This is a genomic window from Varibaculum sp. GTC20041 (assembly GCF_055387755.1).
Genome location: NZ_AP041144.1, coordinates 1,326,447 through 1,441,789 on the forward strand (window position 1 = coordinate 1,326,447; position 115,343 = coordinate 1,441,789).

97 protein-coding genes and 1 riboswitch (1 of these 98 only partly in view) are annotated in these 115,343 nt (G+C 53.5%); of the genes, 22 read left to right on the forward strand and 75 right to left on the reverse strand.

From position 1 onward, the window contains the following. Nucleotides 1-292: 292 nt before the first annotated feature. From ACZ5BI_RS05600 to ACZ5BI_RS05615, 4 genes are all read right to left on the reverse strand, one after another. Nucleotides 293-661 carry a hypothetical protein gene (locus tag ACZ5BI_RS05600; protein WP_412585148.1) on the reverse strand — a complete coding sequence of 123 codons (369 nt, stop codon included), beginning with the start codon at nucleotides 659-661 and terminating at the stop codon, nucleotides 293-295. 11 nt (nucleotides 662-672) lie between these two features. Then, nucleotides 673-1,062 carry a hypothetical protein gene (locus tag ACZ5BI_RS05605; protein ID WP_316087029.1) on the reverse strand — a complete coding sequence of 130 codons (390 nt, stop codon included), beginning with the start codon at nucleotides 1,060-1,062 and terminating at the stop codon, nucleotides 673-675. 91 nt (nucleotides 1,063-1,153) lie between these two features. After that, complete coding sequence (locus ACZ5BI_RS05610) at nucleotides 1,154-1,381, reverse strand: HypC/HybG/HupF family hydrogenase formation chaperone (RefSeq protein ID WP_022865062.1); 228 nt, start codon at nucleotides 1,379-1,381, stop codon at nucleotides 1,154-1,156. Nucleotides 1,382-1,440: 59 nt separating this feature from the next. Then, entirely contained in the window at nucleotides 1,441-2,697 is a 1,257-nt protein-coding gene (locus ACZ5BI_RS05615) for a nickel-dependent hydrogenase large subunit (RefSeq protein ID WP_316087030.1), read from the reverse strand. A 23-nt stretch (nucleotides 2,698-2,720) separates the two neighbouring features. Between ACZ5BI_RS05615 and ACZ5BI_RS05620 the strand changes: the two genes are divergently transcribed. Beyond that, a complete protein-coding gene (locus tag ACZ5BI_RS05620) occupies nucleotides 2,721-3,077 on the forward strand; it encodes a hydrogenase maturation nickel metallochaperone HypA/HybF (RefSeq protein ID WP_316087031.1) in 357 nt (118 codons plus the stop codon). A 63-nt stretch (nucleotides 3,078-3,140) separates the two neighbouring features. Here ACZ5BI_RS05620 and ACZ5BI_RS05625 read toward each other — a convergent pair whose 3' ends face one another. The 6 genes from ACZ5BI_RS05625 to ACZ5BI_RS05650 form a co-directional block, all read right to left on the reverse strand. After that, on the reverse strand, nucleotides 3,141-3,785 hold the full coding sequence (locus tag ACZ5BI_RS05625) for a hydrogenase maturation protease (protein ID WP_464895819.1): 645 nt from the start codon (nucleotides 3,783-3,785) through the stop codon (nucleotides 3,141-3,143). A 14-nt stretch (nucleotides 3,786-3,799) separates the two neighbouring features. Beyond that, nucleotides 3,800-5,113: a Ni/Fe-hydrogenase, b-type cytochrome subunit gene (gene cybH, locus ACZ5BI_RS05630; RefSeq protein WP_316098541.1), complete on the reverse strand. Its 1,314-nt coding sequence runs from the start codon at nucleotides 5,111-5,113 to the stop codon at nucleotides 3,800-3,802. Beyond that, nucleotides 5,110-6,852: a nickel-dependent hydrogenase large subunit gene (locus ACZ5BI_RS05635; protein WP_316098542.1), complete on the reverse strand. Its 1,743-nt coding sequence runs from the start codon at nucleotides 6,850-6,852 to the stop codon at nucleotides 5,110-5,112. The genes cybH and ACZ5BI_RS05635 overlap by 4 nt, the downstream gene beginning before the upstream one ends. Beyond that, nucleotides 6,852-8,087, reverse strand: a complete 1,236-nt coding sequence (locus tag ACZ5BI_RS05640; protein WP_316087311.1) for a hydrogenase small subunit — start codon at nucleotides 8,085-8,087, stop codon at nucleotides 6,852-6,854. The genes ACZ5BI_RS05635 and ACZ5BI_RS05640 overlap by 1 nt, the downstream gene beginning before the upstream one ends. Nucleotides 8,088-8,216: 129 nt before the next feature. Then, on the reverse strand, nucleotides 8,217-9,005 hold the full coding sequence (gene hypB, locus ACZ5BI_RS05645) for a hydrogenase nickel incorporation protein HypB (RefSeq protein WP_316087310.1): 789 nt from the start codon (nucleotides 9,003-9,005) through the stop codon (nucleotides 8,217-8,219). Nucleotide 9,006: 1 nt separating this feature from the next. Next, nucleotides 9,007-9,357 carry a hydrogenase maturation nickel metallochaperone HypA gene (locus tag ACZ5BI_RS05650; RefSeq protein ID WP_278619493.1) on the reverse strand — a complete coding sequence of 117 codons (351 nt, stop codon included), beginning with the start codon at nucleotides 9,355-9,357 and terminating at the stop codon, nucleotides 9,007-9,009. A gap of 104 nt (nucleotides 9,358-9,461) precedes the next feature. Between ACZ5BI_RS05650 and hypF the strand changes: the two genes are divergently transcribed. After that, nucleotides 9,462-11,777: a carbamoyltransferase HypF gene (gene hypF / locus ACZ5BI_RS05655; protein WP_464895820.1), complete on the forward strand. Its 2,316-nt coding sequence runs from the start codon at nucleotides 9,462-9,464 to the stop codon at nucleotides 11,775-11,777. A 44-nt stretch (nucleotides 11,778-11,821) separates the two neighbouring features. Here the strand turns inward: hypF and hypE are convergent, their stop codons facing one another. Next, the gene (gene hypE / locus ACZ5BI_RS05660) at nucleotides 11,822-12,952 is read right to left on the reverse strand and encodes a hydrogenase expression/formation protein HypE (RefSeq protein WP_464895821.1); all 1,131 of its coding nucleotides are present in this window, start codon (nucleotides 12,950-12,952) and stop codon (nucleotides 11,822-11,824) included. 96 nt (nucleotides 12,953-13,048) lie between these two features. On the opposite strand from hypE, the gene ACZ5BI_RS05665 reads away from it, so the two are divergent. Together ACZ5BI_RS05665 and hypD are read left to right on the forward strand one after the other, a co-directional pair. Continuing rightward, nucleotides 13,049-13,315: a HypC/HybG/HupF family hydrogenase formation chaperone gene (locus tag ACZ5BI_RS05665; RefSeq protein ID WP_238127413.1), complete on the forward strand. Its 267-nt coding sequence runs from the start codon at nucleotides 13,049-13,051 to the stop codon at nucleotides 13,313-13,315. Nucleotides 13,316-13,367: 52 nt separating this feature from the next. Beyond that, nucleotides 13,368-14,516, forward strand: a complete 1,149-nt coding sequence (gene hypD, locus ACZ5BI_RS05670; protein ID WP_464895822.1) for a hydrogenase formation protein HypD — start codon at nucleotides 13,368-13,370, stop codon at nucleotides 14,514-14,516. Nucleotides 14,517-14,767: 251 nt separating this feature from the next. Here hypD and miaA read toward each other — a convergent pair whose 3' ends face one another. Both miaA and miaB read right to left on the reverse strand, forming a co-directional pair. Next, nucleotides 14,768-15,712, reverse strand: coding sequence for a tRNA (adenosine(37)-N6)-dimethylallyltransferase MiaA (miaA, locus tag ACZ5BI_RS05675; RefSeq protein ID WP_464895823.1), 945 nt, complete (start codon nucleotides 15,710-15,712; stop codon nucleotides 14,768-14,770). Between the two features lie 8 nt (nucleotides 15,713-15,720). Continuing rightward, nucleotides 15,721-17,235, reverse strand: a complete 1,515-nt coding sequence (gene miaB / locus ACZ5BI_RS05680; RefSeq protein ID WP_464895824.1) for a tRNA (N6-isopentenyl adenosine(37)-C2)-methylthiotransferase MiaB — start codon at nucleotides 17,233-17,235, stop codon at nucleotides 15,721-15,723. A gap of 275 nt (nucleotides 17,236-17,510) precedes the next feature. Between miaB and ACZ5BI_RS05685 the strand changes: the two genes are divergently transcribed. After that, entirely contained in the window at nucleotides 17,511-18,542 is a 1,032-nt protein-coding gene (locus ACZ5BI_RS05685; protein ID WP_464895825.1) for a lipid II:glycine glycyltransferase FemX, read from the forward strand. 169 nt (nucleotides 18,543-18,711) lie between these two features. Further along, a complete protein-coding gene (locus tag ACZ5BI_RS05690; protein ID WP_464895826.1) occupies nucleotides 18,712-19,932 on the forward strand; it encodes a DUF1015 domain-containing protein in 1,221 nt (406 codons plus the stop codon). A gap of 97 nt (nucleotides 19,933-20,029) precedes the next feature. Here the strand turns inward: ACZ5BI_RS05690 and uppS are convergent, their stop codons facing one another. Then, entirely contained in the window at nucleotides 20,030-20,761 is a 732-nt protein-coding gene (gene uppS, locus ACZ5BI_RS05695; RefSeq protein ID WP_464896785.1) for a polyprenyl diphosphate synthase, read from the reverse strand. Between the two features lie 58 nt (nucleotides 20,762-20,819). Next, a complete protein-coding gene (gene recO, locus ACZ5BI_RS05700; protein ID WP_464895827.1) occupies nucleotides 20,820-21,551 on the reverse strand; it encodes a DNA repair protein RecO in 732 nt (243 codons plus the stop codon). A 241-nt stretch (nucleotides 21,552-21,792) separates the two neighbouring features. Between recO and ACZ5BI_RS05705 the strand changes: the two genes are divergently transcribed. The 3 genes from ACZ5BI_RS05705 to ACZ5BI_RS05715 all read left to right on the forward strand — a co-directional run bounded on the left by ACZ5BI_RS05705 (nucleotide 21,793) and on the right by ACZ5BI_RS05715 (nucleotide 24,002). Continuing rightward, complete coding sequence (locus ACZ5BI_RS05705) at nucleotides 21,793-23,067, forward strand: ATP-binding protein (RefSeq protein ID WP_464895828.1); 1,275 nt, start codon at nucleotides 21,793-21,795, stop codon at nucleotides 23,065-23,067. 255 nt (nucleotides 23,068-23,322) lie between these two features. Continuing rightward, complete coding sequence (locus ACZ5BI_RS05710) at nucleotides 23,323-23,658, forward strand: nucleotidyltransferase family protein (protein ID WP_464895829.1); 336 nt, start codon at nucleotides 23,323-23,325, stop codon at nucleotides 23,656-23,658. Further along, a complete protein-coding gene (locus tag ACZ5BI_RS05715; RefSeq protein ID WP_464895830.1) occupies nucleotides 23,655-24,002 on the forward strand; it encodes a HepT-like ribonuclease domain-containing protein in 348 nt (115 codons plus the stop codon). The genes ACZ5BI_RS05710 and ACZ5BI_RS05715 overlap by 4 nt, the downstream gene beginning before the upstream one ends. 159 nt (nucleotides 24,003-24,161) lie before the next feature. Here ACZ5BI_RS05715 and leuA read toward each other — a convergent pair whose 3' ends face one another. The 13 genes from leuA to ribD form a co-directional block, all read right to left on the reverse strand. Further along, nucleotides 24,162-25,913, reverse strand: coding sequence for a 2-isopropylmalate synthase (leuA, locus tag ACZ5BI_RS05720; RefSeq protein WP_464895831.1), 1,752 nt, complete (start codon nucleotides 25,911-25,913; stop codon nucleotides 24,162-24,164). A gap of 131 nt (nucleotides 25,914-26,044) precedes the next feature. Beyond that, nucleotides 26,045-27,103 carry a LacI family DNA-binding transcriptional regulator gene (locus tag ACZ5BI_RS05725; protein ID WP_464895832.1) on the reverse strand — a complete coding sequence of 353 codons (1,059 nt, stop codon included), beginning with the start codon at nucleotides 27,101-27,103 and terminating at the stop codon, nucleotides 26,045-26,047. A 167-nt stretch (nucleotides 27,104-27,270) separates the two neighbouring features. Next, nucleotides 27,271-28,332 (reverse strand): GTPase Era, encoded by a 1,062-nt coding sequence (gene era / locus ACZ5BI_RS05730; protein WP_464895833.1) that lies wholly within the window; start codon nucleotides 28,330-28,332, stop codon nucleotides 27,271-27,273. Then, nucleotides 28,329-29,624, reverse strand: a complete 1,296-nt coding sequence (locus ACZ5BI_RS05735; protein WP_464895834.1) for a hemolysin family protein — start codon at nucleotides 29,622-29,624, stop codon at nucleotides 28,329-28,331. The genes era and ACZ5BI_RS05735 overlap by 4 nt, the downstream gene beginning before the upstream one ends. Before the next feature lie 2 nt (nucleotides 29,625-29,626). Continuing rightward, nucleotides 29,627-30,082: an rRNA maturation RNase YbeY gene (gene ybeY, locus ACZ5BI_RS05740; RefSeq protein ID WP_238127402.1), complete on the reverse strand. Its 456-nt coding sequence runs from the start codon at nucleotides 30,080-30,082 to the stop codon at nucleotides 29,627-29,629. Beyond that, nucleotides 30,079-31,038: a PhoH family protein gene (locus tag ACZ5BI_RS05745; protein ID WP_316098231.1), complete on the reverse strand. Its 960-nt coding sequence runs from the start codon at nucleotides 31,036-31,038 to the stop codon at nucleotides 30,079-30,081. Before ACZ5BI_RS05745 ends, ybeY begins: the two co-directional genes overlap by 4 nt. Nucleotide 31,039: 1 nt before the next feature. Continuing rightward, nucleotides 31,040-31,822, reverse strand: coding sequence for a 16S rRNA (uracil(1498)-N(3))-methyltransferase (locus ACZ5BI_RS05750; protein WP_464895835.1), 783 nt, complete (start codon nucleotides 31,820-31,822; stop codon nucleotides 31,040-31,042). After that, nucleotides 31,822-32,928, reverse strand: a complete 1,107-nt coding sequence (dnaJ, locus tag ACZ5BI_RS05755; RefSeq protein WP_464895836.1) for a molecular chaperone DnaJ — start codon at nucleotides 32,926-32,928, stop codon at nucleotides 31,822-31,824. The genes ACZ5BI_RS05750 and dnaJ overlap by 1 nt, the downstream gene beginning before the upstream one ends. A 24-nt stretch (nucleotides 32,929-32,952) precedes the next feature. Next, a complete protein-coding gene (gene hrcA, locus ACZ5BI_RS05760) occupies nucleotides 32,953-33,978 on the reverse strand; it encodes a heat-inducible transcriptional repressor HrcA (RefSeq protein WP_464895837.1) in 1,026 nt (341 codons plus the stop codon). 149 nt (nucleotides 33,979-34,127) lie between these two features. After that, nucleotides 34,128-34,601: a 6,7-dimethyl-8-ribityllumazine synthase gene (gene ribH / locus ACZ5BI_RS05765; RefSeq protein ID WP_316087130.1), complete on the reverse strand. Its 474-nt coding sequence runs from the start codon at nucleotides 34,599-34,601 to the stop codon at nucleotides 34,128-34,130. 44 nt (nucleotides 34,602-34,645) lie between these two features. Further along, entirely contained in the window at nucleotides 34,646-35,890 is a 1,245-nt protein-coding gene (ribA, locus tag ACZ5BI_RS05770) for a GTP cyclohydrolase II (RefSeq protein ID WP_316087131.1), read from the reverse strand. After that, complete coding sequence (locus ACZ5BI_RS05775) at nucleotides 35,890-36,483, reverse strand: riboflavin synthase (protein WP_316098227.1); 594 nt, start codon at nucleotides 36,481-36,483, stop codon at nucleotides 35,890-35,892. Before ACZ5BI_RS05775 ends, ribA begins: the two co-directional genes overlap by 1 nt. Then, nucleotides 36,468-37,532, reverse strand: a complete 1,065-nt coding sequence (gene ribD / locus ACZ5BI_RS05780) for a bifunctional diaminohydroxyphosphoribosylaminopyrimidine deaminase/5-amino-6-(5-phosphoribosylamino)uracil reductase RibD (protein ID WP_316098225.1) — start codon at nucleotides 37,530-37,532, stop codon at nucleotides 36,468-36,470. The genes ACZ5BI_RS05775 and ribD overlap by 16 nt, the downstream gene beginning before the upstream one ends. Nucleotides 37,533-37,605: 73 nt before the next feature. After that, nucleotides 37,606-37,727: riboswitch (FMN riboswitch) on the reverse strand. Between the two features lie 94 nt (nucleotides 37,728-37,821). Here ribD and ACZ5BI_RS05785 point away from each other — a divergent pair. Further along, on the forward strand, nucleotides 37,822-38,625 hold the full coding sequence (locus tag ACZ5BI_RS05785; RefSeq protein WP_316086675.1) for a glutathione S-transferase family protein: 804 nt from the start codon (nucleotides 37,822-37,824) through the stop codon (nucleotides 38,623-38,625). A 22-nt stretch (nucleotides 38,626-38,647) separates the two neighbouring features. Next, nucleotides 38,648-39,535, forward strand: coding sequence for a DUF3097 domain-containing protein (locus ACZ5BI_RS05790; RefSeq protein ID WP_316086669.1), 888 nt, complete (start codon nucleotides 38,648-38,650; stop codon nucleotides 39,533-39,535). A 1-nt stretch (nucleotide 39,536) separates the two neighbouring features. Here ACZ5BI_RS05790 and hemW read toward each other — a convergent pair whose 3' ends face one another. From hemW to ACZ5BI_RS05810, 4 genes are all read right to left on the reverse strand, one after another. Beyond that, complete coding sequence (gene hemW / locus ACZ5BI_RS05795; protein ID WP_464895838.1) at nucleotides 39,537-40,841, reverse strand: radical SAM family heme chaperone HemW; 1,305 nt, start codon at nucleotides 40,839-40,841, stop codon at nucleotides 39,537-39,539. Further along, complete coding sequence (trmB, locus tag ACZ5BI_RS05800) at nucleotides 40,838-41,704, reverse strand: tRNA (guanosine(46)-N7)-methyltransferase TrmB (protein ID WP_464895839.1); 867 nt, start codon at nucleotides 41,702-41,704, stop codon at nucleotides 40,838-40,840. The genes hemW and trmB overlap by 4 nt, the downstream gene beginning before the upstream one ends. Nucleotides 41,705-41,707: 3 nt before the next feature. Further along, the gene (gene lepA / locus ACZ5BI_RS05805) at nucleotides 41,708-43,555 is read right to left on the reverse strand and encodes a translation elongation factor 4 (protein WP_238127394.1); all 1,848 of its coding nucleotides are present in this window, start codon (nucleotides 43,553-43,555) and stop codon (nucleotides 41,708-41,710) included. 68 nt (nucleotides 43,556-43,623) lie between these two features. Beyond that, the gene (locus ACZ5BI_RS05810) at nucleotides 43,624-45,162 is read right to left on the reverse strand and encodes an LLM class flavin-dependent oxidoreductase (protein ID WP_464895840.1); all 1,539 of its coding nucleotides are present in this window, start codon (nucleotides 45,160-45,162) and stop codon (nucleotides 43,624-43,626) included. A 224-nt stretch (nucleotides 45,163-45,386) separates the two neighbouring features. Here ACZ5BI_RS05810 and ACZ5BI_RS05815 point away from each other — a divergent pair, with 224 nt between their 5' ends. From ACZ5BI_RS05815 to ACZ5BI_RS05835, 5 genes are all read left to right on the forward strand, one after another. Next, the gene (locus ACZ5BI_RS05815; RefSeq protein WP_288335996.1) at nucleotides 45,387-45,818 is read left to right on the forward strand and encodes an RNA-binding S4 domain-containing protein; all 432 of its coding nucleotides are present in this window, start codon (nucleotides 45,387-45,389) and stop codon (nucleotides 45,816-45,818) included. Between the two features lie 337 nt (nucleotides 45,819-46,155). Continuing rightward, entirely contained in the window at nucleotides 46,156-46,422 is a 267-nt protein-coding gene (gene rpsT, locus ACZ5BI_RS05820) for a 30S ribosomal protein S20 (protein ID WP_024058548.1), read from the forward strand. Between the two features lie 318 nt (nucleotides 46,423-46,740). Then, nucleotides 46,741-47,262: a peptide-methionine (S)-S-oxide reductase MsrA gene (gene msrA, locus ACZ5BI_RS05825; RefSeq protein WP_464895841.1), complete on the forward strand. Its 522-nt coding sequence runs from the start codon at nucleotides 46,741-46,743 to the stop codon at nucleotides 47,260-47,262. Then, complete coding sequence (locus tag ACZ5BI_RS05830; protein ID WP_464895842.1) at nucleotides 47,253-47,780, forward strand: O-acetyl-ADP-ribose deacetylase; 528 nt, start codon at nucleotides 47,253-47,255, stop codon at nucleotides 47,778-47,780. Before msrA ends, ACZ5BI_RS05830 begins: the two co-directional genes overlap by 10 nt. 2 nt (nucleotides 47,781-47,782) lie before the next feature. Next, a complete protein-coding gene (locus tag ACZ5BI_RS05835) occupies nucleotides 47,783-48,214 on the forward strand; it encodes a hypothetical protein (protein ID WP_464895843.1) in 432 nt (143 codons plus the stop codon). A 215-nt stretch (nucleotides 48,215-48,429) separates the two neighbouring features. On the opposite strand, the gene ACZ5BI_RS05840 is transcribed toward ACZ5BI_RS05835, so the two are convergent. From ACZ5BI_RS05840 to ligA, 6 genes are all read right to left on the reverse strand, one after another. Continuing rightward, the gene (locus tag ACZ5BI_RS05840) at nucleotides 48,430-49,200 is read right to left on the reverse strand and encodes a hypothetical protein (RefSeq protein ID WP_464895844.1); all 771 of its coding nucleotides are present in this window, start codon (nucleotides 49,198-49,200) and stop codon (nucleotides 48,430-48,432) included. A 265-nt stretch (nucleotides 49,201-49,465) separates the two neighbouring features. Next, nucleotides 49,466-50,962, reverse strand: coding sequence for an Asp-tRNA(Asn)/Glu-tRNA(Gln) amidotransferase subunit GatB (gene gatB / locus ACZ5BI_RS05845; RefSeq protein WP_024058543.1), 1,497 nt, complete (start codon nucleotides 50,960-50,962; stop codon nucleotides 49,466-49,468). 10 nt (nucleotides 50,963-50,972) lie between these two features. Further along, nucleotides 50,973-52,466 (reverse strand): Asp-tRNA(Asn)/Glu-tRNA(Gln) amidotransferase subunit GatA, encoded by a 1,494-nt coding sequence (gene gatA / locus ACZ5BI_RS05850; RefSeq protein ID WP_278610535.1) that lies wholly within the window; start codon nucleotides 52,464-52,466, stop codon nucleotides 50,973-50,975. A gap of 2 nt (nucleotides 52,467-52,468) precedes the next feature. Beyond that, on the reverse strand, nucleotides 52,469-52,765 hold the full coding sequence (gatC, locus tag ACZ5BI_RS05855) for an Asp-tRNA(Asn)/Glu-tRNA(Gln) amidotransferase subunit GatC (protein WP_238127389.1): 297 nt from the start codon (nucleotides 52,763-52,765) through the stop codon (nucleotides 52,469-52,471). An 89-nt stretch (nucleotides 52,766-52,854) separates the two neighbouring features. Next, complete coding sequence (locus tag ACZ5BI_RS05860) at nucleotides 52,855-54,096, reverse strand: phospholipase D-like domain-containing protein (RefSeq protein WP_316086426.1); 1,242 nt, start codon at nucleotides 54,094-54,096, stop codon at nucleotides 52,855-52,857. Nucleotides 54,097-54,141: 45 nt separating this feature from the next. Next, complete coding sequence (gene ligA, locus ACZ5BI_RS05865; RefSeq protein ID WP_464895845.1) at nucleotides 54,142-56,751, reverse strand: NAD-dependent DNA ligase LigA; 2,610 nt, start codon at nucleotides 56,749-56,751, stop codon at nucleotides 54,142-54,144. A 117-nt stretch (nucleotides 56,752-56,868) separates the two neighbouring features. Between ligA and ACZ5BI_RS05870 the strand changes: the two genes are divergently transcribed. Together ACZ5BI_RS05870 and ACZ5BI_RS05875 are read left to right on the forward strand one after the other, a co-directional pair. After that, on the forward strand, nucleotides 56,869-60,120 hold the full coding sequence (locus tag ACZ5BI_RS05870; RefSeq protein ID WP_464895846.1) for an FtsK/SpoIIIE domain-containing protein: 3,252 nt from the start codon (nucleotides 56,869-56,871) through the stop codon (nucleotides 60,118-60,120). Nucleotides 60,121-60,305: 185 nt separating this feature from the next. After that, on the forward strand, nucleotides 60,306-60,554 hold the full coding sequence (locus ACZ5BI_RS05875) for a WhiB family transcriptional regulator (RefSeq protein WP_022865014.1): 249 nt from the start codon (nucleotides 60,306-60,308) through the stop codon (nucleotides 60,552-60,554). Between the two features lie 139 nt (nucleotides 60,555-60,693). Here the strand turns inward: ACZ5BI_RS05875 and ACZ5BI_RS05880 are convergent, their stop codons facing one another. The 32 genes from ACZ5BI_RS05880 to ACZ5BI_RS06035 all read right to left on the reverse strand — a co-directional run bounded on the left by ACZ5BI_RS05880 (nucleotide 60,694) and on the right by ACZ5BI_RS06035 (nucleotide 102,052). Then, entirely contained in the window at nucleotides 60,694-61,875 is a 1,182-nt protein-coding gene (locus ACZ5BI_RS05880) for an IS1249 family transposase (RefSeq protein WP_464895807.1), read from the reverse strand. A gap of 230 nt (nucleotides 61,876-62,105) precedes the next feature. Continuing rightward, the gene (gene smpB, locus ACZ5BI_RS05885; RefSeq protein ID WP_316086586.1) at nucleotides 62,106-62,621 is read right to left on the reverse strand and encodes an SsrA-binding protein SmpB; all 516 of its coding nucleotides are present in this window, start codon (nucleotides 62,619-62,621) and stop codon (nucleotides 62,106-62,108) included. 26 nt (nucleotides 62,622-62,647) lie between these two features. Further along, nucleotides 62,648-63,967, reverse strand: a complete 1,320-nt coding sequence (locus ACZ5BI_RS05890; protein WP_316086587.1) for a peptidoglycan DD-metalloendopeptidase family protein — start codon at nucleotides 63,965-63,967, stop codon at nucleotides 62,648-62,650. A gap of 2 nt (nucleotides 63,968-63,969) precedes the next feature. Next, nucleotides 63,970-64,884, reverse strand: coding sequence for a permease-like cell division protein FtsX (gene ftsX, locus ACZ5BI_RS05895; RefSeq protein WP_316086588.1), 915 nt, complete (start codon nucleotides 64,882-64,884; stop codon nucleotides 63,970-63,972). A gap of 8 nt (nucleotides 64,885-64,892) precedes the next feature. Continuing rightward, nucleotides 64,893-65,585, reverse strand: coding sequence for a cell division ATP-binding protein FtsE (ftsE, locus tag ACZ5BI_RS05900; protein WP_024058531.1), 693 nt, complete (start codon nucleotides 65,583-65,585; stop codon nucleotides 64,893-64,895). 108 nt (nucleotides 65,586-65,693) lie between these two features. Further along, nucleotides 65,694-66,815 (reverse strand): peptide chain release factor 2, encoded by a 1,122-nt coding sequence (gene prfB, locus ACZ5BI_RS05905; protein ID WP_316086589.1) that lies wholly within the window; start codon nucleotides 66,813-66,815, stop codon nucleotides 65,694-65,696. Between the two features lie 41 nt (nucleotides 66,816-66,856). After that, complete coding sequence (locus ACZ5BI_RS05910) at nucleotides 66,857-67,336, reverse strand: CinA family protein (protein WP_464895847.1); 480 nt, start codon at nucleotides 67,334-67,336, stop codon at nucleotides 66,857-66,859. A 29-nt stretch (nucleotides 67,337-67,365) separates the two neighbouring features. After that, a complete protein-coding gene (locus ACZ5BI_RS05915; RefSeq protein ID WP_464895848.1) occupies nucleotides 67,366-67,950 on the reverse strand; it encodes a regulatory protein RecX in 585 nt (194 codons plus the stop codon). Between the two features lie 20 nt (nucleotides 67,951-67,970). Then, complete coding sequence (gene recA, locus ACZ5BI_RS05920; RefSeq protein WP_024058527.1) at nucleotides 67,971-69,044, reverse strand: recombinase RecA; 1,074 nt, start codon at nucleotides 69,042-69,044, stop codon at nucleotides 67,971-67,973. Nucleotides 69,045-69,318: 274 nt separating this feature from the next. Then, entirely contained in the window at nucleotides 69,319-69,573 is a 255-nt protein-coding gene (locus tag ACZ5BI_RS05925; protein ID WP_278619452.1) for a DUF3046 domain-containing protein, read from the reverse strand. Between the two features lie 4 nt (nucleotides 69,574-69,577). Then, complete coding sequence (locus tag ACZ5BI_RS05930) at nucleotides 69,578-69,898, reverse strand: helix-turn-helix domain-containing protein (RefSeq protein ID WP_024058525.1); 321 nt, start codon at nucleotides 69,896-69,898, stop codon at nucleotides 69,578-69,580. Between the two features lie 177 nt (nucleotides 69,899-70,075). Then, nucleotides 70,076-71,344 (reverse strand): CDP-diacylglycerol--glycerol-3-phosphate 3-phosphatidyltransferase, encoded by a 1,269-nt coding sequence (gene pgsA / locus ACZ5BI_RS05935; protein WP_464895849.1) that lies wholly within the window; start codon nucleotides 71,342-71,344, stop codon nucleotides 70,076-70,078. A gap of 50 nt (nucleotides 71,345-71,394) precedes the next feature. After that, complete coding sequence (locus ACZ5BI_RS05940) at nucleotides 71,395-73,908, reverse strand: FtsK/SpoIIIE family DNA translocase (protein ID WP_464895850.1); 2,514 nt, start codon at nucleotides 73,906-73,908, stop codon at nucleotides 71,395-71,397. A gap of 102 nt (nucleotides 73,909-74,010) precedes the next feature. Continuing rightward, the gene (locus tag ACZ5BI_RS05945; RefSeq protein WP_278338659.1) at nucleotides 74,011-74,949 is read right to left on the reverse strand and encodes a PfkB family carbohydrate kinase; all 939 of its coding nucleotides are present in this window, start codon (nucleotides 74,947-74,949) and stop codon (nucleotides 74,011-74,013) included. A 41-nt stretch (nucleotides 74,950-74,990) separates the two neighbouring features. Then, entirely contained in the window at nucleotides 74,991-78,317 is a 3,327-nt protein-coding gene (gene lysX / locus ACZ5BI_RS05950) for a bifunctional lysylphosphatidylglycerol synthetase/lysine--tRNA ligase LysX (RefSeq protein WP_412585389.1), read from the reverse strand. After that, a complete protein-coding gene (locus ACZ5BI_RS05955; RefSeq protein ID WP_464895851.1) occupies nucleotides 78,318-80,009 on the reverse strand; it encodes a ribonuclease J in 1,692 nt (563 codons plus the stop codon). 176 nt (nucleotides 80,010-80,185) lie between these two features. Then, entirely contained in the window at nucleotides 80,186-81,088 is a 903-nt protein-coding gene (gene dapA, locus ACZ5BI_RS05960) for a 4-hydroxy-tetrahydrodipicolinate synthase (protein ID WP_316086393.1), read from the reverse strand. A gap of 63 nt (nucleotides 81,089-81,151) precedes the next feature. Beyond that, the gene (locus ACZ5BI_RS05965; RefSeq protein ID WP_464895852.1) at nucleotides 81,152-81,721 is read right to left on the reverse strand and encodes an N-acetyltransferase family protein; all 570 of its coding nucleotides are present in this window, start codon (nucleotides 81,719-81,721) and stop codon (nucleotides 81,152-81,154) included. 1 nt (nucleotide 81,722) lies between these two features. Then, nucleotides 81,723-82,433 carry a 4-hydroxy-tetrahydrodipicolinate reductase gene (gene dapB, locus ACZ5BI_RS05970; RefSeq protein ID WP_464896786.1) on the reverse strand — a complete coding sequence of 237 codons (711 nt, stop codon included), beginning with the start codon at nucleotides 82,431-82,433 and terminating at the stop codon, nucleotides 81,723-81,725. Nucleotides 82,434-82,479: 46 nt separating this feature from the next. Next, nucleotides 82,480-82,962 carry a hypothetical protein gene (locus ACZ5BI_RS05975; RefSeq protein WP_464895853.1) on the reverse strand — a complete coding sequence of 161 codons (483 nt, stop codon included), beginning with the start codon at nucleotides 82,960-82,962 and terminating at the stop codon, nucleotides 82,480-82,482. A 9-nt stretch (nucleotides 82,963-82,971) separates the two neighbouring features. Further along, nucleotides 82,972-84,291, reverse strand: a complete 1,320-nt coding sequence (locus ACZ5BI_RS05980; RefSeq protein ID WP_464895854.1) for a M16 family metallopeptidase — start codon at nucleotides 84,289-84,291, stop codon at nucleotides 82,972-82,974. A gap of 45 nt (nucleotides 84,292-84,336) precedes the next feature. Beyond that, complete coding sequence (locus ACZ5BI_RS05985) at nucleotides 84,337-84,756, reverse strand: hypothetical protein (RefSeq protein ID WP_464895855.1); 420 nt, start codon at nucleotides 84,754-84,756, stop codon at nucleotides 84,337-84,339. A 71-nt stretch (nucleotides 84,757-84,827) separates the two neighbouring features. Further along, the gene (locus ACZ5BI_RS05990) at nucleotides 84,828-87,194 is read right to left on the reverse strand and encodes a polyribonucleotide nucleotidyltransferase (protein ID WP_464896787.1); all 2,367 of its coding nucleotides are present in this window, start codon (nucleotides 87,192-87,194) and stop codon (nucleotides 84,828-84,830) included. A 204-nt stretch (nucleotides 87,195-87,398) separates the two neighbouring features. Continuing rightward, the gene (rpsO, locus tag ACZ5BI_RS05995; RefSeq protein ID WP_024058511.1) at nucleotides 87,399-87,668 is read right to left on the reverse strand and encodes a 30S ribosomal protein S15; all 270 of its coding nucleotides are present in this window, start codon (nucleotides 87,666-87,668) and stop codon (nucleotides 87,399-87,401) included. A gap of 350 nt (nucleotides 87,669-88,018) precedes the next feature. Then, nucleotides 88,019-89,422 (reverse strand): DUF2252 domain-containing protein, encoded by a 1,404-nt coding sequence (locus ACZ5BI_RS06000; protein WP_464895856.1) that lies wholly within the window; start codon nucleotides 89,420-89,422, stop codon nucleotides 88,019-88,021. A 223-nt stretch (nucleotides 89,423-89,645) separates the two neighbouring features. Beyond that, nucleotides 89,646-90,158, reverse strand: a complete 513-nt coding sequence (locus ACZ5BI_RS06005; RefSeq protein ID WP_464895857.1) for a hypothetical protein — start codon at nucleotides 90,156-90,158, stop codon at nucleotides 89,646-89,648. Nucleotides 90,159-90,309: 151 nt separating this feature from the next. Next, entirely contained in the window at nucleotides 90,310-92,904 is a 2,595-nt protein-coding gene (locus tag ACZ5BI_RS06010; protein WP_464895858.1) for a DEAD/DEAH box helicase, read from the reverse strand. Further along, a complete protein-coding gene (locus tag ACZ5BI_RS06015; protein WP_464895859.1) occupies nucleotides 92,904-94,904 on the reverse strand; it encodes a DNA methyltransferase in 2,001 nt (666 codons plus the stop codon). Before ACZ5BI_RS06015 ends, ACZ5BI_RS06010 begins: the two co-directional genes overlap by 1 nt. 319 nt (nucleotides 94,905-95,223) lie before the next feature. After that, nucleotides 95,224-96,291, reverse strand: a complete 1,068-nt coding sequence (locus ACZ5BI_RS06020) for a CHAT domain-containing protein (protein ID WP_464895860.1) — start codon at nucleotides 96,289-96,291, stop codon at nucleotides 95,224-95,226. A gap of 273 nt (nucleotides 96,292-96,564) precedes the next feature. After that, nucleotides 96,565-98,673 carry a S8 family peptidase gene (locus ACZ5BI_RS06025; protein ID WP_238127365.1) on the reverse strand — a complete coding sequence of 703 codons (2,109 nt, stop codon included), beginning with the start codon at nucleotides 98,671-98,673 and terminating at the stop codon, nucleotides 96,565-96,567. Nucleotides 98,674-98,776: 103 nt separating this feature from the next. Then, a complete protein-coding gene (locus tag ACZ5BI_RS06030) occupies nucleotides 98,777-99,829 on the reverse strand; it encodes an AAA family ATPase (RefSeq protein ID WP_464895861.1) in 1,053 nt (350 codons plus the stop codon). A gap of 243 nt (nucleotides 99,830-100,072) precedes the next feature. Further along, a complete protein-coding gene (locus ACZ5BI_RS06035) occupies nucleotides 100,073-102,052 on the reverse strand; it encodes an acyltransferase family protein (protein ID WP_464895862.1) in 1,980 nt (659 codons plus the stop codon). A gap of 322 nt (nucleotides 102,053-102,374) precedes the next feature. Here ACZ5BI_RS06035 and ACZ5BI_RS06040 point away from each other — a divergent pair, with 322 nt between their 5' ends. Next, a complete protein-coding gene (locus ACZ5BI_RS06040) occupies nucleotides 102,375-103,760 on the forward strand; it encodes a Fic family protein (protein ID WP_464895863.1) in 1,386 nt (461 codons plus the stop codon). A gap of 277 nt (nucleotides 103,761-104,037) precedes the next feature. Here the strand turns inward: ACZ5BI_RS06040 and ACZ5BI_RS06045 are convergent, their stop codons facing one another. Beyond that, on the reverse strand, nucleotides 104,038-108,615 hold the full coding sequence (locus ACZ5BI_RS06045; protein WP_464895864.1) for an acyl-CoA dehydratase activase-related protein: 4,578 nt from the start codon (nucleotides 108,613-108,615) through the stop codon (nucleotides 104,038-104,040). Nucleotides 108,616-108,697: 82 nt separating this feature from the next. On the opposite strand from ACZ5BI_RS06045, the gene ACZ5BI_RS06050 reads away from it, so the two are divergent. Continuing rightward, a complete protein-coding gene (locus tag ACZ5BI_RS06050; RefSeq protein WP_464895865.1) occupies nucleotides 108,698-109,606 on the forward strand; it encodes a TetR/AcrR family transcriptional regulator in 909 nt (302 codons plus the stop codon). 123 nt (nucleotides 109,607-109,729) lie between these two features. Continuing rightward, on the forward strand, nucleotides 109,730-111,316 hold the full coding sequence (locus ACZ5BI_RS06055) for an aspartate:alanine exchanger family transporter (RefSeq protein ID WP_464896788.1): 1,587 nt from the start codon (nucleotides 109,730-109,732) through the stop codon (nucleotides 111,314-111,316). Between the two features lie 20 nt (nucleotides 111,317-111,336). Here ACZ5BI_RS06055 and ACZ5BI_RS06060 read toward each other — a convergent pair whose 3' ends face one another. From ACZ5BI_RS06060 to ACZ5BI_RS06075, 4 genes are all read right to left on the reverse strand, one after another. Continuing rightward, entirely contained in the window at nucleotides 111,337-112,326 is a 990-nt protein-coding gene (locus ACZ5BI_RS06060) for a bifunctional riboflavin kinase/FAD synthetase (protein ID WP_288335821.1), read from the reverse strand. A 3-nt stretch (nucleotides 112,327-112,329) separates the two neighbouring features. Beyond that, nucleotides 112,330-112,482, reverse strand: coding sequence for a hypothetical protein (locus ACZ5BI_RS06065; RefSeq protein WP_022864983.1), 153 nt, complete (start codon nucleotides 112,480-112,482; stop codon nucleotides 112,330-112,332). Nucleotides 112,483-112,740: 258 nt separating this feature from the next. Next, nucleotides 112,741-114,117, reverse strand: a complete 1,377-nt coding sequence (locus tag ACZ5BI_RS06070; RefSeq protein WP_464895866.1) for a 6-phospho-beta-glucosidase — start codon at nucleotides 114,115-114,117, stop codon at nucleotides 112,741-112,743. Next, entirely contained in the window at nucleotides 114,114-114,851 is a 738-nt protein-coding gene (locus ACZ5BI_RS06075; RefSeq protein WP_278605686.1) for a DeoR/GlpR family DNA-binding transcription regulator, read from the reverse strand. The genes ACZ5BI_RS06070 and ACZ5BI_RS06075 overlap by 4 nt, the downstream gene beginning before the upstream one ends. A gap of 79 nt (nucleotides 114,852-114,930) precedes the next feature. Here ACZ5BI_RS06075 and ACZ5BI_RS06080 point away from each other — a divergent pair, with 79 nt between their 5' ends. Beyond that, nucleotides 114,931-115,343, forward strand: partial view of a carbohydrate kinase family protein gene (locus tag ACZ5BI_RS06080; RefSeq protein WP_464895867.1) — the start only. The gene runs 520 nt beyond the window's last position; only the first 413 of its 933 coding nucleotides appear in the window; it begins with the start codon at nucleotides 114,931-114,933; the stop codon falls past the right edge of the window.

Sequence of the window (115,343 nt, forward strand, 5' to 3'; positions counted from 1 at the left end):
TCCCCCGCGCTCGCTGGTGCCACCTACGTAAGGGTCGAGCCGTAAAAGATGCGAGAGGGGACTTGAGCCGAGCGCAGCGAGGATCACCGGGGCCCCCGAGCGCTTTTACGACCCGACCCAATGCGAGAGGAAAAATGAACTCCCCGCGTTTATTAGAGCTAGTGCCTGTTCATGAGCTACTGCAGATATAACAAGCGCGGGCAGATACTTTTCTCAGTATCTGCCCGCGTAGCTTCGGAATTTTATTTATTTATTCAGCAAGTTTTCCCTGGTGGAAAAACTGCTATTGTCCTTAACGAGAAGCCACTAAATCTTTTGCGTCGACACTGGTATCCCGGTCAAGAGCAGTTTCTCGTTGAGCCAGCAGCTGGGTACGGACTCCGCGAGGATCCTTAACGATAAGGTAACCGATCCAGACAATGCCGGCCAGTGCTACCACGAACAGACCCAGGTAGGCATCGTTGAGCATATCGCTGGCTGCGGGTGAAAACACCTCTGCGCCCTCTTCGATATATTCAGCAGCTAGGTCAACTGTCCACATTAGGGAGGCGCCCCAGTACATCCAGCAGAGGAGGTCTACCCGCATCTTTGACTGGGGGGCATGCGCATACCACCAGGCGGTGCTGGCAATCGCCGCAAAAAGTGTAATCACTAAAGTCATGGTTTACTTCCTTAAGCGTCGATCTTCTCGGTAACTACTTTGCTGCGTCGTTCACTGGCGCGAATCAGGGCGAGTCCAATCCCCCAAACTGCGGTGACCAGCAGTGCCATCCCGACCCCCACGGTACCCATCTCAAATAGCATTTGCTGGGTGGTGGAACGCTCCGTGAGCGCCGATAGGAAGGGGAAATAAGGGATTACTTCCCCATGCCACAGGTGTTCAAAAGCCAGCAGCAAGGCTCCGCCCCATAGCAGGTTGGTTAGCCAGGTCAGCTTGCGAACTAGATTTAATGAACGTTCGGTGCTTTCCGGGGTGGCGCCTTTGTGCGCTTTCCTTGCGATCTGTTTCTTAGCTACCGTTACTGCCGCTGCTTCAGCAGCAGGAACAATAAAACATGCCATGATAACTCCTTCGAATATCTATGAGCTTGCTACCGAGTTTAACAAATAATCCGCTTTCGAAAAGAATACTTCCATCTCTCCGCACGCGCTTCTAGGAGATCATCCCCAGCTCTCGCCAGGTATCTAAGGACTCTTGGGCTTCCTCGGCAGTTAAAAGATTCATTGCAAAACCATTTTGAATTAGGACATAGTCGCCCACGCGCGCCTCGGGAAGATAGGCCATACAAGCGTCCTGGACTTGTCCAGCTACATCGATACGCCCCATCGGCATCACGCCCGACTCAATCGATAAGATTTTGCAGGGCACTCCCACACACATGGCCTTAGTCCTTTCTTGCCGGGATACTGGAATCTCTCACTTTAGGATACCCCTCGCTACTAATGCTGGGTATCAACCTGCAGCCCCATTTGCCCCTCCGGCGCCGAGCTGAGCGGTAAACAGGGATCAGCCTCGCGAATTGATTGCTCTAGAGCCGCTTGCCTGTCGGCATCTTCCTTAGCGATAGCCTGGGTTAATAAATCTGCCAGCCAGGGTTCGTTTTGTGCAGTGGGGGTGAGAATCGTAGCGGCAGTAATTATCCCCTGGGGATCGCTGCGGTAAGTATGAGCCAGCAGTCCGCGCGGACCATCAACCAGCCCGGTAGCAATTCCCTCTGTAAAACGTAACTGCTTCTCCGACGGACCCGCTTCCAATTCCCCTAACTCAAGCAGGCGTAATAGCTCAGAAACTAGCTCGACAGTTTTTTCCAGGACATGCAAAGTAATGATGACTCTCGCACTAGCAGCATCGCGGCCACCCGCTAACCAGCGCTCTTGCGCCTTGCTGGCGAGCTCACTGGGCAAAACCCCCACGGAAAGTTGCGCGACCGGGCCTACCCGATAGCGTCCCGGGACTGGCCCCAAAGCGCTCAAATAGGGGCGCGGTGCCGGCGCACCCGGGTTTTCTTCCGCTACCTGCTGGTTCCATTCCTCGAAGTCAAACTCTTTCCAGATCGACCCGGCGCGCGCTGCCCGAACCTTGTTTCCAAAAATATCCGGATCTGCGTCCTCGTTAATCAGAGCCAAATCTGCCCCGGCAAATTGGCTGGATACTTCGGTATGGGCTTGCTGGTTGAAAGCGAGTTCGCATAGCTTTTTGGCGCTTGCTAGCGCTGCCGGGAGCTCTTCTTTCAGCTTTGTTAAATTTTCGATACTAGGCAAGTTCCTGACCCCGCCCGGTACGGCAGTAATTGGGAAATGCCCTGGCGACCCTGCCGCAACCAGCATTTTCTTAGAAATTTTTTTTAACGCAATCCCACTATCGCGGTCTTGGCGCAAGAAGCGTAGCGAATGGGTTTCCACTACCGATCCGTAATGTAATAGGCGGCGGGTAAGCTCGGCTACCGGGGATATTTCATTATTGCGACTGAGGGCGTCGAGGGCGCGGATTCCAGCCAAATGGTGCGCTACCGGGCAAATCCCGCACAAATGCTCGGTCATTTTCAATGCTTCCAGGGCAGATTTTCCCACCAACATTGCATCAATCCGCGGCAACCCTTGCAGATCAAAATGGGCATGAGACTTCCCTTGTGAGTCTGGGGTTATCACTACCCGTCCTTGCATCGGATCAATGATTTCATCTAGGTTGATTTTCATTACTCTCCTGAGAAAATAAATATATGCATGAACTTGGGCTATTAACTTCGGTAGTGGCGGCGGTGGAAAAAGCAGCCGCTGACGCTGAATATCAGGTTACCCGAGTTGAAAAAGTCGCGCTAAATGTCGGTACTATGTCCGGCGCCATTCCAGAAGCCCTGTATGGTTCCTGGCCAATAGCTCGCGAAAATACCATTTGTGCTACTGCCGAGCTGGAGATCAACCCTATTTCCGCTAGTGTTTTCTGCCCCGGCTGTGCTAAAGATGTAGAGATTGACGAATTTTTCGCGCTGCTTTGCCCAGAATGCGGCATGCCTACCGGCAATCTCACTCACGGCCGCGAGTTTGAAATTTCCTGGGTGGAGTGGGATCAGAACTAACGCTCGTACTATACCAAGTAAAAACGGCTGCCGATTGCAAGCAGCCAATCGCTCACGGGGGAGCTATTTAAGCCACGAGTCTAGGATTTCGGCAGCATAACCAACCGCCGGTTTTATTCCCGATGCTGCGGTGGCGGTTAAACCTAAGTGTAGATCGACCTTTTCGCTAACTACCCCCACAACTTCCAGTACATCTGGTTCTTTTCCAGTAAGACGTGCGGAGCTTAGCACATCTAGCAGTCCCACCTGGTGCGGTGACATCTTCATCGAAAGCAGACGGGGCACATGATCCCCACTCATATGCAATGCCTGTCCCGGATGGCGCCCCTTACCCGGAGCTATTGAATCTAGGATCAAAAGCCGCTCGGCTTCTTGCACTACCGGAACCAGTTCCATACCGTTCGTTCCGCCTTCTATCAGTGAAAGCTCTCCCTTGGCCATCGCGGCCTTCCAAGCAGGGCGTTGGGGCACTAATGCTTGTAATCCCGCTAGAATTTCTAAGCCTATGCCATCATCACCCATGATCGGGTTTCCCACTGCCAAGACGGTAAAACGGCTTCCTTCCCAGGCACTACCATCAGCCTGCGAGGTGTCCGGAAGGGGTAAATAGTTATCGCTGCTGTTTGAACCTAAGGGAGTTTCCCCTGGTAAACTCGCAGGAAACTGCGGGGTAAAGCCCCCCGCAGGATTCAAGTCACCTGCTGACATCTATTCCTTTCTATCTACAGTTCAGGGGCATCGTAGGGCTTTGAGGTACGCCGCATCCAAACCCCACCAGAAATCATCGAAGAAATCCCGCCGTGACGCTCAAGAGAATCTGCCCGGAAAGCAAGATAGATATGCCCGATAACGAAACCCCAGAACATAAACATGATCATGGCGTGGATAAAACGCATCATCGGGATTCCCAGCCAGTCGTTGGGAGCAGCCAATATTTGCCAGAAAAGGTTGGTATTTTTGTACGGCAATGCATACAGTGCTAATCCGATAAGCATCTGGAAAGCCCCAAGGACATAGATAGAGGTGTAGGCCATCTGCTGCAACGGATTGTGCGCCACATAGAGCGAGCTTTCTTTCCGTAGGAAGAGGTAAAAACCTACGGTCTCTTTAAAATTGATCCAGTCTTGCTTCTTCTTAAACGGCCAGAAAGTTTCCCACCTCATATAACGATCTTTAGAGATGAAAGCGATAATGACGCGGGCTGCTCCCACAGCCAACCAGGCAAATGCTGCTGTGAAGTGGATGAAACGCATGATCCCCATGAGGAATCCGGGATCAATTCCCCGAAAGAAAGTATCCCCAAAGAACGGATCCATAATGTAGTAGCCAGTTACGGAAAGGGTCACTATCAGAAAAACGTTAAACCAATGCAGGAAACGCAAGCTAGCGGACCAGACACTCAGCCTTACCCAGTCTTCGCTGGTGGGAGTAAGATCTCTGCCTCGCAAACCGGTACCCACCGGACGCACATTTACGAAGCCTTCCATAGTGAAGGGGCTAATCTTGCCGTTTTCGTCCACGGTGGCGGTTGCCACCCCCAGGCAGCGATAGCCGCGCGACCCCGCCATCTGCGCGTTCTTCCTGAGCAAGGTTCGCAGCGATCGCTCGGTTTCAGCGACATTCATCACTGACTCGAGATCCCCTCGGGCAATGATGGTATTACGAGACTCCCCGGTCTTGGTTCGTTTCATATCGTTGATGCGTGCCAGCGAGTAGCGGCGATCCACCGGGGGATCAAAGTTTTTGGCAGGAATCTCAACATTAGGTGCGCCATGGCGGAACCGGTAGCGCAGTGACTCTTTGAGCGCTACATCGACCGGATCGGTGCTGCCTTTAGGAGACACTGCCGCCATTACCAGCAGGCGGCGCAGGGAGATATCCGAACAGCTGAAGCCGCCCCCAACCTCAATCCCCTCGGTTTTGGCGCTATCTTGAGTGAAAAACTCAATTTGGCGATCTTTATTCGCTTTCGCTAAAGCTTTGTCAGAGGATTTCTTCGATACTTCTACAGTTGGCGTTCCCGCTTTGTCGTTCATGACGTCACCGCCTCACCCAGGAGATTGCCATCGGGATCGAGAATATGAACCCCACATGACATACAGGGATCATAGGAATGGATAGTGCGCATGGGCTCCAGGGGCGCTTTCGGATCTACCAGCGGATGAGTTCCGGTTCCCATCAGGGATTCTTCGTAGGGGCCGGTAACTCCTTGGGCGTCGCGTCCTCCCGCCAACCAGGTAGTAGGCACTACTGCTTGGTAGCGTTCTACCTTGCCATCTTTAATCGATACCCAGTGCGATAGGTCTCCGCGGGCAACTTCGATAAAGGCGTATCCTTGCGCCTGGGTAGGCCAACTACTCGGATCCCACTTACTGGCATCAAAAACCTCAATATCGCCTTTCTTGATGTTGTTAACCAGGGCGTTGTAATCCTCGCGCATTAAATCTGCGGAGACTACCGCTTCCGCTGCCCGAGCAAAAGTACGTCCCATCGTAGAGTTTATCTGTTTGGGAGTAATACCTAAGGTAGCGATCGCCCCGTCAAGGAGCTTCTTAACCGGTGCGTAACCTTGGGCGTACGCCAACAACATCCGTGCTACCGGTCCGACCTGCATTGGTTTACCCTCATAGCGAGGAGCCTTTGACCAAGTGTATTTATCGCGATCACCTAGCCATTTGAATGGGGGCTTCGGCCCGGTGTAGTTTACCGTGGTCTCGCCCTTATCGGGAGTAAGTCCCTTCTTGTCCCCCACCGAGTACTGGTACCAAGCAGAAGTAATAAACTCTTCAATCTTGTTAGGATCGAAAGGATGAACCTTGGTGAGGTCATCGTCGAATATCACACCCGGCTTAATGGCGGTGTGGGGTGAGGACAGACGAGATTTATTCGGGTCACCCGCAAACATCGATCCTGCCAGTCCCACTGCCAAGTAGTTTGGATGGGTAGCACCAATATCGAAGTAGTCTTTGTATACCCCGCCCAAGGCTAAAATATCCGGGTAGTAACAATCCTTTACAAACTCATTAATCTCCTCAACCCAGGTTTTTACTTGATCCATTTGCACCTGGTTTATGGATTCTGAGGACTTCGGATCAATCGAGCAGGCCATGCCACCTACCAGGAAGTTCGGGTGCGGGTTCTTGCCCCCGAATACCGTATTGATCCGAATCATGGAACGTTGGAACTCCAAAGCGTCCAGATAGTGAGCCACACACATCAAATCTGCTTCTGGAGGAAGGCGGTAATCCGGGTGATCCCAATACCCGCCGGTAAACACCGACAGCTGCCCGGAATCCAAAATCTTCTTTACCGTGTCCCGAACTTCGGTGAAGCGTTTCAGGTTATTGCCCCGCCATTTAGAACCGACCGAGTGGGCGAACTCCAGCGCTTTAGCTGGATCTGCTTTCGCGGCATTGGGGACATTAACGAAGTCCAAAGCATGCAAGTGATAGAAGTGGATCACGTGATCCTGGATTTCTTGCGATCCTAACACTAACGAGCGGATCAACCGCGCATTTTCTGGGGGATTGGAACCGATAGCGTCCTCTACTGCAGTAATGGAAGCAATCGCGTGAACCGAGGTACAAACCCCACAAATACGTTGGACGAAAGCCCAAACATCCCGAGGATCGCGATTTTGAACGATAGTTTCAATTCCTCGGAACTGGGTGCTCACGCTCCAGGCTTTTTTAATCTGCTCGCCTTCGGTTTCCATCTCTATACGCAGATGTCCCTCGATGCGGGTTAACGGGTCGATAACTACTTTTTCAGCCATTATTTCGCCTCACTGTTCTTTTCGGTGGCCTCAGGAACTTCTGCGTTAGGGTTTTCTTCCGTTGAGGGCGGCTCGGTATCAACATCCGTGGCTTCCCCAAAAGCCGCCATTGGAGAATTCCGGGTGGCTTTTCGATCCGCTGCGGCTCTAGCAGCGGTAACTCCCGCATGTACGGCGACTCCTGCCGCCACTGCGCCGGTAAAGCCCAATCCTACCTTCTCGGCAGTAGCTTCCACTCCGAATCCCGGAACACTGGGCAAGACTTGGTAGAACGGTGAGAAACGATCGAAAAAGTCACGCTCGGTACAGCCGATACAGGGGTGACCGGCACCAATCGGCCACCCTGATTTCATATTCCATTGCACTATCGGGCAGGGACTAAAGGTCGAGGGGCCTTTGCAGCCCACATCGTATAGGCACCATCCCTCCCGTGCGCCAGCATCGTCAAAGGTACGCACGAATTGGCCGGCATCGAAGTGAGGACGACGCGGGCAAGAATCGTGAATCCGCTGACCATAGGCAAAGAGGGGACGTCCCTCGGAATCAACTTCGGGAGGCTCGCCGTGAGTCAAAATATAGGTTAGGGAGGCGGTGATTACTTCCCCAATCGGAGGACAACCAGAAACGTTGATAACCGCTTTGTCTTTAATAATTTCATCTACCCCCACTGCTCCGGTGGGGTTAGGCTTAGCAGCTTGCACCGAACCGTAAACGGCGCAGGCACCCACTGCCAAGATAATGTCTGCGTTCTCAGCAGATTCGCGCAAAACCTGCTCTGCAGATTTGCCACCTATGGTGCAGTAGATACCACCATCTTTAGTGGGAATAGAACCGTTGACCACTAAGATATGCTTTTTGGCGTTAGTTTCAGCCAAAGCTTTTTCCGCAGCCTCACCGGCGGCCGCCATCAGCAGCTCGTTGTAGTTAACCGAAAGTAAGTTCAGTACCACTTCTTCTACCGTGGTTCCCCCGCTACGCAGAGCCGATTCCATACAACCGGTACATTCTTGGAGCTGGAGCCACACCACATTGGGTTTGGTGATCGCCCCTAGTTTATCGGCCAGCTCCTCGGCGGCTTTTTGGGCCGGAGCCGCATGCGCCATCTGGGGAGTACCCACAGCAAAAATTGCTGCCAAGCCAGCACAGTATTTTACGAAATCTCGTCGGCTGACCCCGGCACTGGCGAGGTTATCGGCGAGGGTGCCCTCCCGCCACGGTTTTATCTCATAACTCATTTCCGGTTCCTCACTGGTATTTAAGTTAGACCACAACGTCTGTCGAAATCATTATATCTAGCCACCGCCCACAAATCAGGGTAACCAGCTAATACGTCCACCGATATTACGCAAAAATAATTAGCGTATTCATAGTTGCTGCAGCCACTGAACCCAGGCGTCAATCCCCTGCCCTTTTTCGGCGGAAACTTCCACCACTTTTACCCCCGGGTTGACCTGCTTCAAGTATCCGCGGAAGCGATCCATATCAAAGTTAAGATAGGGCGCCAGATCCATCTTGTTAACCACCACGATCTCTACCGAGCGGAACATCACCGGATACTTTAGGGGCTTATCTTCGCCCTCGGTAATAGAGAACACCATCGCTTTGGCGTTCTCCCCCACGTCAAACTCTGCCGGGCACACCAGGTTGCCCACATTTTCGATAATCACCAGGTCAAGCTGACTGAGGTCTAAACCATCCAAAGTGTGATGCACCATAGGGGCATCCAAGTGGCATTCTCCCCCGAAGCCTTGGCCGGTGTTGAGTAGGGAAATTTGAGCGCCATAACCGCGGAGGCGATCGGCATCCAAAGGAGTCTCGATATCGCCTTCAATAATTCCGATCCGCATTTTTCCTTGCAGTTCAGCCAGGGTGCGCTCCAGCAGAGTGGTTTTTCCCGACCCGGGCGAACTCATCAGATTAACCACTTTCACGTTGTGTTCTGCAAACGCCTGGCGATTATGCTCTGCCAAGTGATCATTTTCCGCATAAATATCTTCTAGGATTTCAATGCGTTCCTTCTCGGTGTCATATCCCGAGTGATCTCCGATTACCTCCGGATCAGCTACATAGTCACCATGATCGTGATGGTGGGTATGATCCCCATGATCGTGTGAATGTACCGTGCCATCATCGTGGCGATGAAAACGTCCCATTTTATTCCTTCCCTAAGGGTGTTACCTCAATAGAAACCACTCTAAACTCTTCCCCACTAATTATCTGCAGATCCCGCGAGGAGCATTCTTGGCAGCGAAAATCCAACACTTCCCGCAATTGGGTGATTGCTTCGCATTTACGGCAAGACACCACCGCCGGTATTTCGGTGATATTGAGCCGGGCAGGACCGCGCAAAGTATTCTTACGAACCGCTCCCCAGGCGAAATGGAGAGCTTCGGGTACTACCTGTCGTAAATGTCCAACCTCTAATTCGACCTCTAGCACCTCACGTCCATCTGCGTTCCGCGAGACTATCCGCGCAAGTTGACGCGAAAGCGCAACTTCGTGCATGACCCTCCTTGAGTTCGTGACTTGCCGCTCACAGCGGAACCCTCTTAACCTTACCCGCTTCCCTTGACGCGGGTTAGCGCTAGGGTGGAAGTTGTTGATTTTCTATGAGGAGGACCCAGGTGCGGCGAGCCTATCGACTGAAAGGCGTGGTGCAAGGAGTAGGTTTTCGCCCCCACGTAGCCAAAGTGGCCTCAGGTTTTCCCTTAAGCGGTTTCGTGGGAAACGACGACGAGTCGGTTTTTATCGAAGCCCAAGGCGCCGCCAGCGATATTGATAACTTCATGGCGAAAATGCTGGCGACTCTCCCTCCCCTAGCTAAGGTTCTGCACACCGCTGCCTGCGATATTGCCGATATTGAGGGCGAAAGCGGATTTAGGATTGTGTCTTCGCGGCGGCGTTCTGGCGCGCGCACTCTGATTCCCTCCGATACCGCTACCTGCCCCGATTGCTGCCAAGAAATGATCGACCCCACTAATCGTCGCTATCACTACCCTTTTACTACCTGCACAAATTGCGGCCCGCGAGCAACGATTATGCGTGATTTACCCTATGACCGGGACACCACCACTATGGTTAAATTCCCGATGTGTCCGGCTTGCCAGGCAGAATATACCGATCCAAAAAATCGGCGCTACCACGCGCAACCGGTTAGCTGTTTTGATTGCGGCCCAGTGTTGTGGGTAAGCGATACTGCCAACCCAAATCTGCGTCCTCCCTCGGGAGATCGCCGCCCCTTGATCGCCGGAGCCCTAGACGAAGCTCGAGCCCGTTTGCTACGTGGAGAAATCCTGGCGGTGAAAGGTATTGGCGGTTTTCATCTAATGTGTGATGCCCGTAATGAAGAAGCAGTAGCCCGGCTACGCAAACGGAAAAATCGCGGAGAGAAACCGTTTGCAGTGATGGCTCCCAATATTGAGGCTGCTAACCGGCTGGCGCGGTTAAGTGATTCCCAGTTAAAAGAGCTGGCCTGCCCGGCGCGCCCCATCGTAATTGCTCCTTTCGGCTCCGAATATGATCTAGCGCCCGCGGTGGCTCCCGGGTTGGGGGACGTGGGGATACTTTTGCCCTATGCTCCTTTGCACTTAGAACTTTTGAGTGCTGACTGCTCGGACATGGCACTGGTGGCAACCTCGGGGAACCTGGCGGGAGAACCCCTGTGTTTTACTAACGAGGACGCCTGCGAACGTTTGTCGCGTATTGCGGACGGGTTCGTTTTCCATGACCGTGATATTTATTTGCCGATGGAGGACTCAGTTTTCTTAGCTAACTCACAAGTAACTATTCCTTCACGGCGTTCGCGCGGCTATGCACCGCTGCCGGTGGCTCTACCCCGGGTAGCCACGGCACCTATCCTGACGATAGGAGGGGAGCTAAAAAATACTTTTTGCCTGGCCAGCGGAGATTGGGCGCATCTGTCGGGGCATATTGGGGACATGGGCACTCTGTCCAGTCAGGATGCCTTAGACAGGGCGGTAACCCAGATGTTGAATTTCCAGCGTTCCCAGCCCGAAACAGTGGTTTGTGACCTGCACCCTGCCTATTCCACGGTCAGTTGGGCTTCCCGTTTTGCCGAACAGCGCGACATTGAGTTATTGCAGGTGCAGCACCATGTGGCGCATGCCTATAGCCTCCTGGCGGAACGCTCTCACTTGGATCCGGCGGTAATCGTGGCAGTAGATGGCACCGGGTATGGAACCGATGGCACTATCTGGGGAGGAGAAATCCTGGAGATTGCGGGAGCTACATGGCAACGCCGCGCTCACCTGCCCTCATTTAGCTTAGTGGGAGGCGACCGGGCAGTGCGTTATCCCTGGCGAGCCGCTTTAGGGATCGCCTATGATTGGAATCTGGATCGGATTACCCAAGAAATCAGCACCGAAATTGGCGATCGCCAGGAAAACAGCGCCGAGGTCGAACTGGTAAAAAGCCAGTTAAATACGGGATTCGGAGTAGTATCCACCACTAGCTGTGGCAGATTATTTGACGCCGCAGCCGCCATTTTGGGAATTTGCACGTCGGTCACCTACGAGGCGCAAGCGGCCATGGAATTAGAGCACGCTGCCACCACTTGGGCCAATACGCATGTACGGGCGCTGGCTCAACGCTTTGGTAGTTACCGGGAGCTTTTTGAAATGTTAGTTGAACCGGGACGGGAAGTTGGTGAGCGCGCCTGGCAGTTCCATCTGGGGCTAGCGCAACTATTGGCTGCCCAGGCGGGAGAAACTGCCGAAAAAGCGGGGATTACAACCGTGGGAATAACCGGCGGGGTTGCCCTGAATCGCCTATTTAGCAGTCATTTCACGCGGATAATGCACGAAGACGGCTATGAAGTCTTGACTCACCAGACCGTGCCTCCAACTGATGGGGGTCTGAGCCTAGGACAGGCGTGGGCCGCTATTTTAGGGGCAAGTGAAGGCTAATACCACTAGGCAGAGTTCTACCTTTGACGCCCTCCCCTAGATCGTTAGCAGATTCGCGGTAGCGGATCGCCCACCAACATATCAATCATCCGAGTACCCCCGAAGGCCGTCACCATCACCACTGATGACTCCGGTTTAGAAACTACTCGTCCGATATTAGCGGCTTCTTCCCCGCCCGGAAGTGCCCGTAGCGCCTCCAGCGCGGTATCTACCTGGTCAGCGGGAACTACCGCACAGAACATACCTTCGTTCGCCACATAGATAGGATCGATCCCCAACATATCGCAGGCACCGCGGGTCATATCGTGTACCGGAATAGATTCGTCCTCGATAGCTATCCCTAAGCCGGTAGCCACCGCTAGTTCGTTCAGCACCGTTCCCAGCCCGCCGCGAGTAGCATCCCGCATCCAGCGAGTATCCGGAACCGCCGCCATTAAGGCTTCCACCAGGTGATTAACCGCGCGAGTATCAGATTTAATGGGGGCTTCAATCGCCAAATCCCCGCGTGCCATCATCACCGACATCCCGTGATCTGCAATCGCTCCCGAAACAATAATCCGGTCACCACGCTTAACTTGGTCTGCTCCTAGTTGACGCGAAGGTGGCACAATCCCGATTCCGGCAGTGTTGATAAATAGTTTGTCGCCGCTGCCTTTGGGAACCACTTTGGTATCGCCGGTAACGATTCTTACCCCCGCACTCTCGGCGGCCTCGCGCATCGCCTGCACTTCGCGGCGTAAATCTGCGATGGGCAATCCCTCTTCCAAAATAAAACCGGCACTAATCACTTTGGGGATAGCGCCCGAAACTGCCAGGTCGTTCACAGTACCATTTACCGCTAACTCCCCAATAGAGCCACCGGGGAAGACGATAGGATTAACTACATAAGAATCAGTGGACATTGCCAACTTGCCGCCGTCAAAACTTCCGTCCTCGCTGTCAGAGCCCAGCAGTTCTGCCAGGGGCAGCACCCCCGCATCAGTTAGTTCCGCAAGTACCTCGTTGCCATAACCAGAAACAAAAACTTGATCAACCAGGGCAGCCGAAGCTTTCCCTCCCGCCCCATGCGACAGCGTCACGTATTCATCTTTGAGTTTCATGCCGCGACTGCGCACCCGGGCAATATTGGAGTTTACTTTTGCTTCGTCATTATTAAGGCGGTTTTTCGGATCCACATATCGATAATTGCACAATGGGGTGTCATTTTCATCTTTTGATAGCTCAACTAAATGTCAGTAATCTGGAAAAGAAGCTTGCTAAAGGAGATTCATATGTGTTTGGGAGTACCAGCCGAAATCGTAGCATTCGACGAAACCGAGAGCGGCCGCGCCAAAGTTTCCCTATCTGGAGTGGAGCGCATGATTTCCACGGATTTACTGGCAGACGAAGGTTTGAAAGTTGGCGACTGGGTGCTGGTACACGTGGGATTTGCCATGTCTCAGATTGATGCCGATGAAGCCGCCACCACATTGGAGCAGATAAAAAAGTTAGGACAGTTCGAAGATGAACTAGAACAGTTCAAGACCACCTCGGTTTAACCGTCCCTGCCTTACCTAAAGAATCTTTTGACCGCGAAATGAGACAGAACAAATGAAGTACGTTGACGAATTCCGTGACCCCCAGTTTGCGCGCCAACTGGTAAAACGTATCAACGCGGAGGCCAAGCACTTTGAGCGTCCGCTAGCATTTATGGAGATTTGTGGCGGACACACCCACACTATTTACCGGCACGGCCTGGAGCATTTATTGCCCGAAAACGTACAGTTCATTCACGGCCCGGGCTGCCCGGTGTGCGTGATTCCCATGGGAAGGGTCGATGACGCCCTCTGGCTGGCTAATCAACCGGACGTCATATTGACGACTTTCGGGGACATGATGCGGGTACCGGGCTCGCAAGAATCCCTACTACAGGCGAGGGCGCGAGGACGAGACGTACGTTTCGTCTACTCTCCCCTGGACGCTTTAAAGATTGCGAAAGAAAACCCTGATAAAAAGGTTATTTTCTTTGCTATCGGGTTTGAAACTACCGCGCCCTCGACTGCCGTTACCCTGCTAGCAGCCAAGAAACAGCAGGTAAAGAACTTTTCCGTGTTCTCTAACCACGTGAAAATCGAGCCACCACTGCGGGCAATCGTAGGCGCGGATGAAACCCGGATTGACGGTTTTATCGGGCCCGGTCACGTAGCCACCGTCGTCGGCTCGGACGCCTTCAAATTCTTGCCAACAGAGTACAACAAACCGGTGGTAGTAACCGGTTTTGAGCCGCTCGATATTCTACAGTCGGTAGCCATGCTAATCGACCAATACCTATCGGGAGCAGTCGAACGCGGTGAATCGCGAGTAGAAAACCAGTACTCGCGGGTAGTGCGTCCCGAGGGTAACCTCGCTGCCCTCCGGCTCCTGGATCGGGTATTTTCTACCCGCGACACTTTCGAGTGGCGCGGCTTAGGGTGGATGCCCTATTCCGGGATGGGGATTTCCGAGGAATTTGCCGCCTGGGACGCGGAACGACTGTACAAGGTGCCGGGCGTGCGGGTTCCCGATCCCCCCGCCTGCGAATGTGGATCGGTACTCACTGGACGCATCAAACCTTGGGAATGTAAAGTGTTTGGCACTGCCTGCTCGCCCGAAAAACCCATCGGTACCTGCATGGTTTCCCCCGAGGGCGCGTGCGCCGCGTTCTATAACTTCGGTCGCATTGATCGAGAAACTGCCCACGCTATCGTTATTGAGGACTAGCCGAAACTGCTTGTGGGTCTGTTTACGGGTCTGGCTCGGTAAAAGCGCTCCGGGGACCCCACGTTCCGCTTGGAGCAAGCGGAACGAGCCCCTCTCGCATCTTTTACCGGCCGCGCCCCTTTCCCTCGCAAATACTCTATGCCTCTGAGCGGCTCTGACTGGGCACGCGGGGGCGAGGTTTTGGGCAGGAGGAAAAAAGTTTTCCGCGCTCTTACCTGCATTAACCTAGTCAAATCGGAATTCTAGGCAGTTTATTGCTCTGCGTTGATTCCGAGTAGAGTTAGGGCTTGTTTGACGTTGGCGGATGTGCCGGCTTCGCCGTCTAACCAATGGATTCTGGGGTCTTTGCGGAACCATTTGCGCTGTTTGCGTGCTAATTGCCGAGTTTGCAGCGCTATTTGCTCTGCAGCCTCGTCGCGAGTGATTTTTCCGGCTAGCAAATCCATAACCGTCTGGTAGCCGGTGGCGCGGCAAGCAGTGGGAGTATCTGCCAGCCCCTGTTTTTCTAGCTCCGCGACTTCCGCGATAAATCCTTGCGCCAGCATTTGGGTAGTGCGCTCGGCTATACGCTCATCAAGCAGTGGAAGCGGCCAGGAGATTCCCAACTGCAAAGCAGGCTGGAAGTATTCTCGCCGCGGCATAGTGGCTGAAAACTTCCTGCCGGTTAGCTCATAGACCTCCAGGGCGCGAATCACCCGGCGTTCATTAGCCGGCACGATTCGGGCTGCGGACTGCGGATCAACTTCGGCGAGGCGTTGATGCATTTTCTCTATCCCCAGCTGCGCTGCCTGTGCTTCTAAGCGGGCTCTAATAGCACTATCGGTTCCAGGAAACTCGATTTTGTCAAGGGCAGCGCGCACATATAGTCCGCTCCCCCCTACTAGTATCGGCAGGGCATTGCGCGAGCGAATCTGCTCAATAACTTGGCGGCAACTGCGCTGATAGTCAGCTACTGACGCTTTTTCCTCTAGCTGCAAAACATCTAACAAGTGATGCGGGATTCCCCTGCGCTCATCTACCGGAATCTTCGCGGTTCCGATATCCATACCGCGATACAGCTGGAAAGCATCAGCCGAAATAATCTCGCAAGCGATTCCTCTCTCCCCCAACGCCGCAGCTAAGTGCAGGGAAAAACCAGACTTACCCGAGGCAGTTAGCCCGACTACCGCTAGGAGCGGAAGATTGGAGGAATCCATTAGACCACCTATCCGCGAGGACGAATGGCGGGAATTCCCAGAGAAACCTGCTGGGAGTATTCCTCCTGCTTACTCTGACGCGCCTGCCAAGCATCCCCGGCTCGGGTAGCACGTACCGAAAATAATCCCCCCTCCAAGGCGGAATCCGCGAGCAAGTTATGGGGAGCGCCATGGGTGACAGTAGCCGTAACCATATCTCCCGGTCGGGGCATTTCCTGTCCGGCAGGTAATGCTACGTGTACTAGGCGTCCATCTCGGGCGCGACCAGATACCCGGTGAGTTTCTTGATCTTTTCGCCCCTCGCCCTCGGAAACTAATACCTCTACTTGCCTGCCTACAAGTTTCTGGTTTTCTTCCAAACAAATCTGGTCTTGCAGCGCAATCAACCGGTTGTAGCGTTCCAGTTTCACCTGGTGAGGTACTTGATCTTCCCGGTCAGCCGCTGGGGTGCCAGGGCGCGGCGAATACAGGAAGGTAAAGGCAGAGGCAAAACGAGCCTGCGCTACTACCTCTAGAGTCTGCTGGAAATCTTCCTCGGTTTCTCCGGGGAAGCCTACGATAATATCGGTGGAAATCGCGGCCTCGGGCATAGCTTCCCGTACTTTATCCAGTATCCCTAGGAAGCGTTTTTGCCGGTAGGAGCGGCGCATCGCGCGTAAAATAGTATCAGAGCCCGATTGGAGTGGCATATGCAAGGTGGGCATCACGTTTTCAGTTTCCGCCATTGCCCAAATCACGTCATCACTAAAAGCCGCCGGATGCGGGGAAGTGAAGCGTACTCGCTCTAAATCTTCGATATTTCCGCAGGCACGCAACAGTTTGGCGAACGCTCCCCGATCTCCAAATCCCGCGCCATAAGAATTGACGTTCTGTCCCAGCAAAGTCACTTCAATCGCGCCTTGAGAAACCACGGCTTCTACTTCCGCGAGTACTTCCCCCGGGCGGCGATCGCGTTCCCGTCCCCGCAGGGAAGGCACTATACAAAACGTACAGGTGTTATTACAGCCAACCGCGATTGACACCCAAGCGGAATAGGAGGATTCTCGCCTGGTAGGCAAAGTGGACGGGAAAACTTGCAGCGACTCTGCAATTTCTACTTCAGCGCGGTGATTGTGCCGTGCCCGCCTAAGTAATGCGGGGAGCACATCTATATTGTGGGTGCCGAATACCGCGTCCACATAGGGGGCTTTTTCAATGATTTTTTCGCGCATCTGCTGCGCTAAGCAACCTCCCACCGCGATTTGCATTCCGGGACGTTCCCGCTTCACGCTAGCCAGTTGCCCGAGGTTCCCAAAGAGGCGATTAGCTGCAGCTTCCCGCACCGAACAGGTGTTTATTACTACCACATCAGCGCCGCCGTCCCCAGCATTAGTGGCGCGCGCGGCTGCTTTGGGCACCAGCTCCACCGGTATCAAGCCGTCAGCTTCTAGCAGCCCCGCCATCCGTTCGGAGTCATGCTCATTCATCTGGCAGCCAAGAGTTCGCACATGATAGGTGCGAGGCATTTTATCGTTGCTTGTCATCGCGCTTAAGTCTAATAGGCGAGCTCCAAGTAGCGAAAACGACTGTGACCGAGGGCTCTTTGGCAAGTTGTGTCATTTGTTTCCCCTCTCCCTGGAGGAAAGTAGCGGTTAGCTGTTATCTTCTGCCCACTGATTTACCAAGGAGACAATTTCTTGACCAAGTTCAAAATCGCTGATTAATGGTATTAGTACTGTGCTAAGACAGTAAAGTATTCTAAATTCGGATTTCATTCCGGAGCATCTGTAGTTATCTCAAAAAAACGAGGAGAGTTACCGTGCCTATTTTAGATTTAACGGACAGCGAAGCGGTAGCCCGCTATGAAGAATTCGTTGCTACCAGTCGGTACGGTCACGTTATGCAATCGGTTAACTGGGCAAAAGTAAAAAATAACTGGGACAGTGATTACGTTTATTTGGAGGACGATGCGGGAAATATTACCGCCGCCCTGTCAATACTCTCGGTCAAGAATGATGGATCCCACGCTTTTATGTATGCCCCGCGCGGCCCGGTCTGCGATTTTAAAGATATCGACACCGTGAAAGCCTTAGTTGAAGAAGCTGCCGCGGTAATTGAAAAACGTAACGGATTTGTCTTAAGGATGGATCCCGAGTTCGCCTATGACGAGGGAGTACTGGAAGGCTATCGCGATGCCGGAATAGCTAATTTGAAAATAACTACTAGAGGAGCTGATGAACACAGCTTCTCCAATCCCCGTATGCATATGATTGCAGACATTAGCATGGGGGCTCATGACGAATTCCTGAAAACGGTAAAATCGAAAAACAAATGTAAAATCAAAGTTCCTTATAAACATGGCCTGGAAACTATGCGTTTTCATCGTGGTAATCCCGGGTTTGAGCAAGCACTCGATAAATTTTATGAACTAACCAAGATTATGGCGAAGCGCCAGGGAATCACCTATCGCCCTAAAGATTACTTCGTGCGCCTATTTAATGCCTTCCCCCCCCCAGCCGTAACTCTCTATGAAACTCGCACCCCCGAGCAGGAGGTACTTTCTTGCGCCATCGCTTTGGGCTTCAACCGTAAATGTTTCTACATTTACGCTGCCAGTTCCAATGAAAAACGAAATCTTCGTCCCAGCTATCAGATGAATAATGAAGCAATAAAGGACGCAATTGACCATGGATACACCCAATACGACATGGGAGGTATCTACGAGATTGATAACTCCGGGGGCCTCTATAGCTTCAAGAAAGCGTTCTGTGGCGAGGGCGGCCTCATGGAAATGATTGGACAGTTCGACTGGGTTTATGACTCGGACATATACAAAGAATTCAGCAAATAACTGGAGGACGCTCGCTATTTTCCCTGCGCACACGGGGGATTAGGCGCGAAGACCCTTAACACCAGCATTAGTTCCCATCTTTCCACTGGCTAGTGGGTGGTACGAACCTCCGAAACTGGAGCCAAGCCGATAAGCTGGGGACAAAGGTAATAGCTTTAAGGAGATTTTGATGCCGAAGTTGCGTCCTTTCCGTGCGCTGCGTCCCACTAGCGAGGCTGCCCCGCGGGTAGTGGCACTGCCCTATGACGTTATGAACCGTGAGGAGGCTAGCGCGCAGGGCAAAGACCCGAACTCTTATCTGCATATCACGCGCGCGGAAATTGATTTGCCCCTAAGTGTGGATCAACACGCTGACCAGGTGCATGAGCAGGCAGCCACTAATCTGGCGGATTTTATTAACCGGGGCGTGCTGGTTCGCGAAGATCGCCCTTGCCTATACCTGTACCGGGAGACTTGGCGGGGCTCGAGCCAGGTAGGAATCGTAGGGTGCGCCCAGGTTGCCGATTATCAAGACGGCATCATTAAACGGCACGAGAAAACTTTAGCGATTAAGGAAGCCGACCGGATTAAACATTTTGACCGGGTGAATGCCCATACCGAACCGGTATTTCTCACCTATCGCGCGAGTCGAGAAATAGACGCCCTCACGGCGCGGGTAACGAAAGAAGAGCCGCTACTCAAAGGAGAAACTCTGGAAGGCACTGTCCATGAGCTTTGGCCGCTCTCGCCGGAAGATACTTCTTTAGCGAGCGACGTCTTTGAATCATTGGATTACTTTTATATTGCCGACGGACATCACCGCTCGGCTTCCGCCGCAAAAGTGGGTCTTTCTCGCCCCCAGCGCGCAGATGCCCCCTGGAATGAATTCCTAGCGGTCGCGGTTCCCGACCACGACCTGCGTTGCCTGCCCTATAATCGGCTAGTGCTTGATTGGGGAGATACTACCCCCGAACAGTTCTTGAAAGACTTATCGCAGGTAGCAGCACTTACTGAACTGAGCGAGTTTGCGGCCCCGGAAAATGCCGGTGTTTTCAGCATGTATCTAGGCGGAAAATGGTACGCCTGCCGCTTCCATCCTCAGGTTTTAGCCGGTAAAGAGCTGCCTGATTCTTTAGATGTGTCTTTGCTGCAAGAAACCGTGCTCTCTCCCCTGCTGGGAATTACTGATCCGCGCACCAGTGAACGCATCGAGTTCGTAGGCGGGATTCGCGGGGACAGCGAACTTAAAGCAGCGGTAGATAAGGGCGCTGCCTGCGCGTTCTACATGTACCCTACCCAGATTAACCAAGTAATGGAGGTGGCTGACGCGGGGCAAATCATGCCCCCTAAATCCACTTGGTTTGAACCGAAACTTGGCAGCGGCCTGTTCGCTCATCCCTTATGGGATTAGGCGGCAGGCTGCATTTGCTAATTCCCCGACCGCAAACTGCGAACCGGTTTAGGACCCGAGGTTTAACGCCTTTTATTTTACGAGGACGCAGGGAAACTTAGGCGGGCTGAGGCTGATCTTTCGCGCCCCCAAAACGCCGATTGCGTCCTCCAAATGCAGTTAATTCCCGCCAGAGTTGTTCCCGTTTAAAATCTGGCCACATCTCGGGAACGAAACTAAGTTCCGCATAGGCGCATTGCCAAAGCAAAAAATTAGACAGGCGTTGTTCCCCGGAGGTGCGAATCAGCAAATCCACATCCGGCATGCCCCCCAGATACATTTCCCGCGCCAAGGTGTCCTCGCGGATATGATTTTCACTGATTTCCCCGGATACCACCCGGCGGGCAACCGCGCGCGCCGCATCAACCAGTTCCGCGCGCCCTCCATAATTAATACACATGTTAAACACCAGCCCGGTGTTATTTCGGGTTAGTTCCCGCGCCGCTTCTAGCTCCTTGATAACCGATTTCCAGAGCCTCCCTCGCCTGCCCGACCAGACTATGCGCACGTTCCAGTCGTTTAGTTCATGGGAGCGACGGCGAATCACATCCCGGGAATACCCCATTAGGAAACGCACTTCCGCGGGAGAGCGTTTCCAGTTCTCGGTAGAAAAAGCATAGACACTCACCATTTTTACCCCGGCCTCTACGGCTCCGGCCAGGGTGTCCATGAGCGATAATTCCCCGGCCTCGTGCCCAGCGGTTCTAGGTAATCCCTGCTGGTTAGCCCACCGTCCGTTGCCGTCCATAATCAGCGCCACATGGGCTGGCACTGGCGACAACGGGGGCATTGAGGAACCCTGCCCAGGGGGAACGGTAGCTACGAAGTCTTTATCGCTCATGTTCTTATTATGCCTTGCGTGCCATCACCGACAAGGATTTTAGTTTTCGCTCTAGCACCCATTCGGTATAGGCGGTGACCACTTCTTCTGCTATCCCCTGAGTTAGCGGATCCGCCTGGTAGACCTGCGGCCACTGTCCCGCCAACAGCGCGGTGAGCAGGTCGGTTATTGGCTTAGAGATGCGGGTACCTCCGCTTAGCTGACAGTTTTCGCAAACTACTCCGCCAGCAGGTGCGGAAAATACTTTAAACGGCCCCGCGGTACCGCAGAGGGCGCATTCGCTTAAAGCTGGCGCCCATCCGGCAATCGCTAGAGTGCGTAATAGGTAAGAGGACAGCACCATGCCCGGGCGGTGCGCCCGGTTTGCTAAAGCGGGTATTGCCCCAGCTAGCAGATGATATTGGCTGCGCGAAGCCTCGCCCTCGGAAAGCTTCTCGGCGGTTTCTAGCATTACCTGCCCCGAGAGGTACCGTTCATAGTCGCAAGCGATTCTCGGAGCATTAAGGCTGAGCGAGGTAGCCTGAGTAACCGTGTCCAGGTTGCGCCCGGAGTGTAGCTGCAGTTTTACCCGGTTGAAGGGGCTAAGGCGCGCCCCGAATTTTGAGGACGTGCGGCGCAGTCCTTTGGCTACCGCCCGCACCTGCCCGTGCTCTAAGGTCAGCAGGGTTAGAATCATGTCTGCTTCCCCTAGTTTGGTGGTTCTAAGGACAATCGCCTGGTCGGTATAGGTTCGCAGCACCCGCTCATTATCTCATATCTAGTTGCAGCTTCTAGGTTCAGCTTTGGATACAAACCCCACCTTTCAAAGGGAGCTGGTGGGCAACTACTAGCGCCTGGCTTGAAAATATGGATAGCAGCCGCCCGCGTAAAACCTGCAAAACGATTGCTAGATTCCTTGTAAAACGATTGCTAGACTTCCTGCAAAACGATTGCTAGAATTCATGTAAAACGACTTTTAGCATCTATTAATTGAGGTAAAAGTGCTTCCAGGTTCTTCTGAAACATATCTTAGACGATACGTAGATAACGAGCTCGATGCGCTGCTTCCAGAGTTACCTGGAATCGCGCTTGATGGCCCTAAAGGCGTGGGGAAAACCGTTACTGCTTCCCGTAGAGTCGAAAGCGTCCTCGAACTAGATTCTCCGGATGTACGTAATCTAGTTGCTTCGCAGATACGAACAGTGCTTACCTCCCACAAAACTGTATTGCTTGACGAATGGCAAAACTATCCTCCGGTCTGGGATGGCGCCCGCCGACTTATCGATGAAAAAGCCGATACTCGTTTTCTATTTACCGGCAGTGCTACCCCGATTGAGAATGTGGACACCCATTCTGGCGCCGGGAGAATTATTTCACTGAGAATGCGTCCTCTGGCATTATCGGAACGCCCCGGCAGCACTCCAAAGATCTTTATCCGCGATATTTTTTCCTCAAAACCCTTCTCCACTCCGATATCTGGGGAAAGTAACTTCTCTTATTCGGATTACGCCCGCGCCATCTGTTCCACCGGCTTCCCCCAGATAGAAGACCTTTCTCCTCGGGCGCGCAGGGCGGCCGTTGCGGGCTATATTTCGCGGATAGTTGACCGTGATTTCCCTGAACAGGGAGTTACCCTGCGTAGACCAGCGGCCTTACAAGCATGGCTGCGTGCATATTCAGCTGCTACTGCCACCACTGCTTCGTATACCAAGATATTAAAAGCTGCGCTACCAGCAGAGGGCGATTTACCCTCAAAATCAGCCACTAGCAGCTACCGAAACCTCCTAGAAAAACTCTGGATTTTAGATCCGCTTCCTGCTTGGTCGCCAACTTATACGTCCTTCGCAAGATTATCGAAAGCTCCTAAACACCACCTGGCAGATCCGGGGTTAGCCGCTTATCTTATGGGGGTCAGTGAAGATGTTTTGACCAGTGGCGCCGAGGGAACCTTAGAAATTTATGGGCAGCTATTTGAATCGCTGATGTTGCTCACCTTGCGGGGAGCCGCTCAAGAATGCGAATCTCAGGTCTTCCACTTCCGCACCCCTTCGGGAGAACGTGAAGTAGATGCGATTATCGAGCGCTACGATGGAAAAACTATCGCATTCGAAGCTAAGTCCTCCGCAATCATAGATACAGAAGACGTGCGCCATCTCAACTGGCTAGAAAAGCGACTTGGAAATCGGCTGCTAGATAAAGTCTTGGTCTACACCGGTACTTACGCTTATCGTCGCAAAGACGGGGTAGCGGTAATCCCTCTGGCGCTACTCGGTTAGCGCAGTCCAGAGGGCGCTATCGCACTATTTAGACACCCTAGCGCAGATACTGTAAAGCATTTACCACTTTCCAATAGCCTCTTAACTATCTCTTCCAAAGCGAAACACTCCTCCTAACTCGACCATTTCGGACGCTAATATCGTCTTTTCGACTAGGAATAAAGATAGTAATCTGCGGTTAGCGAGCACCCTCTTCCCTTCGAATTATTAACTAACGGCAGTGAAACTGTGGTTGCCAACTGATAGCATGATTTTGTGTTCGTTGATACCCCAGGTAGCTTAACTCCGGAAACGCTGCAGTTGCGCGCCCTATTAGCTGCAAATACCAACGAGTTTCGGTCTTTACTGGAAAAATACGGAGCTTCAAATCCGCTTCTTTTTGGCTCGGTAGCCCGTGGCGATGCCAACGCTAAAAGCGACATCGACATCTTGGTTGAGATGAGCCCCGAGGACGGAAACCTGTTAATGCGAGCGAGCGGGCTATTGGAGGAAACGCGGGATCTTTTAGGGGAAAATATAGATATTTTCCCTACTCAACTACTTAAATCAAAGATTAGCCAGCAAGCACTAAATGAGGCAGTACCGCTATGAATCGAGACGACAAATCACGCTGCCAAGACATTTTGCGAGCCATTAACAAATGTGAATGCTATCTGAAACAACTAACCCCTGATAGCTCTGCCGAGTTTACTGAGATGGTAGAGGATGCTATAGAACGGAACCTACAAATAATAGGGGAAGCCGCCAGCCGTTTGTCTTGTAAGGTCACCGACTCAAATCCAGATATTCCCTGGACGCAAATCAGAGGATTTCGCAATATTCTAGTTCACGAATATTTCGGAGTTGATATCCAGATAATCAGGGACGTAGTCGAAAACCACTTACCAGCATTAAAGAGCGCGTTAGAGAATCACCTTAAACGGACACAGCCTTAAAAACACCTGGTTGTTCAAGCGATGATCTCTACAAAGACGGAGTAGCAGTGATTCCTCTGTCGCTCCTAGGTTAATGCAGCTCAGAAAGTGCTAGCGGACTATTTGCAGACACCCTAGCGCAGGTTTTGCAGATGTTCTAACGCAGGTTTTGCAGACGCCCTAGCGCTCGGCGCGGTTGAGGGCGCTGATTACCGCCTTATAGGTAGCGCGGGTAATCGAAGAATCAATGCCAACTCCCCACAGCACCTGACCGGCAATCTCGGCCTCAATATAGGCGGCTGCCCGCGAACTTTCCCCGGTTTCCATCGCGTGCTCTACATAGTCCAGCACCTTGATATCCAAACCGAGCTCCTGGAAAGCAGTAATAAACGCTTCAATAGGGCCAGGCGCCACCGCCTCTAAAGTACGCAAAGTACCGTTATCGCTAACTTGGGCTCGCAAAGACACTACCCCAGTTTCATGGTTGGTATCTGCGAGGGAATCGCACAATTTGAAGCGCCCCCAAGGAGAAAGACTATGCTCTTCGCCGGGCAAATACTCGTCAGCGAAAATGTTCCATAAATGTTTGGAATCGACTTCTCCCCCAAACTTTTCCGTATAGTCCTGAACCAGGCGATAGAACTCTACCTGCAGGCGGCGTGGCAAATCCAAAGAGTAGTCGCGTTTCATCAGGAACGCTATTCCGCCCTTGCCAGACTGAGAGTTCACCCGCACTACCGCCTGGTAATCGCGTCCTACATCACCGGGGTCAATCGGCAGGTAAGGAACTGTCCAAATTACCTGGTTCTGGTCACCGCCAGCAGCCGCAACTTCCTGGGTACGCTTATCAAAGCCTTTCTTAATGGCATCTTGATGAGAGCCAGAAAAGGAAGTGTAAACCAAATCGCCGGTATAGGGCTGGCGAGGATTATTCTCCATGCGGATGCAATACTCTACGGTTTCGCGCACCCGATCCAGGTTGGACAAATCCAACATGGGGTCGATTCCTTGGGAATAAAGATTCATCGCCAAAGTAATTAAATCTACGTTACCAGTGCGCTCGCCCTGACCCAACAGGCAGCCTTCTACCCGGTCAGCGCCGGCTTTCATAGACAGTTCTGCCGCAGCAATCCCCGTTCCCCGGTCATTATGATTATGTACCGACAAACAGATATGCTCACGGCGGCTCAGGTTCCGGCTCATCCATTCGATTTGATCTGCATAGGAGTCCGGCGTATAACGCTCCACAGTTGCCGGCAGGTTCAAAATAATTTCGCGATCCTCATCGGGTTGCCAAATATCCATAACCGCTTCACAGATTTCCAGGGCGAACTCGGCTTCGGTATCTACGAAAACTTCTGGAGAATATTGCAGCCCGAAAACCGTGGAATCATCGAGCTGCTTTTCTGCTTGCGCGATTACCTCGTGCACCCCGCTTACAGCCAGTTCCACGGTGGCGGCTTTATCGTTATGGAATACTACTTCCCGAAAAGTTGGTGAGGTGGCGTTATAGATATGCACATTGGCGCGCGGCACCCCCACTAGGGACTCTACGGTACGTCCGATTAAATCTTCACGCGCCTGAGTAAGCACGGAAACGCACACGTCCTCGGGGATAGCGTCCTCTTCCACCAGCGAGCGCACAAAATCAAAATCTATCTGTGAGGCCGCCGGAAACCCAATCTCGATTTCTCTCAACCCAATCTGCACTAACAAATCGAACAATTTGCGTTTACGCCTGGGATCCATCGGCTCAATCAACGCCTGATTACCGTCCCGCAAATCCGTAGATAGCCAACGGGGAGCCTGGGTAACATTTCTATCTGGCCAGGTACGATCCGGCAGTTTCAGGCAAGTATCCCAAAAATGAGCATACTTTTGAAACGGCATTCCGGAAGGTTGTTGCTGGGGAGCTTTACCAGTAGTTTGCATTCGAAGATTTCTTTCTGCTTTTTAAGTGGCTGGCCGAAGACACCAAAGAATCCCGCGACGAGCCTCGACCAGTTTTACTGGACTTCGTCGCGGCAGCCTAGCAGCAGAATAATCATGCGCACGGGTCTACTCTAAACTGTTTTTCCACTTTCTGGTAACCACCGGCCCGCATATTGAGCAGACAACTGTGGCCCTTGGGTGGATTCCCGAGGAATAAAGGCACCTTCCCCGGCCACTAAACGATCCCCAGCTTTCGGCAAATAGGAGGCACCGAAAATCTGTTTCATCAGTACCGTTACCCCCAAGTTAGCGAGTTTATCGACCGGTTGATCAATTACGCTGATCGTCGGAGACATTACTGAAAACCAGGGAATATCGTCGATTGCCACCAATCCCAGGTCGCTGCCTAGCTGCATCCCCATACTTTTTGCGATCATCAATACCCCCAGGGCAATCTGGTTGGAGGCACAGATAATAATATCGGGACGGTACAGTGCCAATAGAGCCCGGGCGGCACTAGCCGCGGAGACTGCCTCGTGGGGGCAATACTCTACTTCTAGCTCCTCAAATCCACAGTTAGCTAAGGCTCCCTGGAGTTTTTCGGTGCGTCTTTGCTCCGATAAAGAAAACTCGGGGCCTGCAAGATAAGCGGGATGACGATACCCGGCAGCGCGTAGATGCTCTCCCAGGTCTTGCATTGCTCGGGCAGAATCAATCACCACCGAGGGGATCTTGGATCCCGGAGCTTCCCGATCTAGAGCCACCATTGCCATTCCTTCGGGGGAATCCGGATGTTTCCATCCCGGTGACACCCGGGAGGGCGGTACCACTAGCAACCCATCTACCCCTTGTTTTGCCAATGCCTGAATCCCGTTTTCGTAGCTTTGCCCATCCTCATGCGCATTAGATAGTACGAGGGATGCTTCGTGGGAATGAACCGCCCGCTCCACACAATGCGCCAGCATCGCATAGAACGGGTTCATTACGTCTCCTACCACTAACCCGATGGCTCCGGTACGTCCGGTGCGCATCGCCGCTGCTAACCGGTCTTTTTGATACCCCAGTTCTTCGGCGGCTACCAATACTTTCTGCCTGGTATCGGCAGCTAGATGAGTATTCCCATTCAGGGCACGCGAAACGGTAGCAATCGAGACTCCCGCCGCCTTGGCCACATCCCTAATGGTTGCCACTACTAAACGCCTCCTCGCGCTAGAACTTAATGTTAACGATCCTAGCAGGAAAACCCCGGTATAGGGAAACGTTTACAATAATCCTTTTGCCCGCTACGAACGAAACAGAGATAGCTGCCGGCTGCCTAATAAAGCCACCTCAAAGCGCCTATCCCCTTGAGGCAGAGTTAAAATCCCAGACGCCCGAGCATTTTCGTGTCCGACTGCCAATTCTTTGCCACCCGTACATGCAGGTGCAACTGCACTGGACGCCCCAATAGTGTTTGAATCTGTCGTTTGGATTTTATCCGCACTCGGCGAATATGGCTGCCACCTTTACCGATCAAAATTCCTTTTTGGGAATCGCGTTCCACGAACACGTTTACATGCACATCTAACGGTTTAGTTTCCTGCTGAGGGGACGCGGCCCCACCTTGAGCTCCTGTATCGGCAAGAGAGTGGGCATCGCCCGAAGCAACTTCGTCTTCTGTGCCTTTGACATTATCTTTATCTTTTTCCCAGGCGCGGTGCGTACCGTACCCTAGGCTCGGCCCACTATCTTCCCCCTGGTAGAGAATCTCTTCTACCTGCACCGCAATCGAATGCGGAAGCTCTTCGCGTACCCCTTCTAGCGCTGCCTCGCGCACAAATTCCGCAATCAGTTTTTCTACTGACTCATCACTGACCTGGTCGCGCGGATATAGAGGCGGAGAAGGTGGCAGGTATTTCGCGATCTGATCCGCCAGTACCGACACTTCGCCCTCTACCGCACTGACGGGGACAATCTCTTTCCAATCTCCCAGTTCGCCCGCAGCTACCAGTGCTGATACCATTCGTTCTTTCGAAACCAGATCAGCTTTGGTAACCGCCAATATAACCGGAATATTGAGTTCTTTAAGTTCGGCAGCAATATAGCGATCACCCGGGCCAATCTTTTGATCCGCGGGCACGCAAAAAACCACTGCATCCACATCTACTAAGGCTTCGCGCACCATATCGTTTAAGCGTTTACCCAGCAGCGTGCGGGGGCGGTGTAGACCGGGAGTATCGACCAATACAATCTGATAATCCTGACCCTGAACTACTCCGCGTACGTTATGTCGGGTAGTTTCCGGACGCGAAGAAGTGATTGCCACTTTCTGTCCTACCAGCGCATTCGTTAGGGTAGATTTGCCAACATTAGGGCGACCCACGATGGAAACAAATCCTGCACGATGCTCGCTAGGTGCTGTTTTGTCTTGCTCACTCATTCTTCGTCCGTTTCTGTGTCTAGACGTTCCACCAATAGGGTATCCATTTGCCGGCGCCGGCCAGCAACTTCTTTCACAGTAATTTCCAGTCCCTTAGTCAAGGCATGTGATCCCAGCAGGGGCACTTTTCCTAAAGCTTTGGCCAGCAACCCACCAGCAGTATCCACTTCGTCATCAGTTATTTCCAGACCTACTAGTTCAGCGAGGTCATCTAAACCTAAACGGGCGGGCACCAACCAGGTATTGGCGCTGAGTTGCTCCGGTTCTTGCTCGGCGCGGTCATGTTCATCAGTTACCTCTCCGACCAGCTCTTCCAAAATATCTTCAATGGTCACCAGGCCAACGGTGCCTCCCCATTCGTCAACCACTACCGCGATATGGGGAGCGTCCACTTGCATCTGACGCATCAAGTCGTCAGCGAGCATTACTTCGGGGACAAAGAAGGCTTCGCGCATCATTTCAGGGACCGGATGATCCATTAGTTCGGGGCGAGAAAAACAGCGCGAAATCAGATCTTTCAGATAGAGCATTCCCCGCACATCATCGGCGTCTTCCCCGAGCACCGGGATCCGCGAAAAACCAGATTGAATGAAAACTTCGAAAGCTTCTCTGGCTACGGTTGTGGTTTCTACCGCCACCATATCGGTACGCGGCACGATAATTTCCCGAACCAGAGTAGTCCCCAGTTCCAAGGCAGAACGCACGATTTGGCGGTCTTCATCCTCGAAAGCTAGGTTCTCTTCCTGTCCCATTTCGTCGACCATTTCCCGGAAATCTTCCGCGATTTCAGCCCGAGAAGCGGCCTCATCTACCGGACCGAGGGGCGCGATCTTTTGCACTATCCATTCTACCGGGCGAGAAAGAACCGATATTTTTAGCCCAAAATTAACCATTTTACTCAGCCACAAAGCGGTAGCTTCGGGGCGATAATACCCCACCCGCATACCTACAAAAGTGGCAAAGATCAGCAGCAGGGCTCCCAATACCAGTAGCGATACTAACAGCGCCACCCACCAAGTCAAGCCAAACCCTACCATAGCCAAAGTCATACAGGTGGCCGCTAATACCTGTGCAAACAGGCGCCAAGACTGGCAGATAGCCACGGTATGTCCCCGATCTTCCAGCAGGGAACGTACTAACGGCGCGTGGCGGCGCCCTGCTTCTACCAGGTCTTGAGCCCGCGCATGGGAAAGAGTTTGGTAGGCTCCCAGCGCCGCTGCCCAGGCGGCATCTACCCCCACTAATGCGATCGCTAAGGCGAGGAGTCCTCCCGCAGGTATTTGGGAGATCAAGTTTAGCTCCGCTCCGCTAAGAAGGTCAGCAAGAGTTTTCGTTGCAAAGCAAACATTTCTTTTTCTTCATCCTTTTCGGCGTGGTCATACCCTAAAAGATGCAAGATTCCGTGCACCGTAAGCAGCAGCATTTCTTCAGCGGAAGAGTGCCCAGCCCTAGCGGCTTGCGCCTGAGCCACCTCGGGGCAAATCACAATGTCCCCTAAGATACCGGCCTCGGTGGGAGAATCCGCGCTGCCAGGGCGCAGTTCATCCATCGGAAAACTCATCACATCGGTCGGACCTTCTAGGTCTAACCAACGTTCATGCAAGGCAGCAATCGCATCCGGTTCCACGAAAATCAGCGACATTTCAACCGCTGGAGAAACATGCATTGCCTCCAGCACATAGGCGGCAAGCTCTTGGAATTCTTCCCCGTCTATTTGGTATTCAGTTTCGTTTAATACCTCTACGCTCACCGATATTTCTCCCCCTCATCTAAAGTGTTCGCATGTCGTTCATAGGCATCAATAATCAGTCCCACCAGTTTATCGCGCACCACGTCCTCGCTGGTCAAATAGCAAAACTCGATATCCTTAACTCCGGTGAGGACGTTGCGAGCATCTTTAAGTCCCGAAAGCTTGCCCCGAGGCAGGTCAATCTGGGTAATATCCCCGGTCACAACCATAGTTGAGCCTTCCCCCAGCCGGGTGAGAAACATTTTCATCTGTTGGGTAGTGGTGTTCTGAGCTTCATCCAACACGATGAACGCATGAGAAATGGTGCGCCCGCGCATATAGGCAAGCGGAGCAACCTCAATCGTGCCCGATTCTAGCAGCTGGGCGAGTTCCGCCGGTTCCAGCATTTCCCGTAAGGCATCATAAAGAGGACGCAGATAGGGATCGATCTTTTCGGTGAGTGTACCGGGCAAAAAACCGAGCGATTCACCTGCTTCTACCGCGGGACGGGTCAAAACTATCCGGGACACCGCCCCTGATTCTAAAGCTTCCACCGCTTTTGCCATCGCCAGATAGGTTTTTCCGGTCCCGGCTGGCCCTACTCCAAAAACGATCCGATTATTGGCGATCGCCTCTAAATATTTTTGCTGGCCAGGGGTTTTTGCCCTAACCTGTCGGCGTTTAGTACGCAGTACCGGCAAGGTTTCTTGCGATGACATGAGGGTTAACGCCTGCTGGACTGCCGCGGCAGATAAGGGATTACCATGACGGGCAGCTGCAATCAATTCGCCTAGCAGGTCGGCACCCATCCGCGCCTCGCCGGGATTGCCTTGAAAAGTTACGATATTGCCGCGCGAGTTAATCCGTACCCCCGGCAGATTATCTTGCATTGCCCGCAATACCTGGTCTCCCGGGCCAAACACCAGCACCGGATCCAGGTCTTCGGGCATTACCACCTGGGTTAGCTCATCGGTCATCTCAGAGTGCTTCCTTCCGTCCCCAAAAGCCGCTGCAAAGGCCTAACGCCGCCAAGGCAGCCGGCCCGGCGCTAGAGGAGCGTAAAACGGTAGGTCCCAGCCGCGCAGTAATCGCGCCGGCAGCGCAAAACTTAGCAGTTTCCTCCGGGCTCACCCCGCCCTCCGGCCCAACAATCAGGTGTATCATTTTCGCCTCACTTACCTGCTCCCAGGCTTCAATAAGAGGTAGAGAGGAATCCGGGTCGAGCAGCAGAAACTTTTCTTCGCTGCCTGCGGCGGCGATTATTTCTTGCAGCCTGCGCGAATCAGCTAAGGGATCTAGGAGAGGCCAGTTGGCACGGCGGGACTGTTTTGCTGCCGCTTGCAGTAGCGACTCCCACTTCTTAGCTCCCCGCTGCACTTTGGATCCCTTCCATTGCACAATCGAGCGCCCTGCCGCCCAGGGACGCACCCGGCTTACCCCTAACTCGACTGCCGATTCCACTGCCTGTTCATCACGCCCACCCTTTGAAAGTGCCTGAATCAGCCCAAACTGGGTTTGCGGCAAAGATAGGTGCATTACCTGAAGTACTTCAAACTCTAAAAAGTTTTTATCGGTTGCCAGTATCTGGCAGCGTAGCCGCAGCCCCTTAGCGTCCACGAGGTCGAGGGGGTCTCCTACTCCCAGACGCAGCGAACCGACTGCGTGGGCGGCTTCTGCCCCTTTAAGGGATCCGCGTCCTCCTTCTTGCAGGGAGATGAGCGGCGGGCAGGATTCGTCACCTAAAAATACGGGAAGAAACATTAGTGACCTGCAAATCGTTCCCGCAGGCGAGAGAATACTCCGCTATCGGCTAGCGGTTCTGGTTCTACCCGATCTTCTTGTCTAAGCTGCGCCAATTGCGAGATTAGTTCCCGCTGAGCAGCATCTAGGTTAGTGGGTACCTGAACCATAATATTTACAATCAGGTCGCCGCGCCCTTCTCGCTGTAAGCGTCCTACCCCCAAGCCGGCAAGCCGAATCTGTTGGCCAGGCTGGGTGCCAGGTGCAATAGTAATCTCTTGAGTGCCATCAAAAGTATCCAAGTCAACTTTGGTTCCCAAAATGGCGGCCGTCATCGGCACCCGCAATGTAGTCTCCAGATTATCCCCGTGGCGGGAAAATACCCGATGGGCACTGACTTTGATCTCTAAATACAAATCCCCGCTGGGGCCACCTCCCGGTCCTACTGCGCCTTTACCACGCAGCTGCACTTTATGTCCGGTTTGCACCCCGGGAGGAATCTCTACCTGCAAAGTGGAAGTGGTACGTACTCGTCCTTCACCGGAGCACTCGGGGCAGGGATCAGGAATTGTGGTACCGTGACCGGCACAGGCACTACAGGGAACGGTGGATTGCATTTGTCCCAAGAAGGTACGGGTAGAGCGGGTAACCGAGCCGCGGCCATTACAAACCTGACAGGTACGCGGGGAAGTTCCCGGGGCGCAACAGCTCCCCTCACAGGTAGGGCACACTACCGCAGTCCGCACCTGTACCTGTTTCTTTACCCCAAATACCGCTTCCTCTAAAGCGATTTCCAGGCGTTGACGCAGATCCTCACCTCTCCGTCCTCTCGGAGTCGGGCCACCGCCCGACTCCCCTCCGAAAAAGCTCTCAAAAATATCGGAGAACATGGAAAAGTCGCCCATACCGGAGCTGGCGAAACCGGACTCACCGCCCATATCGTAGCGGCGCCGCTTTTCCGGATCAGACAGGACTTCGTGCGCCATCGAGACCTCTTTGAAAGCCTCTTCTGACTGCGGCCCGGCTACGTCCGGATGTAACTTGCGGGCTTTGCGGCGGTACGCACGTCTAATCTCCGCTTCCGTAGCGTCCCGGGAAACCCCTAGAATCTCATAGTAATCAGCCAAGGATCCGTTTTCCTCTTTCCTAATCTACCTGGTCATCATCCGCGATAAATACCGCGAAACCGCACGAACAATACTCATTGCGCGCGGATAGTCCATTCTTTGCGGGCCCACTATTCCGACATGGGCGACCCCGCTTTCTTTATCCCCGTAAGCCCCTGCCACAATGGAAGTTTCCGACAGGGAATGCTCTCCTGATTCTGAGCCAATCGTGACCGTAACTGGCGAATCTTGTTGATCAATCTCTGAAAACAGCCGCAACAAGGTTACTTGCTCTTCCAGGGCATCTAAAATGGAGCCGATCGAACTAGAAAACTCGGGGCTAGAGCGCACCAAATTTCCCGCCCCTACCATCACGATCCTCTCGGTGCGTTCCCCGGTAAGGGCCTCGCGAATAATCGGCAATACTTGAGAGATCACTTCCAGGTGTTCCGGGGCGGCTCCTGCCATTAATACTGGCTCCACCTGGGATATTTGCGATGCTTCCATTCCCTCTAAAGTGGAGTTTAGTAGCACCGCCAAAGAGTGGGCGCTCGCAGAGTCAATCTCATAACGAGTCTCGATACTAGCCTGCTGCACCCGGGCACTATTGGTAATGACGATTACTAACAGTTTGAACTCTGCAACTGGGATTAGCTCGATATGGCGCAGGCCGCTGCGCTCAAAATGCGGGTACTGCACCACCGCTAATTGCCGGGTCAACTGGGCTAAAACCCGAACGGTACGGGCTACTACTTCATCAAAATCAGCGGCTTCTAAAACGAAAGTCTCAATCGCGCGCCGCTGGGCACTGGTAATCGGGCTGAGCTCTGATATCCGGTCTACGAAGGCGCGATACCCCTTTTCGGTGGGTACTCGTCCAGCAGAGGTATGGGGCTGATAAAGATAGCCTTTCTCTTCCAGCACCGACATATCATTGCGAACCGTAGCCGGAGATACCCGCAAATCATGCCGATCTACCAACGCTTTAGAGCCTACGGGTTCACCGGTTTCCACATAGTCGGTGACGATAGCTCGCAACACGTCGTCCCGCCGGATACTTGCCTGGCTCATATCTCCTCACTGTCCTTAGAAACCGTAGCGCTCAATCTCAGCAAAACCTTTGTCAGCACTCGGCCGCCTCGACTGCTAACTCTACCTTGATTGACCGCTACTTATTAACCTCGAACCTGTGATTCGCGCAAAGCTAAAGACAAAGCAGATTACTTGGCAGCCTGCGTCAAAACTTGCACCATGGCTAACGCTGCCTGTACGGCCTCGTATCCTTTATCTTCGCTAGAGGCTTCTAACCCGGCTCGATCCAAGGCTTGCGCTTCGTTATCACAGGTCAACAAGCCAAAACCTAGGGGAATCCGGGACTCAACCGACACTTTGGTAAGACCATAGGTCGCGGCATCGCAAACATAGTCAAAATGAGGAGTACCCCCGCGAATGACTACTCCCAGACAAACCAGGGCATCCGCTTTCCCACTTTCAGCATAGGCTTTAGCCGCTAAGGGAAGCTCAAAGGAGCCCGGAACCCGCACTACTTCGAATTCCGCCTTCGCGTCCTGACAGGCGCGTTTAGCTCCTGCTACCAGCCCCTCCATGACCTGCTCATGCCATTGAGTAGCGATAATCAGCACTTTCTTGCCTGCTCCAGCAATATGTAAGTCGGGAACTCCCGCTCCAGCCATTTTTCCTCCTCAGTACCAGTAGATTATTCCGTAGGGCGCCGCGGCTATTTCTTAGCCACGAAATTGTCGAGATTGTGGAAGGTATGTCCCAGCCGCTGTTTGGTACGTAAATACTCGATATTGTGGGGATCGATCCCGACTTCTAGCGGTACGGTTTCCTCCACTTCAATCCCATCTTGACTAAGCAGCGCCTTTTGCGGATTGTTTGTCAACAAACGGATCTTAAGTAGCTGCAGATCCCGTAAGATAGCGGCCGCAGCCCCATATTCACGCAGGTCAACTGGCCATCCCAAATCAAGATTAGCCTGAGCGGTGTCCCGTCCTCGATCCTGTAAGGCATAGGCTTTAATTTTTTCGCTCAGCCCAATCCCGCGCCCTTCTTGACCGCGCAGATAAACAATCGCGCCGCCCTCATCCGCCACCTGTCTCATCGCTTGCTGTAGCTGCGGCCCGCAATCGCAGCGCAGCGAGCCGAAAGATTCCCCGGTCAGACATTCGGAATGAATCCGCACCAACACGGTCGCCTCTGCTGTCTTTTCGGAGATCAGAGCCATATGTACTGTCCCCAATTCGGAATCCTGATAAGCACGCACCGTAAAATCCCCAAATTGTGTGGGAAGTTTGGCGCTGGCGATCTCGGTAACTCGGGTGATCTTAGCTGGCTCTACCGGTGTTCTTCCCTGAGATAAGAATTCTTTCAGCTCTGCGACTGTAATTAGTTCCAGGTCAAACTTTTCGGCAATTGCCGGGCAGTCCCGGTAGCGAACCATGGAACCGTCATCATGAACCATTTCCCCGATAGCGGCTACCGGCATCAGCTCTGCCAGTTCCATTAAATCAACTGCCGCCTCGGTGTGTCCTGACCGGGTAAAAACCCCGCCACTGCGCGCCCTAAGCGGCAAAATATGTCCGGGACGCACCAAATCTTCACTGCTGGCCTGCGGGTTAGCTAAAGCCCGCAAAGTGGTACGGCGATCCGCAGCTGAAATCCCGGTGGTAACTCCCCTGGCAGCATCACAAGAAACGGTGTAACAGGTGCGCAGCTGATCCTGATTAGCTGGCCATTGAATCGGCAATCCCAGCAAATCCGCACGTTCCGCCGGCATAGGGGCGCAAATATAACCGGAGGTGTAACGCACCATCCACCCCATCCACTCGGAGGTAACTGTTTGGGCGCTAACAATCGCGTCTACTTCGTTTTCCCGGTCTTTAGAATCCGCTACCAGGACGGGTTTTCCTGCCCGCAGCGCCGCGCTGACCCGCGCGAACAACTTGGCCAAGTCACTCATTAGTTTTTACTCCCCTCAAGTAGACGTTCCACATATTTCGCTATCTGGTCAGTCTCCAAATTGACTAAAGAGCCGACCGAAAGCGTTCCTAAAGTAGTGTTATCGCGGGTGACGGGGATTATTGCGACCCGGAAATAGTCCGTGCCCACCGCGGTTACGGTTAAAGATACCCCGTCGATCGCAATCGAACCTTTCCGAGCTATCTGGGGCATTAATGAGGGCGGTGCCGAAATCTGTAGCTCTCGCCAACGCTCCCCTTCCTCTAGGGAAGTTACCGTACCGGTGCCGTCAATATGCCCGGCAACCAGGTGTCCCCCTAAACGATCCGTAGGCAGGAGGGCGCGCTCGAGATTTACCCCCTCGCCCAGGCTTTTTTGTCCCAGAGTGGTGAGCCGGACGGTTTCCGGCATGGCGTAGGCATAGAAGGTATCGCCTGCTACCCGGGTCACGGTCAGGCAAATCCCGGAGGTAGCCACCGATTCTCCCGGGGATAGCTCGGAGGCGAAAGTGCAAGAAATCCCAATTTCGAGGTCTGCTTCTCGCTTATTTAGCGAGCTAATTGTCCCCACCTCTGCGATTAGTCCGGTAAACATGCTGTCCCTTCCTTTTCTAACGCCAAGAAAACATCTCCGCCTAACTCTTTAACCTGTTGTAATTGGAAATCCAGGGAACTGCTCAAAGCGGTAACCCCTAAGTCGCCTATTCCTTTGTGCCCCGCGCCCAACAGGCGGGGCGCTTGGTAAATATGTAGTTCATCGACCAGATTCGCCTTCAACGCTGCGGTCACCAAGGTCGGTCCGCCCTCCAGGAGCGCGAAAATCTCTCCGCGCTGATAGCAGCTTTCTAGTACCGCCTCAAGGTCGTGGGTGCGAGCCTGTTCTGCTTTGCCCGCGAGATAATATTCTGCGGGAAGGTTGCGCTTGCCCACCACGAGGGGACGCGGCTGGTGCGGGAGCTCGCGTCCATCGGCTAGACGCGCCGACAGCTGCGGGTTATCAGCGAGGACGGTACCGGTACCGGCAATAATCACATCCACGCGAGAACGAATCCGGTGTGCATAGGCGCGCGAGAGCCGATTGGTAATCCACTGGCTAGATCCGTCCTTAGCGGCGCAATACCCGTCCAGGGTCTGCGCTACTTTCGCAATCGTCCAGGGACGGCCGCGTCGGGTGGCCTGCACCCAGTGGGCACTAACTTCCCGCGCCTTCGCGAGGGCGTTTGCGTCAATCCCCGCTTCGCTAGCGGACATAGCGTTAATCCCCTGGCTTCTTAAATACTCTCCGCCACCGCTAGCCCTAGGATTAGGATCGGAAACTGCCCAGATTACATTTTTGATCCCCGCTTCAATCAGGGCGCGGCTACAGGGAGGCGTTTTACCGGTATGGTTGCACGGCTCCAAGGTGACTACGGCGGTTAGCGGAGCCGATCCGGTATCCTCTTTCAAGTTGGTTAGCGCATCTACTTCCGCGTGCGCGCTTCCAGCTCCCCGGTGATACCCCATTGACAATATCCTGCCTGCAGGAGAAAGAATAGCGCATCCCACCTGGGGATTTCCTCCGACTCTCGGGCCTTGGAGGGCAGCTTTGCTGGCAGCCGCGAGACCGTGAGTAAGCGCAGCTTTAGAGGGCATTGAAAGCGCCAATAAAAATCCTCCTCGCCAATAGAGTGTTCCGAGGAGACGTGGGCGCGCGCAGACGCCATGAAGGCACAACTGCCCGTGCTGCCTCTCATCCGGACTATAACCGTCGGTACCGGAATTTCACCGGTTCAGCCGCCCATAGTGAGCGGGTCGCGGACTTTACCGCCGGTTCGGATTTTCACCGACCCCGGAGCACCCGTTTATTATGCCACATTTTCTCTCCATTCGCTCAGCGCGCGTGGGTGCCGCGCATTTGCGATAATGGAGCTAGCCTCGAGAACAGGAGTTGTCCATGATCCCGAATTATCGTTTTGGTAGCGAAGAGTTACCGGTACAGGCCGGCCGCTACCTGCTAGTTGTTTCTCCCACCTGTCCCTATTGCCGCCGGGTCACGATTGCGCGGCGGCTGTTAGGTTTAGAGGCCGCGATCGGGGTACGCTATGCTACCGGATCCGGCCCGGATGGTTTCGAGTTTATTCGAGATGGCTATTCCTATGACCCGGTGCTGATGGTGCGTTCAGCGCACGAGCTTTATCGCCGCCAACCCAATTTTGAGCTTGATGATCCGCAAACCGTGCCGGTGATACTAGATTCCCAGCGCGATAACCAGATCGTGGCCACCGAATCCGCCGATATGCTGCTCGATTTTTGCACCGCTTGGAAACCTTTTAGTCATTTTGAAGCCCCTGACCTATATCCGGAAGCTGAGCGAGCAAAACTAGATGCCCTCGACGCTTGGCTAAATAAGCAGCTAGTGGCACCTTCCTGGGCGGTTTCTCACAGAGAAGCTGATGCCCAGAGCAGGCGAGATTTTTCGCTGGCTTTGGAACGCCTGGAAGAAATGTTGCGAGAAAATCCCTTCCTTACCGGTGAGCAGCCCGTCGAAAGCGATATTCGCGCCTTTGTGGTTTTCCAAGTGCTTTCCGCGTCTTCTCCCGAAACCTTGCATGATTTTGAGGCCATTAGCGAATATCTTTCTCGCTTGAGCAAATTACCGGCTTGGGTCAGTCCTGAAGAGGCAGCGGCTTTGGATCCTAACTATTCCGGCAGTGGCAAATCTGAGGACTCTTCCGGGGCGATCGCCTGTAGCGCCTAAGACTTTCCTCTATAGTTAGGGCGTGTTCGATCGCTACGGAAAAGACGTCCTCGCTAACGATAATTGGCGCAAGCTCCCTACTTCCCGCCCGGTTGCTGCTACCCGCGGCTTAGTAGTTGAGGATGTGATGACCGGTTTTGTAGGCGCGGTAGTACGCTGTTATAAAGCCGGCGGCATGTATCTGGTGGAGCTGGAGGATCGCCGCGGCAAAGTGCGAGCTTTTCCGCTTGGAGCCGGTTTTTGGATTGACGGAAAACCCGTGGAACTACGGGCTCCCGCACCTAAAGTCAAAAACGACAAGTCTGCGAAATTGGCAACTGGCCGCGCCGCCACGAATTCTGGTTCGCGACGCGACCCTTGCCAGGGCAAGCAGCGGGCGCGGGTAGCGCGGGCTTCCCGGATTTGGGTGGAAGGACGCCATGACGCGGAGCTAGTAGAACACGTTTGGGGTGATGACCTGCGAGAGTTAGGGGTGGTAGTAGAAATCCTGGATGGGGTGGATCATCTTCAGGAACGACTAGCAGAGTTTGCTCCCACCCCGCGGACAAGAATCGGCGCCTTAGTCGATCACCTGGTAGCCGGTTCTAAAGAGTCCCGAATCGCCCAGCAGTGTATCGACACTTTTGGCGAGGACGCAGTCGCGATTGCCGGGCACCCCTTTGTGGACGTGTGGCAGGCCGTAAAACCGCAACGCCTGGGGTTATCCACCTGGCCGCAGGTGCCGCGCGGCACCGATATTAAAGTGGGTAGCCTGCAAGCGCTCGGCTTGCCGGCTGAAACCCAAGCGGATATTGCTCAGGGTTGGAAACATATTTTGCGCCAAGTGCGCGACTGGCGGGATCTGGAACCAGGTCTTTTAGGGCCGGTAGAGTCCCTAATCGATTTCGTTACCGCCGCCGGCACCCGCTAACTTACCAGCCCAGTAACTGACCAGTAACATAGTCAGCCATTAGACGCCCCCGCAAAGTTAATATCGCTTCGCCGCGGCGTGCCGCCGCTTCTTCAAGATATCCCGCTGCCACCAGCGCCGGTAACTGGGCTCGTTCTTCTGCGCGCAAACTTTTTACTCCCGCTGCGGTGCGCAACCCCAACATAACTCGTTCCAATTCCCGGCTGTCCGCAGCGAGCACCTCCCCGTCTTGTACCGGGAGTTCACCGGCGGCTACGCGGCTAGCGTAGCCGCGGGGATGTTTTTGATTCCACCAACGCACCTGGCCGAGATGAGAATGCGCGCCCGGCCCAATCCCCCACCAATTCCAGTCCCGCCAATAAGCCAGGTTGTGCCGCGAGGTATTCGCCAAATAAGTAGCATCGGGAATCTGCGGGCTAGGAAACTGTTCGGTATCTAGCCGCTTTGCCCAGTTGGAGATCTCGTACCATTTAAAACCTGCCGCTTTTAGCAGCGAGTCTGCCATTTCATATTTTTCCGCCTGACTATCGGGATCGATGGGAGACAGCTTTCCGTGATCGACTAGGGCGTGCATTTTGGTGCCCGGCTCAATCACCAAAGAATAGGCGCTAATATGGTCAACTTCTAAGGCCAAGGCTGCCTGTAGAGAGGCTTCCCAATCAGTCAAGGACTCCCCCGGAGTCCCGTAAATCAGATCTAAAGAAACCGCGAGGCCGGCGCCACGCAGCGCCGCTACTGCTTGGGGAAGATTTTCCGGGCGATGAGTGCGATCCAAAGTGGTTAATATCCGCGGCAGTGCCGATTGCATTCCCAGGGACACGCGAGTAAATCCACTGGCGGCTAGCTCCCGTGCCACCTGGTCAGTTATCGTGTCGGGGTTAGCTTCAATCGAAACCTCAGCGCCCGGAGCTATCCCCCAAGTATCCTGTATCTCCGCCAAAATTGCCCGTAACGCCCGCACGCTTAGCAGGGTGGGGGTACCTCCTCCAAAATAAACCGAGGAGGCCGGGGGTGGAACCAGCTTATGCTCACGCAAAAACTGAGCTGCCAGCGCCATCTCTTTACGCGCCGAATCATGGTAGCTTGCCCGATCCGCACCCGCTCCAAAATCCTTCACATAAGTGTTAAAGTCACAGTACCCACACCGCACCCGACAAAAAGGCACATGAATATAGACCGCGAAGTCGGTCGCCTGCTGCCCCAAATCGAGCTGAGCCGCGCCCTCTCTCGCTACTGTAGACGGCTGCGAGCGTCCGTCCTCATAAGCAGCGGAAAAAAGCTCTTTTAGCTTAGAGGTGCCGCTCACGAAAGCCGCTGCGCCACCAAGTCAAACACTTCCCGTCCCGCATCTATTGCGCGCCGCTCAAACTTGGTCATTACGCGTCCTTCCCAACGCGGAGCGAAACCACCCCGCCCCGGATCGGGATCATCCTCATGGGGATTAACCCCAGCATAGGGATTCTCAAAATAGGGGGAATCCTCAATGACGTCCCGCATCTGGAAAGCATAATCAGACCAGTCAGTGGCCAGGCGCCAAACTCCCCCCGGACGCAATACTCGCGCCACCGTTTGCGCAAATTCGGCCTGCACTAGACGCCGTTTATGATGTTTAGTTTTGCGCCACGGATCCGGGAAGAAAGTCCACACCTCATCCAAGGAGGCTTCGGGAAATAGAATCGGTAAAGCTTGCGCCGCGTCAGCCTCAATAATCCGCAGGTTATCCACCCCGGCTTTAACCGCTTTGGACACGGTTTGCGCCACTCCCGGGCGATAAACTTCGAATCCGATGTAGTCCCGATCTGGATGCGATACCGCCGCCGACACGATCTGATCGCCGTTACCAGTACCAATTTCCAGGCGCACCACGGCTTTGCGATCAAAGAGACGTCTAAACGATAAGGGTTTCGCATCCTCGGCCACCGCGGTATGTCCGGCACCGACGGGTACCGTTACTACATAGTCGCCGGCATGGGCGTCCCAAGTATGTTGCAAAGAATCGCTAAGCTGACGTGCCCGGGAAACAAAAGACTTCGATCTGGCCAGATAGCGTCCTTCCGGTGACGACAGGTCAATTTCTTGAGCCTGCCCTCCGGTCTCGCCCTCCGTTAGTTCCTCCTCAGAAACTAGGTTTTCCGTCGCTTCCTCGCGCTCAGATAGTTCTTCACTCATGACTTACCCCTTTCCCGTGGGAGTATCTTGGGTTATAGCATCAATGAAAGCCGAGTTCGGGATTTCCACCGAACCCACTGCTTTCATTCGTTTCTTTCCTGCCTTTTGTTTTTCTAAAAGTTTGCGTTTACGGGAAATATCCCCGCCATAGCATTTCGCCAACATATCTTTGCGCAGCGCTCGAATAGTCTGCCGGGCAATAATCCGCGAACCCACCGCCGCCTGAACTGGAATCTCAAACTGCTGGCGGGGAATCAACTCTTTTAGCCGCCGCGTCATCTTATCCCCATATGCATAAGCCGCATCACGATGCACAATGGCACTAAACGCATCCACGCCCTCGCCATTTAACAAAATATCTACTTTCACCAGATCCGCAGATTGGGTACCGGCCTCATGATAATCCAAGGAAGCAAAGCCTCGCGTCCGGGATTTAAGCTGGTCAAAGAAGTCAAACACGATCTCCGCTAAAGGCAGACGATAATGCATCTCTACCCGGTCAGAGGATAGATACTCCATTTTCCCTAAGGTGCCTCGCCTGCCCTGGCAAAGCTCCATGATTCGTCCTACGTAATCGTTAGGGGTCAAAACGGTGGCTTCCACTACCGGTTCTTGCACGTCCAGGACTTTCCCATCCGGATACTCGGAAGGATTAGTCACTTCTAGTTCCGTACCATCCTCTTGAGTAACGTGATAAACCACCGAGGGCGCCGTAGCGATAATCGACAGTCCCGCCTCCCGCTCCAAGCGTTCCTTCACGATCTCTAGGTGTAGCAGCCCCAAGAATCCGCAGCGAAAACCAAACCCCAAAGCCACGGAAGTTTCGGGTTCAAAAGTAATCGCCGCATCGTTTAACTGCAGCCGATCCAGCGCCTCCCGCAAATCCGGGAAATCATCGCCATCTACCGGATAGATCCCCGAATAAACCATGGGTTTAGGTTCTTGATAGCCAGGCAGAATCTCACTGGCCGGATCCTTAGCACTGGTTACCGTGTCACCAACTTTAGATAACCGCACGTCCTTCGCACCAGTAATCAAATAACCCACTTCGCCCGGTCCCAGGCCAGCTGCCGGGGTAGGCTCCGGAGAAATAACCCCAATCTCTAGCAGCTCATGCTCAGAACCAGTGGACATCATTTTTACCCGCTGCCCCTTTTTAAGGCTGCCATCCATCATCCGCACATAGGTCACTACTCCGCGGTAAGTGTCGTAGACGGAATCAAAAATCAGGGCACGCGGTTCCTTACTGCTGGATTTAGGGCATGGAACCTCCGCTACGATCCGATCCAGGAGCTCTGGCACCCCTTCACCGGTCTTGGCTGATACTCGCAGGCATTCCTCGGGGGATCCTCCCAACAGTCCCGCTATTTCCTCCGCACAGCGATCTGGTTGCGCCGCCGGAAGATCAATCTTATTAAGTACCGGAATAATTACCAGGTCATGTTCCATCGCCAAATAGAGATTGGCTAGGGTTTGTGCTTCGATCCCCTGCGAGGAATCAATTAATAAGATCGCCCCTTCGCAAGCGGCTAGCGAACGCGACACCTCATAAGAAAAGTCCACGTGACCGGGGGTATCAATCATATTCAGCACATAGTGGGTGTCCCCCACCTGCCAGGGCATACGCACCGCCTGAGATTTAATCGTGATCCCGCGTTCGCGTTCAATGTCCATCCGATCCAGATATTGTTCGCGCATTTCTCGTTCCGAGACCACCCCGGTATCCCCCAACATCCGATCAGCCAGCGTAGACTTGCCGTGATCAATATGGGCGATGATACAAAAATTACGAATCTGCTGGGGATCCGTGTTACCGGGGGCAATCCCTAAATCCCGCTCGCTGTTAGCCAATACTATTATCTTCCTATTAAAATCCCGCTGTCTTCTCGCGTTATCCTATTGCCTTAAGTCCCAAACCCCTAACTGCGAGGACGCGGCTTGCGCCGGGTACGGGTACGCGCAGTTGGTTTTGCTGCGGGAGTCGTTTGCTCACTAGCAGCATCGGACTTCGCTGCCGACTTTGCTGCCGGTTTAGGTTTAGCGGTTGCTTTCGTCGAGGTCTTTGCCGTAGTTTTCCTAGCGGCAGGCTTCTTAGCGGCAGTAGTTTTCTTGGCTGCTGGTTTTTTAGCAGGCGCTGCTTTAGAGGCAGTAGTCTTTGCTGGCGCGTCCTCACTATCGGAAGATGCTGCCGCAGCGCTCGCACCAGCAGAGTTCTTTAATGTCGGCTTTTTCCTCTCGCTGCGGTGCACCGGCCCATACACTGCCGAGCGATTACGTGACCCACCAGGTCGCGGCGCAACCTTTTCCTCCGGTTCTTCCTCCGCGATTTCTATCACTTCCGGTTCCGGGGTGGACGGTATTTGCTCCGCTTCTTCAGCTTCCCCCTCGGCTGGCAGTATCGGCAAGCCCCAGGCTTTAGCTACCAGTTCTAGAGAATGAATGCGTACCTGAGGATCGTAAGCGTGAGTAACGGTGATGATCTCATCTACCATGTACTTACGGGAAACCCAATCCATTTTCTCTACTACTTGCTCTGGGGTACCGACCGCGGAAATAGAGGGCAGCGCCCGCACCCGATCGGCTAGTTTTTCACCCAAAGTCGCATCCAAATCGTCGGTGGGCGGGGTGAGCGTGCCCGGCCGCCCGGAAAGCACATTCCCCTGTACCTGATAGGTCGTGGTGAACTGGTACTTTGCTTCCGCTTCGTCCTCGTTACACATTACGTTCATCCCCATCATCACTACCGGATGATCCACCATGGCGGTCGGGGCGTTGGCGTTAAACTCCCGCCGGTATATCTCTACCGCTTCATCAATGTTGTAAGGAGCGAAGTGACCACCGAAAACATAGGGCATCCCCAGTTCAGCGGCAACCTTGGCGCCTGCAGAGGACGAAGACAACATCCACATAGGGATACAGGTGCCTTCCCCCGGAATGGCGCGTACCCGGGTGAAAGGGCGATCCACGCCGATAACTTCAATCCCGAGAATCGAGGCTTCCGCCCCTGAAACCACCCCGGAGTGCACCACTGATGTTTGATCTGATAGATAGCTGGCGAGCTCCTCGAGATCCTCCTCGAAATAGGCTGGCTCACTAGCGCCGCGATGCAGCGCCCGAGCCGTAGCCGGATCAGTTCCGGGTGCCCGACCTAACCCCAGATCAACCCGCCCCTCGTAAATGGTGTAAAGAGTTCCGTAGGTTTCCGCTACCGTAAGTGGAGCCCAGTTAGGTAACATCACCCCGCCGGCACCTACCCGCAGACGAGTAGTGTTTTCCAAGGCGCGGGTGATTATCACCGATGAAGCCGAACACATGAAAACTTGCGAACCGTGATGTTCTGCCACCCACAGGCGGGTGTAGCCCAAACGATCAGCATTCTTCGCCAGCTTTAGCGAAGTGTCCAGGGCTTCTTTCCGGGTCATGCCGGTAGAAAGCGGCGCCAACTCCAGAATATTCAAAGGAACCCGCCCATTGGACAATTTGGCAGCGGGAATTGGATTAGGTACCAATTTATTCCTTTCCTCAACACCCCTCGCGGGGGCAATAATCCTCTCCTCTTAGGTTACGCTAATTACGCCCGCTGAGGGGACTAGAAGCGCTAACCTTTAGAATGAAAAATAAAAAACCGCGCTAAAAATCGAAATACGTAGGACTTAGTGACTTTAGGAGCGGCTGAAACTAGATGGGGACAGAAGATAGTAACGAGGGCGCGGCAGGCGCAGACGCTAGCCTCGCCTCGGTGCGCGCCGACATTTGGGTGTGGGCGGTACGCAAGTATAAAACTCGTTCGGCAGCGGCTAAAGCCTGCAAAGCTGGTCACGTAAAGATCAATGGCAAGAGCGCTAAGGCATCTTCTCCGGTGCGTCTCGGCGACCAAGTAGTAGTGCGGATCGGAGGATTCGACCACATATTACGGGTCAAGCAATTGTTGGAGCGGCGAGTGAGTTATCCGCTCGCTCGCCTAGCCTATGAGGATTTAACTCCCGAGCGCCTCCCGAAGCTGTCTTTACCCTCGCTACCGCGCCGGGAACCCGGATCCGGCCGGCCAACGAAAAAAGAACGTCGCCAATTGGATCGGCTGCGAGGCCGCAGCCCTAACCAGGGACGTCGCTAGCGGTGACTTTTGGGGGCGCTAGCCTAGAAATCTTCTAGCTGAGGCACAGACTTTAGCAAGGTACTAACTAGGGCAGGCTTTGCGAGGCTGGGAGGAGCGGCTCCACCGAACCGCTCGCGGTGGCGCTGACCTTCCGGAGGCGAGGCGCAGAAGTGAACTTGATTACCACCCCCGAATTTTTTAGCGTCTAGGGCCTCGCGCCTGCTAAACTGATTCGCGGACTTTAGCCCCGGTCGGCTATAGTCTTGCCGGTTTCTTGCCAGCGTGCCCCACACGCCAGTCCGAATCCGGCTCAGCCCTCTAGACCGCATATTGGATACTCATAGAGAGTGAAAAATTGGCAAATATTAAGTCTCAGAAGAAGCGTATTCGTACGAATGAAAAGCGCCGCTTGCGCAACCGCTCGGTAAAGTCCGAGCTCAAGACGCTGGTACGTCGTACCCGCGAAGCGGTGGCTGCTGGCGATGCCCAGCTAGCCGAATCTGAATTGCGCCTCGCCAGCCAGAAGCTGGATCGCGCCGCGCAAAAGAAGATTATTCACCGCAACCAGGCGGCTAACCGCAAGTCGAAGCTGGCGAAGCTAGTTAACTCTATGGAGAAGTAACTCTTCGAGGGCATTTGGCACCAAGGTTAAGGCTCCCGATAGAGTCTTACCTGAAAAATATCTCACCGCATGCGGTGAGATATTTTTATTTTCCGCGCCCTGTTAGCCGCTATCCATTGTGGATACTGTTTTGGGCGCTTAGAGTGGATCCGCGAATCAACAGTGGGCTATCCCGTAGAACGTTACTGTTGAGGACGCTCCTCTGGGTATGGTCGCAGCCCCAAATATCCGCAGCTAGTCCCAGTTACTGACGCTTTCTGGAAGTAACTGGCTTCCTGCTATCGGGAGTAATAACTGCTCGCCCTCTATACTGAAATCATGAGAAATACCGAAACTGCTTATTTTGCAATGGGCTGCTTTTGGGGAGCAGAACGTCTTTTTTCAGGATTGGACGGGGTGCAGCAAACCGAAGTCGGCTATATGGGCGGACACCTAGAAACTCCCAGTTACCAGCAGGTTTGCACTGACACTACCGGTCACGCGGAAACGGTACGAGTGGTTTTTGACTCTACGCAGATCAGTTACCGCCAGCTGCTAGAGGTATTTTTCTCTCACCACAACCCCACGACCCGTAATCGACAAGGCGGCGATGTGGGCTCGCAATACCGCTCCCAAGTTTTCCCCACTACGGCGGATCAAGAGCATACCGCCCAAGCAGTACTTTTGAAACTAAAAAACCAAATCTGCGACCTCTACGGAGCCGAGCCAGTTACCGAAATCGCTAGCGCCTCCCAGCTTCCCGTCTTTTACCCGGCAGAGGACTACCATCAACGCTACTTAGAAAAGAATCCCTTCGGCTACTGCTCGATCAAGGACAACGGATTAATGAAATGCAACTAGGAACACTGCATGTAGAAGTAGTTTTAGGGGATATCACTACTCTGGATGTTGACGCAATTGTCAACGCGGCCAACACTTCCCTACTGGGAGGAGGCGGTGTAGACGGGGCCATTCACCGCGTAGCCGGTCCCGGTCTACTCCAAGAATGCCGCACCCTGGGCGGAGCCCGAACCGGACAGGCGAAGATCACCGGTGGTTATAACTTGCCTGCCAAGTACGTGATACATACTCCTGGCCCAGTGTGGCATGGCGGAGGCAGTCGGGAAGCCGAGCTCTTGGCGACTTGTTGGCGCAATTGCTTACATCTGGCTGCGCAGAACCATTGTCATTCGATAGCGTTCCCCTCGATTTCAACCGGGGTCTACCGTTTCCCGATAGCGCAGGCAGCTATGATTGCTATAAAGCAGATCAAAGACTTTTCCGCCTTCCCCTATACCTTAAACTCCATCACTATCTGTTGTTTTAGCCCCGAAGACCAGCAGGTTTACCAACAGGCACTGTCGACCTTGGAGGGATAGTTATGGCGCTTTGGATATTACTGGGAGTTATCGCCGGGATTGTCGCTGGGTGGACAATTTTACGTTACCGGCGTAGCCACAACAGCGAAGCAGCGCGGCAAGCTCTACAAGAAGCATTTAATGAATGCATTCCCCAAAATCAACGTCCGTTTTACGAGTGTGAGGACGATTTTTCGTCGATAGCGGTTGCGGGAATCGGGAAAACCGTTAGTTTCAAAGGTTTTTCGGCCTTGCTACGTAAACTTGGGGCTTCCGATATGGTGATCGCCCGCTTGCTCGCCCCCGTGGCTGACCCCACCCAACTACGCAGCGCTACTTTCGGTCAGTTTGACCTCTACTGGCTGGCGGTTTCTGGCGAAGGACTGCAGGCCATGGTACGTCCGCGTTCCAAGAAAGGTTCGGTTCCCAACCCCACTCCCCCCAAGAATAACTAGCCCGCTAAGCTGTTATCTTCGAAAATCCGCGCGATGCCGGTACGCGCGAGGGCGGATTTTGCCTCCTGCCCCCGCGCGTTCGTGGCATCTACATGGACGCTGTCCGAGCAGGCAAAAGTAATAGGGCTTGGACGAGATTTTCTCGTCCAAGCCCTATTGATTGCCAGATGATTACAAGGTCAATAAATCATCAATGGTGATTATTAGCTATATTGTTACGCTTTGTGGCGACGCCAGGCGACTACACCAGTCCCACCAGCTACCGAGGCTAGCGCAATACCAGCTAGAGAGGCAGCCACTGCACCAGTGCTGGCCAGGTCGCCCTTAGCCGGCTTAGCTGCTTGCTTATTTGCAGGTTTCTTGCTATCAGCGACACCGGCGGCAGCCCCAGTCTTATCTTCGGATTTACCGGGCTTTACTTCAGGTTTCCCAGGCTTTACTTCAGGTTTCCCTGGTTTTTGTTCTGGGTTAGAGGGAGTGGCTTTGCAACCGTGCGCCTTGTTGTAGGCAGCAGGATCGGCATCTTGAATCTTCTTTAGAGCCGGATAGGCATAGTTCTTAACAGTGCCTTCCTGAATATCAGCATAGCCTTTTGCCTCTTTATATTCGGAATTAGCACTCTTCTGCTTGGCAACTGCCGCCTTTAACTCGGCGTTGGCATCGTCCAGAGCCTTCTTCTTAGCGGCATCTCCATCGGGAGCAGCTTGAGTCTTGCTGTCTTCGAAAGCTTTCTTCGCGGCAGCAACCTTAGCCTTAGCGGCTTTTACCGCATCGTCGGCTTTTTGTTTAGCATCCAAAGCGATATTGGCAGTCACCTGTAGTTCAGTGAGCTTGCCGTTTTCATTGGCGTAGTGAATCTCTGCCTGCTCGACAGCATCTACCCAGCAAGCGGGGGTTGCGTCAGCTGCGAATGCAGCGGGGGCGAACCCGAAAGTCAGACCGGCTACGAAAACGCCGGCTGCAGTTTTTTTGACAAGATTTTTCATTGTTATATCTCCTAATAACATCCCTGACAGGAACAATGCAAAATTATTACCCCCCCCCGTTTGTCAAACGGCTTTGCATAAAATGCCAACTTTTGGCTGCATTCAGCTTCTTTTCTTGTCCAGTACTCGGAAACAATTAGGTTGAAAAATAATTAGAAAAGCGACTCTGCCAGCTGTTACTTCTGACAGAGCCGCTTCGTAACGACCGTACTATCTATTGGAAAACCAAAAAGAGGTAATTAGTCACATTAGTAACATCCCCTGGTTATCCGTTGATTTGCTTGAGGATCATCTCGCGCGTTTCCCCGGCATCCGCCTGCCCCTTGGTGGCACGCATGACCCCACCCATGAGGGCGCCAATCGCCTTGACTTTGCCACCTTTGATTTGCTCTACCACTTTCGGGTTATCCGCAATCACCTGGGCTACCGCGGCCTCTAGGGCAGCGGTGTCTCGCACGATTTCAAGTCCGCGCGCCTGCATAACTTCGGCGGGGGTGCCTTCACCTTCCAGTACCCCGGCGATTACCTTGCGAGCCAACTTGTCATTAAGTTTACCCTGGTCAACCAGATCTTGTAGCTGAGCTACATCAGCGGGCTTGGCCGCAACCTGCTCAAGACCCAGGTTCTTTTCTTTGGCAATCCGGGAGATTTCTCCCATCCACCATTTCCGCGCAGCCTGGGGTACGGCTCCTGCTTCTACCGTGGCCTCGATAATATCCAAAGCGTCCGCGTTTACCACGTCGCGCATTTCCATATCGGAAAAACCATATTCTTCGCGCAGGCGGCGGCGCCGGGCTACCGGCAGTTCCGGCAGGTTAGCGCGCAGCTGGTCCACCCATTCTTTCGCGGGAGCTACCGGCACCAAATCTGGTTCCGGGAAATAACGGTAATCTTCCGCGTCAGATTTTTCCCGCCCCGAAGAAGTGGTAGCAGTGTCTTCATGCCAGTGTCGGGTCTCTTGGATAACTTTGCCGCCTTCAGTAAGAATTTTGGCTTGACGGCGAATCTCGAAGGTAACCGTTTTTTCGATGGCTTTAAACGAGTTCACGTTCTTAGTTTCAGTGCGGGTTCCCAAGGGCGCATCCGGGCTGGGGCGCAATGACACGTTCACGTCCGCGCGGACGTTTCCGCGTTCCATCCGCGCCTCGGAAACCTCCAGGGCTCGGAAAATATCGCGCAAAGTACGTACATACGCGGCGGCTACCTCGGGAGCGCGAGCCCCCGCGCCCTCAATAGGGCGAGTAACAATCTCAACTAGCGGCACCCCGGCGCGGTTATAGTCCACCAGGGAATAGGCGGCACCTTGGATACGACCGGCGTCTCCTCCAATGTGGGTGTTCTTGCCAGCGTCCTCTTCCATATGGGCACGTTCAATATTTACCCGGAAGATTTCCCCATCATCGAGTTCAACATCTACATAGCCGTCATGGGCGATAGGCTCATCGAATTGGGAAATCTGGTAGGCCTTCGCCAGGTCGGGATAGAAATAGTTTTTACGGGCGAAGCGGCAGAAGGGGGCAATCTCGCAATTGAGCGCCAGCCCAATCTTGATCGCGTATTCCACTGCCCGCTTATTAGCTACCGGCAGCGATCCGGGTAGACCGACAGAGACTGGGGTTACCCGGGTGTTAGGTTCTCCCAGTGAAGAGTTCGGGGCGCTATCAAACATTTTGGTTTCAGTGCCCAGCTCAACGTGGACTTCCAGTCCCAATACCGGATCGAATTCGGCTACTGCATCTTCGTATTTCATTAAATCGCTCATTGCTTCTCCTCTACTTCACCGGGCAAGCAGCCGGAACATCGGTGCCGCAGGCGTCAACTGCGGCCTGGGCTACCTGATACATGAGGGCGTCGCCGCGCTGAGGCGCCATTACCTGGAAACCAATCGGCAGCCCTTGATGATCCAACCCGATCGGCACGCTGATCGCCGGAATTCCCGCCAGGTTCGCGGGGATAGTGGCAATATCGCAGTTATACATGGTCAGCGGGTCGCCAATCTTTTCTCCGAGTTTGAAGGCTACGGTGGGCGAAGTGGGCAATACTAGCGCATCTACCTGCGAGAATGCCTTGGCGTAGTCTTCTTGCACCAAGGTGCGTACCTTTTGGGCGCTACCGTAATAGGCATCAAAGTATCCGGCAGATAACACGTGGGTACCCAAAATAATCCGGCGTTTCACTTCTGCCCCAAAACCGGCTTCGCGGGTAGCCGCCATTACGGTTTCGGCAGTCACCGGCCCGGAGGTCGGCTCTACTCTGATTCCGAAACGGATACCGTCAAAGCGTGCCATGTTAGAAGAAACTTCTGCCGGCATAATCAAGTAATAGGCGGCGAGGGCATCTTTAAAGGAAGGCATATCGATTTCGGTAATCGTAGCTCCCCGCTCTTTCAAAGCTGCCACTGTGTCGTTAAAGGTGCGGGTTACGTCCTCTTCGTATCCGTCTCCGCCGCCCTGTTTAACTACCCCCAGGCGCAGACCGGAAAGGTCAGTTTTACCTTGGTATTCCTGCACGGCCTCCAGCAATGCGGGAACCGGTTCATCTAGGGAGGTAGAGTCAAAGGGGTCATGCCCGCCCACTAACTCTTGTAACGCCGCCGCGTCCGCCACCGTGCGGGTCACCGGGCCGATCTGATCTAGCGAGGAAGCCATCGCCACCAGACCGTATCGGGAAACCGCCCCGTAGGTGGGTTTGGCGCCCACGGTGCCAGTGACTGCACCGGGCTGGCGAATCGAGCCCCCGGTGTCAGAACCTAAAGCTAAAGGCACCATAAAGGAAGCGACTGCCGCAGCCGAGCCGCCACCAGAGCCACCGGGAATCCGGGAAGGATCCCAAGGGTTATGGGTGGGACCGAAGGCAGAATGCTCAGTAGACGAGCCCATCGCGAACTCATCCATATTGGTTTTACCGATAATCGGCAGACCCGCATCCTTGATTTTGCTAACTACCGTGGCATCATAGGGAGGCTTCCAACCAGCCAAAATCTTGGAGCAACAAGTTGTTTCCTGACCGCGAGTAACCATATTGTCTTTCAAGGCAATCGGCAGACCCGCCAAAGGATGTAGTTCTTCTCCGCCTTGGCGAGCCTTGTCTACGCGCCGGGCAGTTTCTAACGCTCCCTCCGGATCTAGATGCACGAACACATTTAGGCTCGGGTTTAACTGTTCAATCCGATCCAGGCAAGCCTGAGTCAGCTGCTCGGAAGTCAGCTCCCCAGCGCGCAGCTTCTCCGCTAGCTGTAGGGCTGAAAGTTTCAAAAAGTCTTCCACGGTTACTCCTCCCCAATGATTTGCGGTACCCGGAACTGGCCATCTTCAGCCAAAGGCGCTCCGGCCAATAGTTCCTCCCGGTCAAGGCACTGCCCTACCTCGTCTGGGCGGAGTACATTGCTCATCTCAATCGGGTGGGAGGTGGCCTTCGTATCCGGCCCTACGGCCTCAGAGACAGTGGCAACCGCCGCCGCGATCTGCCCCAGCTCCCCCGCGAACTGGTCTATTTCTTCATCGGTGAGTGCGATCCGCGCTAAGGCGGCAACGCGCACTACTTCATCCCTATCAATTGTCGACATATCACCAGTCTAATGCCCGAGGCACTCCCGGTCATATTACGCCCCGGGCCTCAGATCGGGCTCGCGGTGACAACCGCCGTCAACTGCGCTTAAACCAGGAAGGCGAAAGGTCGTAATAGTCGCTCGGCTATCCGGGCAATAAAGGGACGCTGATTCCATTCGTGGCGACTAATAGAGCGCGCATTTAACAGGTCAGTAAAGAAAATATTCTCCATATTTGCCGCTAGCTGCCGGGAGGTAATCGACATATTGATTTCATGGTTTCCGGTCATCGATAGCCGGTCGATATTGGCGGTGCCGATTGTTGACCAGTATCCATCGATAACAGCGGTTTTGGCGTGGATCATGACATTGTCATAAAGCCACAGTTCCACCTGGTTATCGAGCAGATCAGTTAGATAGGATCGTGAAATCCAATCCGCGAGAATATGGTTTGATTTGGCTGGTACCAGCACCTTCACATCTACTCCCCGGCGGGCAGCATCAATGAGGGAACGCTGAATTACCCGATCGGGAACGAAATAAGCCGAGGTAATATACGCGGATTCTTGCGCTTTATCCAGGGCGTTCACATACATTCCGCGTACTGGAAATAGCAGTCGTTTCGGGTCATTAACACAGGCCTGAATTTTCGAATTCCAAGACTTGGCGCGCGGATCCCGTACTTTCTTTAACCGTAAATGCCATTTTTGCGCGTAATTCCAAAAGTCCAAGAAAGCGCTTTCCAGCTCCCACACGTTGGAACCGCTAATGCGCAAATGGGTATCTCGCCACTGGTTGTCCAAGTAATAGGAGCCGATGTTATAGCCCCCCACGAAACCCACCTTGGAGTCCACTACCAAAATTTTACGGTGATCACGCGCCGTATGTCTTAAGGAATATCCCAGGACATGCAGGTTTTTTAACCTGGGGAAACGGAAGAACCGAGGATCGACCACCATATTTCCAAAACGATCCCAGATAATATAGACCTCGGCGCCGCGCTCTGCTGCCCGAATTAGGGCGTCTTTGAATTCTTGTCCGATTTCGTCAGATTTCCAGATAAATGTTTCAAAAAATACCCGCTCTTTCGCGCCCTCGATAGCCGCAAGCATATCGCGATAGAGAGTTTCCCCATCCATATAGGTTTTCAGGCAGGAGCGATCCACCCGGATAGGCTGGGGTTTTATCTGGGGATAACCACCAGGTTTACCGGTTTGTCGCAACTTTCGTAACTGGTCAATCGCCACGATAACCGTAACCGTCGCAGCCTGCAGGGTCGCAATCACCGCAGCCACAATTTTTAAGCCGCGCAGCAACGGCGGGATCGTTTTCTTCGGGATCCTCAACATAGTTACCACTTTAACGCCTTGCCTAAGGACTTTGTTGCATACGCACTAAAACAAACTATCAGAAGCACTCCCGGACTCCGGTGGCGTTGAAGAGGACATTTTCTTGGGTGAGGACGCAGGTGGGGTAGCTATTGTTTGCCCACTTCTCTGCTCAGTTCCTGTTCCACCTCCTAGTCCAACCGCGGCGAGGGTTGCTTCCATTCCCTGCGCTAAAAGCTGCGAAAAATACTGCTCAGGCAGGCAAGCCACCCCAAGTTCGCGGGCTTTCTTTAGTTTTGATCCGGCCTTTTCTCCGTAAACTAGCAGGTTTGTATTTTTTGAAACCGAGGATGCAGATTTTCCGCCTGCCCGCATCAGGGCTTCTTTGGCTTCGTCGCGGGTATAACCCTCTACCCTGCCGGAAACCACTATGTTCAGTCCCGCTAGGGTTTGCTCAGAGTCAGCGGAGGCCTCTTCGCGCATCACTACCCCCGCCTTTTCCCAGGCAGACACGATTTCCTGATGCCAGTCAACAGCGAACCAGCCCTTTATAGAGGAGGCTATTTCCGCCCCAATATCATCCACGCTGGTTAGTTCACTTTCACTGGCACTGGCGATTGCCTGCAGGCTCCCAAAACGGGCAGCTAGCGCTCGGGAGGCCTGGGGACCTAGATGCCTAATCGATAGCGCGACTAAAATGCGCCACAGCGGCTGAGTCTTCGCTTTTTCTAGCTCCGCTAGTAACAGTTTTCCCCGCGCGGCCAGGGCAGGTGCCTGGGGGTTCCCGCCTGCAAAATAGGGGGTATAACTCCAGATTTCTCCACTACTCAGCAGCTTTTTGCTTAGGTCTGCGGCTTCTTTATCGCTTTTCCCCCCGGCTATTAGCTGGGATTTTAGTTTTGCCCGGTCGCTTTTGGTTATCTGTTTCCGATTCCAAGTTTTTACCTGGAGGAGCTGCCCAGTATCTAAATCAAATAGCCCAGATTCTAGGGGAAGCGCCGGTAAGGCGGGCGGAGGCAGTAGCGACTCCGCGTCCTCGGCAGGGACACTAGCAGCCGGATCGGCCTCCGAAAAATAGATAAAGCTACCCGCTGCTGCGACCGCTTCTCCCCGGGTGAGGGCGAGGGCAACCTGGTGACGGTCAGCCTCCGGCATAGTTAGCGCTGCCGCCGCTTGTTCCCCTAATCCTTCGATATCGAGGGCGCCGCGCGAAGCTAAGAAAATAACGCGTTCTTTAATCTGCTCGGGACAATGGCGCTGGTTGGGACATCTTAGATCCTTATCGCCTTCTTTTTCGGGACGAATTTCGCTGCCACAGGAAGGACAATGCTGAGGCATTTGCCAATCCTGTTCGCTGCCGTCTCGCAAGTCCACTACCGGGCATACGATTTCCGGGATCACGTCCCCGGCTTTGCGCAGCACCACCGTGTCTCCGATTTTCACGCCTTTCCGGCGCACCTCGAAAGGATTATGGAGGGTAGCTCGCTCCACATTAGAGCCATCTACCAGCACCTTTTCCATTACCCCGTAGGGGGTTATCCTGCCGGTGCGCCCCACCCCAACCCGGATATCTACTAGTTTGGTGTGAACTTCTTGGGGCGGGAATTTATAGGCAACCGCCCAGCGCGGAGCCCGCGCGGTAAATCCCAGTTCATCTTGGGTTTTCAGGTCATCGATTTTGAGGACGACCCCGTCAATTTCGTGACTAATTTCGGGACGGATTTTACCGATATGGGTAATAAACTCTTGGATTTTATCCAGGCCGCGCAGGGGGCGAGTATATTCGCTGACCGGCAACCCCCACTGACGAAGCTGGTGGTACCACTGCAATTGGCTGGCGGGCGGGGCGAAACCGGCCGCTAGATCAGCTGCTTTCCATTGCACTTTCCCGATGCCGTGGGCAATCATAGCTAGGGGGCGGGTCGCCGTTACCCGGGCATCTTTTTGCCGCAGCGATCCGGCAGCCGCATTGCGGGGATTAACAAAAGGTGGCTCCACTTTGCTGGGTAGCCCGGCCTGTTGCCGCTGCGCGCGCCAAGCGGCAAGACTACCGGCTTTTTTGGCGGAGCTGTACTCCTCCCACTGGGCGCTGCGCTGCTCATTTAACTTATTAAAAGCGGAGAGCGGAAAATAGATCTCCCCCCGGATTTCACAGATTTCGGGCACTATGGTGCCGGAAAGTTGAGAGGGAATATTAGCGATAGTGCGAATATTGGCGCTCACGTCCTCACCTACACTGCCATCTCCGCGAGTTGCCCCCAAGGCAAGTATCCCGTTCCGATAGGTGAGGTTAACCGCTAAGCCGTCAATTTTTACTTCTGCACTCACCTGGGGTTTTTCTTTCCCGGTGGCCTGCGCCATTCGCTGGTACCAACTAGATACTTCGTCAGTGTCAAACACGTCATCTAGGGAAGCCATCCGCTCTAGATGGGTTACGGAAGCAAAAGTTTTTTGCGCGCTCCCCCCTACGGTTTGGGTGGGCGAATCGGGATTTATTAGCTGCGGAAAACGTCCCTCTAGTTCTTCTAGTTGACGAAACAACTGGTCATATTCGGCATCCGAAAGCGTGGGACGATCTCGGTCATAGTAGAGAACCCGCGCCTGGTTAATCTGGTCTACCAGCTCTTCCCACTGTTTTTGTGCCTGCGCCAAAGCCTGCTCGTATTCACTCGCCATGGCTTCATTTTCCCTTTTTTATCCCGAAAAGAAAAAGGTTTGTTATCCATGAGGAGTTATCCACAGGCTAAAAAAATAATCTGGCAGTGCGGCATTGGCGGCAGTTAGATTGGCCAAGTGGAGTTGGAATCAGTGCGGCAGGCCTTAGCTGCTCCCTGTCATTTACAGGTCGAGCGCGGCCCAGCTGCCGGCTTAGTGTTGCCCTTCGCGGGCAACTATTGCACCTTGGGAAGAGATCAGCTGCACGACCGGGCAGTATCCCGCGAACACCTATTGTTTATCTCTCAGCCAGACAAACTGCGGGTGCGCGATCTCGGTTCAGCTAATGGCACTTTTCGCGGCGCAACTGCTTCCTGCTTTTCGCGGATCCGCCAGGAGCAAGAGATTGGGACATCTTCTAGGATTCGCGCCGGAAGCACGGTATTAAAAGTATCCTCGCGCCCGCGCCACCTCCACGTTCCGCGTCCTCGCCCAAAGACACAACTGGGGTCTTGGCGGCAATGGTTATTCTTACCCATACTAGTGTTCTTACCGTTCTCGCTTATTTCCCTCCTCAAGATTCCCCCGCTAGTGGGAATCTTGATTTTTACCGGCATCGCGATCCTGGGTTTTGGGGTTTGGTTTTATCGCCGCCCCCGCCCGGTAACTCCCGCGCAGTTGCTCCTGGTTGCTAGCCAATCAGAACGCTCCTCCTACCCTCCTGCCTCCATTAACGATTCCGGCGAAGTGGGCGCCTGGATAAGCCCGCATTGGGTAATCCGCGCTAAAGGAGGAGATAAACTCTGCTTTACCGGCAGCTATGCCCGCGAACGTGCCCTGTGGTGGGCAGCGCAAATAGCCTGGCAAGAAGGCGCTCGCTACCGGCTGGAGTTTGCCGTCACCGCAGCAGATTTTAGCCGTGGCGACAAAGACCATTCCCCAGATAGCTATAGGGATAGCGAGGAAGCCCCTGGCGAGGACGCACTAGCTAACCGAGATTATCCGGACACGCTTGCAGCACCCTCGGAACGCTCACTTTCGCGAGTAGTAGTGGCTTCTCCGACCCAAAACCCTGCAGGTAGCGAGGATAGCATTTGGGTTACCTGGGCGAAAACTCCCGGTCAGGCTCCAGTGTGGGCGAATCGGATTATGCCGGTACCAAATCACCGGCGCGCTACCGCTCACGCCGATTTACCGAGCCGGCTCTGGTGCGAATTGCTTTGGCGGGATCGCGCTGGCGAATCCGCAAGCAAACTCGCTGATAATGTCCTTTTTGAGCAACTGTGGCCACAGATCATCGGTGCAGGTGCACCTTTGGCCACCATTACAGATAATTGGAAACATTCCCGGTCTCTGCAGGCTCCAGTGGCTCGTGATGCTCAGAAAGTCAGCTACTTGGACTTGGTTAAAGACGGACCCCACGCCCTCTTGGCTGGCACCACCGGGGCGGGTAAATCGGCAGCCTTGACCACCTGGCTGCTTTCGATGGCGCTATCTCATCCCCCCAGCAAACTGCAATATGTACTGGTGGACTATAAAGGTGGGGATGCGTTTAAAAGAATGGAGGCCCTACCGCACGTTTTGGGAATTTTAACGGATCTGGAACCGGCGCTTACCAGACGGGCTATCTTGTCTTTGAACGCCGAGATTAAATACCGTGAACAGCACAAAAACCGACCGCATCCGCGGATTGTGGTAGTGGTGGACGAGTTTCGAGTACTAGCTACCGACCACCCGGATTTACTTGATTCTTTAATCAGGCTAGCGACTTTGGGGCGCAGTCTGGGGATTCATCTGATTTTGGCTACCCAACGTCCAGCGGGGATTGTAGATGGACAAATCAAGTCGAATATGGGACTGCGGATTTGTTTACGGGTGTTAGAAGCTGCAGATTCTACGGATGTATTAGGGGATGCTCGCGGCGCTAAGTTACCGGCGATAGCCGGACGTGCTTGGATAACCTCTGCCAGCGATGCTTCCGGGAAGCTGGTGCAATTTGCATGGATCCCGCATACCGCGCAGGCGGTGCACCTAGCGCAGCTGTGTCGCGCGGCTTGGCATCCTCCCTGTCCTCCCCGGCTTCCCTGGGCGCCTCCCCTGCCTCGCCGCATAACTTTGCCGCAGCTACCGCCAGCCGGTGACAAAGTAGTTTTGGGGTTGGGGGATTATCCGCACCGGCAATGCACTTCCCCTTTAACCCTGCCAGAGAGATTTTCTCTGCAAGTGGTAGGTTCAGCTGGCTCTGGTAGAACCACGCTAGCTTTGATGGTGGCTTTACAACTGGCCAATCGAGGACGGGAAGTCCACGTAATTTGTACCTCACCGCAACAGTTCTTCGGACCATCGTTTAGCGAAACTCATCAGGAATCTTGGCCGGGAACTATTGCCACTACCCCGCAGGTTAGCTTGCAGCTATTAAAACTGGCCAGTCGGGGAAAACTTTCGGGGACGCTAATTATCGATGATTGTGAAGATCTGTTGGACTCTCTCGAGCGTACCTACGGCCCGCTCAGTGGACATGATTTGCTGGCCTCCATTTGCCGCCAAAGCGAGGCGCTGGGCATTTCGCTGCTAGTAGTCTCCGGACCGGCTATGGCTTCTTCGCGGCTTTTTCAAGGATTAAAAACCCAGATAGTGGGCGGGATCCGGGATGGAGTGCAGGCTGCCCAAGCCGGTTTTAGTCCCCAGGTTTTAGAACAGATTAGCGAAGCGGGGATCTTTGTGTTTTCCCCGAGCCAGGAAGCGACCCCATTTAGGGCGGCGATACCCCCGATTCCCGAGGGCGATAAGTATTTAACCTGTCCTCATACGCGTCTGCGAGCTCTGCCTGCTCGCTTTCACCTTCCGAAGCCGGACAGCCACCAAGAATCGGAAAATATTCTTGCTTTAGGACTATCCGGAACCCTGCCGGTAGAGCCAGCAGACCACGAGCAAGATTGGTTAATAATCGGTGACAATGGCAGCGGAAAAACCACTACCGCAAACTTACTTGCCAGTTTGTTACCTGATCACCAAATAGTTGAGGATTTGAACGCTAATGATCCCCGGCTTAGCTCCTCTACAGAGGTGACGATTTCTTCTGCCCCGCAGATGGGGCAAGTCTCAGCGTGCTCCTCGCGAGATCCAGATATCCATTCCCGCAGGACGCGAGTGATTGCCTCTGTCAGTCCCGAGGTTCTCCAGACTGCTTTTTCGGGGTCGCTATCTGAGTTACGCCAGCGGGCGATTCTGGTAGTTTTAGGCAGTTCCGCGCAGTGCCGTCCTTTCCTCAAGGGAATAGATTCCCAGGCTTTTCCGGACCAAATTGGGTTAGTTCCGGGACGGGGGATGATAATCAAAAAAGGTAAAGGTTTTGCCATCCAAGTGGCTATTTCTTCTAAACTTCGCTAAAATTTAGTTCTTTTATGATCGGTTACACGCAAAATAACCCGTTCTGAACTGTTAAAACCCTTGATTTATCTGTTCGTAACTAAAAAAATAGTAAGTAGCAAAGGAGCTGCCCTCCAAGACAGAGTTCTATAAGGGCAGTTACCCGCAAAATCGTTACCTATCGTTAACCTTAAAAGGAGACGCAGATGGATTGGCGTTCACGCGCAGCCTGTCTAGAAGAGGATCCGGAACTATTCTTCCCGATCGGGAATACCGGCCCCGCTATCGCCCAAGCAGAGCGCGCAAAAATGGTTTGTGCGCGCTGCGAAGTCGAGTCAACCTGCCTGGCTTGGGCACTTGATAACAACCAGGATGCCGGAGTCTGGGGTGGAAAGAGCGAAGATGAACGGCGCAGTATGCGGCGCCGCAAGGCTCGGGCTCGCCGCGCCTGCTAACTGAAATACCAAATAATAACTCTCTGTTATCCTTGCCTGTCAGCAAGTTAACGGAGAGTTTTTGTTTTGCACTTCCAGCGCGGTTGAAATGGGGTTAATGCCCGAATTGTGTGTCTTTTTCCGGGCGTGTCGGGGTGGTTTAGTGTCCTGCCCAGCCTTTGCGGATGTGTAGGGATCCGTCTTGGTATTTGGGGTTGTAGTCGATGGCGTTGTCCCATAGTTTCGGGCCTGGTTTCGGTTGTTCGGGCCCTGGTTTGGGGTCGGGTTTTAGGTGGTGTGGTTGGATTAGTTGGTGTGGTTTGAGTGGGTGTTCGCTGTGGAGGTAGCACCACCATTCGGTGGCTTTTTTCATGTGGGGCTCGGATAAGCCGCGATGGTTGTAGATCAGGGTTTTGATGGCGGCGTTTATAGCGCCTTCTAGCTCGTTGGTGGTGGCGGGTAGCGTGGTGGTGGCTTGTTTGTTTAGGGTCGGGTCTAGGAAGGTGAACAGGGTTGCTTTCCTGGTTTGTTTGGCGAGTAGGTTGTAGGCTCTGCGGGCTTTTTGGTGGGTGTACCACCATTGCTGGTTAGGGCGAATCCATAAGGGTATTTGGTCTTGGGGTACTTGGTTTTTATAGGTTTTATGGTTTAACCATTTTCCCCATTGGTTATGGAAGGCTTGCACTAGCCCTATCCATTGGTCTGCTTGGTTTAGATCCTTTATTGTTACCAGGCGTTTGGCTAGACCCCATAGTGCTTTGTGTGCCGGGATTTTAGGGTTGGTTGTTGTAAGGGCACGGATGTTTCGTTTTATGTGTACTAGGCAGCGTTGCACGCGCGTGTTTGGCCATTGGTCTTTGATAGCGCTTAACGCTCCGGCTTGCCCGTCAGTTATAACCATTAAGGGCTCTGGTAAGCGTTTTAACAGCTGTTTATAGGCGGCCTTGTTCTCTTGGTTGCACCATTGCCAGGCCAGGACTTTACCACTGTTTACGGCGGTTAGAAGACACCAGCCGTAAGGCAGGTAGGTGCCATCTATTTGTATATAGTCATAGATTTGCCCAGTTGGTACGATTACCGGTTCAACCCGCCAACACCAGTTAGTTCTTCGCTGCCAGGTAGAAGAAGAAACTTGCAGGTCGCCTATAGCGTCTTTCCCGGTTAACCATTTAACGAACTGGTCAAGCTGTGCCTTTCTGGAAATATCTGGCCGGGTATTACAAAAAGAGGCCCCGCACTTGGTACAGCGGTAACGCTGAAGTCCTTTTCTGGTTCTACCATTCCTTTTAGCACCCGCCTCGCCGCAGGTAGGACACTTTCTTCTGCTTGATCTACGACCCATAAATCAAACAAAAGCAGACCCCTACACCAAAAACACGGAAAGTCAACAACCCGTAGAAAACAAGCCCAAAAAGCTAACCAAACCCCAAATTACAAGGTTCCACCAGCCAAAACACCAAAATAAAGACACACAAAATGGGCATTAGCCCTTGAAATGATCCTATCCAGATTTGCAGGAGGGCAAAAGCGGGGGTTAATACCCAAAGCAGGATCGGCGACTTCAACCTGCAGCTAGCCCACCGACGCGCGCCGATTCCAATCCTTCATAGCTCGTTGAGCTTCGCGTTTATCCTGCTGCTCGCGCAAGGTTTGCCGTTTATCCCACTCTTGTTTACCGCGGGCGAGGGCGATTTTCACTTTCACCCGACCGCTGGAGAAATACAGCTCCAAAGGAACAATCGTATGCCCCTTAGCCACCACTTGACCGCTCAACTTATCTATTTCGCGCCGATGTAGCAGCAGTTTACGTTTACGTAACGGAGCATGATTCGACCAGGTACCGTTAATGTACATGGGAATATGAGCATGCTGCAGCCAGGCTTCCCCGCGGTCAATCTCCACCCAAGACTCGGTTAAAGAGGCTCTGCCCATACGCAAGGATTTCACCTCGGTACCGGTAAGCACCAAACCCGCCTCATAGGTTTCTTCAATAAAAAAGTCATGCAGCGCCTTTTTATTGCGCGCAATCATCTGCGCGCCCGCCTGAGAGGCTGCTGGCGCGCCCTGACCCTTGTTTTTCTTACTCATAGCTTTCCTACGCTATCGCATAATTGCTAAGGAAGAGGTATGGGATTTATTACCGAACCGTTCTTCCACAGCTCAAAATGCACGTGACAGCCAGTCACCCTACCGGTAGCACCGGTATAACCAATCAATTGTCCCTTAGCCACCCGCGCCCCCGGGCTAGTAGCAAAGTGAGTCATATGGCGATAAACACTGATCCAGGAATTGCCTCCCAGCATCCCATGGTTAATCGTCACCGTATTGCCCCCAGTACCTTCATAACGGGTAGAAACCACGGTGCCATTAGCGGCTGCATACTGCGGCACCCCACAGGCAGCGTGAATATCGGCTCCCATATGCAGGCGCCGCTGTCCAGTCACCGGGTGAATTCGGTATCCAAAGGGGGAAGTAAGGTACATACCTCCCTTAATCGGAGCTTGAAAAATCCCCCCGGAGCTGAAGCCAGCACTGCTGCTGCCCGCATTTCCACTGCGGGCAGCACTGTTATTCTTAGCGGCCTTAGCTTCCTGAGTCCTGCGGTTTTGGGCATCAATCTGCCTAATCCGTTCCTGAGCCTGTTGCTGCTCCTTTTCAGCTTCCGCTAGCTGTTTCGAGATCTCACCCTTCTTAGCTGCTAGCTCCGCTTCCTGCTGTCTCTTTTGTTCCAGAGTCTGATTTAGCTGCGCGAGTTTTGTCTGCTTGGTGCTTTTAGCGCTCTGGGCAGCCTGCAAAGCTGCATCTGCCTCTTCTTTTAATTTGCGAACTTGCGCGGTCAGTTCCCGCTGTTCCATCTGCGCGTTCTTTTGCCCAACAATCTGGTCTTGCACATTTTTCAAAGAATCAGATTGTAACTGGGCAGCCAGTTGCGCATTACGGGCATAGGTGCTTAAATCCCCGCTATCCTTATCGGAAATGAAAAACTCGAAAGACCCCCCGACAGTTGGGTTGGTGTAGGTTTCTCGAGCCACCCGCCCGATATTGCTCAAGTTTTCGCTTTCTTTCTCTTGCGAGGCGGCCAGGGCTTGTTCTACCCGTTTCAGTTGCGCACTAGCCACATCCAAGTGGTCTTGTGCCTGAGCTTGCTCGCGCGCCGCGTTAGATTGCACTCGCACTGCCTCGTCATATGCGCCCTGGGCACTTTTTTGCGCTTCCTTGGTGTTTTCCAGGGCGATCACTGACTCAGCTAAATCCGCGCTGACGTCCTCCAAAGAAGCCCGTAACTGCGCTGCCTTACTGGAAGCGGCTTTTTCTTTATCCGCTGCTTTGGAGCGATCGGAAGCCAGCGCACTACTGGAGGCGCCGGCCAGCACCAAGGATCCAGTTATTAACGTGGCACCAAGAATTTTTCCTAAACGTTTTCTAAAAGACATGGTTACACCTTCGCGTATTTAGCTAGGGAAGCCAGGGAGGCAATAATCGAAAGCACTAAAGCCGCCACCACGATGATGCCGGACAAAATTGCTACCTCGCGCAGATCTACGAATTGGATGAAGGGAATCGTCTTTTGCAACCACCCTTGTACCAGGTATTTCACCCCTGCATAGAGCGCCCCACAAGCCAGTAAGGCGCCCAAGAGCGCACACAGCGCGCCCTCAATCATAAAGGGCAATTGTATAAACAACCCGGAGGCACCTTCCATCCGCATAATCTCGGTTTCTTTTTGCCGCGACATGGCCGACAGGCGAATCGTGGTAACAATCAGCAGGATCGCCGCAATCGCCATCACCGCCGCCAATCCCCAAGAAATTCGACTAGCTTGGCTAAACAGATTCATTAGCGGTTTAACCAACTGGGATTGGTCTTGAACTTGTTCTACCCCCGGCTGTCCCTCTAGCTGGGCAGAGACAATCTCGTATTGGGAAGGATCCTTCATTTTGATCCGGAAAGCCTGGGGTAGCATCTCCGGCTTAGTAGCTTCTCCTAAAGTGGTATCCCCATACTGCTTTTGAAAATCCGCGTACACCTGATCGTGGTTCTGGAAATCGTAATGGTCAACATAGGCCGCTAAAGTTCCGTGCTCTAACTCGTCGCGAACATCTTGAATCTGCTGCTTAGTAGCCTGCTGACCATTACAGTTGCCCACCTGGTCGTCCTGAGCGCACATATAGACGCTAACTTCCACCTTGGCGTACCATTCCTGTTGCATCGCAGAAATCTGCATCTGGGACAGGCCGCCTACGCCCACAAACAGCAGGGAAATAAAGGTCACCAACACCACCGAAATGGTCATCGCCATATTACGTCCCAGTCCGGAAAATACCCGGCCAAGGATAAACCGCAAACGCATTTCTTCTCCTAGCTTCGACTCGATCCGTACACGCCGCGATCCTGGTCGCGCACTATTTCCCCATCTACAAGTTCAATCACTCGTTTGCGTAACTGATTGACAATCTCGTCATCGTGAGTGGCCATCACTACCGTGGTGCCCGTACGGTTAATCCGATCCAGCAGTCGCATAATCCCCAGCGAGGTTTTCGGATCCAGATTTCCGGTGGGCTCATCTGCCAGTAGAATCTCTGGGCGATTAACCATCGCGCGGGCGATCGCTACTCGCTGCTGTTCCCCACCAGATAGCTCATAGGGCATCCGTTTTTCTTTACCCTCTAGCCCCACCAGCGATAATACCTGGGGCACTTCCGTTTTTATAGCGTGCCGAGGGCGCCCAATCACCTGCATCGCTAAGGCCACATTTGCTTCCACAGATTTGTTATCTAGCAGGCGGAAATCTTGAAAAACTGTACCGATTTGACGACGTAATTTCGGAACTTTCCACCGCGAGAGCCGGCCAACATCCTTTCCCAACACCGTCACGGTGCCTTCCGTGGGACTATTTTCGCGGTAAATCATAGTTAGGAAAGTGGACTTGCCTGAACCTGATTTACCCACGAGGAAAACAAATTCTCCCCGCTCTATATTGGTGCTCACGTGGTTTAACGCGGGGCGAGCCCCCCGTTTATAAACCATTGAGACATCGTCAAAAGTAATCATGCATCCCCCACTAGCTGTTGAAAGCCTCCGGCACTGACCAACTTAACGCCTAGGGAGGCGGCATTGGTGCTTACACGCCGATTAGGGGACGCTTGGCGCTTTGACGTGCTAGTTCTCACTTTCTTCCTGGGCTTTACGCCACCGGATTCCCGCATCTAAGAAACTATCGATATCTCCATCTAATACTGAATCTACCTGCGATGATTCCTCTAAAGTACGCAGGTCTTTCACCATTTTATAAGGGTGCATCACATAGGAGCGCATCTGGTCTCCCCAGGACGCTTTTACTTCTCCGGCCAGTTCCTTCTTCTTGGCTTGTTCTTCCTCGTGTCGTAACTGCAACAGCCGCGATTGCAGTACTCGCAGCGCCGCTGCCCGGTTTTGGATCTGGGACTTTTCGTTTTGCATACTGACTACGATCCCGGTGGGAATGTGAGTCATCCGTACCGCCGAGTCGGTAGTATTTACCGATTGCCCGCCCGGTCCAGAAGAGCGGAATACATCTATCCGCAAGTCGGATTCCGGAATCTCTATCTGGTCATCGGATTCAATTAGGGGGATTACTTCTACCGCGGCAAAAGAAGTTTGCCGGCGTGACTGATTATCGAAAGGACTTTGTCGCACCAGGCGGTGAGTTCCGGCCTCAACTGATAAAGTCCCGTAGGCATAAGGCGCGTCAATTTGGAAAGTAGCGGACTTGATTCCCGCTTCCTCCGCATAAGAAGTATCCATCACCTGGGTGGGATAGCCGTGGCGCTCCGCCCAACGTAAATACATTCGCAACAGCATTTCCGCAAAATCCGCGGCGTCTACTCCCCCAACTCCGGATCGGATAGTAACCACTGCCCGGCGTTCATCATATTCACCGGAAAGTAGGGTTTGAACTTCCAGTTCAGCGAGCTCTTTATTTAGTTTTTCAAGCAGGGTACGCAGCTCAGATAGAATTTCTTCGCGATCTTCCCCCAGCTCTTCACCCGCCATAGTTTGCAAAGTTAGGGCGTCCTCTACGCTTTGATCTAAGCGTTCTACCTGGTCAAGACGGGCTTTTAGGTGAGATAGCTGCGAGGTTACTTGCTGAGCATGATCGGGATCATCCCATAGATTAGGGTCTACGCTGGCTTGTTCCAGTTCTTTTATCTGGGCGCCCAACTTTTCCGGATCAGTAACCGCCCGAATTTTCTCTAGAGTAGTTTGCGCCTTAGCCAGTTGCTCTTCGTAATCGTATGCCACGCTTCTAGGTTACCCGAGGAATCCGTGCCACCCACAAGCGCTTAGCTTAATGCCTCAATCGCCAGTTGGAGGACGGCGGCCACTGTTTGCAGGCGAATCTGGTTACGATCTCCGGATAGAGAAAGCTCCGTAGTTGCTCCCCCGGCGGGGGTTGCCACTGAAATAAACACCGTACCGGCACTATGTCCGTCTTGGCTGCCTGGTCCGGCCACTCCGGTAGTAGCTAGAGCCACGTCAGCAGAAAGTAGTTTGGCCGCTCCCTGTGCCATTGCTTCGGCCACCACCGGATCTACGGCTCCAGTTTCTTGTAGGCGGGAGCGGGAAACCCCCAAGACTTCGCTTTTCGTGCTGGTCTGGTAGGTGATGACTCCCCCGGCAACCACGTCGGAGGCTCCGGCAATATCACACAGAGTTGCGCATACCAGCCCGCCAGTTAGGGACTCGGCGCAGGCGATGGTGTAGCTTTTCTCGCGCAGAATCTCTTGTAAGCGACGCGCTAACGTATCTAGTTCTTGGTTCATAGTTCCATCATGGCACGAGCCGGCCTTGCCTATTCAGTTTCGAAGTCTCTATCTGCCAATACCTCGCGGGTAGCTTGGCGGCACTGGCTGGGCGAGTATCCTTTGCGAGCTAAAAATGCACCTATCCGGCGCATTGCCTGCGGATAGGAAACATTGTGCAAAGAGCGCGCCTTTTTTTCCGCTAGCATCCGAGCGTTTTGCGCCTCTCGCTCCGGGCAAATCTGCGCTAAGGCTTCTTGCTGCAGGTCAGGAGCTATGCCTTTCCGGTTTAACTCTTGAACTAAGGCTCTGCCCACGAGGCCGCGTTCTTGAAAGCGGGTACGCACCAGCATGGCGGCATATTCGCGGTCATCTAGCAACCCCACCTCGACAAAGCGAGTGACGATTTCGTCAGCAATTTCTGGAAGAAAACCCGCCTTAGTCAGTTTTTGGTGAATCTGGGAGCTGGAGGCAGCGGTGCGATCTAGTACTCGCAGCGCCGCCTCCCTGGCCGCAGCTAATGCTTCCGCTCTAGGAAGCTCCGCATTCTTTTGCCGCCGCGCCGCCAGATTGGGGCTTTTCTTCCGACGCCGGGGAAGGCCAAAATCACTTTCTGGATCTAAATACTTAACCATGAAGCTGAAGCTAAATAGCCCTACTTGTCACTAGCGGCAGCATCATCTGCGGGATCTTCGGCAGCGTCCTCTCCGATAATGCCCACGGCTTTCAAAATCTTTTCTTCGATTTCATCCGCTAGTTCCGCATTATCCTTCAAATACTGCCGTACGTTTTCTTTCCCTTGCCCCAATTGGTCGCCCTCATAGGTGTACCAGGCTCCTGATTTACGCACGATTGCCAGATCGGTAGCCAAGTCGATAATCGAGGCTTCGCGAGAGATCCCTTCCCCGTACATCAGGTCAAACTCAGCAGTCTTGAAAGGCGGAGCCATCTTGTTTTTTACTACTTTCGCGCGGGTACGCGAACCAATCGGTCCCGAAGAATCCTTTAAGGTTTCAATCCGGCGCACATCAATGCGCACCGAGGCATAGAACTTCAGGGCTTTACCCCCGGTAGTGGTTTCCGGAGAGCCGAAGAAAACCCCGATCTTTTCCCGCAACTGGTTAATGAAGATCGCGGTGGTGCCGGTGGCAGACAGCGCTCCCGTCATTTTCCGCAGCGCCTGGCTCATTAGGCGCGCCTGAAGGCCTACATGGGAGTCTCCCATTTCCCCATCGATTTCTGCTTTGGGAACCAGCGCTGCTACCGAGTCGATAACTAAAATATCGATTCCCCCCGAGCGCACCAGCATATCGGCGATTTCTAAAGCCTGTTCCCCGGTATCAGGCTGGGCAACCAAGAGTTCATCCGTATTGACTCCTAGTTTTTTGGCGTATTCGGGGTCGAGGGCGTGCTCAGCATCAATAAAAGCGGCATTCCCACCGGCCTTTTGAGCCGCCGCTACCGCGTGCAGAGCTACAGTGGTTTTACCGGAAGACTCCGGACCGTAAATCTCGATAATTCGTCCCCGAGGTAATCCCCCGACCCCCAGGGCGATATCTAAAGCCACAGAACCAGTTGAGATGACCTCCACCTGGCGATGGGTGTTTTCCCCTAGGCGCATCACTGAGCCCTTACCGAATTGCTTATCTATCGCGGCTAGCGCCATATCTAAGGCTTGTTCCCGGTTTCCGCCTGTGCTTACTTGCCGTTTTGCAGTCTTTTTTGCCATGGTGTCTATCCTTCCTGGTTCTCTCCGAACTATTACTGGGCTGGCCTGGGTTTTACCTTGGGGTACCCCTCTCCGAGGCTCCAAGCTAACGCTACGTACGGCCAATTACGTTTAACAGCTTGGCGATAATCCGTAAGGGAAAAATCACCGACTGCGCGTCTGAGTACAACTGTACCTAGCGAACAGATGTTCGACAAAATGAAATGCGGAGGAAGAAAAATATAAGCCGGCTAAAAACTATTAACTGGGGCGCCAATACCCCCTATTTTCCCCGTTAAGTTCTTAATAATCCTTGACGCGCGAGTTCATTTAAAGTTCTCCGATCAGCGCGATGGATAAAACGCAGCTGTGGATCACTATCGGTTTGCGTCAATAGGCAGTCCCAAATTTGCTGGGGATCTTTCCCTGAGGCTAAAGCCTGCTCGGCAGTGGAGTGCAAATCAGGTAAGTATAAATCTGAAAGTAAAGACGCCCCGAAAGCCGATCCAAAAACGGCTTTCAGGGCAAAGTCGAACTCTGAGCGTTTCACCAGGCTAGACTACCGAATGTACCGGCACTTCTGGCACCTGGCGACGCACGGAGAGCCCCTCTGCTACCGCTACTCGTAACGAAACTTCCCGCAGCACCATTGCCATCGGCACCTCGAGAGCGTTACAAATCGCGGCTAATAGTTCCGAAGAAGCTTCTTTTTGCCCGCGCTCTACCTCAGAAAGATATCCCAAAGACACCTGGGCACTGGTGGAAACTTCTCTTAAGGTGCGTCCCTGGGATCGGCGTACCATCCGTAGAACTTGCCCAATCTCTTCGCGCAGCAACGGAGTCTTGTTCCCCGAATCTTTGCTTGTCATATCCATAGCATATCCCCCTATCTGCTGCCCGTGCCCGGATTTCCCATCCTGATGGAACCCGGCCGGTGTCTTTTGATACTCTCTTGCATTCACACTGGTTCCAACACCATCTTCGCGGGATTCATTCCAAATATCGACAAAGAGTGCCAGTGTTCACGGCTAAGTGACCTACGTGACTATAAACTATTGATTCATTTGCCGCCGCAGCTGCGAACGGGTCATTGCGAACCGAGGCGTTTCCTCGTGCGTTTCCTCTTGTGCTAGCCCGGACGCTTCTGGCTCTGAACTTTCCTCCGTAGTCTCTGGCTCGCTGCTGGGCGTAAGGCTAGTGCTGGCCGCCGACAAATCTGGGATTCTCCCGGGAGACGGGGAGTGCTGGTTATCCCGCGAACTATCTTGTTGCTCATCGTGGGGTGCGGCTTCTCCCCCAACCTTTTGCGCCTGCCGGGCTCGGCGCGTACGCCGCGAAGGAAACTTGGCGGCACGGTCTCCTCCCCTCTGGGGCTCGCCTTCTTTATCCTTTGAAGAGGCAGCTCCAAGGGTCTCCTCAAGGGAAACCGAGGCCTCTTCCTCCCGGTCTTTCGGATCGCTTACCTCTGGTTCATCTGCCGTTGCAGCTGCCGCCCGATCCGCTGTGGCTTCCTGCGCTTTGGGCTCTTTGCGTCGGGCAGCGCGCTTTGCCCGCGGTTCCCAGGTTTTCTTAGCTTCTAGAGCATCTTCATCTGGGAGATGTGCATTATCAGCTCCTTGCCCACCTTTGCCGAGCTTTCCAGTATCCGCGTCAGCCTTAGCTAGCGAGGTATTTTTCTCGCTCTTATCGCCACCGCCTGCTACTTTAGCTTGTTCTTTTTGATTGTCGTGAGCATCCAGGAAGTAGACCAGTCCCGAAAGTACCGTGGCCACGAAAGCAGCAATCAAAACCGCAATCGCCAGGTACATAATCACCACACCCACCTGAGTGTTAAACGGGTAGCAAATCCCCGCTAGCATCCACAAGAAGACCATTAGGATCTGCAAGCTGGTCTTGATTTTCCCGCCTTTAGAGGCAGGCAAAACTACTCCCGAACGCAGCAGATACATACGCAGGAGAGTAACCGCCACCTCCCGTAGAATCACGACTGCAGTGAACCACCACCACAGGTTCTGGAATAGGGAGAGTAAAACGAAAGCCGAAATCATCAGCGCTTTATCCGCGATCGGGTCAACTAGCTTCCCAAAATCACTCACCACCTGCCAGCGGCGCGCCAGTTTTCCGTCTAGATGATCGGTATAGGAAGCTATACAAAAGACCACCAGAGACACAATTAGTAGGGATACTGACCCCCGCATATGCTGCATAATCATCAAGGCGATAAAAACTGGCACCAAGATAATTCGCGCAATTGTTAGGGCATTTGGAATTATTTGCCGCCACTTTTCCGATGAAGCTGCGGGTTTTTCTTTGCTTTCCATCAACTACTACTCTAATAGATTTTTACGCTCTAAAAACGCATTATAGGTGCTTAGCGTCCGGTAAGCTCCCAGGCGTCCTCGCTGCTTTCGGCTTCCACTTCCTCTAAGGGGACTTCTTCTGCGCTGCCGCTCATCCCTTCCGAGGACGTGTCCGCAGGTGGAACCGTGGGCTTTTCTCCGCGCAACATCGCTAACACTTCGGGAAGTTGCTCTGGAGAAACTAACACTTCCCGAGCTTTGGAGCCCCGAGAAGGCCCTACGATTTCTCGCGATTCAAGCAGATCCATTAGCCTGCCCGCCCGGGCGAACCCTACCCGCAATTTGCGTTGCAGCATGGAAGTCGAACCTAGTTGGGTGTTAATCACTAGTTGCGCGGCCTCTAGCAGGTCATCCAAATCGTCACCGATATCTTCGGCAACTTTGGGTTTGTCCTCTTCTTTGACGATTACATCCTCGCGATATTCCGGACTCATCTGGGATTTGACCGAATCGACGACCCGTTGAATCTCGTCCTCACCTACCCAGGCCCCTTGAATACGCATCGGCTTCGCGGTTCCTGCCGGCAGATAGAGAGAGTCACCCTGACCGATTAGCGCTTCAGCGCCCCCCTGATCCAAAATAGTGCGCGAATCCGTAATAGAGGAGGTGGCGAAAGCTAAGCGGGACGGGATATTAGCTTTGATAATACCGGTCACTACGTCTACCGAGGGACGCTGGGTGGCCACTACCAGGTGAATCCCGGCGGCTCGTCCTAGCTGGGTAATCCGCTGGATAGAGGCTTCTACGTCCCGGGGAGCGACCATCATCATATCGGCTAGCTCGTCTACCACGATCAACAGATAAGGGTAGGGACTGATTTCCCGCTCAGACCCAGGTGGGGGCACAACTTCGCCTGCCCGCACTGCCTGGTTGAAAGAATCGATATGTTTATGCCCAAAATTGGCCATGTCGTTATAGCGGTGATCCATCTCTTTAACCGCCCATTCCAGGGCTTCTGCCGCCTTCTTGGGATCGGTGATAATCGGGGTAATCAGATGGGGGATCCCCTGATAGATAGTGAGCTCCACCCGCTTGGGGTCAACTAGAATCAACCGCACCTGCTCGGGGGTAGCCCGCATCAACAGGGAAGTAATCATCGAGTTTACAAAAGAAGATTTACCCGAACCGGTGGCTCCCGCTACCAAAAGGTGAGGAGTCTTTGCCAGGTTAGTAACTACGTATCCGCCCTCAACGTCTTTGCCCACTCCGACCATTAGCGGATGAGCTGAGCGGTGGGCCGCAGCCGAACGTAGCACGTCGCCAAGCGCCACAATCTCGCGATCGGTATTCGGAATTTCGATCCCGATCGCACTTTTACCCGGAATCGGGGACAGTATTCGCACATCCGCACTGGCTACCGCGTAAGCGATATTGTTTTTCAGGTTGGTAATCTTCTCTACTTTTACCCCCGGTCCCAGTTCCAGTTCATAACGAGTAACCGTAGGGCCGCGGGAGAATCCGGTAACTTTTACGTCCACTCCGAACTCGGTGAATACTTCTTCCAAGGCAGCAACTACCCGATCATTGGCTTCGGATCGGATCTTATGTGGCTTTCCTTTTACTAGCAGTTCCTCTCCGGGCAGTTCATAGGTTTGCCCATCGGCCAGCTCCATCCCGGTTTCTCCGGTGCCCGGCAGCAACAGCTGGGTTTTTTCTCCCTCATCGGCGTTTTCTGGCATCGGGACGGCTTCGGTACCGCTGAGGACTTTGGTTTCTTCCGCATCCTGGGGCAGCCGCATCCGCGAAGCGCGCGGCTTAGGTTCCGCTTTTGAAGCCGGCGTTTGTGGCGTTTGCGGCTCTAGCACCTGGGTGCCGCTAGCAGTTTCCTCTGCCGACTCGGCTGGCGCTGCCGCCGCCGTCCGCTCCCAGCGTTTCAGCCGGCGGGTGCGGGTAGCAGGAGCCTGTTTATCGGTGTCCTCCACCGCGCTGGTTTCGGTCTCGCCCTCTGTTTCCCCGGCTTCAGGCGACTTCGCAAAGCCGGCTTTAACTCGCTGGGTGAGGGAGCGCATGACCCCTAACACTTGGGAAATAGAAGTATCAGTGGCGATTAGCAGGGAATACAAACCTAAGAGCACCAGTAAAATTACCGCTCCAGGTGCAGAGACTAGGATTTGCAGGGGATGCCCGAAAAGCCATCCCAGAATACCTCCGGATTGTTCAATCGCCGAAAAATTACTTATTGGCGGACTAGCACATGCCACATGGGTAATTCCGGTAACTGCTGCCGCTATCCCGATTGTCCCCAGCAAAATGTGGAGGTGGGATTCTTCGGGGGCGCGGTTGCGAAAGAGGCTAATCGCCGCCCCTACCAAAATGATCGGGGCAAGGATGCTGTACATACCCAGCAGACCCGCCGCTAGATGATGCAAAGCTCGGGTTGCTAGCGCATCCATGGCGAACCATTCCGTTAACGCCGACATCGTAGCTAAAGCAATAAGTAAGAACGCCACCCCATCACGCATCCGGGAGCTATCTTTAACGGAAGAGGAGGACTCAAGCTTCTTATTATTTTTTTTCGCAACCATAACACTGGCACTCTACCCTTACAGACTCATCTGGCGCTGATTGCCACGCCGCCGGCAACTCGCTTCCCAGTTCAAGGGGGATTAGCTTTTAGAAAAAAGTTGCTAGCGGTAGGCAGGAACTTCGCTTAGTCGCTGCTCTATTTCTGACTCGCTGGGGCAGGTGTCGTTTCCGTGTTTTTCTGCCGCCATAGCTCCGGCAACATTGGCGCGTTCTATAGCCTCAAATGGATCAAGTCCTTTGACCAAGCTCGCCAGCAACACCCCGGTGTGGGCTGATCCGACTCCCAAAGTATCAGCCACTTTGATACTCAGCGAGGGCACCATGGTTTGCCGGTCAGCATCTATTATCTTTGCCCCATAGGAGCCAATTCTCTCCACCACCCAAGCTGATTCGGGCAGCTTTTCTGCAACATACCCGCAGGTCAAATGACCCACTGATCCGGGTAAGAACTGGGATTCGTATTCGTTGCAAGTAAGCACATCAACGTGGGGCAATACCTCGGAAACGCAGTGGGGATCGATCTGGGAAATCTGGGGAGTGGCAGCCATAACCACTTTTACCTGATCCGGCAAGGAAGGAAGCCATTGGGAAAGCGCTGCTCGATACGAGGTGTGGGTGAGATCTCCGGCTGAAATATAAACTACGTCTCCCGGATGCATCGAAACTTTGTCTAGCTCGCGACCAGAAATATCTATTTCCACCCCGGTGGTGAGCACCGAAGCATAGTATCCTCCCTCTTCAATCATCTGAATTTTCATCCCGATATCGCCCACCACTTCTACTGTGCGGGTCTCGATATTTGCCTCTCTGAGCACTTGTCTCGCTTGGGTAGAGTTAGGGCCAGTGCCCAGGCAAGACATATTGATTACCTCTACTCCTTGCCGAGCAGCGGCCAACATCACTTCCGCCGACTCCCCCACTCCCGGGCGCTTCGCGCTACCAAGAACGGTGGTTCCCCTCTCGGGCAATCGCGACACTTTCAACGGTAGAGTCAAAACCACCGCCGCTACCGACACCAGCTTGTTTTTTTCTTCCGCCATTTCGCCACCCAACCTTTTTCCTTAGCACCAAAATTTGGTTATTAATTCCTAGGTTTAACAAACGGGAAGGCTAGCACCTGCCGAATATCGCAGCCCATCAGCATCATTGCCATCCGATCCATTCCCAGTCCTAGTCCTCCTAAGGGGGTCATCCCCAGTTCTAAACAGTTTAAGAAGTCTTCGTCTAAGCTCATGGCTTCCGGATCTCCGGCGGCTGCCGCGAGCGACTGCTGAGTAAAGCGTTCCCGCTGGTCACGGGGGTCAGTTAGTTCGCTATACGCAGTTCCCAGTTCCATCCCGAACGCCACCAGATCCCAGCGTTCAGCCAGGCGGGGATCGCTGCGGTGTCTGCGGGTAAGCGGAGAGGACTCCACCGGGAAATCACAGTAGAAGGTAGGTTTAATTGTGCGCGCCTCTACCAGGTCGTCATATAGCGTCCCCAGCAAGGTGCCACTATTGGCGCCCGGCGGCGGAGTCAGGTGGTGCTGCAGGCACAGGCTACGCAGCTCCTCTTCCCCGGTGTCGGGGGTAACCACGGTTCCCACGGCCTCAGATACCGCATCAAAAACCGAGATTACCCGCCAATCGCCAGAAATATCGACCTCCACGAACTCCACTTCGCCGCTTTCATCGCTAGTTTCGGACGATCCTGCCGGGCGCAGAGCGATTTCTTTTCCATGAATTGCGCGGGCCGCTGCCTGGTAAAGCTGACGGGTAAGGGTCATCATTTCGCGGTAGTCAGAACCGGCTTTATAGACCTCTAAGGAGGTGAACTCGGGGTTGTGAGTCGCGTCCGCGCCCTCGTTCCTAAAGGAGCGCCCCATCTCGAAGATTGCCCCCATCCCCGCTATAGCCAGGCGTTTTAAATACAGTTCCGGGGCTATCCGCAAGAACATATTCACCTGGTAGGCATTGGAGTGAGTAACGAAGGGACGGGCATTAGCTCCGCCTTGCACCGCCTGCAGCATGGGGGTTTCCACCTCCAAATAGCCGCGGTCTATCAGTTCTTTACGCACCGCACTTAATGCCCGCGAACGCGCCTGCAGCTGGCGCATTGCGGTCGCGTCATTGAGCAAAGTCATAGTGCGTTCGCGGGTGCGGGTGCCAATGTCTAGCCGGGTAGCCGGATGCGGAATCGGGCGCAGCGCTTTCGCGGCCAGCGTCCAGCTTTCTGCTATCAATGAGGGCGTGCCATTGCGGGAAGCTCCGCACTGGCCGCTCACAACCAGCAGATCTCCTAAGTCCAGCAGTCGTAGGTGGGCGAATTGTTCCGCGCTGAGGTTGCGTAGTTCGAGTACTACCTGCAGATAGGTGCCTTGGTAGTGCAAATCCCAAAACACCACGCCCCCGTGGTTTCGGCGCGCCACAATCCGGCCGAGGGTGCGAACCGCTGTGCCGTTTTCACCCGCTTCTAGGCGGGCTTTCGCTTCCGATAAGGGGATCCCTAAATCGAAACCTGCCGGGAAAGATTCGATTCCCGCGGCACTTAGTTTTTCCACTTTCGCGCGTCGCGATCTTTGTTGCTCACTCAGTTTGACCTGCAGTTTAGCGGCGGTATGCTCGCTGCGCATCGCTTGCAGTTCCTGTAGATACTGGCTATCAACTTCCCATTCAAAGGGTTCACCACGCACGGCGGCCTCTGGTGCGGGCACGAATCCCTCTAGCATTCCCGCTGCTATCAGTGATAATGGCACTAACGGGTCGGAAGAAAAACAAAAATAACGGGGCAACCATTTCGGGTTATACCGGGCGTTGGATTCATATAGCGACTCTAGTTGCCAAAAACGGGAGGCCTTGACAAAGAGGGCGCGCTTGACGCGATCATTAATACTGGCGTCAACGGCTTCGCCCTCCACAAAAACTTCTCTGAACATCGCAAAGTTCAAGGAGAACTGGTCTATGCCTTTTTCGGGCCCTTGCTGCAGCAAGGCGAGCACCATGGCTTCCACTACCCCGTTGACCGCCGATTCTGCCCGGCGCATCAAGTTGAGGGAGACGGCGCGTTGCCCCCAGGGAACGAAGGTGAGCAGGCATTGTAGCTGACCATCTTGGCCTCGCGCGGTTACGATGATTTGCTCGCCCTCTTGCGGAGCGAACATTCTATCGAGGCTCATCGAGAAGCCCCGTTCATTCCCGCGCCGGAAAAGTTCGGCCACCATCGCTACTTCCTGCAGCTGTGCGGGAGTAAGTTCGCTTTGCCTGCAAATCTCGATCTCTACCCCCGCGCGAGCAACTCTTCTTTGAGCAGCTAATAAGGCTCGGCCGGCACTGGAGTTACGTTCAAAACGTTCGGGGATAATAATAGCTTCGTCACCCATTTTGCGTACTCGAAGTCCCTGGTGGCGATAGACACGCGCCCCTTGGGCGCTAGCGGAGATTACCGCTGGAATCCATCCTTGACGGTAACAGTGTGCCTTCCATCTTTGCACCGCATTTTCCCAGGAAGAAGGATCCCCTATGGGATCGCCGGCCGCTAGAGCCACTCCCATAGCTACCCCGTAGGAAACCACTGCTTGCCCATCAGCACTGAAAACTACTGCCCGGTTATCCCGGGTGGCATAATAGCTTAAGGAATCAGCTTTCCCCCATTTGAACAGGAGGGCGCGCAAAGCGAGATCTTCGCTGCGCGTGCGAGCTTGCGCCCGTTGACCGAGAATAAAGCGATTGGCGGCAATCATCATCACCAGGCCGGAAAGCACCATGATGAAGAAGCCCAGACCGCGAAAACCGCTTAGGTGGGCTAGGTGCAAACGGATGGCATTACCGTGGGGCAGTCGCCATCCCGACATTCGGGAAAAGACCCAAAATGCCAACGTTCCACTATCCCAAGTGCGCGGCGCAAGAACCCGAGCCATGATGAACCCCATGCCAAATACCAGCAATTGGCCACTTAGCAGCACTAAGAGGGCTTTCCAGGCGGATCGCGCATTGATTCTTCCCCAAAAGCTACGGGCAGAGGCGAATAAAACTACTACCACAAATGTGGAAAACAGCAGCCGAAACCCCAGGAATAGGCCGACCGTCAGGGTAAGTTCTGGATTCGAGAAAGAAAATAACAGCGCAGTCAGGCTCAGTAAGGCGTGCAGAGTATGCAAAGCGATCAGGACGATAACCCCGATCCGCTTGCGGGAAAAACACAGCAGAGCCAAGAACGCCAATAATACTGCTGCGCCTAAGGTGGCAGTCGAGGGAACCCCGAGCATAGTTAGCACCAGGTAGGTAAAGCGCCCAAATCCGCGGCTACCGCTGTAGCGCAACGGAATCATTACCAGGCAAAATAGCGCGGCAATGGTATAGACCCAACCTAGCCAGGCGGGAACGCGCTGACGCCAAGAAATATCCGACTTTTCTTTTCCAGTTACCCGCATCTAAATCTCCACAACTACCGGTACGATCATGGGGCGACGGCGCAAGCGACGCGCCACCCAACGTCCCAAAGCACGGCGCATCGCCTGTTGCAGGCGATAAGGATCGCTATCGCCTTGATTTAATGCCCTTTGTAATGCTTCGGTCACATCCGGTAGTACTTCCCTAAATACCCCCTCGTCCTCGGCCATTCCCCGAGCAGTGATATGCGGGCCGGCGGCAATAATTTTGGTGGGCACATCTACCGCGGCAAATACGGAAACAAAACCTTCTTCACCCAAAGTCATGCGGTCTTTTAGCTGATCTTCATCGATTTCTCCGATAGATCCGCCGTCAACATATACATATTCGCAATCGACTTGCCCCACTACGCGCGCTTGCCCATCTTTCAGGTCGACTACTACCCCGTCCTCGGCTAAAGCCACATTTTCTTCCGGCACCCCGGTGGATTGGGCGATCCGTCCATTGGCAATCAAATGCCGGATTTCTCCGTGAATCGGCATCACATTCTTGGGTTGCACAATGTTGTAGGTGTAGAGCAGTTCGCCTTCCGCGGCATGTCCGGAAACGTGAACCGCGCGGTTACCTTTATGTACTACATTGGCGCCTTGGCGCATCAGTGCATTTATTACCCGGTAGACTGAGTTTTCATTTCCGGGGATCAGGGAGGAGGCCAGCAGTACGGTATCTTCTGGTTCCAGGGACACTAGGCGGTGTTCCCCTTGGGCAATCCGCGAGAGCGCGGCCATGGGTTCACCTTGGGATCCGGTAACCATCCACACGCGTTTTTCCGGGGGTAGGCGCTTGAGTTCATCCGCGCGCACTACCACTTGTGGATCTAGATCCAGGTAGCCGGCCTGCGCCGCAATGTTCATATTGCGTTCCATGGAACGCCCCGACAGGCACACTTTGCGCCCCACCGCGCGGGCAGCGTCCAGCACTTGTTGCACCCGGTGTACATGGGAGGCGAAGGAGGCTACGATTACTTGCCCGCTAGATTCTGATAGTACCTGGCGGATTACCGGACCGATTTTTCTTTCCGGGGCAATAAAACCGGGAACCTCCGCATTGGTGGAGTCCACTAGGAATAGGTCAACGCCCTCTTCCCCCATACGGGCAAAGGCACGCAGGTCAGTGATCCGTTTATCGAGCGGCAACTGATCCATTTTGTAGTCGCCGGTAACCAGCAGGTTTCCGGCTTTGGTTCGTATCATTACCGCTAGGGCATCGGGTATCGAGTGGGTGACCGCCAAAAATTCGCAAGAAAAAATGTCTAGCTCGATGCGTTCCCCCTCGCGTACCTGGTGCAGATGCGTTGCCGGAAGTCGGTGCTCTTCCAGTTTGGGTCGCAGAAAATCTAAGGTGAGTTGGGAGCCGTAAATGGGAATATCTTCGCGCAGACGCAACAGATAGGGTACCGCCCCGATATGGTCTTCATGACCGTGGGTGAGCACCAGCCCCACTACCTGATCCATACGTCCGTGTAGATAGGAAAAGTCGGGGAGGATCAGGTCAACACCCGGTTGGATTTCTTCGGGGAAGAGCACCCCGCAATCGACAATCAGGATTTTGCCATTGAGTTCGATTACGGTCATGTTCCGTCCGACTTCCCCCAGTCCTCCCAGGGGAACTACCCGGATGGTGTCGGATTTTAGCTTCGGCGGAAAAGAAAGTTCAGGATAAAGCGGATTCACGTGTCTAATTGTTCCGATTTTACCCGCCTATAGCAAACTTCCGCGCTCACGGGGGTGCGATTAGTCCTTCTAGGCAGGTCTTTAAGATAAATCCCCCTGCTAGGCGCCCTCGGCACTCTAGGCCGGTGGGTAAAACCGGTTTCGCGGTCAAAACCGCTAGCAAACCGCGAGCGTTTCTAAAGCAATTCGAAACGTTCCAGGGCGGCGCGCAGCTGGGCGATCTCCTCTTCGCTGGCGGGAGCTAGGGGCAGGCGCAAAGTAGCGGTGGGAATAATTTTTTGTTCGGCGAGGGCGTGCTTGGCCATTACGGCGCCTTGTCCCCCTCCCATTAAGGCTTTCACCAAGGGTTCTAGCTTTAGGGAGAGCTGCAGAGCTCCCTGGTAGTCTCCGTTTTCTACCAGTTGCACCATTTTGCGGTAGCTGGCTCCGGCGACGTGAGCGACCACGCTGATCACCCCCACCGCGCCATGGGTAAGCCAGGAATAGTTCAGGCCATCATCGCCGGAATAGAAAGCCAAGCCGGTTTCGTCTATGCGCCGCGCCCCGACTTCTACTTTGCCGGTAGCATCTTTGACCGCCACAATATTGTCGATCTCTGCCAGACGCATGAGGAGTTCATCACCGATGGCTACCCCGGTTCGTCCGGGAATATCGTAAAGCATAACTGGCAGATCGGTCTGACCAGCCACTTTAGCAAAGTGCTGATACATCCCCTCTTGGGAGGGACGGGAATAATAGGGGCTTACCACTAGGATCGCGTCAGCCCCAGCGGCCTGGGCACTGCGTGCCATTCGCACCGAATGTTCCGTGTCGTTCGATCCCGCCCCGGCAGTAATGTAGAGGTCTTCGCCTACTGCTTGGCGAACTACCTTTATTAACTGTTCTTTTTCATCCAGGTGAGTGGTAGGCGATTCCCCGGTGGTACCCGAAAGTACCAGGTGATCGATTCCTTGATCCACCAGGTGTTTAGCAAGGTTGGCGGCGGCATCGTAGTCTACGGAGCCGTCTGGGTGAAAGGGGGTCACCATTGCTACCCCAACCGGTGCGGGAAGGCGATAAGTACACTCTGCGTTGCTCATGTCCCCACTCTACCCACCCCACTTGGAGATTTTTCTTTCGTCCAAAAAGCGGGCGGGAGGGGTTTATAGGTCAGTAAACCACAGGTGCTGCACCATGGATTCATGCCCTACTTTTAGGCTTTGGCGCAACCCGGCGGGGGCGAATCCGCATTCGTTGAAGAACCGGATTTTTTCTTGGGCTTCGGCAGCTAGCCAAATCTGCAGCCGGCTAGCCCCGGACTTTCGCAACATATCGCCGACCGCATTTACCAGGCGAGAAGCATCGGCCAGGTTCTTTTCCCAATCAGCGACCTCGAGCGCCACGATTTCGGCATCAGCATTTTTTTCGGCTAGCGGGGACTGTTTGGGTTGCACCAGCATTTCGGGGGCGGGGGCAATCGCCGCCATCCCCACTACCTGTCCTTTATTTACCGCGGTGAGCAGGTGATGTTTTGGCGAGGGCGGGCTAAATAACGCCTGCTGCCAGGCTCGCGTAATCTGCTCCGGGTCAATAAGCGCTAAGGTTTGCGGACCGATTTGTCCCAGATGGGACTGCAGGTCGGCCTGCATAGCCTGCGCCTGGATGCGTCCCCAGTCAGGTAAATCTTCGCTTTTCGCTAAGCGGACTGTTTCTTCGGCAGAAGGAGCAGTCACTTTAAATCCCTAAATCCATGAGCTTATCCAGCCCCACTGTCAGGGGAGCCGCGGCGGCAACTTTCCGCACAGCCAGCAGCACTCCCGGCATAAAGGAGGAGCGATCAAAACAGTCAGTGCGCAGCCTCAGCTGTTCCCCGGGGTTAGAGAGGATCACTTCCTGGTGCGCGTTAGCCCCTAGCATCCGCAGGGAGTGGATCCCTACATCTCCCACTTTCATGCCGCGCGCCCCCTCGGGATCGGTGGTGGTGGCATCGGGGGCGGGCGGGATATCGGCTTGCTGGCGCGCGGCCGCCATTTGCTGGGCGGTTGCGAGCGCAGTCCCGCTGGGGGCATCTAGTTTTTTCGGATGATGAGTTTCCACGATTTCGGCGGAAGTGAAAAAAGGTGCCGCCAAGCGAGAAAAAGCCATCACCAGTACTGCGGAAAGCGCAAAGTTGGGAGCAATCAATACGTTACGCCCAGTTTCGCGCGCCACTTCCTGGATTTTTACCTGTGCGTCCTCGTCCCACCCTGAGGTACCGACTACCGCATGGGCGCCGGAGCGCAAAATCGCGGCAGTATTGGCAAAACTAGCGCTAGGAATAGTGAACTCCACCGCGACCTCAGCCCCGGCTAAAGTCTGGGAGGTGATCTCATCTTTACTGCCCAAACGGGCAACTAGCTGCAAGTCTGTGGAGTCTGTGATCGCTTGACAAGCGGACTTTCCCATCCGCCCCTGGGCTCCGACCACAGCGACTTTCAGTTTTTCGCTCACTCTACTTCACACCCTCTGGTTTATTAGCGTTAATGATTTGGGCTTTATCTGGACACAGGGTTTGCCCTGCTATCTGCAGATTGTTGTACCATTCTTGCCGGAGCTCCGCAGAATCTACTTTGGTGTAAATATCAGACAGCGTTTGTTTATTTGCCGCCGAATCTGGCTGCTTGGTATCGAGCAGTCCGCACAGGGATTGTACTGGCCCCAAAACAATCTCCGCGGTGCGCTGATCGTAGTGGTTCTTTTCCATCACCTGTTTGACGAAGGAGTTTTGCCCTTCCGACAGGTGCTCTTTGGGAGTGAAGGTCACTTCCGGGGTTTGCGAAACTGTCGGGGTAGCAGGCGAGGTCGAGGCCGAACTGGTCACTTTGGGGTTAGTGGCGTTAGAAGTTTTTTCGGGTGCCGGCGACTGCGCGGCGGGGCTGCAGGCGGCAAGCAGCGCTGCTGCGCCAATAACTGGTAAAAGTTTCTTTATTCTCACTCGTTCAGCTTATGCCACCGCCGGGCGTACCACGACTTTCACCTGTGGTAAGCCGAGAAATTGCGCTGCCAGCTCACTAATTTGGGCGCTGCTCACATTTTGTAGGGCAGCGTTTAACTGTTCGATGGTGCGCAAGCGGCCTCCGTTTACTTCCGCGCGCCCCAGACGCGCCATCCGGGCGCGATTATCGTCCATTCCCAGCAGTACTCCCCCGCTGAGCTGCCCTAATGCTTCGGCTAGTTCACCTTCGGGTACTCCGTGCTCGGCGAGTTTTTCTAGTTCTGCCACCAGCAGGTCTCCAACTTGCTCCAAATTATCGGGGGCACACCCGGCGTAGAGGCCGAAGGATCCGCTATCACTATAGGCGGAGTCAAAAGCATAGGTAGAGTAGGCCAGTCCGCGTTTTTCTCGGATCTCTTGGAATAACCGGGAAGACATTCCGCCGGAAAGTACCGTGAGCAACATGCTTAGCGTGTCGCGTTGGGGGTCATTAGCGGGCAGGGAACGGGTTCCGATAAATATTTGCCCCTGTTCCACCGTTTTTTCTACTACGGCGCTGGCGGGCACTGCCGGAGCTGGCTGGGTACGCTGAGGAACTTCCGGATCGGTGCCTGCAGGCAGGGACCAACCGTTTTTACCGGCAGCTTCCAATATTAGTTGTGCCAGGCGGTCATGCTTAATATCACCGGCGGCCGCAACTACCAGGTGGCGGGGCTGATACCAGCGCTGATGATGGGCTTTCACCGCTTCTAAGGGAGTGGCAGCCACGGTTTGCGCGGTGCCACCTACCGGCAGGCCAAGCGGGGAGCTGGGGAATAGCTGACCCAAAAATTTTTCGTAGCCAACATCTTGGGGATCATCTTGGGACATGGCCAGTTCGTCCAGGATAACTGCCCGTTCCAGTTCGAAATCTGGAGACGCCAAAGTGGGGCACGCCAGCATTTCGGTGAGCACTTCTACCGCCATTGGTAGATCACGGGAGAGCACCCGGCAGTAATAGTGGGTAGATTCTTTCGCGGTCGCCGCGTTAAGCTCTCCCCCCACAGCATCGAATGCCCGCGAGATTTGCTTCGCGGTGCGGGTAGCTGAGCCTTTGAACAGCAGGTGTTCTAAGTAATGGGTAGATCCCAAATGATGCGGGCCTTCATCGCGCGAACCTGCCGGAATCCAAAACCCGAGCACTACCGAGGGCGAGGCTGGTACCTGTTGGGTAATCAAGCGGATACCGCCGGGCAGTATCGATCTTTCGATTAGGGTTTCGCCTTCGCTAATACTCAGGCGAGGCGCTTGGGCGGAAAGCGGCAGTTTGTAATCGTATTTTTCAGGCATTTTTCTTTATAGGGTTTGCTTGTTTCTTTAAAGTGTCCCGCCTTGCTACTGGCTGGTGGGGTTTTTAGGGTGCGGTTGTCTTGTTCGGGAGTTGCTTAGCGTCCAGGCGCATGCGCATTGCACCGCGCCAAAGATAGTAAATATCCCGAGGGCGAAGGTCAGTAGTCCCGTTTCGGCGCTGCCGGCGATAGCGGCATAGATGAGGGAAAGGACGGTGAAAACCAGGGCGATTAGGCTAGCGCGAGCCCAAAAACGGCGGGCATCTAATTTAAAAATCAGACGCAAGGTAGCAAGAATCAGTTGAAAGCCGCCAGCTACAGCGGCAAATACCAGAGCCAGAAACCCGGTAAACACGCTTAATAAGCCGGAGTCGGAAGTGGTAGAAACCGACAGTAGGATCAGCGCAAAAAATAGGCACAGGAACAGCAGGCTTCCTGCCACTACCAGGTCGAAGTATCTACGCATCAAGGATTCCTTTTCTGAAATTAAAGGAGGCGAGGGCGAGATTATCTCGCCCTCGCCAACTTAGTTATCGACTATTCGTCGTCATCATCTGATTGCTCTTCGCGGCGATCCTCACGCCGATCATCACGGCGATTGTTGCGATGCCGGCGGCTACGGTTACGAGAGCGACGAGGACGATCTTCATCTTCGGAGCGACGAGATTCCTGTTTAGCTTCGTTTTCAGCTAACGCGGCCTCTTGCTCTTCACTGAGTACCGCTACCAGCGATAGCTTGCCCCGTTCATCGATTTCTTCGATTTCTACCTGAACTTGGTCGCCAACGCCCAGTACGTCCTCTACCTGGTTGATGCGTTTGCCCCCTACCAGGCGACGAATCTGGGAAATATGCAGCAGCCCGTCCTTGCCGGGGGTCAGGGAAATGAAAGCCCCGAAGGAGGTGGTCTTAACCACGGTTCCCACGAAACGCTCCCCTACCTCAGGCATTTGCGGGTTAGCAATCGCGTTGACTGCTGCCCGGGCAGCTTCGGCAGATTCAGCATCAGAGGAAGAAATATAGACAGTACCGTCATCTTCGATAGTTACTTCCGCGCCAGTATCTTCTTGAATCTGGTTAATCATCTTGCCCTTCGGGCCGATGACCTCGCCAATCTTGTCTACCGGCACCTGTACGGTGATGATGCGCGGAGCATAGGGGCTCATTTCGTCCGGTTCTGGAATCGCCTGTTCAATCAGGTTCAAGATTTCCAGGCGGGCTTCCTTAGCCTGAGCTAGCGCACCTTTCAGCACGTCAGAGGGGATACCGTCCAGCTTGGTGTCTAGCTGTAGGGCGGTAATAAAGTCCCGCGTACCGGTGACCTTGAAGTCCATATCCCCAAAGCCGTCCTCGGCTCCCAAAATATCGGTTAGGGTCATGTACTTGGTGGTGCCGTCCTCGTTCGGCTCGCTCATTAGTCCCATGGCAATCCCGGCAACCGGAGCCTTTAGCGGCACGCCCGCATTCAGTAGCGAAATCGTGGAGGCACAAGCCGACCCCATAGATGAGGATCCGTTCGAACCCATAACTTCGGATACCTGGCGGATAGCGTAGGGGAATTCTTCCTTGGAGGGAAGTACCGGCTCTAACGCCATTTCCGCGAGGTGACCGTGCCCGATTTCGCGGCGCTTGGGGCTGCCCACGCGACCGGTTTCACCGGTGCAATAGGGCGGGAAGTTGTATTGATGCATATAGCGCTTGCGGGTCACCGGGCTGAGGTTATCTAGCTGCTGTTCCATCCGCAGCATATTCAGGGTGGTTACCCCCAGCACCTGGGTTTCGCCGCGACGGAAAATCGCGGATCCGTGCAGGCGGGGCAGCACTCCAGCGCGCGCATAGAGCGAGCGAATCTGGTTGGGCTGGCGTCCATCCATCCGCACGCCCTCGTTTAGGGTGCGGGTACGGATTAGCTCTTTTTCGAGGGCGCGGAAAGCGGCTTTGAGCTCTTTCTCGCCCTCGGGGAAACGCTCTTCCAGGTCGGAAAGCATTTGGTCTTTGATTTCGTCAACCCGGTTTTGCCGATCGAGTTTCTCTGCGATCTGTACGGCCTGGTCCAGCTGTTCGCGGCAGTTTTCGGAAACCGCATCCCAGTGTTCGTCCTCAAAGTCTTTAAACAGCGGGAACTCTAGGGTTTCTTTCTGGCACTTGGCCGCTACCTGCGCTTGCGCGCGGCATAGTTCCTTAATGAAAGGTTTAGCGGCTTCCAGACCGGCAGCTACTACATCTTCGGTCGGAGCGGTCTGTCCCTGTTGAATTAGCTCCCAGGTACCTTCGCCGCCGCCGGCTTCTACCATCATAATGGCCACGTCTTCGCCGCCATCAGCGGTTTGAATAACCCGTCCGGCAACCACCATGTTGAAAGTGGAACGCTCGATTTCGCTGTAACGCGGGAAAGCTACCCACTGTCCATCGATTAGGGACAGCCGGGTGCCACCGATTGGCCCGGAGAAGGGCAGACCAGAAATCTGGGTGGACATACTGGCAGCGTTAATGGCTAGCACATCGTAGGCATCATCGGGATGTACGGTCAATACCGTAGCAACCACCTGTACCTCGTTACGCAGCCCTTTTACGAACGAGGGGCGCAACGGACGGTCAATTTGGCGAGCAGCGAGAATCGCTTCCGTGCCAGGGCGTCCCTCGCGCCGGAAGAAGTTTCCGGGGATACGTCCCGCCGCGTATTGGCGTTCTTCCACGTCAACGGTGAGCGGGAAGAAATCAAACTGGTCGCGCGGGTTCTTACCTACCGTAGTGGCAGATAGAACTGTAGTTTCATCATCCAGGTATGCCAGCGCACTGCCGGCAGCCTGTTGGGCGAGTAGGCCAGTTTCGAAGCGCACGGTGCGCTGTCCGAAACGACCGTTATCGATGATTGCCTCGGAGGCAATCACTTCTGGATCGTCCATCATTTTCTTTTATTTACTCCTTGTATTCCATCTTCTAGGGCCGGTGCCCTCCTGAGAGCTATCACCTTGTGATGGGCGGTCAACGATCGAGACCCACGGAGAAAAGCGACTAGAAACTGCTGCGCCTGATCCGGAGGCCACCACCGAAGACCGAAACCGGGGTGATAGCAATTCGGCCCGGCATTAACCGGGCCGATTAGCAAACTATTTACGCAAACCTAAACGAGCGATCAGGGAACGGTAACGTTCAATATCGATGTCTTTTAGGTAACCGAGTAGGCGACGACGCTGCCCTACCAGCAGCATTAAGCCGCGGCGGGAGTGGTGGTCGTGCGCATGAGTTTTGAAGTGTTCAGTTAAATCTTTAATCCGCTTGGATAGTAGCGCGATCTGAACCTCAGGCGAACCCGTATCACCGGGATGGGTCGCATATTCTTCCATAATCTTGGCTTTTTCTTCTTTACTCAGTGCCACTGGGTTCTCCTTTACTTCTACTTGTTGCACGGAGCTCCGGGGCAGTTTCACCCGGGCATGACGCATCCGTGGCCGGCTTGTAACGGCTTTTCTAGCCTAACATTATCGCTGCTGGCAATCCTATTTTGGCGCTGGTGAACTAGGACACGCGCAAGCGGGGCTAAAGCGGAGGTAGCGAGGACGAGGGTGCAAGTACCGTGTGGGCTACGCGCGGGAGCTTGGTTTTTCCTCCCGCCCAAGAATTCGGAAAAAGACCGCAGGCATTTTCCGAATTCTTATGCCCACCGCGCCTGCTCGGATAAAACCAAGGCTCCGCGCTGAACCTGAGCACGTTCTCCTTCCGACTTCATTCAGCCTGCGCGGAAGGCACTTCCCATTTCGCCCTCGGGCTGGGGCATCCGGCCGTCTTTGATGGCTCGCAAGAATTCGGCGTGGTCGGCCTCGGTCTGGTCGGCGTAGACGCGGGCGAAGGTGGCGAAGGCTTGTCCCGGTTTATCCGATTTTCCTAGGTAGCCGGCGATCTTGGAAGCGCCGTGGGTACGCGCGTGACCTTTCGCCAGTAGCAGCCCTACGATTCCCGCATAGTCGCATAGGGATTTGGCTCCCAGGCGATCTAGGGGCACGGTTCCTTTCATATTGCGGAACTGGCGCACATAGTATTGCCGCTCCCCTACGCTCGCCCAGCCTAACAGCGGGTCAGATACGGTTTGCAGCGCTTTTTGATATTCAGCTACTCGCTGCCCCTGGTGGGAGTGCCATTCTTTGGAGCCGTGCACATATTGGGCGAGTACCGAACGCCGCGCCTGTTTGAGCTGTAGGAAGATTACGTCCGTGGGGGTAGATCCTTGTAATAGCGCGATATAGGCGCGCAAACCTACTGAGCCTACGCCTACTACCCGCTGCGCGATATCGACCAGGGTGTATCCGCCTAGCACTCGCGCCCATTGCGCGGGAATAGTATGCAGATATTCGTCGAGGGCGCGCGCCAGGTTATCCCAATCATCTTGAGGAATTTGGGTGGTTAGCGGAGGTTCGGGGGTAATTTTCAGGCTTCCTGCGGATTCTTGGGCAAACTTGGGCAGTGCCCGATCCGAGGTGCGTTTCATAGCTTTGGCCGCGGCGCGCTCGATCTCTTTTGCCAACTTGGGCGTTAGCTCTCTAGAGGTAAGTTTCTCCAGGTCAATCCGGTTGAAGGCGCGTTCAAAGAGGGGGCGTCCCGCCAGCAGACTAATTTCGTCCCGGTAGGCGTTTACGCAGGCAATCACGGCATCGGAGCATTTGGATTCGGAGAGATTATTTTCCCGCCCCGCCACATGGATGGAGGCAGTCAGGCGGCGCAGGTCCCATTCCCAACTGCCGGTATGTGCCTCGTCGAAGTCGTTGAGATCCATCACCAGTTCCCCTTCGGGAGAACGGTAAAATCCGAAGTTTCCTAGGTGGGAATCCCCGCATACTACCGGTTGAATCCCGGTGGAAGGCAAGGCAGCGGAGTCGGCGGCTTGTACTACCGCGGCTCCCCGCAAGAATCCGTAGGGCGAGGACGCCATCCGCCCTACCCGGATGGGGATCAGATTTTCCACTCTGCCCTGGTGGGAGGCTTGGATAAGGGCGATGGGGTCACGATCTGGCGCCGGCACCCAGGCTGCCAGGGAACTGAAGGGAACGGTTTCGCGCAGCGAGCGTCCGTATTGATAGCGCTCTTCGCGCGATTCAGGAGGAGCGAGTAAGGAACGATATTGCACCGGAATATTCACGTTCTAAACTTTATATTCTTTAGCTGTCCTTGGCAGATATTTACACGTTTTCGCTAGTAAAAAACGGCGCTAGCAGCGGTGCTGGAGGTAGCCTTCGTGACGCTGGGAACCGCCTTCACCAGTTATCCGGAAAATCCGGATAACTGCTGTCAGACCAAGACCCTCCGCCAACTATCCGGATTTTCCGGTATCAAAACAAAAGCGCTAGCCTGCATAACACCAATTATTTTCGCCTTTGACTCGCTTTATTACTATGGAAATTCTTCTTCCCTAGCGTGGCTCGAATAAAATCAGCACAGACCTCGGTAAGGGGATCCCCGATAGCTTTCTTGTAGTCAAAACCAAGCAATTGCATTGCTTTTAAAGTATCAACGGAAAGAATTGAACTCAAAGCTTGTACGCTCTCGTCATTGGAATCAATTTCATTTTCTGGTGCGAAATTCTCCAGGATTTTAATACAACTATCCAGAGTAGCTTGCAAATGCTTGATATCCTTATCTGTTATTTCATACCTATTCAATTCAGATTGATATGCATTTGCAATTGAGATAAGCTCTCCTCGTTCTCTCACTAAATTATTAATAATTTCTTCGTAGTCGTTACAAACTATATTAATATCCTTTTTTCTCCGTATCGATTTAAATTTAGCAGCCGCTTGTTGCGCCACATTTTTTGCCCCTAAAATTGCAAGTTGAGTTGCTAAATCGACAAAATCTTTACTTATTTCACTAGTCATAAAACACCTTTATCTTATTTAAAATGAGTACATAACGTACTACAAATTTAACTGATTATAAGAAATATTCAGCACGAATCGCAGTCCGCTAATGTTCTAAATATTAACAACGACTATGCACGCTTTACTCGCACAGCCGATTTCAACTGGTCTAGATCAAATTGGTGACTGGTTGGCTGTAGGCTTTGAGGTCTTCCCAGGAATCTGCGCGGGCGGTGTCATTTTCGTAGGCGATTAAGTATCCCCAGTTTTGATCCGCGTAGGCGTCCTCGGCAATCAAACGTCGCACTAATGATTCTGCTGCTTTCCGTTTGGCTTGCACCTTCTCATCATCGTGACCAAGTTCTGATTTGCCTTCGATAATCCAGTAGACGCCATCACTGTCGCGGGCAACAAAATCCGGGAAATAACGATCTTTAGAGTTGTAGTACACGAAAGCCCCATCTTGCGGGTGCAAACGGTGCCACCACTTGATCCCTGGCGAAGTGTTTAGCAGTTTGGCTAGTACGTATTCGCCAGTGTAGGAATCGAAGGACTCCTCAGCGAAAAGAGACTTGAACCAGCCCCCATAAACCCGTCCCCGCACGAACTGTTCACGGCTGTCAATCTGGTCATGCACTGTTTCTCCCAACGGCAGGGTGTATCCACTACCCGGCATCGTCTTGGGATGTATGGCTGGCACTTCCCGGGTAGCTCGCAGCATCGCGGCAATGTAATCTCGAACCAGTTTATTTAGCTCGGCGCGTGCTGAATCTAAAGATTTAACCGTCCAGCCCGGCAATGCCGCAAATTCCATAAACTTAGGCACCAGGTATGACAATAGGTAGTGATTACTCTGTTTTGTCTTGGGGACAAGCGGCATGTCCATTACCAGTTTGACCAGTGCGCTATTAGCGTCTTCATCATCGATGTGAATTGAATCCACTTCCGCGCTTTCCCGATCTTCAGCCCGGAGCTTCTTCCCTAACGCGGCAACAATTTCTTTACGCAATAACACGTCACCAGTAGAGGTAACCCGCCGCGCCGCCTGCTCGATCTGTTCATCACTAATCTCTGAAAGGTCAATAGGCGGCTGTCTGACAGAAATGCTGGTCACCGGGAATTGGTAACTGACCTCAGCAAACTCAGGGTTACGCTCAATCGTAACTGGCTCCCACTCCGGGGCGGCATCTACCCCGGATTCGCTGATAGTACGAACTCCCAACCCAGGCAGTCCCGGCTCCCCCGGTTCACTAACCGGCACCGCAGCCACCTGACCAGTAAATACGTCCGCACCATTACCAGACGGGAAAGCATCACCGGCAGCTGTTCCGGCAAACTGGCTAGCGCCATCATCGCTAGTAGCGGTTCCATCGGCGACAGTACTGGACATTTCTGAGCCGGCCCTCTCGATAGCTCCACGTACCTTAAGTCCATCTTGATTAGCTACTGCTTCTTCCAAACCAAACTGCTGCAACACATTCTCGGCAGCCAACAACTCGCTAAATGACTGGTGGGCGATAATATCCAGCTGGTCAATCTGCCCTATCCCCGTGTATTTCCCGAACGGCAAGCGCAACCCGCGCCCCATCGTCTGCTGGGTCAAAACCTCCGAAGCCATCGCCCGCAGCGTTACCACCACGGCAATGTTTTTCACGTCCCAACCCTCCTTAAGCTTGTTTACACTAACCACTGCCAACACCGGTGAATATGGGCGATCCAACTCATCGAGCAGACGCTGAGTTGCTTCGTCCTCATGCTTAGAATCCACCTGCAGCACCGCGTCGGCTTTACCGAGGTATTCCGGGGTGCGTAACAAATCAGCCACTTGGGTAGCATGCTCCACGTCCGAGCACACCACGAACGCCACCGCATTCACATGAGCGTGCTTTTGCTCCTTCGCGTAAGCATCGTAACAGGCCTGTTTAATCTGGCGCAGCTGCAGGGCATCACGTAGCTGCTGCTCCTCTGATGCTTCATCCGCGCCATAACCATTCTTACGAAACGCCAACACCGGAGCCTTCACATACCTATCCTCAATAGCTTTATACAAGGGATATTCGAAAATAACCTTATCTGTCTTCTTATCCACCGAAGCAGTCAAACCAATAGCCGCTGCCGGATCCAACTCCTTAAGAGCCGCATTAAACGCTACCGCGCTCGAACCGTAAAGATGCGACTCATCAGCAATTACCACCAGATCATCAAGATTTTTAAGGTAATCAAAAAGCACCCCCGCACTCTCATCAAACCTGCGAGGCTTACGCCGCATCGCCTCCTGGGTACCGCCACGAGTATCCCCATCCACAGACTTAGGAGCAATCAACTGCTGAATATTGAAAATAAACGCCAACATGGGCACTTCCCGACCAAACGACAAGCGTTCCGAACCGTTTTGGCGTTCCCTCCACGCCGAATAATCCTGCGGCGTCACCACCCGCGGACACACATTTGCGCCTTCAATATAGCGCGGGGATCCCTCAGTAAAGTTCTGTACCGTCTTCGCCTGCACCGTTTTACCAGGGGTAACAATCATCACATTACCTACCCCCTGCCGGCGTAAATACTCCACAAAAGCCGCCATCAAATAGGTCTTACCCACCCCGGTCGCCAGATTCAACACCTGCATCACCCCCGGGTCATAATCCCCATCGAGAGTAAACACCAACTGGCGCAGCGCTTCTTTATTGGGAGCCCGCAAATCAAACTGGGCGCTAATTTCTTCCAGTATGTCGGAATCAAAACTAATATTCAGTCGGTTCGCCATTACTGCTCACCACCCTCGCTATAAGGAAAAACATCATCCGGCAAGGCAACCACCCGTGAACCTTTTACCGCTTTGCGTAGATGCTGACGCACCCCATCCATCACGCTGGTAGCAGCCAACACAATCGTCTCACCCGGCCGCACCTGCGAAGCCAGCCAATCCACGATTTCAACAGTTGCCACCCCCTCAATTACCTTGAGCAGGCAGTTCCCGCGCCGACCGTCAAACACATAATCATCATCAGGATGCAACAAACCAAACCCCAGATTCGCTGCTACCGACTCAATGAACACTTGCCCACTCGCCGCCGCCGTCAGCATCACCCGACCCAACTGCGGATCATAATCAAAACAAGCCGGCGACAGGTGAGCTACCTGAAAACCGCCGCCCCCACGCCAATTAACCACATCTTTCGAGCGGCGAGTTTTCACCATCTGCTTAACCGCCCGAATATCCGCCGACTTCTTCAACTCCGCACTGCCACTAATAGCCTTATTAAGCAAGGAAGTCAGCCTCTGCGCATCATCAGCACTCAAACCTTCCGGCAAACCCTCAGCGGTAGCATCTACCCGTTCACCCTTAGTGCGCGTAATTCCACCCGCATCAGTATCGTTAACCACCTTCTCTAAACGCGGACGAGTAAACCGCTCGAAAGTATCCTTCACCAGCTCACAGGTCACCCAACGCCGCCCCATCTTCTGCGCGACTGCTGCCGTAGTACCCGAGCCAGCAAAACAATCCAAAACAATATCCCCCGGATTAGAACCAATATGAATAATCCGCTCTAGGAGGCGCTCCGGCTTGGGAGTTGAAAAAGCACCGATGCCTGGAAATAGTGCCTTGATTTCTGATTTTGCCTGACGATTGTGACCGACCTCTTCGTTATCCCACCAGGTACGAGCAGGCTGACCTTCCTTTGGGGGATAAGCTTTGCGCCCAAAACTGCTAGGTGTGACATAAAATTCTGGCCATGCTCCGTCCGCGATTCTTTGAGTGGCTTTTTTAGCACTTGTAGAGGTAATTCCCCCCTTAACCATTAAGTCACCTATATCCGAACGGAGCTGATTTTCCGCTAGGTTGGTCTGGGATAGCCGGAGATCCAAATCCGGTGGGCATACCTCATAATCTGCATACTCGCATAATGATGGAAGTAAACGTTCCACCCCAAAACGCCAACAACCTCCTCGAGATGGATAAAAAACTTCACCCGTTATTGGATGCTGAATTCCGAAAGTACTTGGGTGCTGCTGCCTGTTTCCAATATTTGCTGGTGCAGATCTATTATCTGAAAACCATACGCCATCGGGATCATGATCTGGGTTCGAAAAGCGAGCATTGTCTGCGGCAGTTCGTGGCATCCTTTTTATCAATGGATACTCTGAATTTGAATATACAAGAATGATGTCGTGGTCAGAAGAGAATTTTTGTGCATCACCACGCGGCGAATCTGCTTTCTGCCACACCACCTCAGCCACAAAATTCGCGGCACCAAACACTTCGTCCATGAGTAGCCGCATCCGGTGTACTTCCACGTCATCGAGATGCACCCAAATGGATCCGTCCTCACTCAAGAGTTTCTTTAAATGCAGCAAGCGGTCGCGCATCATGGTCAGCCACACGGAGTGTTCCAGGTTGTCCTCGTAATTGGCGAAAGTCTGCGCGGTGTTAAACGGCGGATCAATATAGATCAGCTTCACTTTGCCCACATATTTTTCGGCTAACTCTGGCACCCGGGTAAGCGCCTCCAGCACGTCCCCGCTCTCCCCCAAAATCAGCAGGTTATCGTCTTGCGGCTCCAGATCGGCGCGCTCAGAGTACTCAAAATCCTCACTCTTGGGAGTTTGCTTACCCTGAACGTATTCGTCATAGACCAGGGTATGGGTTTCGCAATAACGCGGATCCGCGGGATCAACCCAGGTATAGCCGTATTTGCCGGTTTCGGTAGGAATCAGAGCCTTGTCCTTGTTGTACCAAGTAAGTTGCAGGCGTTGTTGCGACATCTAATAGCCCTCTCCCTTGCGCGCCGATGGAATCAAATCGCAGATACCCTGATATTACCGCCCCAAGATTGCACCCCCTAAGCAACCTGCCGGTTTAGACGCTACCCCTTCGCAAAATTACGTTTCGCGGAACCGGTACTGCCCCATGCATGTCACACAGACCCACAACAGCCTACGAATACCGCAAACTGAGATTATCTAGCTAGGTAAATATCCGCTCTCATTTCACCCATATTTGTGGCACGCATTCCTAGACCATGCCTTAACTACAGTATTTGAGAGCTCGGGCTTCGTTTTCTGATATTGGAGTAGTCTGCACTTAACCAATAGTTGGAGCTTTCACTAAGAACAAGGTTTTAGGATCAGCATCAATAGCGTGCTCCAGGGAGGGAAGTTCAGAATCCTGGAAACCCGCCATATGCAAGAATGCCTGTGCCGCAGCAACAGAGGACCCAAGGGACTGTCCGTTCGCAATAGATGCATAGAACTGCGCCGCGAAGTTGATTGCATTTTCATCCCCCACGGAATCTAGCATCCCAATAGCAAACGGGATCTCATCACCCACTATTTCCGCCAATTGGCCAGCAGATTTACATGAGTTCAAAACAACCACCGCTGGTGGATTATCCACCGCAACAAGAGCCCGCTTTAGCGCACCCGCATTAACCTTATAACCGCCATTCTGTAAGTCGCTATCTGTCTCCAGAAGGATTGAGAAATCGTTACTATGTCCAGAAAAATGCAGCACGTGCGGTGAAAACTGACTTAACCCGTCGAATAAATCCCCTACCGTTGCTGCAGGTAGGTATTTTATTTCAATCCAGTCTCTATGTAGTGCATTTCGCACAGCCTGACTAATCCGTTTCTGCTCACGTTCAGTTCTAAGGTTTCCGCTAGGATTCGCTGTTAGAATCAAGATTCTAAGTTTTTCTTGTTTAGCAGAAGGGAAAGTCCTCATCACGCTTTGAATATCAGTTTCAGTATTCTTAAGTCGTGATTCAACATCGCGTTGCGTAGCCTGTAAACGCCGCATTTCCCTCTTATATTCTTGGTTATGTTTCTTCTCTGCTTTTGAAGCTTCCTTAGCTTGTTCGCGCACTAGTTTCTTCTGAAGATCATTCTCTTTTTTAGAATATTCAGCTACTTTACTTTCCCATTTAGAAGCCTCTTTAGCCGCTCTCTGCGCGTCGCGAAGCCTCCGCTCTTTTTCTGCCAGTCGTGCCTTCTGAGTACTGGCACTGGAAGTCTTAAATGCAGCTGCTTCCGCTTTGTGCGCTTCAGTGCGTTTCTTGGATTCTTTAGCTCTGTGTTCTGCGACCTTTTTCTCGGCATCCACGTGTTTCTTCCGCAAATTTTCGAGATCTCGTAAATATTGCTGAATGCTCAAATTATTCCTTCCTTACGTTCAAGACCAGGAGAACCCTAGCCACAAATTTCAAATCTAATAGGCCACGAGCATCCGCTACTCGCAACTTTCCCCCTGGTGGCAGTAGTTTTAGCACCCATCCCACATTTGGTGGCAGTACCCTATCCGCGGGGCGTTCGTTAGAACGGTCCGAAACATACTTTAATAAAACCAACTCCAAGACAGGTGTTTGAGTATTTCAAAGATTCCGGGTCACCCTCAGAACTTTCCGGCAAAATCCCAGCGCGATACCCTCTATTCTTTAAAATCTATTTCTACCTCGGCGGCGTTGTAGATATCCAAGCGGTTCTGTATATCCACCTTGTTCACAATCCAACCACGCAGCGAACACTTTTGAATGAACTCATCTATACGGTTCACACCATCCATTTCCCGCAAAGTAACCACTATCCCAAACCGCAGATTTCCAAATGGGGCACTCGCAGGATTATCCCACCGGCTGGTCTTGCGGATTTTCAAACCCCACATCTGTGTTCCGTATGCCTTCCTACCGCGCTGACCCCTGCGAAAAACCTCACCGATATGTTTGACGTTATCCCACTTGCGGTAGCTATTGCGCGCCGTAGCCTCAGTAGTGTAATCATCATTTTCACCTTGGCGATTATTGTTAAGTGCTATCAAACTACCCTTGTCATCAATACGCCCAAAGTGTAAATCCAATTCAGTACTGGTATAGTCCACGCCTTGACGGCGGTCACACGGGGGAAAATAGCACAACGTGGCACGCGCAATATACGGGTGCTTGCTATTAACAACTGGTACTGGAATATCGACATTATAAGTCTCATAGGAATCAGCAATCCCCGTCAAGACAAATTTAATTTCATCATCTTTACACTGAACCACGTCCTCTATGCGAATGGGAACCTGACCATATCCCCGTTTAGAATCTTCGCGATATTTCCATCTCGCAGCCGCATCAATTATCAGCGCTTTGGCAACTTCGCGGTTAAATCCCATTATCTGCATCAAATAGGCCATTTTCCGCGCTATCCACGGTGCCGCAAAAGAAGTCCCCTGTACCCAAGAACCCCCGTTTCCTGCATAGGTATACATGGGGACATCCTGATCGCCACCAACTGCGCAGACGTCAGGTTTTTTGAAGAATTCCAAGACAGGACCACTTCGGGAATAACTGGCAGTTTCACCCGAAAATGAGGTTGCATTTACGACCAAGGAGTTAATCGAATCAGCGGGAGCCCCAATCTTCTGTTGCTTTTCATGGGTTTGATTGGTACCTGCCACCACAAAAACAACGTCATCAAAACGAGATTGCAATTCGTCCAGAATAGCGCCCTCGGGAGACACGAAGTTACGCGCTACCTCTCGCACAGAACCCTGGGAAATGTTCCATACTTTAATGTCACGGTTCTGTTCCACGATACTTTTCACTCGCCTCATGAATGCAAACGAATCCGATCGCGACCCGGTAGCAACCCCGAAGTGCCGCACCCGGAAACGACCACAACCGTCATCCAAGTCCGGTACTAGGCTCGGACCATCAACAATAAGCGATGTAACTTTTGTCCCGTGGGCACAATCCTCTGGATGTATTTCAATTTCAGGGGGAATCAGATTTATTGGCTCAACCCAATCGGAAAAATACACATTTTCATCAAACGGGGTATCAATTACTCCGATGATGGGTTCATTACCCGCTTTAGGTATATCCAAAGGATTGATACCCACCTCATCGAACTCTTCGGGAGTCAACTTGGAGATATCGGAAATCGCCATCGATACCAAGAAGGGATATTTCCCTATCAATACACTGTATTGATCCGGGCTCAGCCGGAGAGCGTTTCCCAGCACTTGGTCAGGCGTGACCCTTAAACCCAAACCATTTAGAAAATCGCGAACATCGCTGTAGCCGGTATCGTAAAGATTTACAACTACCCAGCCGTCAACTACCTCCTGCTGAGTGCGTATGCCGAAACGCTCAGCAAAATAAGCATCCCTGATTACCTGTAAAAAGATGCTCTTAGACGGCTCATAAGGCCACTTCTTTTTTTTGAAAGTCTTTTTTATTTGCTCCAATATTTCATAATCGATACTGCCACCGTATTTATCAACTATTGCTGCGCAGCTTTCCAAAACATCAATGGAATCATCAACTATGGTTTCACTGACGCAATAGGTAATTACATGGTGGGTGTTGTCCAAGTAACCCTCGAAGCGGGCTCCCACAATGGAATTACTAGCCCTAGAGCTGCCTCCGCCGAGCAAGCGACGAATTCGGTTACTTTTAGCCGTTATTTTTTTATAGTAAACGCTAATCAAGGGATTGAAGGGAATCTGCTTTTTACGCCAATAATCCTTTATTTCCACCAGCTGTTGACGCAAATCTAGCAGGTGTTTCGCACTAACTTCCCCATTCTTTGGTAGTTGGGGCGAACCCGGCCGCCCAGCGCCCTTGATATGGAACTGACCTTTAAGCTGAAGCAGGTTATTCACCACGCACCTCCCGTAGTTCCCGGGAAATAGTTGTCTTCGGCACCTCGGAGAGGACTTCAATCTCTCGCAAGGTGAAACCTTGCCGACTCAGCTCTGCATAGTCCTTGATAGATTTACCCGGACAGACCTGGGAGTAGAGACGGCGCAGATAATCGTATAGATCACCAGGTTTACTGAAGGCAAGCGAGGTTCGCAGCATATTCTCAAGGTCTCCCGGATAAGGAATCTCCGGCATTTGATTCATGATTTTTCGGAACAAGCGTACATTGCGAGCCACATTTTTGAACTTGTCCAACAATCCGCTCAACATCACTTCAGAAATTTCTAACAGGTCGTCCCTGCCGTAGCGACCAAAATCAATGATGGAATCAAATCTTCTGACGAGGGCTTTATCTAGCTCTTCATAAAGATTTGTAGTAGCTATCAATACCACCTGTTCATTTAGAGAGTCGAGTTCCTTTAATAATGCCGAAGTGGCTCTACCCATTTCCCGAACATCATGGTTATTTACCCGATCAAGCGCCAGGGCATCTATTTCATCGAACAAAACCACTGCCTTATCGGGGTGTCGCATATCGTTTATTTCCGCGAAAAGGCGACCTATATTCTTACCTGTTTGTCCAAGTTTGCTGTCAATAACCGCGTTAAAATCCACCAGATAAAGCTCACGATTGGTTATTCTGGCGATTTGGCGAGAGGTCTGAGTTTTCCCGGTACCCGGAGGGCCTTGGAACAAAAACTTATTCACCCCGACATTGTGGGAGATCGCATTGCATACACCGGTCACATCCATGGCTATAGCCTCCGGGAGAGGCAACGGTGCTGAAGCAGACTCAAAGCGACGGAGAAAATCTCCCCCGTCCTCCCTCAAAGCTTGTGGAACAAACGCGTTAGCATCCGAAATGAGAGCCATAATATATGCAGCTAGCTCCACGTCACCGGCAGCCTCAAAGTCACGGGCAATTTCTGACGCCTCAGCGCGGAATGCAGATTCATTTCTGTCTTCGTGATACCTGATCAGATTGATTACATTGCGTTTCTTCAAGGTGTCCCCTTTCGTTACACACAAGCATAGGCACACCATGGGACAGATGCAAGTACTTTGGGACATGTTTTCAATTATTTATAGAAAACAAGAGCTTTTCTGCTGTTAGAAGCGGTTAGCAACAATTAATATTTTCGGATAAAAATACAGCCGGTGTCCAACACACCCAGATTCCCTTGCTCGAAGACTTGCTAGTCGAACTACTCGAGAATTTCGAGTAGTTTCCTAGCTGCGCCGACGCCCCTACCGCCCACATAGGGCTTGCTTGTAGAGGTTTGCTATCACTGCGGCTCCCGCATTGGTGGGGTGGGTACCATCATCTACCAGGTATTCCCGATGTCCCTCGCTGGCCGCCCACCAGTCAATAATCCCTACATTCGGATTGTTGTTTGCCAGGCGATTCAATATTTCGTTATTGATATCTTGCAAAGGATTGGGATCGCGGATAGTAACCAGGAACATGGGCCTGCCTTCGGCGGTGTCGATCAGGTTTTGCACCAGCCGGTCGCCGTACAACACCCCGTTACTTCCTAAGGCATACACCAGGACCCGGGGTCGGATCCCCTGATTCTGGTATTTAGCTAACACGTCTGGACCGCGCTGGATCTGGCGACTAGTCTTCCCATCGACTACCGCGTTTGGCAACACTTTCTTAATCGCCGGGGTAGCCTCGTCAGTTACCGAATCCCCAATAATGAGGACGTCGGCGTTACAGGTACCGGTGGCCGGATCGATCTGCCATCCGGTGGTATCCAAGTTATTGGGAACCTTCTTGGCCACCGGTTTTATCCCCTTAGGCTCTACTTCCGCCTTTTCCTGCACCTTGTCTTTCTCGTCTTTTTCTTTCGCTTTTTGCTTTTCTACCTGCGGGGAGGGAGCGGCAGTAGCGGCAAGTTCGGGACGCAATTGCACCGCCCGGTTCTTAGCTAGCTGCTCCCAGTTGGCGGGGTAAAACGCCAAGGTCCCGGTTACTACCAGCGAAAGCGCCGAGAGCGCTGCAAACACCGTAAGCTGCAGCTTGCGCAACCTGCTCTGAGCCTTTAGTTTCCCGGCTTTCTTTTCTCCCGGTTTTTTCCAAAGGGAACTGAGGAAAGTGGCGGGTGCTTCTGCCAGGCGATAGAAAACTTCTGCCGAAACGGCCACTATCAACAGCTGCAGAAGTTGCTGCCACCAGGAGGGCGGAACTGTGCGGGTAGCCGGATTCAGTATCGGCAGGATTGGGAAATGCACCAGGTAGAGGGCGAAGGAGCGCGAACCCAGGTAGTTAAAAACCGGGTTACTTAGCAGTTTTGAAATCATCGCGTCCTCTAAAACAGCCGCCCTGATTATTAGTGCACTTAGCATCGCCGCCAGTAGGAACCCGCCGAGGTACATCGCCGGCATCTCCCCATTTCCTCCGATAGCGAAGACTATTAACGCCCCGAGGCTCCCGGCTGCCAGTATCTGCAGCGCAGTGCCTTTTCCGGTCTTTGCCTCGTTAGCAGAGCCGGAACCCGACGAAGAAACCTGCGGGAAAATAAAAGCTAAGAACGCACCCACCAGCAGCTCTGCGGCGCGAGTATCCAACCCGTAATAGGCGTGAGTAACGTCCTCCCCCGCCATCCAAAAGATCGCCATTGCCGCCGCAGATGCCAAAATCAAGACCGCGGTAATCGCCGGAGCGGCCCGCCTCACTTTCAGCAGCAAGTAGACGATCAGTGGCCAGATCACATAGAACTGCGCAAGTACCCCCAGGAACCACAGGTGGGTGAGCGGGGACGGCAGCCCTGCCGCCGCGAAATAGGGGACGTTGCGGAAAATATAGAACCAGTTGCTGACGAATAAGGTGGCCGGTAGGCAGTCACTTTGCACTTTCAGCAGCAGGCTGGGCGCGAATAGATAGGTCAGGGCGGCGCTAAGCGCAATAGTGATAACTATCGGGAAAAATAGCCGCCAAAAACGCCGCAACAAATAGCGCCAGTAAGAAAAAGTTCCCTTATCGAGGGCGCCGGCAACGGAGCGAGTAATCAAGAACCCGGAGAGCACGAAGAATACGGTCACCCCGATAAACCCGCCAGGTAACACGCTGGGGCGCAGGTGGTAGAGAACTACTGCGACTATTGCTAACGCGCACATCCCGTCCAATGCTTTGATCCGTGAGCTCGGGCGTCGCTCAGTAACAGTTTTTCCTGGCGCCTGCGGTGTTTCGGACAAAGATTGCGGGGAACATTCATCTTTTGTCATGGCTAAAGTCTAGCTCGAGCTCACAGAGGCTTTACCGAAGGTTCCGAAATCGGTTGGCATCCTCGGTTACCCCTAGTTCGGTTACCCCCACGCCCTCCCAGCGCAAACCTAACGCTTATCCTTACACCTACCCCCAAGTTTTGAAAGGATAGCGCTTATCCTTTCACCCACCCCTCATTTTTGCAAGGATAAGCCTTATCCTTGCAATCACCTACTTTAAAGTGCGAAAATAAAGTAAGAACTTTCAGCTATACCGGAAACACACAATACGGCAGCGCCGCCGCAAAGCTGGCGGGAAACTAAGTCCTGGGGAGGCGAACACATGGGACATTACGAAAAGCAGCATTGGGCAACGAATTTGTCTGCGTTTTCTCGGGAAGGGCGACGCAGCGGCGATTACCGCTCCTATATCCCTGACCTGCTGGCGGGAAATATCGTGATTACCGAAGAAAACTCCGCCACCGCTGCCCTATTGGAGCGGAAAATCTTGGCGTTTTCCCCACTAATGTCGCAGCTAGGCATGGAATCTCTGGCACGGCTAATCCTGCGCGGTGAAGCTATCGCCTCCAGCAATATCGAGGGATTACAGGTTGCTCCGCGCGAACTGGCGCGCGCCGAGCTGAAGGAAAAAAGCGGCACCAATCCGCGCAGCACTGCTGGGGACGTCATCCGCAACATCCAGATACTAGAGGACGCAACCCGCAAATTAGCTAGCGCCGAGACGGTTTCACTTGCGGACATTGTGGATTCGCAGCACAAACTAATCTCCGAGGAAACTTGGCAAGGGATCCGCAACAGCCAAAACTGGTTAGGGGGCAGCTCCTACCATCCTCTAGCTGCCAGCTATATCCCACCCTCCCCCGAACACCTCGACGGTTTATTAAATGATCTGGTCAAGTATTTAAATGGGGCAGAGCACGGCGCGCTACTACAAGCGGCGCTGGTGCACGCGCAATTCGAATCCATCCATCCCTTCCCCGATGGCAATGGCCGCATCGGACGGGCGCTGATTCATATTGTTTTAACTCGCCGCGGCCTCACTCAGGGGGCTACCCTGCCGCTATCTTTGGCGCTCGCTACCAGAACTGACCTTTACGAGGATGCGCTTTCTTCCTACCGCCACCTCGCCGCCCCCCGCAGCGACCAGGCAATATCAGCGGTGAACCAGTGGATAAAAGTATTCTTGGATGCTTGCCAGATTGCGCTCACCATTTCCGAAAGTCTTAAGAACCAAGTCGAGGAGCTGCAAGCCGATTGGAAGGCGCGCCTGGACTCCTGTTACCGCAGTGAGCACCACCGCGCCCTGCGCATCGATGCTGCCGCTAACCGTTTGCGAGAGCAGCTGCCCAATTTGCCGATGTTCACTATCGCTTCCGCTGCGCAAGTCTTAAAGGTTTCTCGCCCCGCTATCGAGAACGCCGCTAAAGATTTAGTTGCGGCGGGAATAGTGGCGCCGCTTAATATCGGGCGTGGGCAACGCGGCTGGTGGCAACCAGATTTATTTGACCTAATTAGTGGCAGCGAACGTCGCCTTGCCTCTACCCAGTGGGACACCCTGGCCTCTGCCCCGCGCCGCGCGGTACCTAATGCGCAGACAGCTCGCGCCCTGACACATACGCAAAGAGTTATCGCAGGCAAAGATCCCGAAGATGGGGCAGTTTTTGAGGACGCAAACCAGGCGACAGATTTTCTGGACTCCCTAGCATAAAAATTATTTTTGACCGCCAGAACATCACGTAACCCTGTATCTTTACCTCGCACCCTTAGAATCTTTACTTTTTGCTGCTTTCTTGCCGTGAGAAGTAAAGATTTAGGGGGTGTTAGCCATATACGGCTGCGGAAGTTTCAATAAAAACTTGCAGAGCATGCCCAAAAACACTCTTCAAGACGAAAATGGGCACTCCCCTGCGCACTACTGGCGCGACGGGTAGTATCGGTATTACCGGGGTCACAACGGGGTGTCCTCGGCTAGTAATTCACCAGTCTTAGCGTGCGGCGCTCACTGGGGTAATCGGCAGGGAACGCCTACCGGCAGGGCTGACTTGAACCTCAGAATTCCACTGCACTCCGCTTCCACACGAGGACGCGCATCCGCAGCCGCCTCCGCTCGCGCCCTCGGGCAGATCCTCAAAATCATCAGCAACTTCCTCGCCGCGCAGAGCGGTCGCGATCATCAACTTGATCCGGTTGAGCTGATTCACTTCCGAAGCTCCCGGGTCATAATCGACCGCCACCACATTGGCCTGCGGATAACGGTTACGCAACGCCCGGAACATACCCTTGCCAATCACATGGTTCGGCAGGCAGCCAAAAGGCTGGGCGCAAATAATGTTGGGGCAGCCATGCTCAATCATGTCCACCATTTCTGCGGTCAAATACCAGCCTTCACCAGCCTGATTACCCATTCCTGCAATATCAACAGAGCGCGCCGCCATGTCTTTGATTCTCCGGTGCATCTCGAACTTGCCGTTAGTCTTTTCGAAAGCCCGGCGAATCGCGTCCTCGTAGCGCTCTAAGGCCCACAGCCCCGCATCCATCGCTAACTTCTGTTTACGGGAATGCCCCATTTCATTCCGCTCAAAGTTTCCGCTGGCCAAAGAGTAATGGAAGAACTGAATCAAGGTAGGCAGCTCCGCTTCGCAGCCTTCTTCCTCAATCACCCTCACCGCGTGGTTATTTGCGTCCGGGTGGAACTTCACCAGGATTTCTCCCACCAAACCAACCCGGGGACGGCGCGGCTCGTCGTTCAACGCCAATGCGTCAAACTCTTTGACACATTCCTTAATCAGGCGGGAATAGCTGAGGCGACCGCCCCAAGTCGCCGAGTATTTTCCAGCCGCAAACCATTCCTGGATAATCTGATCCCAGCGCCGATAAAGTTCCATCGCCGAGCCTTTCACCAGCTCGTAGGGGCGAATGCGCAAAAGCATGGTCTGCAGCATGTCACCTAAACAGATAGCTTGCAAAATCCGATGGATTTCCGCCCAAGAAAGCTGGAATCCCGGGTTTTCTTCGATCCCTTGTACCGAGGCCGCAATCACCGGCACCTGCGGATACCCGGCATCCCGCAACCCTTTACGCAGCAAGGATGCATAGTTAGTTGCCCGGCACATTCCTCCGGTCTGCGAAATCGCGACGGCAGTCTTATCCGGGTGAGCGCGCCCGGAAGTAAACTCCTCTATCAGCTGCCCGATCACCACAATCGCGGGGTAGCAAGAATCGTTGTTTACGAACTTGAGGCCAGTTTCCATTGATTCGCGGGAAGTATGTTCCAGCAAACGTACATTCAAACCGGCACGCCGCACCACCGGCTGCGCCAGACGGAACTGGATCGGCGCCATTTGGGGAACCAGAATCTCCCAACCATCTTTGCGCATCTGCTCGGTGAACTGCGAGCGCACCTGCAAGTGACCGGCTTTCGCCAGGCGGGCTTCTTCCTCCGCAGCTTCGGCTGCCGGATCTATGCGAGTAGGAACTGCCGCTTCCTCTGACTCTCTGGGCGCGGCATCGGGGTCACCGATTCGATCGGCACTGGGATAGGTAAGCACCGTGGAGCTTTCCCGCTCCCGAGTAGCCGCATCTAGGGAGCGCAGACGAATCCGGGCGGCTCCCAGGTTCGAGACCTCGTCAATCTTGAGGACAGTATGAACGTCTCCGCGCCCCTCCAAAATCTCTTGCACCTGGTCAGCGGTAATTGCGTCTACACCGCAACCGAAAGAGTTCAGCTGTACCAGTTGCAGGTCAGCTTCATCACCCACCCGGGCAGCGGCCTCATAGAGGCGAGAATGATAAGCCCACTGGTCACGCACGCGCAAAGGGCGCTCCAGGCGGCCATCGAGCACCGAATCTTCGGTAAATACCGCCATTCCTAATCCGATAATCAACTCCGGAATCCCGTGGTTAACCTCCGGATCCAGGTGATAGGGACGTCCGGCCAGCACAATCCCGCGCACCCCGTTTTCGCGAATCCACGCTAAAGATTCTCGGCCTTTCTCCCGAATCTCTGCCTTGACGGCGGCATCTTCTTCCCAGGCCGCATCCAGGGCGGCTTTCGCTTCCGCTTCCGTCACGTTCCAATCAGCGAATACTTCCGCGATCCGCTTGGGAAGGAACTCTCGATTCCCCAGGTTCAAGAAGGGGCTGATCAGGCGGACGTCGCTATCTTGCACCGACTCCATATTGTTGCGAATAACCTCGGGATAGGTACCCACCACCGGGCAGTTGTAACAGTTATCGGTCCCTTCCACCAGCTGTTGTTCATAAATCACCGAGGGATAAAAAATAGTTTTTATCCCTTTCTTAATTAGGGACTCGATATGCCCATGCACCAGTTTCGCGGGGTAACAAATATTTTCGGAGGGAATCGACTCCATCCCGGTCTCGAACAGGTCATGATTGGAGCGTCCCGACACCATCACCCTAAAGCCCAGCTTGGTGAGCATGGTGAACCACAGCGGATAGTTTTCGTACATATTCAGTACCCGGGGAATCCCGATATCCCCGCGGAATGCTTTCTTTTCGGTCAGGCGGCGATACCCGAAAATCCGCTTATATTTCCAATCGAACAGGTTCGGCAGCGCGGACTTCTTGGGTACTTTTTCTAGCGAGGCACCGCGTTCACAGCGGTTCCCGGACACGTGCCGCTCCCCATTAGAGAAAGTAGAAATGGTCATCTGGCAGTGGTTTTGACACAGCCTACAGGTCTTGCGGGTAGTCTCTACCTGGAATTTCTCCAAATCCTCTAGGGTGGCCAGGGTGGATTCGCCCTGGCCGTCATCACCTTGTTTCGCAATCAATGCCGCCCCATAGGCGCCCATCAAACCGGCAATATTAGGACGCACCACTTCCCGCTTAGTTAGCAGCTCGAAAGCCCGCAGGACTGCGTCGTTAAGGAAAGTTCCCCCCTGGACAACTACCTTTTCGCCCAGTTCTTCCGGGGTTTTGAGTTTAATAACTTTATAGAGGGCGTTACGCACCACCGAATAGGAAAGCCCCGCCGCAATATCTTTCGGGCTCGCGCCCTCTTTTTGTGCCTGCTTGACCGAAGAGTTCATAAACACGGTGCATCGCGTCCCCAAATCCACCGGCGCTTTGGCAGCTACCGCATCCGCAGCAAAGCTTTGCACACTGGTTCCCATAGTGGCGGCGAAAGTTTGCAGGAAAGATCCACAACCAGACGAACAAGCCTCGTTCACCGAGATAGAATCCACGGCTCCAGCGCGAATCTTCAGATATTTCATATCTTGCCCGCCAATATCAATCACCGAAGACACCCCGGGCAGCAGGTCTTCAGCGGCGCGGAAATGCGCCATAGTTTCTACTTCCCCTTGCTCTAAGTTAAGGGCGGTTTTCACCAGCCCCTCCCCGTAGCCGGTAGAGCAGGCACGCCCAATATAGGCGCCCTCGGGAAGCTCAGTGCGGATACGCCGCACAATCTCGACTGCCGCGGAAACCGGGTCGCCCTCGTTAGAAGCATAGTGAGTGAATACGATCCGTTTATCCTGGTCAATCACGACTGCTTTAATCGTGGTAGATCCGGAATCTACCCCCAGGAAGCAGCGTCCCCGCGCCTCGGATAATGGTAGTTGCGGGATTACTTCTTTATCGTGGCGGGCGCGAAACTCCGCGAGTTCTTCTTCATTCGCAAATAGCGGGCGCATCCGCTGCGAATCAGTATCGATTTTCCCGGTGGTCAGGTCGCTTATTAACTGCTCTAGACTTCGCGAATCCCCTTTATCAGCGCTTAAGGCTGCCCCTAAGGCCACGTAAAGTTCGGCATGTTCGGGGGTGAAGAAACTATCGGCTTTGGGGAGCAGCTCCTCATAAGCTTTGCGCAGATTAGGGAGGAAGTGCAGCGGCCCGCCCAGGAACATGACGTTTCCGCGAATCGGGCGTCCACAGGCCAGTCCCGCGATGGTTTGGGTGGCGACCGCGGTAAAGACCGAGGCCGCGAGATCTTCGTGCGCCGCGCCCTCGTTAAGCAGGGGCTGCAGGTCGGTTTTCGCGAACACCCCGCAACGCGAGGCAATCGGGTAAAGCTGATTGGCGCGCGCGGCCAGCTTGTCTAGACCCGAGGCATCGGTGTGTAGCAAGGTAGCCATCTGGTCGATAAAAGCCCCGGTTCCCCCGGCACAGGTACCGTTCATGCGCTGCTCCGGAGTGGGATGCAGATAGGTGATTTTGGCGTCTTCCCCACCCAGTTCGATAATCACATCGGTTTGCGGGTGAGTATCGCCCACCGCTTTGGTACCGGCAATAACTTCTTGCACGAAAGGTACTTTCATGGCTCCGGCAACCGATAGCCCCCCGGAACCGGTAACCGCGGCTTTTACGCTGATTCCCGGGTGAGCGGCGTCAATATCGCGCAGCAAGCCGGCCAGTTCCCCGCGCACATCCGCGTGGTGGCGGCGATAGTCGGAAAAGACTACTTGCCGCCCCGCAAGTAGCACCGCTTTTACCGTGGTGGAACCGATATCGATGCCCAGTTTGAGCGTATGCGAGCCCTTACTTGAGGCCAGGTCATCTCCGCCCGCGAGTTCAGGGGGGGCAGTTGTCTTACTCATAGCATCTCCCGGAGTCGTTATCACCACCTCAAGGTAAGCTGAAAACGCTAAATTCACTAGGTGTTGAAATTAGAATAAAACTATGAATGCGAAACCCAGAGAAAACCGCAACAACCAGCGAGAACGCACGAGCAGGCAAAAAAGAGTCCGCCGAGATAGTTCCGGGGACGATGAATTAGCTACCGATGATTACGAAAAGGAAATGTTAGCTAATTCGCGCACTCGGGATTTAGAGCCGGGAGCTAAGAACGCGAAAGCCTCATCTCCTGCCCAAAAAACAGCCAAGAGTTCCCCTGGCCGCGAGAGGGGGCCGCGGGGAGCGCGCGGGAAAATGCGCGAACAGATTAAGCGGGTTGCCGAATCCCAGTTCATTGCCCGCGGCTACGACGGCACCACGATGCGTTCGATTGCTAAGGGAGCGGGTTGTGACCCGGCGATGGTTAGCTATTACTTCGGCTCTAAGCAGCGGCTCTTTCGAAATTGTTTTGATTTACCTCTGGATCCCTTGCAGCAAATCCTGCAGCTATGGGAACCCGGACTTGAGGGAATAGCCGATCGTCTACTTGATTTTGCCTTTACCCTCTACGAAGAGCGCCTGACGAAAGATCGAATGAAAGCCCTAATGCGCGCCCTAATTACCGATTCCGAAACCACCCAACGTTTTCGCGCCTATATGAGTGAAAATCTGTTAAAAGGGGGCGCGGAAGTCTTGAATACTTTGCAAATAGCTTCCGGACAAGAGGTGAACGAGGAATTGGAAACCAATTTTCAAGCGCTCATCGAAATTCTAATGTCCATGATTTACGGGGTGGCAACGATGCGCTATATCGTCCAGTTAGAGCCGGTAGCCTCCATGGAGCGCAGCGAATTACAAAACCGGCTGGCTCCAATACTGCAAACCCAAATCGAGAACCTGGCGCACGAAGTCTTCCCCTCGCTAGTAGCGGCTAGGGATCAAAGCGAAAACGCAAGCTCAACCGGCGAGAAATAGTCCGCAGGCTGGCGGTAGTTACTCTTTGCCTCCCGCCAAGCTAAAGGATCACATTGGCCAGAGCCAGCTAGCTGACATGGCAAAATGCATTTTGCAGATTAACCTGGCTATCCTAAAGAGGTGATGCAAATACTCGCCTCTTCTCCCCTATTGACCCTATTTTTAGTGATCGCCCTCGGCACCCTTTTCGGTTCGATCCCGTTCGGACCGTTAAAGTTTGGAGCAGCCGGAGCCTTATTTGTAGGTCTCGCCGCTGGCGCCCTCGACCCGGCGCTTGGGGAGAATCTTTCCCTGGTATCTGCCATCGGCCTGGCACTATTTGTCTACACTATCGGCCTGGCTGCAGGCGCTTCGTTCTTCCGCGACCTGCGCAAACAAGCACCCCTTTTGATTGGGGCAGTTGCTTTGCTTGCCCTTTATTCCTTGATTGTGGCCTTCGGAGGCAAAGCCTTGGGGCTGAATTCCCCGCTACTGGGAGGCATGTTTGCCGGTTCGCTAACCACCACCCCCGCTTTAGCTGCCGCGACCGATGCGGCGGGAGGAAGCGCCCAGCCGGCAGTAGGATACGCGATCGCCTACCCGGTGGGGGTAATCGTCACCATGGTGGTAGTAACGGCACTCATGCGGGTAAAACTTCCAGCGAAAAACGATCCCGATCCCGCTTCCGCTGCGGGGCTAGCTACCCAAACTATTCGGGTAGAAAACCCGAGGCGCATCCAGGAAATACCGGGGATTGCCGAGGTCGTGGGGTCTTCGGAAGGCGGGCTACGAATTTCCTATCTGCTACGGGACGGAAAAATGCGGGTGGCTCACCCCGATGGGGAACTAAAAGAAGGTGACTTAGCATTCCTGGTAGGAATTCCGGATGCGGTTAAAACCGCAGGACAGGCGCTAGGAAAACCGATAGAAGAAGATATCTCCAATGACCGCACGGCGGTGAACTTTAGCCGCTTCACGGTATCAAATACCCGCCTAGTAGGCACCCCAGTCGCGAATCTGTTTTTGCCGGCTCGTTTCCAATCATTACTTACCCGGGTGCGCCGCGGCGATACCGATATACTTGCTACCGCCGGAACCCGCCTGCAGCTGGGTGATCGGGTACTGGTGGTTTATCCGGTAGAACGCGAAGCAGATATCGCTAAAACTTTTGGGGATTCGGAACACAAAATCTCGGCTATCGATTATCTGCCATTCGGGCTGGGGATCGCCGCCGGGGTGGCGCTAGGGTTAATCACTATTCCCCTGGGGTCTTTAGGCTCACTCGCATTAGGCGCCGCTGCCGGGCCGCTGGTGGTGGGATTAATACTGGGGCGTATTGACCGGTTGGGGCCGTTGGTATTCTCTCTCGCGCCCTCGGCAAATAATATGTTGCGGCAAATGGGGCTGGTGCTATTCCTGGCGGCAGTAGGTTTATCTTCCGGGCAAGCCTTTGCGGCCAAAGCTTTTTCCCTTACCGGAATAAAAATCGGGTTACTGGCGGCTGCCGGAATGGTGCCAGTGCTGGTGGCATTTTGGTTACTCGGAAAAGTCTTGGGGCTATCTACTGCCCGGATGGCGGGTGCGATTGCCGGTTTCGTGGGGCAGCCGGCAATCCTCAGCCATGTACAGACCACCATCCCCGACGAGCGTTGCGAATCCGGATATTCCGCCACCTTTGCCCTCGGAATCATCGCAAAAATCGTATTGGTACAGATCGTGATGGTGTTGTAAACAGCTTCCGAGCAGCAGACTTAGAGCGCAGTTACCTCTTTGGGATCAACCCTGCCTGCCGGAGGAACCCCCAAAATTTCACTGCAAGCCCGCAGATCCTCATCCATTTGTGCCTGCAGCTTTTCTACGCTCTCTAGCTTGAGCATGTCTCGCAGATGAGCAATAAAATCTATCGCGACCGGCTCATCATAAAGATCAAGGTCAGCTCGCCCCAGCACATGCGCTTCTACCGTAACCTTGTCCCCAGAAAACTGCGGATTAGTGCCTACCGAAATAGCGGCCGGCAGATGCTCCACCGCGTTAGTTCCCGGTACTGAACGGATTAACCGACCCGCGTATACTCCATCGGCGGGAATCGCTAACCCCTGGGTGTTTCCCAAGTTGGCGGTAGGAAACCCCAGCTGACGGCCGCGGCGGAAACCCCGTTCCACGATTCCGCGCAGCCGGTAACTGCGCCCTAAAATCTGGGCTGCCCCTTCCACATCACCTTCAGCTAGACATGCACGCACCCGGGTAGAGGAATAACGGCGCAAGGCCTGGTCGGTAATATCGGCAACTTCAATAACTTGAAAATCCTGGGTTCGGCCAGCCTCACGCAAAGTCTCAATATTGCCCTGGTTCCCGCGGCCGAATTGCATATCTTCGCCGACCACGAGCTCTTTAACCTGCAGCCCCTGCACAAAATAGTGGTCAATAAACCACTGGGGACTTTGATTAGCTAAATCCCAGGTGTAGGGCACCACCCAGGTGGCATCCAGTCCTAGCGCTGCCATCGCGTCGAGGCGATCAGGAAGTGGCTGAATCAAAAGCGTGGGGTTGTCCGGATGATGCAGGTGGGAGGGATGGGGATCAAAAGTAATCGCCACCGCTTTTATTCCCGCGCGCCGTGCCCGCTCTACTACGGTTTTCAAAATCCGGGTGTGCCCCTTATGTACCCCATCGAAAATCCCTATGGCAGCCACGGTGCGCTGGTCTTTTTCCAGCCTCGGGGAGTCGGTCCAGATTTCCACGATCTACTTTTCGCTTTGCCGCACGCTCAGTTCTGGCCGTCCATTCGCCGGCACGCCCAGTTCCCCGGTGCGTTTTTCTTCCGCAGTCTTGCGACCTTTGCCTTTACCACCGCAACCGCATCCGCATCCGCAAGTACCTTTATTCTCTTCGCTCATGATCCTCCTTTAGTTACTTTGTAAACTTAGTACAGAACGCCACTTGCCCTCCACTGGCGACGCCAATAGCGATATCTTTTGCCTCGGCTTTGGCAGGAACAAATTGTACGATTCGGCTTACTAGCTTTCAGGACAGGTACCGTATTCTTACTATCTGCCTTTCAACGATGCCTATCCCCGAAGAGCCTAACAGGGACAAGAGAGTGCTACAAAGCATCTAGCACCCTGCTTTCCAGCGAACAAATGGATACCAGGAACCTAGGACTCTTTCTCGGAGAAAACCTCAGCAATTAACGGATTCTTCTCACAGTATTCGTCTAGTAACTTGCGGGCTACTAGCACTGAATCTACTAACGGGTGAGACGCGAACGCTCTCCATGCTTTAGTTTTATCCCCTTGTAAGGCGGCGTCGATAATTAGTTCTTCGCAGGCCTTAACCGAGGTTATTAGCCCTAGCTCTGCCCCGGTCACCGGCGCTACTTTCTGGGGGTGAATACCCTTTGCATCCACCAGGCAAGGCACTTCAACTACCGCCTCAGAATTTAATTCTGGAATCAGTAGATCTGTGTCTTCACAGTCAGCATTACCTATGTTAAGGATCATTCGGGATTGGGTCCCCACAGTGAGCGATTCCATGATTCCCAGAGCAACCTCTTGATATCCACCCCCTGCTATATCCTCAGAGCGTCGCCCTGCACGCTGGCTCGGCTCACGAGATTCTGCCATATAGGTCGCTTCCCGTTCATCATGGTACTGGTTCCAGATATTCCAGGCATTTTCGGGATTACCTAAAACGTCTTTATAGAATCCACGCTGTTGAATATCCAAGAATTCTCCGCGTGTCTGAGGTTCTTTTTTGATACGCGCCAAGGATTCACGGTTCAAGTAGTAGTAAAAAAGATACTCATTGGGAAGCATCCCTAGGGCGCGAATCCAGTCTCCTCCTATGGTACGAGCCTCCTCCATATGATCTAATAGCTCATCATCTGCAATTAATCCAGGAAGAAGATCTTCGCCGTTTTTCACCAGTGTACGCAGCCAACCGAGATGGTTTAAGCCTACATAGTCAAAGTCCACATCGTCTTGATTCACCCCTAGTGCCGCGCATGCTCTGCGCATTAGACCAATTGGAGTATCACAAATACCAACCACCCTGCGTCCGAGAACTTGTCGCATCGCCTGGGTAATAATCCCGGCTGGATTAGTAAAATTGATTGTCCAGCTATCAGGAGCGACCTCTTTAATAATCTGAGCCAATTGGACGGCAGCGGGAATGGTACGAAGCGCATAGGCATATCCACCCGCGCCGACAGTTTCTTGTCCGAGTACCCCATGACCTAGCCCGACCCGCTCGTCCGTGATACGTCCACAGGTACCCCCGATACGCATCGCAGAAAATACAAAATTGGCATCAGTTAGCGCTTCGGATAGGTTATAGCAAGCTGATACTCTCGGACTTGTTGGCCGGTTTAGAAAACCAGATCCGGTTAAAACCGCCATAATCGCGTCCGTGCGAGAAGACTCTACGTCGTACAGCACAACTTCATTGACACGTAGTTTTGCTCTGGGATCTGCTAGAACCTCTATAACCTGGGGTACTCGAAAACCTCCACCCCCAATTATTACTAATTTCATGCAAAAATCACCTCTATTTTTTCGGACTGTTTGGGAAGACTAGCTCGGGGAGCCGTGGTGACTAATCCGGTCAAATTCTTCAGATATGTAACATCCAACAGGCCGGAACCTGGAAATTTATCAGCAGCTGCTAAAAGATACGTATTTACCGAGTGCTCCAAAATACCGCGCTTAACCGGAACTTCAATACCAGTAGAGTCCAATACCATTCCGTCTGGTCGCACTCCCGAAGTCCCCAGGAAGGCGTAATCAGCGGTAATCTGTGCCAGCGCATTTTCAGTAATGTTTCCAACCAGCGAGCAATAGGATCGACGTAGCACTCCCCCCAGTACAATTAGCTCAGTTTGAGAGGAGCCCCGCAGTTCATCTACTACCGCCAAGGAGGCGGTAATCACTACCAAATCTCGCCCTCGCAGCTCCCTAGCAAGCGCAGCACCAGTCGTACCAATATCTATAATTACCGTGGCGCGTTCAGGAATTATTTGTGAGGCAAGCCTTGCTATTCGTTGTTTTTCTTCTTGCGCATACGCTGCTACCTCGGCGAAGGGATTAGCATCTGACTCGATTACTCCCCCACGAACCCGTGTTAGCATTCCTTCTCGGTCTAGCAAAGACAAATCACGACGGATAGTAGAAGTTGAAACTTGAAGCTTTTGAGCTAGCTGATCAACTGTCATATCCCCGCTTTTCTTCACGATGCTAGCAATTTGCATCCGACGTTGATGTGGCAGCATGTCCTAATCTTATCCCACTTTCTTTCAGATTTACGCAAATTCACGCAACTTTCGTCATTTATTGTGCAATAATAGTCACATGCGTGATCTTTCGGAGTTCTTCCAGCAATACGATAGCGCTGCGGACGATACCTTAGTGATGCTATCGGGCCCGCTTTTTATGGATATAACTTTTTCGGGACTTAATTCTTTACCAACTTTAGGACAGGAGATTTGGTCAAAGTCCTTACAGTACAGCCCGGGAGGAATAGCCAATCAGGCCATCGCCTGCGCCCGTTTGGGAATGCGCACCGAAATATGCAGCTTTATCGGCGATGATTTCGTTGGTAAACTCTGCGAACACGAATTGACAAAGGCTAAGGTAGGTTTGGCGTATTCCCAACATACGGAACAACAAAACCTAACCGTGGCTTTACCTTACCAGGAAGAGCGTGCGCTAATAAGTTATGGCTCACCTTCCGTCCCTCCGCTCCCCTCTCTTACCACTCCACC

Excerpts from the sequence above, each read along its gene's own strand:
- ACZ5BI_RS05600 (WP_412585148.1), bottom strand. The coding sequence starts at position 661 with ATGACTTTAGTGATTACACTTTTTGCGGCGATTGCCAGCACCGCCTGG.
- ACZ5BI_RS05605 (WP_316087029.1), bottom strand. The coding sequence starts at position 1,062 with ATGGCATGTTTTATTGTTCCTGCTGCTGAAGCAGCGGCAGTAACGGTA.
- ACZ5BI_RS05610 (WP_022865062.1), bottom strand. The coding sequence starts at position 1,381 with ATGTGTGTGGGAGTGCCCTGCAAAATCTTATCGATTGAGTCGGGCGTG.
- ACZ5BI_RS05615 (WP_316087030.1), bottom strand. The coding sequence starts at position 2,697 with ATGAAAATCAACCTAGATGAAATCATTGATCCGATGCAAGGACGGGTA.
- ACZ5BI_RS05620 (WP_316087031.1), top strand. The coding sequence starts at position 2,721 with ATGCATGAACTTGGGCTATTAACTTCGGTAGTGGCGGCGGTGGAAAAA.
- ACZ5BI_RS05625 (WP_464895819.1), bottom strand. The coding sequence starts at position 3,785 with ATGTCAGCAGGTGACTTGAATCCTGCGGGGGGCTTTACCCCGCAGTTT.
- cybH (WP_316098541.1), bottom strand. The coding sequence starts at position 5,113 with ATGAACGACAAAGCGGGAACGCCAACTGTAGAAGTATCGAAGAAATCC.
- ACZ5BI_RS05635 (WP_316098542.1), bottom strand. The coding sequence starts at position 6,852 with ATGGCTGAAAAAGTAGTTATCGACCCGTTAACCCGCATCGAGGGACAT.
- ACZ5BI_RS05640 (WP_316087311.1), bottom strand. The coding sequence starts at position 8,087 with ATGAGTTATGAGATAAAACCGTGGCGGGAGGGCACCCTCGCCGATAAC.
- hypB (WP_316087310.1), bottom strand. The coding sequence starts at position 9,005 with ATGGGACGTTTTCATCGCCACGATGATGGCACGGTACATTCACACGAT.
- ACZ5BI_RS05650 (WP_278619493.1), bottom strand. The coding sequence starts at position 9,357 with ATGCACGAAGTTGCGCTTTCGCGTCAACTTGCGCGGATAGTCTCGCGG.
- hypF (WP_464895820.1), top strand. The coding sequence starts at position 9,462 with ATGAGGAGGACCCAGGTGCGGCGAGCCTATCGACTGAAAGGCGTGGTG.
- ACZ5BI_RS05665 (WP_238127413.1), top strand. The coding sequence starts at position 13,049 with ATGTGTTTGGGAGTACCAGCCGAAATCGTAGCATTCGACGAAACCGAG.
- hypD (WP_464895822.1), top strand. The coding sequence starts at position 13,368 with ATGAAGTACGTTGACGAATTCCGTGACCCCCAGTTTGCGCGCCAACTG.
- miaA (WP_464895823.1), bottom strand. The coding sequence starts at position 15,712 with ATGGATTCCTCCAATCTTCCGCTCCTAGCGGTAGTCGGGCTAACTGCC.
- miaB (WP_464895824.1), bottom strand. The coding sequence starts at position 17,235 with ATGACAAGCAACGATAAAATGCCTCGCACCTATCATGTGCGAACTCTT.
- ACZ5BI_RS05690 (WP_464895826.1), top strand. The coding sequence starts at position 18,712 with ATGCCGAAGTTGCGTCCTTTCCGTGCGCTGCGTCCCACTAGCGAGGCT.
- uppS (WP_464896785.1), bottom strand. The coding sequence starts at position 20,761 with ATGCCCCCGTTGTCGCCAGTGCCAGCCCATGTGGCGCTGATTATGGAC.
- ACZ5BI_RS05715 (WP_464895830.1), top strand. The coding sequence starts at position 23,655 with ATGAATCGAGACGACAAATCACGCTGCCAAGACATTTTGCGAGCCATT.
- leuA (WP_464895831.1), bottom strand. The coding sequence starts at position 25,913 with ATGCAAACTACTGGTAAAGCTCCCCAGCAACAACCTTCCGGAATGCCG.
- era (WP_464895833.1), bottom strand. The coding sequence starts at position 28,332 with ATGAGTGAGCAAGACAAAACAGCACCTAGCGAGCATCGTGCAGGATTT.
- ACZ5BI_RS05745 (WP_316098231.1), bottom strand. The coding sequence starts at position 31,038 with ATGACCGATGAGCTAACCCAGGTGGTAATGCCCGAAGACCTGGATCCG.
- ACZ5BI_RS05750 (WP_464895835.1), bottom strand. The coding sequence starts at position 31,822 with ATGTTTCTTCCCGTATTTTTAGGTGACGAATCCTGCCCGCCGCTCATC.
- hrcA (WP_464895837.1), bottom strand. The coding sequence starts at position 33,978 with ATGAGCCAGGCAAGTATCCGGCGGGACGACGTGTTGCGAGCTATCGTC.
- ribH (WP_316087130.1), bottom strand. The coding sequence starts at position 34,601 with ATGGCTGGAGCGGGAGTTCCCGACTTACATATTGCTGGAGCAGGCAAG.
- ribA (WP_316087131.1), bottom strand. The coding sequence starts at position 35,890 with ATGAGTGACTTGGCCAAGTTGTTCGCGCGGGTCAGCGCGGCGCTGCGG.
- ACZ5BI_RS05775 (WP_316098227.1), bottom strand. The coding sequence starts at position 36,483 with ATGTTTACCGGACTAATCGCAGAGGTGGGGACAATTAGCTCGCTAAAT.
- ACZ5BI_RS05785 (WP_316086675.1), top strand. The coding sequence starts at position 37,822 with ATGATCCCGAATTATCGTTTTGGTAGCGAAGAGTTACCGGTACAGGCC.
- trmB (WP_464895839.1), bottom strand. The coding sequence starts at position 41,704 with ATGAGTGAAGAACTATCTGAGCGCGAGGAAGCGACGGAAAACCTAGTT.
- ACZ5BI_RS05815 (WP_288335996.1), top strand. The coding sequence starts at position 45,387 with ATGGGGACAGAAGATAGTAACGAGGGCGCGGCAGGCGCAGACGCTAGC.
- msrA (WP_464895841.1), top strand. The coding sequence starts at position 46,741 with ATGAGAAATACCGAAACTGCTTATTTTGCAATGGGCTGCTTTTGGGGA.
- ACZ5BI_RS05830 (WP_464895842.1), top strand. The coding sequence starts at position 47,253 with ATGCAACTAGGAACACTGCATGTAGAAGTAGTTTTAGGGGATATCACT.
- ACZ5BI_RS05835 (WP_464895843.1), top strand. The coding sequence starts at position 47,783 with ATGGCGCTTTGGATATTACTGGGAGTTATCGCCGGGATTGTCGCTGGG.
- ACZ5BI_RS05840 (WP_464895844.1), bottom strand. The coding sequence starts at position 49,200 with ATGAAAAATCTTGTCAAAAAAACTGCAGCCGGCGTTTTCGTAGCCGGT.
- gatB (WP_024058543.1), bottom strand. The coding sequence starts at position 50,962 with ATGAGCGATTTAATGAAATACGAAGATGCAGTAGCCGAATTCGATCCG.
- gatC (WP_238127389.1), bottom strand. The coding sequence starts at position 52,765 with ATGTCGACAATTGATAGGGATGAAGTAGTGCGCGTTGCCGCCTTAGCG.
- ACZ5BI_RS05860 (WP_316086426.1), bottom strand. The coding sequence starts at position 54,096 with ATGTTGAGGATCCCGAAGAAAACGATCCCGCCGTTGCTGCGCGGCTTA.
- ligA (WP_464895845.1), bottom strand. The coding sequence starts at position 56,751 with ATGGCGAGTGAATACGAGCAGGCTTTGGCGCAGGCACAAAAACAGTGG.
- ACZ5BI_RS05875 (WP_022865014.1), top strand. The coding sequence starts at position 60,306 with ATGGATTGGCGTTCACGCGCAGCCTGTCTAGAAGAGGATCCGGAACTA.
- ACZ5BI_RS05880 (WP_464895807.1), bottom strand. The coding sequence starts at position 61,875 with ATGGGTCGTAGATCAAGCAGAAGAAAGTGTCCTACCTGCGGCGAGGCG.
- smpB (WP_316086586.1), bottom strand. The coding sequence starts at position 62,621 with ATGAGTAAGAAAAACAAGGGTCAGGGCGCGCCAGCAGCCTCTCAGGCG.
- ACZ5BI_RS05890 (WP_316086587.1), bottom strand. The coding sequence starts at position 63,967 with ATGTCTTTTAGAAAACGTTTAGGAAAAATTCTTGGTGCCACGTTAATA.
- ftsX (WP_316086588.1), bottom strand. The coding sequence starts at position 64,884 with ATGCGTTTGCGGTTTATCCTTGGCCGGGTATTTTCCGGACTGGGACGT.
- ftsE (WP_024058531.1), bottom strand. The coding sequence starts at position 65,585 with ATGATTACTTTTGACGATGTCTCAATGGTTTATAAACGGGGGGCTCGC.
- ACZ5BI_RS05910 (WP_464895847.1), bottom strand. The coding sequence starts at position 67,336 with ATGAACCAAGAACTAGATACGTTAGCGCGTCGCTTACAAGAGATTCTG.
- ACZ5BI_RS05915 (WP_464895848.1), bottom strand. The coding sequence starts at position 67,950 with ATGGTTAAGTATTTAGATCCAGAAAGTGATTTTGGCCTTCCCCGGCGT.
- recA (WP_024058527.1), bottom strand. The coding sequence starts at position 69,044 with ATGGCAAAAAAGACTGCAAAACGGCAAGTAAGCACAGGCGGAAACCGG.
- ACZ5BI_RS05930 (WP_024058525.1), bottom strand. The coding sequence starts at position 69,898 with ATGGATATGACAAGCAAAGATTCGGGGAACAAGACTCCGTTGCTGCGC.
- pgsA (WP_464895849.1), bottom strand. The coding sequence starts at position 71,344 with ATGGAAAGCAAAGAAAAACCCGCAGCTTCATCGGAAAAGTGGCGGCAA.
- ACZ5BI_RS05940 (WP_464895850.1), bottom strand. The coding sequence starts at position 73,908 with ATGGTTGCGAAAAAAAATAATAAGAAGCTTGAGTCCTCCTCTTCCGTT.
- ACZ5BI_RS05945 (WP_278338659.1), bottom strand. The coding sequence starts at position 74,949 with ATGGCGGAAGAAAAAAACAAGCTGGTGTCGGTAGCGGCGGTGGTTTTG.
- lysX (WP_412585389.1), bottom strand. The coding sequence starts at position 78,317 with ATGCGGGTAACTGGAAAAGAAAAGTCGGATATTTCTTGGCGTCAGCGC.
- dapA (WP_316086393.1), bottom strand. The coding sequence starts at position 81,088 with ATGAGCAACGCAGAGTGTACTTATCGCCTTCCCGCACCGGTTGGGGTA.
- dapB (WP_464896786.1), bottom strand. The coding sequence starts at position 82,433 with ATGGGAAAGTCCGCTTGTCAAGCGATCACAGACTCCACAGACTTGCAG.
- ACZ5BI_RS05980 (WP_464895854.1), bottom strand. The coding sequence starts at position 84,291 with ATGCCTGAAAAATACGATTACAAACTGCCGCTTTCCGCCCAAGCGCCT.
- ACZ5BI_RS05985 (WP_464895855.1), bottom strand. The coding sequence starts at position 84,756 with ATGCGTAGATACTTCGACCTGGTAGTGGCAGGAAGCCTGCTGTTCCTG.
- ACZ5BI_RS05990 (WP_464896787.1), bottom strand. The coding sequence starts at position 87,194 with ATGGACGATCCAGAAGTGATTGCCTCCGAGGCAATCATCGATAACGGT.
- ACZ5BI_RS06005 (WP_464895857.1), bottom strand. The coding sequence starts at position 90,158 with ATGACTAGTGAAATAAGTAAAGATTTTGTCGATTTAGCAACTCAACTT.
- ACZ5BI_RS06010 (WP_464895858.1), bottom strand. The coding sequence starts at position 92,904 with ATGGCGAACCGACTGAATATTAGTTTTGATTCCGACATACTGGAAGAA.
- ACZ5BI_RS06015 (WP_464895859.1), bottom strand. The coding sequence starts at position 94,904 with ATGTCGCAACAACGCCTGCAACTTACTTGGTACAACAAGGACAAGGCT.
- ACZ5BI_RS06035 (WP_464895862.1), bottom strand. The coding sequence starts at position 102,052 with ATGACAAAAGATGAATGTTCCCCGCAATCTTTGTCCGAAACACCGCAG.
- ACZ5BI_RS06040 (WP_464895863.1), top strand. The coding sequence starts at position 102,375 with ATGGGACATTACGAAAAGCAGCATTGGGCAACGAATTTGTCTGCGTTT.
- ACZ5BI_RS06045 (WP_464895864.1), bottom strand. The coding sequence starts at position 108,615 with ATGAGTAAGACAACTGCCCCCCCTGAACTCGCGGGCGGAGATGACCTG.
- ACZ5BI_RS06050 (WP_464895865.1), top strand. The coding sequence starts at position 108,698 with ATGAATGCGAAACCCAGAGAAAACCGCAACAACCAGCGAGAACGCACG.
- ACZ5BI_RS06055 (WP_464896788.1), top strand. The coding sequence starts at position 109,730 with ATGCAAATACTCGCCTCTTCTCCCCTATTGACCCTATTTTTAGTGATC.
- ACZ5BI_RS06065 (WP_022864983.1), bottom strand. The coding sequence starts at position 112,482 with ATGAGCGAAGAGAATAAAGGTACTTGCGGATGCGGATGCGGTTGCGGT.
- ACZ5BI_RS06070 (WP_464895866.1), bottom strand. The coding sequence starts at position 114,117 with ATGAAATTAGTAATAATTGGGGGTGGAGGTTTTCGAGTACCCCAGGTT.
- ACZ5BI_RS06075 (WP_278605686.1), bottom strand. The coding sequence starts at position 114,851 with ATGCTGCCACATCAACGTCGGATGCAAATTGCTAGCATCGTGAAGAAA.